General features: G+C 61.9%; 98 protein-coding genes and 4 tRNA genes (1 of these 102 running past the window's edge). 80 read left to right on the forward strand and 22 right to left on the reverse strand.

The features are described from left to right. The 20 genes from frr to ispD all read left to right on the forward strand — a co-directional run. Nucleotides 1-58, forward strand: partial view of a ribosome recycling factor gene (gene frr, locus QBK88_RS10785; RefSeq protein ID WP_268149206.1) — the 3' portion only. The gene continues 500 nt to the left of window position 1, outside the view; only the last 58 of its 558 coding nucleotides appear in the window; the start codon falls outside the window, past its left edge; its stop codon occupies nt 56-58. A 19-nt stretch (nt 59-77) separates the two neighbouring features. Next, nucleotides 78-833: a polyprenyl diphosphate synthase gene (gene uppS / locus QBK88_RS10790; RefSeq protein WP_268149207.1), complete on the forward strand. Its 756-nt coding sequence runs from the start codon at nt 78-80 to the stop codon at nt 831-833. Then, nucleotides 833-1,648 carry a phosphatidate cytidylyltransferase gene (locus QBK88_RS10795; RefSeq protein ID WP_277962028.1) on the forward strand — a complete coding sequence of 272 codons (816 nt, stop codon included), beginning with the start codon at nt 833-835 and terminating at the stop codon, nt 1,646-1,648. Before uppS ends, QBK88_RS10795 begins: the two co-directional genes overlap by 1 nt. After that, complete coding sequence (gene ispC, locus QBK88_RS10800) at nt 1,645-2,835, forward strand: 1-deoxy-D-xylulose-5-phosphate reductoisomerase (protein WP_277962029.1); 1,191 nt, start codon at nt 1,645-1,647, stop codon at nt 2,833-2,835. Before QBK88_RS10795 ends, ispC begins: the two co-directional genes overlap by 4 nt. A gap of 58 nt (nt 2,836-2,893) precedes the next feature. Continuing rightward, complete coding sequence (gene rseP, locus QBK88_RS10805; protein WP_277962030.1) at nt 2,894-4,246, forward strand: sigma E protease regulator RseP; 1,353 nt, start codon at nt 2,894-2,896, stop codon at nt 4,244-4,246. A gap of 73 nt (nt 4,247-4,319) precedes the next feature. After that, nucleotides 4,320-6,674, forward strand: coding sequence for an outer membrane protein assembly factor BamA (gene bamA, locus QBK88_RS10810; protein ID WP_277962031.1), 2,355 nt, complete (start codon nt 4,320-4,322; stop codon nt 6,672-6,674). Nucleotides 6,675-6,713: 39 nt separating this feature from the next. After that, a complete protein-coding gene (locus tag QBK88_RS10815) occupies nt 6,714-7,223 on the forward strand; it encodes an OmpH family outer membrane protein (RefSeq protein ID WP_158156852.1) in 510 nt (169 codons plus the stop codon). 2 nt (nt 7,224-7,225) lie between these two features. After that, a complete protein-coding gene (lpxD, locus tag QBK88_RS10820) occupies nt 7,226-8,281 on the forward strand; it encodes a UDP-3-O-(3-hydroxymyristoyl)glucosamine N-acyltransferase (protein WP_445764920.1) in 1,056 nt (351 codons plus the stop codon). Nucleotides 8,282-8,393: 112 nt separating this feature from the next. Continuing rightward, nucleotides 8,394-8,834, forward strand: a complete 441-nt coding sequence (gene fabZ, locus QBK88_RS10825; RefSeq protein ID WP_010224833.1) for a 3-hydroxyacyl-ACP dehydratase FabZ — start codon at nt 8,394-8,396, stop codon at nt 8,832-8,834. Further along, nucleotides 8,831-9,607 (forward strand): acyl-ACP--UDP-N-acetylglucosamine O-acyltransferase, encoded by a 777-nt coding sequence (gene lpxA, locus QBK88_RS10830; protein ID WP_277962032.1) that lies wholly within the window; start codon nt 8,831-8,833, stop codon nt 9,605-9,607. Before fabZ ends, lpxA begins: the two co-directional genes overlap by 4 nt. 5 nt (nt 9,608-9,612) lie before the next feature. After that, nucleotides 9,613-10,746 carry a lipid-A-disaccharide synthase gene (gene lpxB / locus QBK88_RS10835; protein ID WP_277962095.1) on the forward strand — a complete coding sequence of 378 codons (1,134 nt, stop codon included), beginning with the start codon at nt 9,613-9,615 and terminating at the stop codon, nt 10,744-10,746. An 8-nt stretch (nt 10,747-10,754) separates the two neighbouring features. Continuing rightward, nucleotides 10,755-11,384 carry a ribonuclease HII gene (gene rnhB, locus QBK88_RS10840; protein WP_277962096.1) on the forward strand — a complete coding sequence of 210 codons (630 nt, stop codon included), beginning with the start codon at nt 10,755-10,757 and terminating at the stop codon, nt 11,382-11,384. A 123-nt stretch (nt 11,385-11,507) separates the two neighbouring features. Then, complete coding sequence (dnaE, locus tag QBK88_RS10845; protein ID WP_277962033.1) at nt 11,508-15,029, forward strand: DNA polymerase III subunit alpha; 3,522 nt, start codon at nt 11,508-11,510, stop codon at nt 15,027-15,029. Nucleotides 15,030-15,157: 128 nt separating this feature from the next. Further along, on the forward strand, nt 15,158-16,105 hold the full coding sequence (locus QBK88_RS10850) for an acetyl-CoA carboxylase carboxyltransferase subunit alpha (RefSeq protein ID WP_277962034.1): 948 nt from the start codon (nt 15,158-15,160) through the stop codon (nt 16,103-16,105). A gap of 234 nt (nt 16,106-16,339) precedes the next feature. Continuing rightward, the gene (gene tilS / locus QBK88_RS10855; protein WP_277962035.1) at nt 16,340-17,626 is read left to right on the forward strand and encodes a tRNA lysidine(34) synthetase TilS; all 1,287 of its coding nucleotides are present in this window, start codon (nt 16,340-16,342) and stop codon (nt 17,624-17,626) included. Between the two features lie 169 nt (nt 17,627-17,795). Then, the gene (locus QBK88_RS10860) at nt 17,796-19,427 is read left to right on the forward strand and encodes a CTP synthase (protein WP_277962036.1); all 1,632 of its coding nucleotides are present in this window, start codon (nt 17,796-17,798) and stop codon (nt 19,425-19,427) included. Between the two features lie 17 nt (nt 19,428-19,444). Beyond that, entirely contained in the window at nt 19,445-20,290 is an 846-nt protein-coding gene (kdsA, locus tag QBK88_RS10865; RefSeq protein WP_277962037.1) for a 3-deoxy-8-phosphooctulonate synthase, read from the forward strand. 152 nt (nt 20,291-20,442) lie between these two features. Further along, complete coding sequence (eno, locus tag QBK88_RS10870) at nt 20,443-21,732, forward strand: phosphopyruvate hydratase (RefSeq protein WP_268149224.1); 1,290 nt, start codon at nt 20,443-20,445, stop codon at nt 21,730-21,732. 98 nt (nt 21,733-21,830) lie between these two features. Next, on the forward strand, nt 21,831-22,109 hold the full coding sequence (ftsB, locus tag QBK88_RS10875) for a cell division protein FtsB (RefSeq protein ID WP_158153563.1): 279 nt from the start codon (nt 21,831-21,833) through the stop codon (nt 22,107-22,109). Next, nucleotides 22,106-22,816, forward strand: coding sequence for a 2-C-methyl-D-erythritol 4-phosphate cytidylyltransferase (gene ispD, locus QBK88_RS10880; protein WP_277962038.1), 711 nt, complete (start codon nt 22,106-22,108; stop codon nt 22,814-22,816). The genes ftsB and ispD overlap by 4 nt, the downstream gene beginning before the upstream one ends. A gap of 67 nt (nt 22,817-22,883) precedes the next feature. On the opposite strand, the gene QBK88_RS10885 is transcribed toward ispD, so the two are convergent. Further along, nucleotides 22,884-23,783 (reverse strand): LysR substrate-binding domain-containing protein, encoded by a 900-nt coding sequence (locus QBK88_RS10885; RefSeq protein WP_277962039.1) that lies wholly within the window; start codon nt 23,781-23,783, stop codon nt 22,884-22,886. A 106-nt stretch (nt 23,784-23,889) separates the two neighbouring features. Between QBK88_RS10885 and QBK88_RS10890 the strand changes: the two genes are divergently transcribed. From QBK88_RS10890 to rpoS, 8 genes are all read left to right on the forward strand, one after another. Continuing rightward, nucleotides 23,890-25,002: an S-(hydroxymethyl)glutathione dehydrogenase/class III alcohol dehydrogenase gene (locus QBK88_RS10890; RefSeq protein ID WP_268149229.1), complete on the forward strand. Its 1,113-nt coding sequence runs from the start codon at nt 23,890-23,892 to the stop codon at nt 25,000-25,002. Nucleotides 25,003-25,070: 68 nt separating this feature from the next. Next, entirely contained in the window at nt 25,071-25,913 is an 843-nt protein-coding gene (fghA, locus tag QBK88_RS10895) for an S-formylglutathione hydrolase (protein WP_277962040.1), read from the forward strand. A 153-nt stretch (nt 25,914-26,066) separates the two neighbouring features. Further along, complete coding sequence (gene ispF / locus QBK88_RS10900; RefSeq protein ID WP_268149231.1) at nt 26,067-26,540, forward strand: 2-C-methyl-D-erythritol 2,4-cyclodiphosphate synthase; 474 nt, start codon at nt 26,067-26,069, stop codon at nt 26,538-26,540. Beyond that, nucleotides 26,537-27,595 carry a tRNA pseudouridine(13) synthase TruD gene (gene truD / locus QBK88_RS10905; RefSeq protein ID WP_277962041.1) on the forward strand — a complete coding sequence of 353 codons (1,059 nt, stop codon included), beginning with the start codon at nt 26,537-26,539 and terminating at the stop codon, nt 27,593-27,595. The genes ispF and truD overlap by 4 nt, the downstream gene beginning before the upstream one ends. Then, the gene (gene surE / locus QBK88_RS10910; RefSeq protein ID WP_277962042.1) at nt 27,583-28,332 is read left to right on the forward strand and encodes a 5'/3'-nucleotidase SurE; all 750 of its coding nucleotides are present in this window, start codon (nt 27,583-27,585) and stop codon (nt 28,330-28,332) included. The genes truD and surE overlap by 13 nt, the downstream gene beginning before the upstream one ends. Continuing rightward, nucleotides 28,332-29,006: a protein-L-isoaspartate(D-aspartate) O-methyltransferase gene (locus tag QBK88_RS10915; protein WP_176571774.1), complete on the forward strand. Its 675-nt coding sequence runs from the start codon at nt 28,332-28,334 to the stop codon at nt 29,004-29,006. Before surE ends, QBK88_RS10915 begins: the two co-directional genes overlap by 1 nt. A 163-nt stretch (nt 29,007-29,169) precedes the next feature. Next, nucleotides 29,170-30,063: a peptidoglycan DD-metalloendopeptidase family protein gene (locus QBK88_RS10920; RefSeq protein WP_268151387.1), complete on the forward strand. Its 894-nt coding sequence runs from the start codon at nt 29,170-29,172 to the stop codon at nt 30,061-30,063. 108 nt (nt 30,064-30,171) lie between these two features. Next, nucleotides 30,172-31,176 (forward strand): RNA polymerase sigma factor RpoS, encoded by a 1,005-nt coding sequence (gene rpoS / locus QBK88_RS10925; RefSeq protein WP_277962043.1) that lies wholly within the window; start codon nt 30,172-30,174, stop codon nt 31,174-31,176. A gap of 460 nt (nt 31,177-31,636) precedes the next feature. Here rpoS and fdxA read toward each other — a convergent pair whose 3' ends face one another. Together fdxA and mutS are read right to left on the reverse strand one after the other, a co-directional pair. Next, nucleotides 31,637-31,960 carry a ferredoxin FdxA gene (gene fdxA, locus QBK88_RS10930; RefSeq protein ID WP_158153553.1) on the reverse strand — a complete coding sequence of 108 codons (324 nt, stop codon included), beginning with the start codon at nt 31,958-31,960 and terminating at the stop codon, nt 31,637-31,639. 139 nt (nt 31,961-32,099) lie between these two features. Further along, nucleotides 32,100-34,667, reverse strand: a complete 2,568-nt coding sequence (mutS, locus tag QBK88_RS10935) for a DNA mismatch repair protein MutS (RefSeq protein ID WP_277962044.1) — start codon at nt 34,665-34,667, stop codon at nt 32,100-32,102. A 165-nt stretch (nt 34,668-34,832) separates the two neighbouring features. On the opposite strand from mutS, the gene QBK88_RS10940 reads away from it, so the two are divergent. The 19 genes from QBK88_RS10940 (at nt 34,833) to recX (ending at nt 51,414) form a co-directional block, all read left to right on the forward strand. Then, complete coding sequence (locus QBK88_RS10940) at nt 34,833-35,558, forward strand: XRE family transcriptional regulator (protein WP_277962045.1); 726 nt, start codon at nt 34,833-34,835, stop codon at nt 35,556-35,558. 452 nt (nt 35,559-36,010) lie between these two features. Next, on the forward strand, nt 36,011-36,364 hold the full coding sequence (locus tag QBK88_RS10945; protein WP_277962046.1) for a phage holin family protein: 354 nt from the start codon (nt 36,011-36,013) through the stop codon (nt 36,362-36,364). Then, nucleotides 36,364-36,552 (forward strand): hypothetical protein, encoded by a 189-nt coding sequence (locus QBK88_RS10950; protein ID WP_277962047.1) that lies wholly within the window; start codon nt 36,364-36,366, stop codon nt 36,550-36,552. Before QBK88_RS10945 ends, QBK88_RS10950 begins: the two co-directional genes overlap by 1 nt. A gap of 73 nt (nt 36,553-36,625) precedes the next feature. Then, nucleotides 36,626-37,117 carry a phage tail tube protein gene (locus QBK88_RS10955; RefSeq protein WP_277962048.1) on the forward strand — a complete coding sequence of 164 codons (492 nt, stop codon included), beginning with the start codon at nt 36,626-36,628 and terminating at the stop codon, nt 37,115-37,117. A gap of 61 nt (nt 37,118-37,178) precedes the next feature. Then, the gene (locus QBK88_RS10960) at nt 37,179-37,928 is read left to right on the forward strand and encodes a phage minor tail protein L (RefSeq protein WP_277962049.1); all 750 of its coding nucleotides are present in this window, start codon (nt 37,179-37,181) and stop codon (nt 37,926-37,928) included. Nucleotides 37,929-37,930: 2 nt separating this feature from the next. Beyond that, nucleotides 37,931-38,734: a C40 family peptidase gene (locus QBK88_RS10965; protein WP_277962050.1), complete on the forward strand. Its 804-nt coding sequence runs from the start codon at nt 37,931-37,933 to the stop codon at nt 38,732-38,734. Between the two features lie 30 nt (nt 38,735-38,764). Further along, nucleotides 38,765-39,361: a tail assembly protein gene (locus QBK88_RS10970; protein WP_277962051.1), complete on the forward strand. Its 597-nt coding sequence runs from the start codon at nt 38,765-38,767 to the stop codon at nt 39,359-39,361. A gap of 58 nt (nt 39,362-39,419) precedes the next feature. Further along, nucleotides 39,420-42,986 (forward strand): phage tail protein, encoded by a 3,567-nt coding sequence (locus tag QBK88_RS10975; RefSeq protein ID WP_277962052.1) that lies wholly within the window; start codon nt 39,420-39,422, stop codon nt 42,984-42,986. 331 nt (nt 42,987-43,317) lie between these two features. Next, nucleotides 43,318-44,070 carry a hypothetical protein gene (locus QBK88_RS10980; RefSeq protein ID WP_277962053.1) on the forward strand — a complete coding sequence of 251 codons (753 nt, stop codon included), beginning with the start codon at nt 43,318-43,320 and terminating at the stop codon, nt 44,068-44,070. A 154-nt stretch (nt 44,071-44,224) separates the two neighbouring features. Beyond that, on the forward strand, nt 44,225-45,658 hold the full coding sequence (locus QBK88_RS10985) for a tail fiber domain-containing protein (protein WP_277962054.1): 1,434 nt from the start codon (nt 44,225-44,227) through the stop codon (nt 45,656-45,658). A 140-nt stretch (nt 45,659-45,798) separates the two neighbouring features. Further along, the gene (locus QBK88_RS10990) at nt 45,799-46,203 is read left to right on the forward strand and encodes a DUF1353 domain-containing protein (protein ID WP_277962055.1); all 405 of its coding nucleotides are present in this window, start codon (nt 45,799-45,801) and stop codon (nt 46,201-46,203) included. 2 nt (nt 46,204-46,205) lie between these two features. Beyond that, nucleotides 46,206-46,898 (forward strand): glycoside hydrolase family 19 protein, encoded by a 693-nt coding sequence (locus QBK88_RS10995; RefSeq protein WP_277962056.1) that lies wholly within the window; start codon nt 46,206-46,208, stop codon nt 46,896-46,898. Further along, nucleotides 46,895-47,245 (forward strand): phage tail assembly chaperone family protein, TAC, encoded by a 351-nt coding sequence (locus QBK88_RS11000; protein ID WP_277962057.1) that lies wholly within the window; start codon nt 46,895-46,897, stop codon nt 47,243-47,245. Before QBK88_RS10995 ends, QBK88_RS11000 begins: the two co-directional genes overlap by 4 nt. Nucleotides 47,246-47,286: 41 nt before the next feature. Next, the gene (locus QBK88_RS11005; protein ID WP_277962058.1) at nt 47,287-47,529 is read left to right on the forward strand and encodes a hypothetical protein; all 243 of its coding nucleotides are present in this window, start codon (nt 47,287-47,289) and stop codon (nt 47,527-47,529) included. A 27-nt stretch (nt 47,530-47,556) separates the two neighbouring features. Further along, on the forward strand, nt 47,557-48,873 hold the full coding sequence (locus tag QBK88_RS11010; RefSeq protein ID WP_277962059.1) for a phage tail tape measure protein: 1,317 nt from the start codon (nt 47,557-47,559) through the stop codon (nt 48,871-48,873). A gap of 24 nt (nt 48,874-48,897) precedes the next feature. Further along, nucleotides 48,898-49,236: a phage tail protein gene (locus QBK88_RS11015; protein ID WP_277962060.1), complete on the forward strand. Its 339-nt coding sequence runs from the start codon at nt 48,898-48,900 to the stop codon at nt 49,234-49,236. A gap of 51 nt (nt 49,237-49,287) precedes the next feature. After that, nucleotides 49,288-49,788 (forward strand): CinA family protein, encoded by a 501-nt coding sequence (locus QBK88_RS11020; RefSeq protein WP_277962061.1) that lies wholly within the window; start codon nt 49,288-49,290, stop codon nt 49,786-49,788. Between the two features lie 86 nt (nt 49,789-49,874). Continuing rightward, on the forward strand, nt 49,875-50,939 hold the full coding sequence (gene recA, locus QBK88_RS11025) for a recombinase RecA (RefSeq protein ID WP_277962062.1): 1,065 nt from the start codon (nt 49,875-49,877) through the stop codon (nt 50,937-50,939). A 7-nt stretch (nt 50,940-50,946) separates the two neighbouring features. Further along, nucleotides 50,947-51,414 (forward strand): recombination regulator RecX, encoded by a 468-nt coding sequence (gene recX / locus QBK88_RS11030; protein ID WP_268149241.1) that lies wholly within the window; start codon nt 50,947-50,949, stop codon nt 51,412-51,414. Here the strand turns inward: recX and QBK88_RS11035 are convergent, their stop codons facing one another. Beyond that, a complete protein-coding gene (locus QBK88_RS11035; RefSeq protein ID WP_277962063.1) occupies nt 51,415-52,548 on the reverse strand; it encodes an LOG family protein in 1,134 nt (377 codons plus the stop codon). 403 nt (nt 52,549-52,951) lie between these two features. On the opposite strand from QBK88_RS11035, the gene QBK88_RS11040 reads away from it, so the two are divergent. Beyond that, entirely contained in the window at nt 52,952-53,146 is a 195-nt protein-coding gene (locus QBK88_RS11040; RefSeq protein WP_277962064.1) for a hypothetical protein, read from the forward strand. On the opposite strand, the gene QBK88_RS11045 is transcribed toward QBK88_RS11040, so the two are convergent. Further along, complete coding sequence (locus QBK88_RS11045; RefSeq protein WP_268149245.1) at nt 53,147-53,575, reverse strand: PA3611 family quorum-sensing-regulated virulence factor; 429 nt, start codon at nt 53,573-53,575, stop codon at nt 53,147-53,149. A 172-nt stretch (nt 53,576-53,747) separates the two neighbouring features. Here QBK88_RS11045 and QBK88_RS11050 point away from each other — a divergent pair, with 172 nt between their 5' ends. Further along, nucleotides 53,748-54,461 (forward strand): tRNA-uridine aminocarboxypropyltransferase, encoded by a 714-nt coding sequence (locus QBK88_RS11050; RefSeq protein ID WP_277962065.1) that lies wholly within the window; start codon nt 53,748-53,750, stop codon nt 54,459-54,461. Here the strand turns inward: QBK88_RS11050 and QBK88_RS11055 are convergent. Continuing rightward, complete coding sequence (locus tag QBK88_RS11055) at nt 54,458-55,354, reverse strand: DMT family transporter (RefSeq protein WP_277962066.1); 897 nt, start codon at nt 55,352-55,354, stop codon at nt 54,458-54,460. The genes QBK88_RS11050 and QBK88_RS11055 overlap by 4 nt on opposite strands. Before the next feature lie 263 nt (nt 55,355-55,617). Here QBK88_RS11055 and erdR point away from each other — a divergent pair, with 263 nt between their 5' ends. Together erdR and QBK88_RS11065 are read left to right on the forward strand one after the other, a co-directional pair. Beyond that, entirely contained in the window at nt 55,618-56,268 is a 651-nt protein-coding gene (gene erdR, locus QBK88_RS11060) for a response regulator transcription factor ErdR (protein WP_277962067.1), read from the forward strand. Between the two features lie 75 nt (nt 56,269-56,343). Then, entirely contained in the window at nt 56,344-56,706 is a 363-nt protein-coding gene (locus QBK88_RS11065; protein ID WP_268149252.1) for a diacylglycerol kinase, read from the forward strand. On the opposite strand, the gene QBK88_RS11070 is transcribed toward QBK88_RS11065, so the two are convergent. Next, entirely contained in the window at nt 56,707-57,633 is a 927-nt protein-coding gene (locus QBK88_RS11070) for a LysR family transcriptional regulator (protein WP_277962068.1), read from the reverse strand. It abuts the gene before it with no gap. A 120-nt stretch (nt 57,634-57,753) separates the two neighbouring features. Here QBK88_RS11070 and fpr point away from each other — a divergent pair, with 120 nt between their 5' ends. Beyond that, nucleotides 57,754-58,533, forward strand: coding sequence for a ferredoxin-NADP reductase (fpr, locus tag QBK88_RS11075; protein WP_002554680.1), 780 nt, complete (start codon nt 57,754-57,756; stop codon nt 58,531-58,533). 62 nt (nt 58,534-58,595) lie between these two features. On the opposite strand, the gene tsaA is transcribed toward fpr, so the two are convergent. The 6 genes from tsaA to rimO all read right to left on the reverse strand — a co-directional run bounded on the left by tsaA (nt 58,596) and on the right by rimO (nt 62,800). Next, the gene (gene tsaA, locus QBK88_RS11080) at nt 58,596-59,294 is read right to left on the reverse strand and encodes a tRNA (N6-threonylcarbamoyladenosine(37)-N6)-methyltransferase TrmO (protein ID WP_277962069.1); all 699 of its coding nucleotides are present in this window, start codon (nt 59,292-59,294) and stop codon (nt 58,596-58,598) included. Between the two features lie 9 nt (nt 59,295-59,303). Further along, the gene (locus QBK88_RS11085) at nt 59,304-59,486 is read right to left on the reverse strand and encodes a hypothetical protein (RefSeq protein WP_268149256.1); all 183 of its coding nucleotides are present in this window, start codon (nt 59,484-59,486) and stop codon (nt 59,304-59,306) included. 75 nt (nt 59,487-59,561) lie between these two features. Next, nucleotides 59,562-60,023 carry a DUF1456 family protein gene (locus QBK88_RS11090; RefSeq protein WP_268149258.1) on the reverse strand — a complete coding sequence of 154 codons (462 nt, stop codon included), beginning with the start codon at nt 60,021-60,023 and terminating at the stop codon, nt 59,562-59,564. Nucleotides 60,024-60,057: 34 nt separating this feature from the next. After that, a complete protein-coding gene (locus tag QBK88_RS11095) occupies nt 60,058-60,768 on the reverse strand; it encodes an rRNA pseudouridine synthase (RefSeq protein WP_277962070.1) in 711 nt (236 codons plus the stop codon). A gap of 50 nt (nt 60,769-60,818) precedes the next feature. Next, nucleotides 60,819-61,286 carry a GNAT family N-acetyltransferase gene (locus QBK88_RS11100; RefSeq protein WP_268149260.1) on the reverse strand — a complete coding sequence of 156 codons (468 nt, stop codon included), beginning with the start codon at nt 61,284-61,286 and terminating at the stop codon, nt 60,819-60,821. 176 nt (nt 61,287-61,462) lie between these two features. Beyond that, the gene (gene rimO, locus QBK88_RS11105) at nt 61,463-62,800 is read right to left on the reverse strand and encodes a 30S ribosomal protein S12 methylthiotransferase RimO (protein ID WP_277962071.1); all 1,338 of its coding nucleotides are present in this window, start codon (nt 62,798-62,800) and stop codon (nt 61,463-61,465) included. Nucleotides 62,801-63,009: 209 nt separating this feature from the next. Between rimO and QBK88_RS11110 the strand changes: the two genes are divergently transcribed. After that, complete coding sequence (locus tag QBK88_RS11110; protein ID WP_277962072.1) at nt 63,010-64,908, forward strand: potassium transporter Kup; 1,899 nt, start codon at nt 63,010-63,012, stop codon at nt 64,906-64,908. Between the two features lie 178 nt (nt 64,909-65,086). Here QBK88_RS11110 and QBK88_RS11115 read toward each other — a convergent pair whose 3' ends face one another. From QBK88_RS11115 to QBK88_RS11135, 5 genes are all read right to left on the reverse strand, one after another. Continuing rightward, complete coding sequence (locus tag QBK88_RS11115) at nt 65,087-66,385, reverse strand: AcvB/VirJ family lysyl-phosphatidylglycerol hydrolase (protein ID WP_277962073.1); 1,299 nt, start codon at nt 66,383-66,385, stop codon at nt 65,087-65,089. Continuing rightward, nucleotides 66,385-68,961 carry a bifunctional lysylphosphatidylglycerol flippase/synthetase MprF gene (gene mprF / locus QBK88_RS11120; protein WP_445764922.1) on the reverse strand — a complete coding sequence of 859 codons (2,577 nt, stop codon included), beginning with the start codon at nt 68,959-68,961 and terminating at the stop codon, nt 66,385-66,387. Before mprF ends, QBK88_RS11115 begins: the two co-directional genes overlap by 1 nt. Nucleotides 68,962-69,281: 320 nt before the next feature. After that, nucleotides 69,282-69,358: transfer RNA gene (locus QBK88_RS11125), tRNA-Met, on the reverse strand. Between the two features lie 199 nt (nt 69,359-69,557). Continuing rightward, a tRNA-Met gene (locus QBK88_RS11130) sits at nt 69,558-69,634 on the reverse strand. Between the two features lie 175 nt (nt 69,635-69,809). After that, a tRNA-Met gene (locus QBK88_RS11135) sits at nt 69,810-69,886 on the reverse strand. A 260-nt stretch (nt 69,887-70,146) separates the two neighbouring features. Between QBK88_RS11135 and dinB the strand changes: the two genes are divergently transcribed. Continuing rightward, complete coding sequence (gene dinB / locus QBK88_RS11140) at nt 70,147-71,211, forward strand: DNA polymerase IV (RefSeq protein WP_268149268.1); 1,065 nt, start codon at nt 70,147-70,149, stop codon at nt 71,209-71,211. A gap of 144 nt (nt 71,212-71,355) precedes the next feature. Here dinB and QBK88_RS11145 read toward each other — a convergent pair whose 3' ends face one another. From QBK88_RS11145 to QBK88_RS11155, 3 genes are all read right to left on the reverse strand, one after another. Beyond that, entirely contained in the window at nt 71,356-72,306 is a 951-nt protein-coding gene (locus tag QBK88_RS11145) for a hypothetical protein (RefSeq protein ID WP_277962074.1), read from the reverse strand. A 16-nt stretch (nt 72,307-72,322) separates the two neighbouring features. After that, on the reverse strand, nt 72,323-74,038 hold the full coding sequence (locus tag QBK88_RS11150; protein ID WP_277962075.1) for a proline--tRNA ligase: 1,716 nt from the start codon (nt 74,036-74,038) through the stop codon (nt 72,323-72,325). Nucleotides 74,039-74,194: 156 nt separating this feature from the next. Next, the gene (locus tag QBK88_RS11155) at nt 74,195-75,550 is read right to left on the reverse strand and encodes an OprD family porin (RefSeq protein ID WP_277962076.1); all 1,356 of its coding nucleotides are present in this window, start codon (nt 75,548-75,550) and stop codon (nt 74,195-74,197) included. Between the two features lie 911 nt (nt 75,551-76,461). Here QBK88_RS11155 and QBK88_RS11160 point away from each other — a divergent pair. Further along, a complete protein-coding gene (locus QBK88_RS11160) occupies nt 76,462-76,899 on the forward strand; it encodes an HIT domain-containing protein (RefSeq protein ID WP_277962077.1) in 438 nt (145 codons plus the stop codon). Next, nucleotides 76,889-77,095 (forward strand): SlyX family protein, encoded by a 207-nt coding sequence (locus tag QBK88_RS11165; RefSeq protein ID WP_268149278.1) that lies wholly within the window; start codon nt 76,889-76,891, stop codon nt 77,093-77,095. The genes QBK88_RS11160 and QBK88_RS11165 overlap by 11 nt, the downstream gene beginning before the upstream one ends. Nucleotides 77,096-77,159: 64 nt before the next feature. Here QBK88_RS11165 and QBK88_RS11170 read toward each other — a convergent pair whose 3' ends face one another. Next, nucleotides 77,160-77,762, reverse strand: a complete 603-nt coding sequence (locus tag QBK88_RS11170; RefSeq protein WP_277962078.1) for a cold-shock protein — start codon at nt 77,760-77,762, stop codon at nt 77,160-77,162. A 513-nt stretch (nt 77,763-78,275) separates the two neighbouring features. On the opposite strand from QBK88_RS11170, the gene QBK88_RS11175 reads away from it, so the two are divergent. The 24 genes from QBK88_RS11175 (at nt 78,276) to tssH (ending at nt 100,930) form a co-directional block, all read left to right on the forward strand. Then, entirely contained in the window at nt 78,276-78,608 is a 333-nt protein-coding gene (locus QBK88_RS11175) for a ribbon-helix-helix domain-containing protein (RefSeq protein WP_445764921.1), read from the forward strand. A gap of 128 nt (nt 78,609-78,736) precedes the next feature. Next, nucleotides 78,737-78,958, forward strand: a complete 222-nt coding sequence (locus tag QBK88_RS11180; protein ID WP_158156980.1) for an FmdB family zinc ribbon protein — start codon at nt 78,737-78,739, stop codon at nt 78,956-78,958. A gap of 94 nt (nt 78,959-79,052) precedes the next feature. After that, nucleotides 79,053-80,828 (forward strand): aspartate--tRNA ligase, encoded by a 1,776-nt coding sequence (gene aspS / locus QBK88_RS11185; RefSeq protein ID WP_158156982.1) that lies wholly within the window; start codon nt 79,053-79,055, stop codon nt 80,826-80,828. A 185-nt stretch (nt 80,829-81,013) separates the two neighbouring features. Further along, nucleotides 81,014-81,760: a YebC/PmpR family DNA-binding transcriptional regulator gene (locus QBK88_RS11190; RefSeq protein WP_277962079.1), complete on the forward strand. Its 747-nt coding sequence runs from the start codon at nt 81,014-81,016 to the stop codon at nt 81,758-81,760. Between the two features lie 107 nt (nt 81,761-81,867). Continuing rightward, nucleotides 81,868-82,392 carry a crossover junction endodeoxyribonuclease RuvC gene (gene ruvC, locus QBK88_RS11195; protein ID WP_268149281.1) on the forward strand — a complete coding sequence of 175 codons (525 nt, stop codon included), beginning with the start codon at nt 81,868-81,870 and terminating at the stop codon, nt 82,390-82,392. A 98-nt stretch (nt 82,393-82,490) separates the two neighbouring features. Continuing rightward, nucleotides 82,491-83,099, forward strand: coding sequence for a Holliday junction branch migration protein RuvA (gene ruvA, locus QBK88_RS11200; RefSeq protein WP_277962080.1), 609 nt, complete (start codon nt 82,491-82,493; stop codon nt 83,097-83,099). Next, nucleotides 83,100-84,158: a Holliday junction branch migration DNA helicase RuvB gene (gene ruvB / locus QBK88_RS11205; RefSeq protein WP_277962081.1), complete on the forward strand. Its 1,059-nt coding sequence runs from the start codon at nt 83,100-83,102 to the stop codon at nt 84,156-84,158. Nucleotides 84,159-84,294: 136 nt separating this feature from the next. After that, nucleotides 84,295-84,750 (forward strand): tol-pal system-associated acyl-CoA thioesterase, encoded by a 456-nt coding sequence (gene ybgC, locus QBK88_RS11210; RefSeq protein ID WP_277962082.1) that lies wholly within the window; start codon nt 84,295-84,297, stop codon nt 84,748-84,750. A gap of 2 nt (nt 84,751-84,752) precedes the next feature. Beyond that, on the forward strand, nt 84,753-85,448 hold the full coding sequence (gene tolQ / locus QBK88_RS11215) for a protein TolQ (protein ID WP_027978760.1): 696 nt from the start codon (nt 84,753-84,755) through the stop codon (nt 85,446-85,448). Between the two features lie 14 nt (nt 85,449-85,462). Then, the gene (gene tolR, locus QBK88_RS11220; RefSeq protein ID WP_008366529.1) at nt 85,463-85,915 is read left to right on the forward strand and encodes a protein TolR; all 453 of its coding nucleotides are present in this window, start codon (nt 85,463-85,465) and stop codon (nt 85,913-85,915) included. Further along, nucleotides 85,912-87,000 (forward strand): cell envelope integrity protein TolA, encoded by a 1,089-nt coding sequence (tolA, locus tag QBK88_RS11225; RefSeq protein WP_277962098.1) that lies wholly within the window; start codon nt 85,912-85,914, stop codon nt 86,998-87,000. Before tolR ends, tolA begins: the two co-directional genes overlap by 4 nt. Then, a complete protein-coding gene (gene tolB / locus QBK88_RS11230) occupies nt 86,997-88,298 on the forward strand; it encodes a Tol-Pal system beta propeller repeat protein TolB (RefSeq protein WP_158156994.1) in 1,302 nt (433 codons plus the stop codon). Before tolA ends, tolB begins: the two co-directional genes overlap by 4 nt. A gap of 52 nt (nt 88,299-88,350) precedes the next feature. Next, the gene (gene pal / locus QBK88_RS11235; protein WP_027978757.1) at nt 88,351-88,848 is read left to right on the forward strand and encodes a peptidoglycan-associated lipoprotein Pal; all 498 of its coding nucleotides are present in this window, start codon (nt 88,351-88,353) and stop codon (nt 88,846-88,848) included. Between the two features lie 6 nt (nt 88,849-88,854). Continuing rightward, nucleotides 88,855-89,685, forward strand: a complete 831-nt coding sequence (gene ybgF, locus QBK88_RS11240) for a tol-pal system protein YbgF (RefSeq protein ID WP_268149287.1) — start codon at nt 88,855-88,857, stop codon at nt 89,683-89,685. 162 nt (nt 89,686-89,847) lie between these two features. Beyond that, the gene (queE, locus tag QBK88_RS11245) at nt 89,848-90,495 is read left to right on the forward strand and encodes a 7-carboxy-7-deazaguanine synthase QueE (protein WP_268149289.1); all 648 of its coding nucleotides are present in this window, start codon (nt 89,848-89,850) and stop codon (nt 90,493-90,495) included. Between the two features lie 35 nt (nt 90,496-90,530). Then, entirely contained in the window at nt 90,531-91,205 is a 675-nt protein-coding gene (gene queC, locus QBK88_RS11250) for a 7-cyano-7-deazaguanine synthase QueC (protein ID WP_277962083.1), read from the forward strand. Nucleotides 91,206-91,305: 100 nt separating this feature from the next. Further along, nucleotides 91,306-91,381: transfer RNA gene (locus QBK88_RS11255), tRNA-Lys, on the forward strand. 459 nt (nt 91,382-91,840) lie between these two features. Further along, complete coding sequence (tssB, locus tag QBK88_RS11260) at nt 91,841-92,344, forward strand: type VI secretion system contractile sheath small subunit (protein ID WP_277962084.1); 504 nt, start codon at nt 91,841-91,843, stop codon at nt 92,342-92,344. 33 nt (nt 92,345-92,377) lie between these two features. Continuing rightward, entirely contained in the window at nt 92,378-93,916 is a 1,539-nt protein-coding gene (gene tssC, locus QBK88_RS11265) for a type VI secretion system contractile sheath large subunit (protein ID WP_277962085.1), read from the forward strand. A gap of 20 nt (nt 93,917-93,936) precedes the next feature. Beyond that, the gene (gene tssK / locus QBK88_RS11270) at nt 93,937-95,292 is read left to right on the forward strand and encodes a type VI secretion system baseplate subunit TssK (protein ID WP_277962086.1); all 1,356 of its coding nucleotides are present in this window, start codon (nt 93,937-93,939) and stop codon (nt 95,290-95,292) included. Then, nucleotides 95,289-95,969, forward strand: coding sequence for a type VI secretion system protein TssL, short form (gene tssL, locus QBK88_RS11275; RefSeq protein WP_277962087.1), 681 nt, complete (start codon nt 95,289-95,291; stop codon nt 95,967-95,969). Before tssK ends, tssL begins: the two co-directional genes overlap by 4 nt. 10 nt (nt 95,970-95,979) lie before the next feature. Next, nucleotides 95,980-97,710, forward strand: coding sequence for an OmpA family protein (locus tag QBK88_RS11280; RefSeq protein WP_277962088.1), 1,731 nt, complete (start codon nt 95,980-95,982; stop codon nt 97,708-97,710). Nucleotides 97,711-97,723: 13 nt separating this feature from the next. Continuing rightward, complete coding sequence (locus QBK88_RS11285; protein WP_277962089.1) at nt 97,724-98,215, forward strand: Hcp family type VI secretion system effector; 492 nt, start codon at nt 97,724-97,726, stop codon at nt 98,213-98,215. A 102-nt stretch (nt 98,216-98,317) separates the two neighbouring features. Then, complete coding sequence (gene tssH, locus QBK88_RS11290; protein WP_277962090.1) at nt 98,318-100,930, forward strand: type VI secretion system ATPase TssH; 2,613 nt, start codon at nt 98,318-98,320, stop codon at nt 100,928-100,930. Nucleotides 100,931-100,948 lie beyond the last annotated feature (18 nt).

Here is a 100,948-nt window from a genome sequence, read left to right on the forward strand (position 1 = left end):
CGTGGCCGAAATCGAAGTGGCCGTGAAGCAGAAAGAAGCCGATTTGATGGCTGTATAAGAAGGATCCGCGCGTTTCCATGGAAAAGACCAAGCTGACTGTGCCGACCTCGGTACCGCGACACGTTGCGATCATCATGGATGGGAATAATCGCTGGGCGAAAAAGCGCCTGTTGCCTGGTATCGCCGGGCACAAGGCTGGCGTTGACGCCGTTCGTGCGGTCATTGAGGTGTGTGCTGAGGCCAAGGTCGAGGTCCTGACACTCTTCGCCTTCTCCAGTGAAAACTGGCAGCGGCCTGCCGAAGAGGTCGGGGCCCTCATGGAGCTGTTCCTCACGGCGCTGCGCCGCGAGGCCAGGCGCCTGAATGAAAACCGCATCAGCCTGCGCATCATCGGCGATCGCTCGCGCTTTCATCCCGAGCTGCAGGCTTCCATGCGCGAAGCCGAAGCGCTAACTGCCGGCAGCGACCGTTTCGTGCTGCAGATCGCCGCCAATTATGGCGGCCAGTGGGACATCGCCCAGGCCGCCCAGCGGCTGGCGCGCGAAGTCCAGGCCGGGCACCTGCGCCCGGACGATATTACCCCCGGTTTGTTGCAGACCTGCCTGTCCACAGGCGACCTGCCGTTGCCCGACCTGTGCATCCGCACGGGCGGCGAGCGGCGTATCAGCAACTTCCTGCTCTGGCAGCTGGCTTACGCCGAGCTGTACTTCTCCGACCTGTTCTGGCCGGACTTCAAACACGACGCCATGCGCACCGCGCTGGCCGATTTCGCTTCGCGCCAGCGCCGCTTCGGTAAGACCAGCGAGCAGGTGGAAGCCGGAGCCCGTGCTTAATGCTTAAACAACGCATCATGACAGCGCTGATCCTGTTGCCGATCGCCCTGTGCGGTTTCTTCCTGCTCGACGGCGGCGCGTTTGCCCTGTTCATCGGCCTGGTGGTGACCCTGGGTGGTTGGGAGTGGGCCCGTCTGGCCGGTTTTGAAGCCCAGTCTGCACGCGTGGCCTTCGCCGCCGTGGTGGCGGCGGCCTTGTTCTTCCTGTATCTGTCGCCTGCCCTGGCGCCTTTCGTGCTGGCGGCAGCGCTGATCTGGTGGGGGGTAGCCACGTACCTGGTGCTGACGTTCCCGGGTACCAGCGAGCACTGGTCCAGTGTGGCCTGCAAGCTGTTGATCGGCCTGCTCATCCTGCTGCCCGCGTGGCAGGGCCTGGTGCTGATCAAGGCGCAGGGCCAGGGTAATTGGCTGATTCTGGCGGTGATGGTGCTGGTCTGGGCCGCCGACATTGGCGCCTACTTCTCCGGCAGGGCCTTCGGCAAGCGCAAGCTGGCCCCGCAGGTCAGCCCGGGCAAGAGCTGGGCCGGCTTCTACGGCGGCATGGCCGTGAGCCTGGTCATTACCCTGGTGGTCGGCCAGGTGCGCCACTGGGGGTTCGGCGAAACCCTGCTGTGCCTGATCGGCGCGGCCATCGTGGTGGCGCTGTCGGTGGTGGGTGACCTGACCGAAAGCATGTTCAAGCGCCGCGCCGGGATCAAGGACAGCAGCAACCTGCTGCCTGGCCATGGCGGTATCCTCGACCGTATCGACAGCCTTACCGCGGCCATTCCGGTGTTCGCGGTGCTGCTGTGGGCGGCCAATTGGAGCGCGCTGTGAGCAAGCCTCAACTGATCACCGTGCTGGGAGCCACCGGTTCCATCGGCCTGAGCACGCTGGATGTGGTTGCACGCCACCCTGAGCGCTACCAGGTGTTTGCCCTCAGCGGGTTCTCGCGCCTGGACGAGTTGCTGGCCTTGTGCGTCAAGCACCGGCCCCGGTGCGTGGTGGTGCCTGACGCCGCTGGCGCCCAGCGCATGCAGGCCGGCCTGCGGGCCGCGGGCCTGGCTGCCGAAGTGCTGGTGGGCGAGGAGGGGCTGTGCCAGGTGGCGGCCGACCCGAGCGTTGACGCCGTGATGGCGGCCATCGTCGGCGCGGCGGGCCTGCGCCCGACCCTGGCGGCCGTGGAAGCCGGGAAGAAAGTCTTGCTGGCCAACAAGGAAGCGCTGGTGATGTCCGGTGCCCTGTTCATGGACGCCGTGCGCCGCAGCGGCGCGGTGCTGCTGCCCATCGACAGCGAGCACAACGCGATCTTTCAGTGTCTGCCTCGGGACTTCTCCTCGGGTCTGGGCCGGGTAGGGGTGCGCCGCATCCTGCTGACGGCCAGTGGTGGACCGTTCCGCGAAACGCCGTTGGCCCAGTTGGAGCAAGTGACGCCGGAGCAGGCGTGCGCCCACCCCAACTGGTCCATGGGCCGCAAGATCTCGGTCGACTCGGCCACCATGATGAACAAGGGCCTGGAGCTGATCGAGGCGTGCTGGCTGTTCGACGCGCGGCCCCAGCAGGTCGAGGTGGTGGTACATCGCCAAAGTGTGATTCACTCCATGGTCGACTATGTCGACGGTTCGGTGCTGGCCCAGATGGGCAACCCGGACATGCGCACCCCCATCGCCCACGCCCTGTCGTGGCCTGAGCGTATCGATTCCGGGGTCGCGCCGCTGGACCTGTTCGCGGTCGGGCGCCTGGATTTCGAAGCGCCGGACGAACTGCGCTTCCCGTGCCTGCGCCTGGCGCGTCAGGCCGCGGAAGCCGGGAACAGCGCGCCGACAATGCTCAATGCTGCCAACGAAGTGGCGGTGGCGGCATTTCTCGAGCGGCGCATCCGTTATCCGGAGATCGCGCGTATGATCGAGGATGTAGTGAGCCTGGAGCCTGTCGTTGCGCTGGATGCGCTGGATGCAGTGTTCGCCGCCGACACACGGGCAAGGGAACTGGCCGGGCAATGGTTGAATCGCCACGGGCGCTGATCGCGCGGTGTGCCTGCGCACCGCTTGATCCGCGCCGCGACGCAATTCGGAGAGAGTTATGAGTGCGCTCTACATGATTGTCGGTACCCTGGTGGCATTGGGTGTACTGGTCACCTTTCACGAATTCGGCCATTTTTGGGTCGCGCGCCGCTGTGGCGTGAAGGTGCTGCGGTTTTCCGTGGGCTTCGGCATGCCGCTGCTGCGCTGGCATGACCGCCAGGGCACCGAATACGTCGTGGCGGCCATCCCGCTGGGCGGTTACGTGAAGATGCTCGACGAGCGCGAGGGCGAGGTGCCGGCCGAACAGCTGGACCAGGCCTTCAACCGCAAGCGCGTAGGGCAGCGTATCGCCATCGTGGCCGCGGGCCCGGTGGCCAATTTCCTGCTGGCCCTGTTTTTCTTCTGGGTACTGGCCATGCTGGGCAGCCAGCAGGTACGCCCGGTCATCGGCAGCGTCGAAGCGGGCAGCATCGCGGCGACGGCGGGGTTGCCAGCCAACGCTGAAATCGTCTCCGTGGATGGCGAAGCCACGAGCGGCTGGTCCCAGGTAAACCTGCAGTTGGTGCGTCGCCTGGGCGAAAGTGGCTCGTTGCAGATCAATGTGCGCCCACAGGGTTCTTCGGCGGATGAGCCGCACACCCTGACGCTGGATCATTGGCTGCAAGGTACCGATGAACCAGACCCCATTCGTTCCCTGGGTATCCGGCCATGGCGCCCGGCGCTGGAACCGGTGCTGGCCGAGCTCGATCCGAAGGGGCCGGCCCAGGCCGCCGGTCTGAAAACCGGCGACCGCCTGCTGGCGCTCGACGGCAAGGCGCTGGGTGACTGGCAGCAAGTGGTGGACCAGGTGCGCGAGCGCCCGGACGCCAAGGTCACCCTGCGCGTGCAGCGTGATGACCAGCAACTGGAAGTGCCAGTGACCTTGGCTTCGCGCGGCGAAGGCAAGGAGGCCGCGGGTTACCTGGGCGCGGGTGTGAAGGCCGTGCAATGGCCGGCCGAGATGACCCGCGAGGTCCGCTACGGCCCACTCGCCGCGATCGGCGAGGGCGCCAGCCGCACCTGGACCATGAGCGTGCTGACCCTTGATTCGCTGAAGAAAATGCTGTTCGGCGAGCTCTCGGTAAAAAACTTGAGTGGACCGATAACCATTGCTAAAGTGGCGGGCGCTTCAGCCCAGTCGGGCGTTGGGGATTTCCTGAATTTCCTCGCCTACCTGAGCATTAGCCTGGGGGTTCTGAATTTGCTGCCCATCCCCGTGTTGGATGGGGGGCACTTGTTGTTCTACCTGATCGAATGGGTGCGTGGTCGCCCGGTGTCGGATCGGGTACAGGGTTGGGGGATCCAGATCGGTATCAGTTTGGTAGTCGGGGTGATGTTGCTTGCCCTGATCAACGATTTGGGTCGACTGTAAAGCTTCGCTCAATTGCGAACCTGCCGCCTTTGCGGCAGTTTGCTTATTGCCAGTTGGAATAAGAAAGGACTTCATGAAACGTCTGCTGCTTACTGCGGTTCTTGCCGCATTGATGGTCACCGAAGTTCACGCCGAGTCCTTCAAAATCTCTGATATTCGTGTCAACGGCTTGCAGCGGGTATCCGCCGGCAGCGTGTTTGGTGCCTTGCCATTGAACGTGGGCGACGAAGCGGATGATCGACGCCTGGTGGATTCCACTCGCGCGCTGTTCAAGACCGGTTTCTTTCAAGATATCCAGCTGGGCCGCGACGGCAACGTCCTGGTTATCAGTGTAGTCGAGCGCCCGTCCGTCTCCAGTATCGAGATCGAAGGCAACAAGGCCATCAGCACCGAAGACCTGATGAAAGGGCTCAAGCAGTCCGGTCTTGCCGAGGGCGAGATCTTCCAGCGCGCCACCCTTGAAGGTGTGCGTAACGAGTTGCAGCGCCAGTACGTGGCCCAGGGCCGTTATTCGGCTACCGTGGACGCCGACGTGGTGCCGCAGCCGCGCAACCGCGTGAGCCTGAAGATCAAGATCAACGAAGGTACCGTCGCCGCCATCCAGCACATCAACGTGGTGGGCAACACGGTATTCTCCGAAGACGACCTGACCGATCAATTCCAGCTCAAGACCACCAACTGGTTGTCGTTCTTCAAGAACGACGACAAGTACGCCCGTGAAAAACTGTCGGGTGACCTTGAGCGCCTGCGTTCCTACTACCTGGACCGCGGCTACATCAACATGGACATCACCTCCACCCAGGTGTCCATTACCCCGGACAAGAAAAGCGTCTACATCACGGTCAACATCAACGAAGGCCAGAAGTACAACGTTCGTGACGTCAAGCTGTCCGGCGACCTGAAGGTACCGGAAGACCAGGTCAAGGCCCTGCTGCTCGTGCAGAAAGGCCAGGTATTCTCGCGCAAGCTGATGACCACCACCTCGGAACTGATCACCCGCCGCCTGGGTAACGACGGCTACACCTTCGCCAACGTCAACGGCGTGCCGACCCCCCATGACGATGATCACACCGTGGACATCACCTTCGTGGTCGACCCGGGCAAGCGCGCCTACGTGAACCGCATCAACTACCGCGGCAACACCAAGACCGACGACAAGGTACTGCGCCGCGAAATGCGCCAGATGGAAGGTGGCTGGGCGTCGACCTACCTCATCGACCAATCCAAGACCCGTCTGGAACGCCTGGGCTACTTCAAGGAAGTCAACGTCGAGACCCCGGCTGTTCCGGGCGTGGATGACCAGGTCGACGTGAACTACTCCGTGGAAGAGCAAGCCTCCGGTTCGATCACCGCCAGCGTCGGTTTCGCCCAGAGCGCCGGCCTGATCCTGGGTGGTTCGATCAGCCAGAGCAACTTCCTGGGTACTGGTAACAAGGTGTCCATCGGCCTGACCAAGTCCGAATACCAGACCCGCTACAACTTCAGCTACGTCGACCCGTACTTCACGCCGGACGGTGTCAGCCTGGGTTACAACGCGTTCTACCGCAAGACCGACTACAGCGACCTTGACGTCGATATCTCCAGCTACTCGGTCGACAGCTACGGCGCCGGCATGACGTTCGGCTACCCGATCAGCGAAACGTCGCGCATGACCTATGGCTTGACGCTGCAGCGCGATACCATCAGTACCGGCGACTACACCGTTCAAGAGATATCCGACTTCATCGAGAAGGAAGGTAATAGTTTCACCAACCTGAAGGCATCGGTAGGCTGGTCTGATTCGACCCTTAACAAAGGCACGCTACCTACCCGTGGTCACTCGCAAAGCCTGACGTTGGAGACAACCACGCCGGGCAGTGACCTGTCGTTCTACAAGATCGACTACCGTGGCCAGCTGTTCGCCCCGATCACCGATACCTATACGCTGCGCCTGCACTCTGAACTGGGCTACGGTGACGGCTTCGGCGACACCCACGGGCTGCCGTTCTACGAGAACTACTATGCCGGTGGTTTCAACTCGGTTCGTGGTTTCAAGGACAGTACCCTGGGCCCACGTAGTACGCCGAGCAAGCTCGATCCTGTACGCGGCACCTTGGAAGATCCGGACCAGGATCCTGAAGCTTTTGGTGGTAACGTCCTGATTACCGGTGGTGCGGAAGTTCTGTTCCCGATGCCGTTCGTCAAAGACCAGCGTTCGCTCCGTACGTCGCTGTTCCTGGACATGGGTAGCACGTTCGATACCAACTGCTCCAAGACTTCTCAGGCCTGCTCCAGTGTCGACTTCTCGCAAATGGCCGCCTCCGTCGGTCTGGGCGTGACCTGGGTCACCGCATTGGGTCCTCTGAGCTTCAGCCTGGCGACGCCGATCAAGAAGCCAGACTATTCCGAAACCCAGATCTTCCAATTCTCCCTGGGCCAGACCTTCTAAGGTCTGCCCAACCGACATCAGTTTCTGTAGGAGTGCATCGTGCGTAAGTTGACTCAAATGGTTCTTCTGGCTGCCACCCTGGCTGCCACCGCTACCCCCGCGTTCGCTGACATGAAAATTGCCGTGCTGAACTATCAGATGGCTCTGCTGGAGTCTGATGCGGCCAAGCAATACGCCGTGGACGCCGAGAAGAAATTCGGCCCGCAACTGACCAAGCTCAAGGCACTGGAAAGCAGCGCCAAGGGTATCCAGGACCGTCTGGTAAGCGGCGGCGACAAGCTGCCACAAGGCGACCGCGAGAAGCTGGAGCTGGACTTCAAGCAAAAGGCCCGCGACTTCCAGTTCCAGTCCAAGGAGCTGAACGAAGCCAAGGCCAATGCTGACCGTGACATGCTCAAGCAGCTGAAACCCAAGTTGGACGGCGCCGTTGAAGAAGTCATCAAGAATGGCGGCTTCGACCTGGTGCTCGAGCGCGGCGCAGTGATCGATGTCAAACCGCAATACGACATCACTCGCCAAGTCATCGAGCGCATGAACAAAGCGCGCTGATCATGACTGCAACCCTGAAACTCGGCCAGTTGGCCGAGTTCCTCGGTGCCACCCTGCGGGGCAGCGAGGACACCGACATCACTGGGCTGGCGACTCTTCAAGAGGCCGGCCCAAGTCAGTTGAGCTTCCTGGCAAACCCCCAGTACCGCAAATTCCTGCCTGACTGCAAGGCGGCCGCCGTGCTGCTCAAGGCGGCGGACGCGGAAGGCTACGAAGGGGCGGCGCTTGTCGTGCCCGACCCGTACCTGGCCTATGCCCGGGTTTCCCACTTGTTCGACCCCAAGCCAAAGGCTGCGGCCGGCATTCATGCCAGCGCGGTGGTCGCGCCTGATGCCGTGGTCGACCCAACGGCCAGCATCGGTGCCTTCGCGGTCATCGAAAGTGGCGCGCAGATCGGCGCCGGTACCACCATTGGTGCGCACTGCTTCATTGGTGCCCGTTGCGTGGTCGGCGAAGGCGGCTGGCTTGCTCCGCGCGTGACCCTGTACCACGACGTGCGCATCGGCAAACGGGTGGTCGTGCAGTCTGGCGCGGTGCTGGGCGGTGAAGGCTTCGGCTTCGCCAACCAGAAAGGCGTGTGGAACAAGATCGCCCAGGTCGGCGGCGTGAGCATTGGCGATGACGTGGAAATCGGCGTCAATACCGCGGTGGACCGCGGTGCCCTGGCCGACACGGTCATCGGCAACGGCGTCAAGCTCGACAACCAGATCCAGATCGCCCACAACGTGCAGATCGGCGACAACACCGCCATGGCCGCGTGCGTCGGTATTTCCGGCAGCACCAGAATCGGCAAGAACTGCATGCTCGCCGGCGGCGTCGGCCTGGTAGGCCACATCGACATCTGTGACGGTGTGTTCATTACCGGCATGACCATGGTGACCCATTCCATCACCGAGCCAGGAGCGTATTCCTCGGGCACGGCGATGCAGCCAGCGGGTGAATGGCGCAAGAGCGCGGCTCGCCTGCGACAGATCGACGACATGTTCCGTCGCCTGAAACAGGTAGAAAAGCGCGTCCAGTCCGTGACCCCGGACGACAAAGCATCATCTGATGGCTGATACCATTTCCATATCAAGTGTGCACAGCCGCTAAACTGCCTCCTTGATTTGCAATAGGAGTGCTGCGCGTCAGTCGCGCGCTCCCTATCTTTTATACAGGCTTCCCCCCGAAATGATGGACATCAACGAGATTCGCGAATACCTGCCTCACCGTTACCCGTTCCTGCTGGTGGACCGGGTAGTGGAGCTGGACGTCGAGGCACAGCGCATTCGCGCCTACAAGAATGTCAGCATCAACGAGCCATTCTTCAACGGCCACTTCCCTGCGCACCCGATCATGCCGGGCGTGCTGATCATCGAGGCAATGGCCCAGGCAGCTGGTATTCTTGGTTTCAAGATGCTGGACGTGAAGCCGGCTGACGGTACCCTGTACTACTTCGTGGGTTCGGACAAGCTGCGTTTCCGTCAGCCGGTGCTGCCGGGTGACCAGCTGATCCTGGAAGCCAAGTTCATCAGCTGCAAGCGTCAGATCTGGAAATTCGAGTGCCAGGCCTCGGTGGACGGCAAGCCGGTATGCTCGGCTGAAATCATCTGTGCGGAACGCAAACTATGAGTTTGATTGACCCTCGCGCCATCATCGACCCTTCGGCCATTCTGGCTGACGGCGTCGAGGTCGGCCCTTGGTCGATCATCGGCGCTGGCGTGGAAATCGGCGAGGGGACGGTCATCGGCCCCCACGTGATTCTCAAGGGGCCGACCAGAATCGGTAAGCACAACCGCATCTACCAGTTTTCCTCGGTAGGCGAAGATACCCCTGACCTGAAGTACAAGGGCGAAGACACGCGCCTGGTCATCGGTGACCACAACGTCATTCGCGAAGGCGTGACCATTCACCGCGGTACCATTCAGGACCGCGCTGAAACCACCCTGGGTGACCATAACCTGATCATGGCCTATGCCCACATCGGCCACGACAGCGTCATCGGCAACCACTGCATCCTGGTCAACAACACCGCGCTGGCTGGCCACGTGCACGTGGACGACTGGGCGATTCTGTCAGGTTTCACCCTGGTGCATCAGTACTGCCATATCGGCACCCACAGCTTTTCCGGCATGGGTACCGCCATCGGCAAGGACGTGCCCGCGTACGTCACCGTGTTCGGCAACCCGGCCGAAGCCCGTAGCATGAACTTCGAAGGCATGCGCCGCCGTGGTTTCAGTGACGAGGTCATTCATGCGCTGCGTAGGGCCTACAAGGTGGTATACCGCCAGGGCCTGACCGTGGAGCAGGCCATCGCCGAGCTGGCCGAGCCGGCTGCCCAATACCCGGAAGTGGACGTGTTCCTGCGCTCCATCCAGACCTCGACGCGCGGCATTACCCGCTGATGGCATTGCCAGGCAAACTGCGCGTCGCCCTGGTGGCGGGCGAGGCCAGTGGTGACATCCTGGGTGCTGGCCTCATGCAGGCACTCAAGGCCCGGCACCCGGACATCGAGTTCATGGGCGTGGGCGGGCCACTGATGGAAGCCCAGGGGCTGGTCTCCGAGTTTCCCATGGAGCGCCTGGCCGTGATGGGGCTGGTGGAAGTGCTGGGGCGCCTGCGTGAGTTGCTGGGGCGCCGCAAGCAACTGATCCAGACCCTGATCGAGCGCAAGCCCGACGTCTTCATCGGCATCGACGCACCGGACTTCAACCTGACCCTGGAGCTGAAACTGCGCCAGGCCGGGATCAAGACCGTGCATTACGTCAGCCCTTCCGTCTGGGCCTGGCGGCAGAAGCGGGTGCTGAAGATCCGCGAGGGCTGCGACCTGATGCTCACGCTGTTGCCTTTCGAGGCGCGGTTCTATGATGAGAAGGGCGTGCCGGTGCGGTTTGTCGGCCACCCCCTGGCCGACACCATCCCGTTGCAGGCCGACAAGGCCCAGGCCCGCGCCGAACTGGCCCTGCCAGGCACTGGCCCGGTGGTGGCGCTGATGCCCGGCAGCCGTGGCGGTGAGGTCGGGCGACTGGGCGAGCTGTTCCTGGACGCTGCCCAGCGCCTGCTGGCCCTGCGCCCCGACGTGCGCTTCGTGGTGCCGTGCGCCAACGCTACGCGCCGCGCCCAGCTGGAGACCATGCTGGTCGGCCGCGACCTGCCCCTGACGTTGCTGGATGGCCAGTCCCATCGCGCGCTGGCGGCCTGCGACGCGGTCTTGATCGCTTCTGGCACCGCCACCCTGGAAGCGCTGCTGTACAAGCGCCCCATGGTGGTCGCCTATCGCCTGGCAGGCCTGACTTACTGGATCCTCAAGCGGCTGGTGAAAAGCCCTTACGTGTCGCTGCCCAACCTGTTGGCCCAGCGCATGCTGGTGCCCGAGTTGCTGCAAGACGCCGCTACTCCCCAGGCCCTGGTCGATCATTTGCTACCCTTGCTGGAAGGGGGTGAAGTGCAGACCCAGGGCTTCGATGACATTCACCGCACCTTGCGTCGCGATGCCTCCAACCAGGCCGCCGACGGGGTGCTGGCACTGCTGGCGAAACAATGAGCAACCAATTGCAAATGGGCCTGGACTACACCCTGGTCGAAGACCTGGTGGCCGGTGTCGACGAAGTCGGCCGTGGCCCCCTGTGTGGCGCCGTGGTCACCGCGGCGGTGATCCTGGACCCGAACCGGCCTATCCTGGGGCTCAATGACTCCAAGAAGCTCACCGAAGCCAAGCGCGAGAAACTCTACGACGAGATCTGCGAAAAGGCCCTGAGCTGGTGCATTGCCCGCGCCGAGGTCGACGAAATCGACGAACTGAACATCCTGCACGCCACCATGCTGGCCATGCAGCGCGCGGTGGAGGGCCTGCACGTGACGCCGAAACTGGCGTTGATCGACGGCAACCGCTGCCCGAAACTGGCGGTGCCCAGCGCTCCCGTGGTGCAGGGCGATGCCAAGGTGCCGGCCATCGCCGCTGCCTCGATCCTGGCCAAGGTGAGCCGTGACCGGGAGATGGCTGCGTTTGAGCTGATCTATCCCGGCTACGGCATGGGTGGGCACAAAGGGTACCCGACGCCCGCTCATCTGGAAGCGTTGGCGCGTCTGGGGCCTACGCCTATTCATCGGCGCTCGTTTGCGCCTGTTCGTCAGGCTTATGAGGCGCGGGCGATGCTGGATGCTGACCTGGCGGATAGCTGACAGCCGCAGCCGTTGCCTCTGTTGTGTGCCAGGCCATGCACAGCCACCCCACCGCACATCCTCAAACCAACCCCATTACGCTACAATCCCGCTTTTGTTGTTTTGTGCACCCATAGGATCACCATGTCGGTTTCTTTCGTTCATCTTCGCCTGCACACCGAATATTCCCTGGTCGATGGCCTGGTGCGCATCAAGCCCCTGATCAAGGCCCTGACCGGTATGAACATGCCGGCGGTGGCGGTCACCGACCAGAACAACATGTGCTCGCTGGTCAAGTTCTACAAGACGGCCATGGGCGGCGGCATCAAGCCGATCTGCGGTGCCGACCTGTGGCTGGCCAACAAGGATGCCGACGGCCCGCTGAGCCGCATCAGCCTCTTGGCCATGAACGCCCAGGGCTACCGCAACATCACCGAGCTGATCTCCCGCGGTTTCATCGATGGCCAGCGCAACGGCCAGGTGATCATCGAGCGCGAGTGGGTGGCCGAGGCCAGCGAGGGCGTCATCTGCCTCTCCGCGGCCAAGGAAGGTGAGATCGGCATGTCGCTACTGGGCGGCAACCCCCAGGACGCCGAGGCGCTGCTGCAGGAGTGGATGTCGGTGTTCCCCAGCCGCTTCTACGTGGAAGTCCAGCGTACCAACCGCACCAACGACGAAGAATACCTGCACGCCGCCGTGGCCCTGGCCGACAAGTGCGGCGCACCGCTGGTGGCCACCAACGACGTGCGCTTCATCCGCCAGGAAGACTTCGAGGCCCACGAGACCCGCGTGTGCATCGGTGAAGGCCGGGCGCTGGATGACCCGCGCCGCAACAAGAACTACAGCGACCAGCAGTACCTGAAAAGCGCCGAAGAAATGCACGCGCTGTTCAGCGACCTGCCCGAGGCGCTGGAAAACACCGTCGAGATCGCCAAGCGCTGCAACATCGACGTCAAGCTGGGCAAGCACTTCCTGCCCGACTACCCGATTCCCGATGGCATGACCATCGACGAGTACTTCCGCAAGGTCTCGTTCGACGGCCTGGAGGAACGCTTGTCGGTGCTGCTGCCACGCGACACCACCGAAGACTACGAAGCCAAGCGCCAGGTCTACGTGGACCGGCTGAATTTCGAGCTGGATATCATCATCCAGATGGGCTTCCCCGGTTACTTCCTGATCGTGATGGACTTCATCCAGTGGGCCAAGAGCAACGGCGTGCCGGTAGGCCCAGGCCGGGGTTCGGGTGCCGGTTCCCTGGTGGCCTACGTGCAGAAGATCACCGACCTCGACCCGCTGGAATACGACCTGCTGTTCGAACGTTTCCTCAACCCGGAGCGGGTTTCCATGCCCGACTTCGACGTCGACTTCTGCATGGACGGCCGCGACCGCGTAATTGATTACGTGGCCGAGAAATACGGCCGCAACGCCGTGAGCCAGATCATCACCTTCGGTTCCATGGCCGCCAAGGCGGTGGTGCGTGACGTGGCGCGGGTGCAGGGCAAGTCCTATGGCCTGGCCGACCGCCTGTCGAAGATGATCCCGTTCGAAGTGGGCATGACCCTGGAAAAGGCCTACGAGCAGGAAGAAATCCTGCGTGACTTCCTCAAGGTCGACGAGGAAGCGGCCGAGATCTGGGAGATGGCCCGCAAGCTCGAAGGCATCACCCGTAACGTCGGCAAGCACGCCGGTGGCGTGGTGATCGCGCCCACCAAGCTGACCGACTTCTCGCCCATTTATTGCGACGAAGCCGGCGACGGCCTGGTGACCCAGTTCGACAAGGACGATGTGGAGGCGGCCGGCCTGGTGAAGTTCGACTTCCTCGGCCTGCGTACCCTGACCATCATCGACTGGGCGCTGAAGACCATCAACCGCGACCGCGCCAAGGTGGGCGAGGAGCCGCTGGACATTGCGTTCATTCCGCTGGACGACAAGCCCACCTACAGCCTGCTGCAGAAGGCCGAGACCACCGCGGTATTCCAGCTTGAATCGCGCGGCATGAAAGAGCTGATCAAAAAGCTCAAGCCCGACTGCCTGGAAGACCTTATCGCACTGGTGGCACTGTTCCGCCCGGGCCCGTTGCAATCGGGCATGGTGGACGACTTCATCAACCGCAAGCACGGCCGTGCCGAGCTTGCGTACCCGCACTCCGATTACCAGTACGAAGGCCTCAAGCCGGTACTGGCGCCTACCTACGGCATCATCCTGTACCAGGAACAGGTGATGCAGATCGCCCAGGTGATGGCGGGCTACACCCTGGGTGGTGCGGACATGCTGCGTCGGGCCATGGGTAAAAAGAAACCCGAGGAAATGGCCAAGCAACGTGGCGGCTTCATTGAAGGTTGCGCCACCAACAACATCGACCCGGACCTGGCCGGCAACATCTTCGACCTGGTGGAAAAGTTCGCCGGCTACGGCTTCAACAAATCCCACTCCGCCGCCTATGGCTTGGTCTCGTACCAGACCGCCTGGCTGAAAGCCCATTACCCGGCGCCGTTCATGGCCGCGGTGCTGTCGGCGGACATGCACAACACCGACAAGGTCGTGACCTTGATCGAGGAAGTGCGCACCATGAAGCTGCGCCTCGATGCGCCGGACGTGAACGCCTCGGAGTTCAAGTTCACGGTGAACGACGAAGGCCGCATCATCTATGGCCTGGGCGCGATCAAGGGCGTGGGCGAAGGCCCGGTGGAAGCCATCACCGAGGCTCGCCAGGCTGGCCCCTTCAAGGACCTGTTCGACTTCTGCGAGCGCATCGACCTCAAGCGTGTGAACAAGCGCACTTTGGATGGCCTGATCCGCAGTGGTGCCCTGGACCGCCTGGGGCCGTACTTCCATGATGAGTCCAAGGCCTACCTTGCCAACATCGACCGCAACCGCGCAGTGTTGCTGGCGGCCATGGAAGAAGCCATCAAGGCGGCCGAGCAGACCGCGCGCACCCATGACAGCGGCCACTCGGACCTGTTCGGCGGGCTGTTCGTGGAGGCGGATGCCGACGTCTATGCCAGCCACCGCAAGGCCAAGGAACTGACCCTCAAGGAACGCCTGCGCGGCGAGAAGGAAACCCTGGGCCTGTACCTCACCGGTCACCCGATCGACGAGTACGAAGGCGAAATCCGCCGCTTCGCCCGTCAGCGCATCATCGACCTCAAGCCGGCTCGCGGTGCGCAGACGGTGGCGGGCATGGTCATCAACCTGCGGGTCATGAAGAACAAGAAGGGCGACAAGATGGGCTTCATCACCCTCGACGATCGCTCCGCGCGTATCGAGGCGTCGCTGTTCGCCGATGCCTTCATGGCCGCCCAGTCGCTGCTGCAGACCGATGCCATGGTGGTGGTGGAGGGGGAGGTCAGCAACGATGATTTTTCCGGTGGCCTGCGCCTGCGGGTCAACCGCGTGATGACCATGGAAGATGCGCGCACCAACCTGGCCGAGAGCCTGCGCCTGAAGGTGCACGCTGACGCGCTGAAGGGCGACCGCCTGAGCTGGCTGGGTGACCTGTGCAAGCGCCACCGCGGCGCCTGCCCGATCACCATGGAGTACACCGGCCCTGACGCCAAGGCCTTGCTGCAGTTTGGCGAGGACTACCGCATCGACCCGGGTGATGGTTTGATTCAAGCCCTGCGTGACCAGTTCGGGCGTGAGAACGTCTTCCTGCAATATCGTTGAGCCAGTCAAAGGTGACTAGACTCGACCCAGATCGTTAAACTCGACCTCAATGCGCCCTTTCCCGTATGGTAGGGCGCCTAACGGATCAACCGGCCGGCCGCTTGGCCGTCGACCCAAGACGGATGCCTATGAACCCGAATTTTCTTGATTTCGAACAGCCGATCGCTGACCTGCAAGCCAAGATCGAAGAACTGCGCCTGGTCGGCAACGACAACTCGCTGAACATCAGCGACGAGATCTCGCGCCTGCAAGACAAGAGCAGCACCCTGACCGAAAGCATTTTCGGCAACCTGACCAGCTGGCAGATCGCGCGCATGGCGCGTCACCCGCGCCGTCCGTACACCCTGGACTACATCCAGCACATCTTCACCGAGTTCGATGAGCTGCACGGCGACCGTCACTTCTCCGACGACGCCGCCATCGTCGGCGGCATCGCGCGCCTGGACGACCAGCCGGTGATGGTCATCGGCCATCAGAAAGGCCGTGAAGTGCGCGAGAAGGTTCGCCGCAACTTCGGCATGCCGCGCCCTGAAGGCTACCGCAAGGCGTGCCGCCTGATGGAAATGGCCGAACGCTTCAAGATGCCTATCCTGACCTTCATCGATACCCCGGGCGCGTACCCTGGCATCGATGCCGAAGAGCGCAACCAGAGCGAAGCCATCGCCTGGAACCTGCGTGTCATGGCGCGCCTGAAAACCCCTATCATCGCCACCGTGATCGGTGAAGGTGGTTCGGGCGGCGCACTGGCCATCGGCGTGTGCGACCAGTTGAACATGCTGCAGTACTCCACCTACGCGGTGATCTCGCCGGAAGGCTGCGCCTCGATCCTGTGGAAGACCGCCGAGAAAGCCCCGGATGCTGCCGAGGCCATGGGCATCACGGCCGAGCGCCTCAAAGGCCTGGGCATTGTCGACAAGGTCATCCAAGAGCCGCTGGGCGGCGCCCACCGTGACCCGGCCGCTGCTTCGGCCTTGATCCGCAAGGAACTGGCCTCGCAACTGGCCATGCTCAAGGAACTGGACATGGACGCGCTGCTCAAGCGCCGCTATGACCGCCTGATGAGCTACGGTCTGTAAGCAACGCCCCTCGCCACGGCTTCCCGCTGGCCGCGCCCTTGCCCCGCGGAGTGTCAGGCGCAACGCGTAAAGGCTGACGCGGCCAGACGACCCCTGTAGCAGCGGACCTGGCCGCGTCCTGGCCCCGCGGAGTGTCAGGCATGCCGAGTAAAGGCTGACGCGGCCAGGTCCGCTGCTACGGGCCGTGGCCGCGTCAGGGCCAGCACAGAACGGGAGCCTGAAATGACCCACGCCATGCTCCATCGCCTCGCGCCCTGGCGCACCGCCCCTCGCTGGCATATCGCGCTCTCCGGCGGCCTCGACTCCACCGTCCTGCTGCACCAGCTGGCCACCCTGGCCCGTACCGAAGTCCTTCCCCCGCTGCACGCCATTCACGTCCACCACGGCCTTCAGGCCGCCGCCGACGCCTGGCCGCTGCATTGCCAGCGCCTGTGTGACGCCCTGGGCGTGCCGCTGACCGTGATGCCTGTCCAGGTCACCTCGGGCGCCAGCCTGGAAGCCGCTGCCCGCAGCGCGCGCTACCAGGCATTCGAGCAGGCGCTCGCCGCAGGCGACGTGCTGTTCACCGGCCAGCACCGTGATGACCAGGCCGAAACCCTGCTGTTTCGCCTGCTCCGCGGCGCCGGTGTGCGTGGCCTGGCGGCCATGGCTGGCGAGCGGCCTCTGGGCCAGGGCCGGCTGGTGCGGCCGTTGTTGCAAGCGTCCCGCGCCGAATTGGAGGCCTATGCCCAGGTGCACCAGCTCGACTGGGTTGACGATCCCTCCAACACCGATACCCGCTTCGCCCGCAATTACCTGCGCCACGAGATCGTGCCGGTGATTACCCGGCGCTGGCCCCAGGCCGCGCAAACCTTCGCCCGTGCCGCCAGCCATCTGGCCGAGGCGCAAGGGTTGCTGTCGGAGCTGGCGGCGGATGATCTGCGTGCCGCTGCCACGCCGAGCGCGTTCCCCTGGTTGCCCGTGCCGTCGCTGGCGCTGGCGCCGCTGCTTGCACTGTCCGAGCCCCGCCAGCGCAATGCCTTGCAGCACTGGTTGGCAGGCTTCACCCGCTTGCCGGATACCCAGCATTGGGCTGGCTGGGCCAGCCTGCGCGACGCCGCGCCGTCGGCGACGCCGGTGTGGGTTCTGGGGGACGGCCGCCTGTTGCGTGCCGGTGGTCGGTTGTGGTGGTTGAATGAGGTGTGGCGGGCAGAGCCCCAGGGCGTGGTCGACTGGCCGCTGGTTGGGGAACCCCTGGAGTTGCCCGGCAACGGCCAGGTGCGCCTGTGCGGCCTGGCGCCGCAGGGCAGGGTGCAGGTGCGCTACCGCCAAGGCGGTGAAGTACTGCAGGCAGCCGGCCGTGGCCACCGCGACCTCAAGCGCCTGCTCAATGAAACCGGGCTGCCGCCCTTCGTGCGCGGGCGCCTGCCACTGTTGTTCGTAGATGGCCAATTGACTGCCGTGGCGAACCTGCCAGCCATTGGCGGCAACGGCGTGGATTTGCACTGGCTGCCACCGACGAACGCACAACGTTTGAGATGAAAGCCTGTTTCCGGTAGACTACGCTCCCTTCTTGATACAACTTCTGTGCTTGCCCAGCAAACACGGCGGTTGCCGATTGCCAAACCGTTTTTGGCCGTCGGGGGCTTCGGCCTTCCTTCGCTTTCCCCGGCGGCTCTGACCGCTTTAACGCAGACTTCTAGGGTTTTTCATGACGCGCTACATCTTCGTCACGGGCGGTGTTGTTTCTTCATTGGGGAAAGGCATTGCTTCGGCATCTTTGGCGGCCATCCTGGAGGCGCGGGGGCTTAAGGTCACCATGCTGAAGCTGGATCCGTACATCAACGTCGATCCGGGCACCATGAGCCCCTTCCAGCACGGTGAAGTGTTCGTCACGCACGACGGCGCCGAGACCGACCTGGACCTTGGCCACTACGAGCGGTTCATCCGCACGACCATGACCCAGAACAACAACTTCACCACCGGCCGCGTGTACGAGCACGTGCTGCGCAAGGAGCGCCGTGGTGACTACCTGGGCGCTACCATCCAGGTGATCCCGCACATCACCGACGAAATCAAGCGCCGCATCATCAAGGGCGCCGGCGATGCCGACGTGGCCATGGTCGAGATCGGTGGCACCGTGGGTGACATCGAGTCGCAACCGTTCCTGGAGGCCATCCGCCAGCTGCGTGTGGAGATCGGTTCCAAGCGGGCGATGCTGATGCACCTGACCCTGGTTCCGTATATCGCCACCGCTGGCGAGACCAAGACCAAGCCTACCCAGCACTCGGTCAAGGAACTGCGCTCCATCGGCCTGCAGCCTGACGTGCTGATCTGCCGTTCCGACCACCACGTGGACGTGTCCTCGCGCCGCAAGATCGCGTTGTTCACCAACGTCGAAGAGCGCGCGGTCATCTCCCTGGAAGATGCCGACACCATCTACAAGATCCCTGGCATGCTGCACGCCCAGGGCCTGGATGACTTCGTCGTCGAGCGCTTCGGCCTGCAGTGTGGCGGTGCCGACCTGTCCGAGTGGGACAAGGTCGTCGACGCCAAGCTCAACCCCGAGCATGAAGTGACCATCGCCATGGTCGGCAAGTACATGGAACTGCTGGACGCGTACAAGTCGCTGATCGAGGCCATGAGCCATGCGGGCATCAGCAACCGTACCAAGGTCAACCTGCGCTACATCGATTCCGAAGACATCGAGAACCAGGGTACCGGCCTGCTGGAAGGCGCCGATGCTATCCTGGTGCCGGGCGGCTTCGGTCTGCGTGGCGTGGAGGGCAAGATCACTGCCGTGCAGTACGCTCGCGAGAACAAGGTGCCTTACCTGGGCATCTGCCTGGGCATGCAAGTGGCGGTCATCGAGTTCGCCCGTAACGTCATGGGCTGGAAAGACGCCAACTCCACCGAGTTCGACCGCACCAGCGGCCACCCGGTCGTGGGCCTGATCACCGAGTGGGAAGACGCCACCGGCGCCGTCGAAACCCGTACCGAAGCCTCCGACCTGGGCGGCACCATGCGCCTGGGCGCTCAGGACTGCCAGCTGATCAGCGGCTCCAAGGTGTACGACTGCTACGCCAAGGACGTGATCGTCGAGCGCCACCGTCACCGCTACGAGGTCAACAACAAACTGCTGCCACAGCTGATCGAAGCTGGCCTGGTGGTGTCCGGTCGCTCCGGCGACGGCGCCCTGGTGGAAGTGGTCGAAGCGAAGGACCATCCATGGTTCGTGGCCTGCCAGTTCCACCCCGAGTTCACCTCGACCCCGCGTGACGGCCACCCGCTGTTCAGCGGCTTCGTCAAGGCGGCCTTGGCTCAACATCAGAAGAAAGCCTGATCAGGGAACGAAACAGCATGGCGCAGAAAATCATCCGTGTAGGTAACATCGAGATCGCCAACGACAAGCCTTTCGTCTTGTTCGGCGGCATGAACGTGCTCGAGTCGCGCGACATGGCGATGCAGGTCTGCGAAGAATACGTGCGGGTTACCGAGAAGCTTGGTATCCCTTACGTGTTCAAGGCCAGTTTCGACAAGGCCAACCGCTCCTCCGTGACCTCTTTCCGTGGCCCTGGCCTGGAAGAGGGCATGCGTATTTTCGAAGACGTGAAGAAGGCGTTTGGCGTGCCGCTGATCACCGACGTCCACGAACCGGCCCAGGCCGCCGTGGTCGCCGAGGTCTGCGACATCATCCAGTTGCCGGCTTTCCTGTCGCGCCAGACTGACCTTGTGGTGGCCATGGCCAAGACCGGCGCGGTCATCAACATCAAGAAAGCGCAATTTCTCGCGCCTCAGGAAATGAAGCACATCCTGAACAAGTGCGAGGAAGCGGGTAACGACCAGTTGATCCTGTGCGAGCGTGGTTCAAGCTTCGGCTACAACAACCTCGTGGTGGACATGCTCGGCTTCGGCATCATGAAGGCGTTCGAATACCCGGTGTTCTTCGACGTGACCCACGCCCTGCAGATGCCTGGCGGGCGTTCCGACTCCGCCGGTGGCCGCCGTGCCCAGGTCACCGACCTGGCCAAGGCCGGTCTCAGCCAGGGCCTGGCGGGCCTGTTCCTGGAAGCCCACCCGGACCCGGACAACGCCAAGTGCGACGGCCCATGCGCCCTGCGCCTGGACAAGCTGGAACCGTTCCTGACCCAGCTCAAGGCCCTGGACGATCTGGTTAAAAGTTTTCCGACGGTAGAAACCGCGTAACAACGTTTTTCCGGTAAAGTACCTCTCGATTCACTCTGGCCCGCTCGGGCCAGAGCCTTGTCGACCGAAGGCCTGCCGCCGTATCGAGCCTTCGGCCACAACAGATTTCCCTCAGCAGTGTCGTTTTGGTCAAATTTGGAGTGCTTATAACAATGGCAAAAATCGTCGACATCAAAGGTCGTGAAGTTCTCGACTCCCGTGGCAATCCCACTGTGGAAGCCGATGTGCTTCTCGACAACGGCATCATCGGCAGCGCCTGCGCGCCGTCCGGTGCTTCCACCGGTTCGCGTGAAGCACTCGAACTGCGTGATGGCGACAAGAGCCGTTACATGGGCAAGGGCGTGCTGAAGGCCGTCGGCAACATCAACGGCCCTATCCGTGACCTGCTGCTGGGCAAGGACCCTTCTGACCAGAAGGCCCTGGACCACGCCATGATCAAGTTGGACGGCACCGAGAACAAGGCTTCGCTGGGCGCCAACGCCATCCTGGCCGTGTCCCTGGCCGCCGCCAAGGCCGCCGCCCAGGACCAGGACATTCCGCTGTACGCGCATATCGCCAACCTGAACGGCACCCCGGGTGTCTACTCCATGCCGGTGCCGATGATGAACATCATCAACGGCGGCGAGCATGCCGACAACAACGTCGACATCCAGGAATTCATGGTTCAGCCGGTGGGCGCCAAGACCTTCTCCGAAGGCCTGCGCATGGGCACCGAGATTTTTCACCACCTCAAGGCTGTGCTGAAGGCCCGTGGCCTGAACACTGCCGTGGGTGACGAGGGCGGTTTCGCGCCGAACCTGACGTCCAACGAAGACGCGCTGTCGGCTATCGCCGAAGCCGTGGCCAACGCCGGTTACAAGCTGGGCACCGACGTGACCCTGGCCCTGGACTGCGCGGCCAGCGAATTCTACGAAGACGGCGTCTACAACCTGGCGGGCGAAGGTCACACCTTCAACGCCGAAGGGTTTGCCGACTACCTGAAAGGGCTGACCGAGCGCTACCCGATCATCTCCATCGAAGATGGCCTGGACGAGTCCGACTGGGCTGGCTGGAAAGTGCTGACCGAGAAGCTGGGTGACAAGGTGCAACTGGTCGGTGACGACCTGTTCGTGACCAACACCAAGATCCTCAAGGAAGGTATCGACAAGCACATCGCCAACTCGATCCTGATCAAGTTCAACCAGATCGGTACCCTGACCGAAACCCTGGAAGCCATCCAGATGGCCAAGGCAGCCGGTTACACCGCGGTCATTTCGCACCGTTCGGGCGAAACCGAAGACTCCACCATCGCCGACCTGGCCGTGGGCACCGCTGCTGGCCAGATCAAGACCGGCTCGCTGTGCCGCTCCGACCGCGTGTCGAAGTACAACCAATTGCTGCGTATTGAAGAACAATTGGGCGCCAAGGCAGTCTATCGTGGCCGTGCCGAGTTTCGCGGCTAAGCTTTAGATGGTACAAAGCAAGCGCTGTACAGCACAAAGCCTGGCCTAGCCAGGCTTCGTGCCATCAGTACGGCCGTTTATTTCCACTGGATACCTTGATGCGCAGTCCTTATTGGTTGTTCCTTGTCCTGCTCTTGCTGCTGGGTGGCTTGCAATACCGCCTTTGGGTCGGTAATGGCAGCCTGGCCCAGGTCACGAGCCTGGAGCAGCAGATCGCCGACCAGCACGCCGAGAACGAGCGTTTGCTGGAGCGCAACCGTGTGCTGGATGCGGAAGTGGCAGAGCTGAAAAAGGGCATGGAGACCGTTGAAGAACGGGCTCGCCATGAACTGGGCATGGTCAAGGACGGTGAAACCCTTTATCAGTTGGCCCAATGACCTATTCTTCTCCTGCCTTCTGGGCAGTGATTCCTGCCGCGGGCGTTGGCGCCCGGATGGCAGCCGACCGGCCCAAGCAGTACCTGCACCTGGGCGGACGAACCATTCTCGAACACAGCCTTGATTGCTTTCTCGGCCACCCTGGCCTCAAGGGGCTGGTGGTGAGCCTGGCTGAAGACGACCCCTATTGGCCGGACCTGGCCAGCGCCCGTGACCCGCGCATTCAACGTGCCCCGGGTGGGCGCGAACGGGCTGACTCGGTACTCAACGCCTTGCTGCACCTTCACGCCAACGGCGCCGAGGATGACGACTGGGTGCTGGTGCATGATGCGGCCCGGCCGAACCTGGCGCGGGCCGACCTGGACAAGTTGCTGGGTGAGCTGGCCCATGACCCGGTGGGTGGCCTGCTGGCGGTGCCGGCCAAGGACACCCTCAAGCGCGCTGATGCCCATGGCCGGGTGGCCGAGACCGTCGACCGCACCACCATCTGGCAAGCCTACACGCCGCAGATGTTCCGCCTGGGGGCCTTGCACCGGGCGCTGGCTGACAGCCTGGTGGCCGACGTGGCAGTCACCGACGAGGCCAGTGCCATGGAGTGGGCCGGCCAGGCGCCGCGCCTGATCGAAGGGCGCTCGGACAACCTCAAGGTTACCCGCCCCGAAGACCTCGAGTGGCTGCGCCAGCGCTGGGCGCAACGATCGCGGTAACTGCTTCCCGCGCTTCGCCGGTCCCACGGGGCGCAATCATCCCCTGCAGGGGCGGGCAGCGCTCTATTCAGGCACCCTGATACTCTGGCCTTGACGCCAACCCTGCCTTCAGGAAGTCCACCAGTTTCCTCACCTTCGGCGACAAATGCCGTTGCTGCGGGTACAACGCCCACACGGCGGTATTCGGCGGTTGGTGCGCCTCCAGCAGCGACACCAGCGCGCCCGTTTTCAGATGCTCCAGCACGTAATAATCAGGTAGCTGGCATAAGCCCATCCCTTGCAGCGCGGCATCCAGCACGGCCTGGCCGCTGTTGCAGCGCCAGTTGCCTTGTACCCGCTGGGTCAGCTCACGGCCGTCATTCTGCAATGGCCACTGGTCTGTGCTGCCGATCAGGCAGTTGTGCCGCGCCAGCTCCGACAGGCTATGGGGCCGCCCGTAACGCTCCAGGTAGGTGGGGGATGCGCACAGGTACATGCGCCGTGGCGCCAGCCGCGAGGCTATCTGCCGCGAATCCTGCAGGCGCCCCAGGCGAATGGCCAGGTCCAGGCCCTCATGTACCAGGTCCAGGGTGCGGTTGCTCAGTTCGATGTCCACCCGCAATTGCGGGTACTGGCTCATGAAGCGGGTCACCAGCGGCACGATGAACCGTTCGCCATAGGCAACCGCGCAGGTCATGCGCAGCAGCCCCTTGGGCTCGCTGTTGAGGTCGCCCATGGCGCGCAGGGCTTCCTCGCGCCCGTCCTGCAGGCGCTGGCAGTGCTGCAGGAAGGTCTGCCCGGCTTCGGTCAGGGTCACCCGCCGGGTGCTGCGGTACAGCAGCCGCGTCTGCAGGCGTTCCTCCAGCCGGGCGATCTGCCGGCTGATGTGCGAGGAGGAAATGCCCAGGCGCTCGGCGGCGGCGGTGAAATGGCTGCATTCGGCCACGGCAACGAATTCGTCGATGCCATCCCAGCGGTTATCGCTCATTGATTGTCCCTGTACAGCAATAATGTTTTGCCTTTGCTCGGATTATTCATCATCTGTGCATGAATTACACTGGAGGTCTTATTCAACACGTCAGGAGCAGGTTGCGATGATCAAGTCCCGTGCCGCGGTAGCATTCGAGGCCAAGAAGCCGCTGGAAATCGTCGAAGTGGACGTGGCCATGCCCAAGGCGGGCGAGGTACTGGTGCGGGTAGTCGCTTCGGGTGTCTGCCACACCGACGCGTACACCTTGTCCGGTGCCGACCCGGAAGGCATCTTCCCGTCGATCCTGGGCCATGAAGGTGGCGGTATTGTCGAAGCGATCGGCGAAGGCGTGACCTCGGTGGCCGTGGGCGACCACGTTATCCCGCTGTATACCGCCGAGTGCCGGCAGTGCAAATTCTGCCTGAGCGGCAAGACCAACCTGTGCCAGGCGGTGCGCGCCACCCAGGGCAAGGGCCTGATGCCCGACGGCACCTCGCGTTTCTCCTACAACGGCAAGCCACTGTTCCACTACATGGGCACCTCGACCTTCTCGGAATACACCGTGCTGCCGGAAATCTCCGTGGCCAAGATCCAGAAGGAAGCACCGCTGGAGAAAGTCTGCCTGCTGGGTTGCGGCGTCACCACCGGTATCGGTGCCGTGCTGAATACCGCCAAGGTCAAGCCTGGTGACACCGTGGCCATCTTCGGCCTGGGCGGTATCGGCCTGTCGGCCGTGATCGGCGCGGTCAAGGCCAAGGCCAGCCGCATCATCGCCATCGACATCAACCCGGCCAAGTTCGAGATCGCTCGTCAACTGGGTGCTACCGACTGCGTCAACCCGAAAGACTTCGACCGCCCGATCCAGGAAGTCATCGTCGACATGACCGACGGCGGCGTGGACTTCTCCTTCGAGTGCATCGGCAACGTACAACTGATGCGCGCCGCACTGGAATGCTGCCACAAGGGCTGGGGCGAATCCGTCATCATCGGTGTGGCCGGTGCCGGCCAGGAAATCTCCACCCGTCCGTTCCAGCTGGTCACCGGGCGCGTGTGGCGCGGTTCGGCTTTCGGCGGCGTGCGTGGCCGCACCGAGCTACCAAGCTACGTGGAAATGGCCGAGAAGGGCGAGATTCCGCTGGATACCTTCATCACCCACACCATGGGCCTGGAAGACATCAACAAGGCGTTCGACCTGATGCATGAAGGCAAGAGCATCCGTTCGGTCATCCACTTCTGAGGAGCAGCGGCAAGCTGCAAGGGGATGCGTGCCTCTTGCGGCTTGAGGCCTGACGCTGGAGAAAATCTATGACGCTGGACAATATTTCCTGCCAGAAAAGCGCAGGTGGCTGGCACAAGCGCTACCGCCATCGTTCCGAGGTGCTGGGGTGTGACATGGTGTTCGCGGTGTACCTGCCGCCCCAGGCGGAGCAGGGCGGCAAGTTGCCGGTGCTGTATTGGCTCTCGGGCCTGACCTGTACCGACGAGAACTTCATGCAGAAGGCCGGCGCCCACAAGCTGGCTGCCGAGCTGGGGCTGATCATCGTGGCGCCCGACACCAGCCCGCGCGGCGCGGACGTGCCGGGTGACCCGGACGGCGCCTGGGACTTTGGCCAGGGGGCGGGGTTCTACCTCAATGCCACCCAGCAGCCCTGGGCCCAGCACTACCGCATGCACGATTACGTGGTCAGCGAGCTGCCAGCGCTGGTGGAAGCGCATTTTCCCGCCTCGGACCGTCGCGCCATCAGCGGCCATTCCATGGGTGGGCACGGGGCGCTGGTGTGTGCCCTGCGCAACCCTGGGCGATACACCTCGGTCTCGGCGTTTTCGCCCATCAGCAACCCCATGGATTGCCCCTGGGGCCAGAAAGCCTTCTCCCGCTACCTGGGCGAAGAGCGTTCGCGCTGGCGCGAGTGGGATGCCTCGGTGTTGCTGAGCGAAGCCAAGGCGCCGTTGGCGCTGCTGGTGGACCAGGGTGACCGCGACGACTTCCTGGAAAACCAGCTCAAGCCCGAAGCCCTGGTGCAGGCGGCGAAGGCGGCGGGGCACGACCTGGAGCTGCGCATGCAGCCGGGCTATGACCACAGCTATTACTTCATCGCCAGTTTCATCGACGACCATTTGCGCCATCACGCCAAGGCGCTGGCGTAACGGTGTTTCCCGTTGGAACGGGCGAGCCCGGGAAGCTGCAGGGTGATGTCGTTTTGCCGCTGATCGGCGGCATTCCGGCGCCGCTTTTTGCAGCCCCGTTGTTACGTAAAGCAGGTAGAATCACGCCCTGTCTCATTCAGGGCGTTCCTTTTTATGCGTATTGGCCACGGCTACGATGTGCACCGTTTCGCTGACGGCGATTTCATTACCCTGGGCGGCGTTCGCATCGCTCACACATTCGGCCTGCTCGCCCATTCCGACGGCGACGTGCTGCTGCACGCCTTGAGCGATGCCTTGCTCGGCGCCGCGGCACTGGGTGACATCGGCAAGCACTTCCCCGACACTGATCCGCAGTTCAAGGGGGCTGACAGCCGTGTGCTGTTGCGTCATGTGGTGGGTATCGTCCAGGCCAAGGGTTGGAAGGTCGGCAATGTCGACGCCACCATCGTGGCCCAGGCGCCCAAGATGGCCCCGCACATCGACACCATGCGCAGCCTCATCGCCGAAGACCTTCAGGTCGAACTGGACCAGGTCAACGTCAAGGCCACCACCACCGAAAAGCTGGGTTTCACCGGCCGTGAGGAAGGGATCGCGGTTCACGCCGTGGCCTTGTTGCTCACAGCATGACTGAATTCGAATTGCTGGGCCCCTGCGCCGCCGGGCCTGCACTGGGCCGTGCCGTACTGAAAGCCACCGCCGACGACTTCCAGGTCGACGAGGTGCTGGATATTCCCCTGGCGGGCGAGGGCGAGCACCTCTGGCTGTGGGTGGAAAAACGCAATCTCAACACCGAGGAAGCGGCCCGTCGCCTGGCCAAGGCCGCTGGCGTGCCGCTGCGCACCGTCAGCTATGCCGGGTTGAAGGACCGCCAGGCGCTGACCCGCCAGTGGTTCAGCCTGCACCTGCCGGGCAAGGCCGACCCTGACCTGCGTGCTGCTGAAAACGAAACCCTGAGCATCCTCAAGGTGGCCCGGCACAAGCGCAAGCTGCAGCGCGGCGCTCACTCGGCCAACGGCTTCACCTTGCGCCTGACCGGGCTGCAGGCCGACCGCGAGGCGCTGGACGCCAGGCTGAAGCAGTTGAGCCAGACTGGCGTACCGAATTACTTCGGTACCCAGCGCTTCGGTTTCCAAGGTGGCAACGTCCATGATGCTCGTCAGTGGGCCGAGCGCCAGGCCCTGCCCGAGCAGCGCAATGTGCGCTCGCGGTTGCTGTCCACGGCGCGCAGCTATCTGTTCAATCAGGTGCTGGCGGCAAGGGTGGCCGATGGCACCTGGAACCAGGCCCAGGTCGGCGACCTGCTGGCGTTCACCGACAGCCGCAGCTTCTTCCCGGCCGGTGAGGCCGAGTGCAGCGACCCACGCCTGGCCATTCTCGACCTGCACCCCACCGGCCCGTTGTGGGGCGAAGGTGACTCGCCGGCTGCTGGCGCCATCCATGCATTGGAACAGAATGTCGGTGCAGCTCTGGCGCCGCTTGGTCAATGGCTGGCAAAAGCGGGCATGGCGCACGAACGACGCATCCTGCGGCTGCCCATCGGCGGTTTGACGTGGCATTATCCAGAGCCTGACATTCTGCAATTGGAATTCGTCCTGCCGGCCGGATGCTTCGCCACTGTCGTGGTGCGCGAGCTCGTCGATCTGCTGCCTGCAGGGCACACGGACAGCCCATGCGTATTCTGATTTCTAACGATGACGGGGTCGCCGCCCCCGGCCTGGCCGCGCTTTACGAAGCGCTGGCCGACTATGCCGAATGCACGGTGATCGCCCCGGACCAGGACCGCAGTGGTGCCAGCAGTTCGCTGACGCTGGACCGGCCGCTGCACCCGCAGTGGTTGGCCAACGGCTTCATCAGCGTCAACGGCACCCCTACCGACTGCGTGCACCTGGGGCTCAATGGCTTGCTGGCGGACCCGGCCGATCTGGTCGTGTCCGGTATAAACCTGGGCGCCAACCTGGGGGATGACGTGCTGTACTCGGGCACAGTCGCTGCCGCGCTGGAAGGCCGCTTCCTGGGGCGTACCGCCTTTGCCTTTTCGTTCCTGTCACGCGAGCCCGACAACCTGGCCACGGCGGCCTGGTATGCCCGGCACCTGGTGCAGGCGCACGAGCAGCTCGACCTGCCGCCGCGCACCGTGCTGAACGTGAATATTCCCAACCTGCCGTTGGACCGCATTCGTGGCATTCAGCTGACCCGCCTGGGCCACCGTGCTCGCGCGGCAGCGCCGGTGCGGGTGGTCGACCCCCGCGGGCGCGAGGGCTATTGGATCGCCGCGGCGGGCGATGCCGAAGACGGCGGCCCCGGCACCGATTTCCATGCGGTCATGCAGGGGTATGTATCGGTCACGCCATTGCAGCTGGACCGTACTTTCAGCCCGGCTTTCGCCAGCCTCGAAGGCTGGTTGGAGGAACTGCGCTGATGCGTGAACAAGACGACCTGACCCGGCGCGGCATCGGCTTCACCTCCCAGCGCACCCGTGAGCGGCTGATCCAGCGCCTGTACGAGGAAGGGGTGAGCAACACCCGCGTGCTGGACGTGATCCGCCGTACTCCCCGTCATCTGTTCGTCGACGAGGCCCTGGCGCACCGTGCCTACGAAGACACGGCGTTGCCCATCGGCCATAACCAGACCATCTCGCAGCCCTACATGGTGGCGCGCATGAGCGAGCTGTTGCTGGAAGCCGGGCCATTGGACAAGGTGCTGGAGATCGGCACCGGCTCGGGCTACCAGACTGCCGTGCTGTCGCAACTGGTTGAACGCGTATTTTCGGTGGAGCGTATCAAGGTGCTGCAGGACCGGGCCAAGGAACGCCTGGTGGAGCTCAACCTGCGCAACGTGGTGTTCCGCTGGGGGGATGGCTGGGAAGGCTGGCCGGCGCTGGCGCCCTACAACGGCATCATCGTCACCGCGGTGGCCACCGACGTGCCCCAGGCCCTGCTCGACCAACTGGCGCCGGGGGGGCGCCTGGTGATTCCGGTGGGCGCCGGTGAAGTCCAGCAGTTGATGCTGATCGTGCGCGAGGAGCATGGCTTCTCTCGGCATGTACTGGGGGCGGTGCGCTTCGTGCCGCTGCTCAATGGCCCCTTGGCCTGAGCGCTTTTCTCGCGCTGGGTGAATTCTTCCGCAGGGTGTGTGTCTGACAGCGCAGCCTTTACAGGTTGTAACGCGAATGGGTCAGTAAAGTCCGAGTGGATGGTTATAATTGCGACACAACAGTCTATTTTTCTATCAGCCACCATTTTCAAGGGAGCGGCGGGTGAGTCCCACAGTCAATCGGCAGCATGCAGGACTATCGAGCTACAAGCTTCTGGTGATTGGCCTCGCCCTTGCAACCACGTTGGCCGGTTGTTCCAGCAGCCCTTCGGGTGGCGTACGGGTGGTGGACCGCAGCAATGGCGGTTCGGCCAGCGCACCCGCGGCGCCGGAGCGCCAGCCGGTCACCACGGGCCAATACCGGGTCAAGCGCGGCGATACCCTGTTCTCCATCGCCTTTCGTTACGGCTGGGACTACAAGGCCTTGGCGGCGCGCAACAGCATCCCCGAGCCCTATACCATTCATCCGGGTCAGACCATTCGCTTCGGTGATGGGCGTGCGCCAACTGTAGTGGCTTCCACTACAAAAACTGAAACCTCCACTTCGCCCGGCGGCTCCTTCACGGTCACTCGTCGGCCCATCATCTTCACCCCGGTGCCGGGCGACAAGAACCAGAAAGCGCCGGCGCAGAGCGCTCCAGCCACAGTTCCCGAGCCTGTGCCCGTGCCCGCTGGCGAGAAGATCGCCGGGGGTTGGACATGGCCAGCCAATGGTGTCCTGATTGGAAAATTTGCTTCAAACGGTAGTTTGAATAAAGGCGTTGATATCGCCGGGGAATTGGGACAGCCTGTTTTTGCTGCGTCTGATGGTTCAGTGGTGTACGCCGGGAGTGGCTTGCGGGGCTACGGCGAGTTGATCATCATCAAGCACAGCGATACCTACGTCAGTGCCTACGGTCACAACCGCAGGCTCTTGGTTCGGGAGGGGCAGCAGGTCAAGGCCGGGCAGACAATTGCCGAGATGGGTTCGACGGGTACCGACCGGGTGAAGCTTCATTTTGAAATTCGCCGCCAGGGCAAACCTGTAGACCCGCTGCAATTCCTGCCGCGCCGCTGACGTGTTGCCAAGCCTGTTCCGTGATGTAGCGGGGACAGGCTTCAGCGCTGCCAAGGATATGCGCGGCGCTAGAGCTTGAGGTCGAACTCAACAAAGGGACTATAAAAAATGGCTCTCAACAAAGAAGCGCCGGAGTTTGACATCGACGATGAGGTGCTCCTTATGGAAACCGGCATCGTCCTGGACGCGGAGGCGGATGAAGAACCGGCGGTTCCCTCTGTTCGTGCCAAGGCCAAACAATCCACAACGCTCAAGCAACACAAGTACATCGATTACACCCGTGCGCTGGATGCCACGCAGCTGTATTTGAATGAAATCGGCTTTTCCCCCCTGCTGTCTCCGGAAGAAGAAGTGCATTTTGCGCGGTTGTCGCAAAAAGGCGATCCGGCTGGCCGCAAGCGCATGATCGAAAGCAACCTGCGCCTGGTGGTGAAAATCGCTCGTCGCTACGTGAACCGTGGGCTGTCCCTGCTCGACCTGATCGAGGAAGGCAACCTGGGCCTGATTCGCGCCGTGGAGAAATTCGACCCCGAGCGCGGCTTCCGTTTTTCCACCTACGCCACGTGGTGGATTCGCCAGACCATCGAACGCGCCATCATGAACCAGACCCGGACCATCCGGCTGCCGATTCATGTCGTGAAGGAACTCAATGTCTACTTGAGGGCGGCGCGTGAACTGACCCAGAAGCTCGACCATGAACCGTCACCGGAGGAAATCGCCAGCTTGCTGGAGAAACCGGTGGGCGAGGTCAAGCGCATGCTGGGGCTCAACGAGCGAGTCAGTTCGGTGGACGTGTCCCTTGGGCCGGATTCGGACAAGACCCTGTTGGACACCCTCACGGATGACCGTCCTACCGATCCCTGTGAACTGCTCCAGGATGACGACCTGTCCCAGAGCATCGACCAATGGCTGTCGGAACTCACCGACAAGCAGCGCGAAGTGGTGGTACGTCGCTTCGGCCTGCGGGGCCATGAAAGCAGTACCCTTGAAGACGTAGGTCTGGAAATTGGCCTGACCCGGGAGCGGGTACGGCAGATCCAGGTCGAGGGCCTGAAAAGGCTGCGCGAGATCCTCGAGAAGAACGGCCTGTCCAGCGAGTCACTGTTTCAGTAACCGCCTGGCCACGCAGACGCCCCGACTGGTTCGGGGCGTTTTCATTTGTGCTGCTGGCGCGCGTGTGCGTGATCGCGTACAGGTTCTGTAAGCGATTGTGGGGCGTTGCTGTCAATGGTTCTCCGACGTTGCCCGTATCTTGTTGTTTTCCCAGCGTAATCTCGGATATTTCCGCCAAGTAACGACTTTTTCTGAAAAGTTTGCCGACTTGAACCGCACGCTCATTCCATTAATATCGAACCCGTGCCAAGGATTCGGCACAGGCTTTCAAGGACGAAGGCCAGGACATCGCAAGAAGCGATTCATCAGGACGATGACAGGGAATACAAGGAACAGGGACAAAAAGGCGGGGCGGGTTAAACCGCCCCTTTTTTTGCCTGGAATTCGATCAGGGCTTTCTGCTGACGAGCAACCACAAAAAAGGCCCCACGAGGGGGCCTTTCAACAGCCTGCAAACGCCTCAGCGTTCCAGATGCTCGATCTTGCCGGTCTTGCCGTCCCACTCCGCCGCGTCCGGCAGTGGGTCCTTGCGCTCGGTGACGTTTGGCCAGACTTCTGCCAGCTCGGCGTTCAGCTCGATGAAGTTCTCCATCCCTGCAGGGATCTCGTCTTCAGAGAAGATCGCGACGGCAGGGCATTCAGGCTCGCAAAGCGCGCAATCGATGCACTCATCCGGGTGAATAACCAGGAAGTTCGGGCCTTCGTAAAAGCAGTCCACCGGACAGACTTCTACGCAGTCGGTGTACTTGCACTTGATGCAGTTGTCGGTGACGACGAAGGTCATTTCAAAATATCTCCTCAAGGCGGCAGCGAAGCCCCTTTGCAAGGGCCGCTCGGTTTGGGCTGGTCAGCCGGCGGACCAGGCTAAGAGCCCGTGGCATTCCCAAACCGCGCGGGATTCTATCAGCTTGCACGCTGCTGCGTTAGATCCGTGTCTTAAGTGTATAGAGTAATTCAATTGCTTGACGTGGCGTCAGGCCATCAACGTCGGTCTTGCTGAGTTGTTCCAGCACCGGGTGCGGCAAGCTGGCGAACAGATCGCTCTGGTGCGGTACCTGGGGTTGGCCCGGGGCGCTGGCGAGAGGTTCGTGTGGCAGGCTCGCTGTTTCCAGGCGGCCCAGGTGTTCTTTGGCGCGGGCGATGACCGCGTTCGGCACGCCGGCCAGCTGCGCCACGGCCAGGCCATAGCTCTGGCTGGCAGGCCCTGGCAGCACGTGGTGCAGGAACACGATACGTTCCTTGTGTTCGGTGGCGCTCAAGTGCACGTTGGCGACCAGTGGTTCGCTTTCCGGCAGTACCGTCAATTCGAAATAGTGGGTGGCAAACAGCGTGTAGGCGCGCAGTTGCGCCAGGCGCTCGGCCGCGGCCCAGGCCAGCGACAGGCCGTCGAAGGTGCTGGTGCCACGGCCCACTTCGTCCATCAGCACCAGGCTCTTGTCCGTGGCGTTGTGCAGGATGTTGGCAGTTTCGCTCATTTCCACCATGAAGGTCGAGCGCCCGCCGGCCAGGTCGTCGCTGGAGCCGATCCGGGTAAAGATGCGGTCCACCGGTGACAGCTCGCAACTGGCGGCCGGCACGAAGCTGCCGATATGGGCCATCAGCACGATCAGTGCGGTCTGGCGCATGTAGGTGGATTTACCGCCCATGTTCGGGCCGGTGATCACCAGCATGCGCGTGTTGTTGTCCAGGTCCAGGTCGTTGGCGACAAACGGTGTGGTCAGTACCTGCTCGACCACCGGGTGGCGACCCTGGTTGATGCGCATGCAGGGTTCGTCGACGAACACCGGGCAATTGAGGTCCAGGGTGAGTGCGCGCTCGGCCAGGTTGCTCAGCACGTCCAGCTCGGCCAGCGCCGCGGCGGTGTCCTGCAGGGGCGGCAGGTGGCCGATCAGGTTTTCCAGCAGCGCGTCATACAGCATCTTTTCCCGGGCAAGGGCGCGACTCTTCGCCGACAGGGCCTTGTCTTCGAACGCCTTGAGTTCCGGGGTAATGAAGCGCTCGGCGCCCTTGAGGGTCTGGCGACGGATGTAGTCGGCGGGTGCCTGCTCGGCCTGCTTGCTTGGCAGTTCGATGAAATAGCCGTGCACACGGTTGTAGCCGACCTTCAGGTTGGCCAGGCCGGTGCGCGCCTTCTCCCGTGCTTCCAGGTCGATAAGGAACTGGCCGGCGTTCTCGCTCAGGGCCAGCAACTCGTCCAGCTCGCTGTCATAGCCGGTCTTGAGCACGCCGCCGTCGCGGATCACCGCTGGCGGGTTGTCGATGATGGCCTTGCTCAGCAGGTCGGCCAGTTCCGGGTAGGTGCCGGCGATGGTGGCCAGCAACGCCAGGTGCGGCGCTTCCAGGTCGGACATGGCCACTTGCAGGTCCGGCAGTGCCGCCAGGGCGTCGCGCAGGCGCGCCAGGTCGCGTGGGCGGGCGTTGCGCAGGCCGATACGGGCGAGGATGCGCTCGATGTCGCCGATTTCCTTGAGCTGCGGCTGCAGGCTTTCGAAGCGGTAGCCTTCCAGCAGGCAGCGAATCGAGCTTTGGCGTGCCTGCAGAACCTTCAGGTCTCGCAGCGGGCGGTTCAGCCAGCGGGTCAGCAGGCGGCTGCCCATGGCGGTCTGGCAGCGGTCGATCACCGATTGCAGAGTGTTGTCCCGGCCGCCGGCCAGGTTCACGTCCAGTTCCAGGTTGCGGCGGCTGGCGCCGTCCAGCACCACGGTGTCATCCAGGCGCTCATGGCGCAGGCTGCGCAGGTGGGGCAGGGCGGTGCGCTGGGTTTCCTTGGCATAGCCCAGCAGGCAACCGGCGGCACCGATGGCCAGGGTCAGGTTCTCGCAGCCAAAACCCTTGAGGTCCTGGGTCGAGAACTGCTGGCACAGGCTCTTGTGCGCGCTGTCGCGCTCGAAGTCCCACGGTGCGCGACGACGCGAGCCGCGGCGCTTCTCGGCGGGCAGGCCCTGAGGCCAGTCATCGGGGATCAGCAGCTCCACCGGGTTGATGCGTTCCAGCTCCGCCAGCAGGTTCTCCCAGCCCTTGATCTCCAGCACGCTGAAGTTGCCGCTGGTGATGTCCAGTACCGCCAGGCCGAACAGGCGCTCATCACCCAGTACCGCGGCGATCAGGTTGTCGCGGCGCTCGTCCAGCAGCGCCTCGTCGCTCACCGTGCCTGGGGTGATGATGCGCACCACCTGGCGTTCCACTGGTCCCTTGCTGGTGGCCGGGTCGCCGACCTGTTCGCAGATCACCACCGACTCGCCCAGCTTCACCAGCTTGGCCAGGTAGCCCTCGGCGGCGTGGTAGGGAATACCGCACATGGGAATCGACTGCCCCGCCGACTGGCCGCGAGCGGTCAGGGTGATATCCAGCAACTTGGCCGCTTTCTTCGCGTCTTCGTAGAAGATCTCGTAGAAATCGCCCATGCGGTAGAACATCAACTGATCTGGGTGCTGGTTCTTCAGCTTCCAGTACTGCTGCATCATGGGGGTGTGGCTGGAAAGATCACTCATGCAGAAACTTGGCTCGCGGTGGCGGGTGTGTCAAAAGGCAAGCGGCGAATACTACAGGGATTTTTTCGGCGGTGCCGCCCCCGAATGGGCTGAAACGGCCTTATAGATAAGAAAAATGCACTGAAGCATTTGCAAAGCGCGTTGTTGCCGAGCAATATGCACGCCATGCAAACACGCAACGTAGCCCACGTCCTCAAAGAACTGCTCGCGCGCGACGGCCTCTCCGCCACGGAGTTGCACCGCCGCACCGGCGTGCCCCAGTCCACCCTGTCGCGCATTCTGAGCGGCAAGATCGTCGACCCCGCCGACAAGCACATCGCCAAGCTGGCCGAGTATTTTCGGGTCAGTACCGATCAGCTGCGTGGCCGCGCGAGCCTCGCTGCCCAAGCGGCCACCACCGGCCATGCCGAATTGCGTGACATCAGCCTGTGGGACGACGACACGCCGATCGAGGACGACGAAGTGTCCATCCCCTTTTTGCGTGAGGTCGAGTTGGCTGCTGGATCAGGAAGATTCGTCATCGAGGAAAGCGAGAAAGCCAGCCTGCGTTTCGGCAAGCGCAGCCTGCGCCACAACGGCGTGCAATTCGATCAGGCCAAATGCGTGACGGTGCGGGGCAACAGCATGCTGCCCGTGTTGCGCGACGGCGCCACCGTAGGGGTGAATGCGGGCAAGTGCGGCATCGGCGATATCGTCGACGGTGACCTCTACGCCATCAACCACAATGGCCAGTTGCGGGTGAAGCAGCTATATCGCCTGCCTTCGGGTATCCGCCTTCGCAGCTTCAACCGCGAGGAACACCCCGATGAGGACTACACCTTCGCGCAGATGCAGGAAGAGCAAATCACCATCCTGGGCCATGTGTTCTGGTGGGGCATGTACGCCCGCTAGCCCTTGTCGCCCCAGTAGCCCGCCTTGAGCGGGCTTTTTCATGCGTGCGCGTTGGGTGCAACTCATTGATTAAGAACGAGATATGCTTTTAGGCATAAAAATTCGCGAAAATAAATGCATCAATGCATTGACTGTATATGCATCCATGCATAATCTTTGTCTCAAGCCGGTCGACACCGGTAGCGACAAAGGCAGCGATGGATCGGCCTGAACGGTCCAGAGGGTTGGCAACTGACCCGGGTGTGCAGCGTAAAGCACCAAGAGCAGTTATCTGGCGGACAGGGTCGCGGCCAGAGGAACAATTTGAAGCGGATCGACGCCGCGCCAGCAGCGCCTCGTCGATCGCGGTACGCATTACTGAAGGGCCTGGGCGACCGGGCCCTTTGGAATGCCACCCGGCTCGGTTTTTTTTCTAACGCAGGGCGTCCTGCATGGAAGGGGAGGACAAATGCATGACAACAGAGCAACAGACGTTGATCGACATGCCGATCTGGCTGGTCATCATACTGGCCTTGCTGGGCGGCGTTTCCGGTGAAATGTGGCGCGCGGACAAGGAGGGGGCCACTGGCTGGCCGTTGTTACGGCGTCTGGTGCTGCGCTCAGGGGCCTGCATGATCTGCGGGGTCTCCAGCACCATGTTGCTGTATGCCTTCGGCCTGTCCATATGGTCGGCCAGTGCCCTGGGTTGCCTGACGGCCATGGCGGGCGCCGATGTCGCCATCGGGCTTTACGAACGCTGGGCGGCGCGACGGCTGGGGTTGAACGAAGCCGCCGCGCCGCGCCGGCAGAAAACCGGAGAAAAATGATGAACGAAGACGAACTGGCGGCGTTGAACAACCTGGTCGCCGCGCTGCAAGCCCAGACCACCGCCCAGACGGCCCTGAGCCAATCCATTCAGCAACTGGCCCAGAGCAATCATGAGTGGGCGCAGTACCTCAGAAGCCGTGACCCGGCCACCAGCGACACTTACCTGGACGGCGCGCCGGCCCCCTAGGCCTGCGCAGCTGCCTGCTACACCCCCGACACCCGCATCTGCGGGTTTTTTATTGTTTCAAGGAGAGTAAACGATGTCGATGTTGACCCAAGGAACGCAAATCTTCGCCCTGGTACCCCCTGCCAGCGGCACCGGCGCCTACACCGTGCTGGAAGTGGACCACGCTACCTCGTTCGACCCGGGCGGCGCGCCAGCCGAGCAGATCGAAGACACCAGCCTGGATGCCACCCAGCGCAGCTACAAGAAAGGCCTGCGTACCCCCGGTACCGCCAGCCTGGGCCTGAACGCCGACCCTGCCAATGCCAGCCACATCCGCTTGCATCAGCTGTCCGAGGCCGACGGCGACACCACCATCAAATGGGCTGTGGGTTGGTCAGATGGCAAGGGCATTGCGCCAACGCTGAACACTGCCGGTGACGATTTCGATTTGCCCGCCACCCGCACCTGGTTCACCTTCGATGGCTATGTGTCCGACTTTCCATTCAACTTTGCTCTTAACGCGGTCGTCACCACCACCGTGACCATCCAGCGCACAGGCGGCTCCGCCTGGGTCAAGAAGGCCTGAGGCGCCTTTTGAGCATGGGGCGGTCAGGCGACCGCTCCTTTCCAGGCAAGGGAGTTGGCTGATGAAGATGATCACGGATATCCAGCAGCTGGAGCCGGGCAGTGAAATCATCCTGTTCGAGATCGACGGCAGTGACTACGGCGCTGACGTCTTGCGCTTCCACGGTCACGCCATCGCCCATACGGCGGCAGAGCTTGCTGCCGCAGGCGTGGATGTCGACCAGATGCCGGCAAAATCAATCTGGTGGCAAGGCAACGAATACGCTGCGTGGCCGGTGCAGGTCGACGGCATCGGGGCCAACAGCGACGGCACGGCCATGCGGCCGAAATTCAGCGCGGGCAACGTCAATGGGCGCATCACGGCCCTGTGCCTGGCCTTCGAGGACTTGCTCGAATTCAAGATGACCCTGCACCACACCCTGGGGCGCTACCTGGATGCGCAGAATTTCCCCCAGGGCAACAGCGACGCGGACCCGACCCAGGAGGCTATCGAGATCTGGTACATCGACCAGAAAACCAACGAGGATGGCGAGTCTGTCAGTTGGGAACTGGCGAGCCCCGGGGACGTGGGCAATGAATCCATCGGGCGGCAGATGACCACCCTGTGCCACTGGTGCATGACCGGTGGCTACCGGGGGGCGGATTGCGGCTACACCGGGGCGAACCGTGACAAGGACGGTAACCTGACCGACGACCCTGAGCTCGACGTGTGCGACGCCACGCTGGCGCGGGGCTGCGAACCACGTTTCGGTGTGGGCAACGAGCTGCCGTTCGGGGGTTACCCGGCCGTGTCGCTGATCGCCAGGGGCTGAGCATGCGCGAGTCCACCCTGGCCGATATTCGCCGGCATGCCGCCGCGCAGTACCCGCGCGAGTGCTGTGGCCTGGTCATTCTCAGCCACGGGCAAGAGCACTACGTGCCCTGCGCCAACATCGCCACCGCGCCCAATGAACAGTTTCACCTGGACCCGGCGCACTACGCCGCGGCGGAAGCCCGAGGCGAGGTGGTGGCCATTGTCCACTCCCACCCGGACGCCACCAGTCGGCCTTCCAGTCATGACCTGGCGATGTGCGAAGCCACCGCGCTGCCTTGGCACATCCTGTCGTGGCCAGAGGGTGACCTGCGCACCGTGATGCCCAGCGGCGATACACCGTTGCTCGGTCGTCCGTTCGTGCATGGTGCATGGGACTGCTGGCAGACCTGCGCCGACTGGTATCAACGTGAGTGGGGACTGGAGTTTCCACACTTCAAGCGTGATGACGGCTGGTGGGAAAACCCGCAAGGCCCCAGCCTTTACGAGGAGGCTTACGAGGCCAACGGTTTCGTGCGCGTCGACAGCCCCCGGCGGGGTGACTTGATCGTCATGGCCGTGGGGCGCACGGCGCATCCGAATCATGCGGGTATTTTTCTGGGGGCTGACGGCGAATTGCCTGGCGAGGCGTCGCAAGTCGAGGGGGCGGGGCCGTTCTTGCTTCACCACCTTTATGGGCGACCTTCGCAGATCATTGTATTTGGTGGGCCCTGGTTGCCGCGGGTGAGGTTGGTGTTGCGCCACCGAGCGCGTGGAAATGTAGCCGCCTCGATTGATGCTGAAAAAATGTGCGAGGGCCTATGGTGAACGTAGGTCAATTCCCCTCAAGGAGTGAACATGGCTGAGATGAGTATCCACTATTGCCCTCTTACCACTATCAAGCTTTCCGGCAGCCTGGCGAGGAAGTTCGGGCGTACCCACACCAGGCTGGTGGAGTCTGGAACCACGTGGGAAGTGTTGAAGGCTCTGCGCCTCACACTGGCCGGGTTTGACCAGGAAATCAGACGCCTGGGCCGGTTGGGCATGACGTTCGCCGTTTTCCGTAATCGGGAAAACATCAGTGATCAGGCATTTTCGCGTGGCGGAACTCGCGAGGTCCGGATTGTGCCGGTGCTCCGAGGGAGCAAGCGCGGCGGGCTTCTTCAGACTGTCATAGGGGCGGTCATATTCGTCGCTTCCTACTATATCCCTGCCATGCAGGGGTGGGGGCAAACGGTAGGGCTTTCGATGATGGCGGGGGGCGTCGTACAAATGCTCAGTCCGCAAGCTACCGGCCTCAAGCAAAGCGCCGGTCCCGAGAACCTGCCGTCGTATGCCTTCGGGAGTGCCAGGAACACCACCGCCAGCGGAAACCCGGTACCTATTTGCATCGGCGAGCGCCGCTGGGGCGGCGCCATCGTCTCGGCGGCGATCTACGCCGAAGAAAAAACCTGAGTCACGCGCTGGAACGCAGGCCGCCAACGAGGCGGTTTTTTTTCGCCTGGAGAAAACCATGGGCACAGCACAGAACACCCAGATCAGCGGCGCCAAGGGGGGCAGCGGTAGCGTCAAGACGCCAGTCGAGGCATCCGACAGCCTGCGCTCCACCAATCTGGCCAAAATCCTGATCGCGGTCGGGGAGGGCGAGTTCGAAGGAACGCCTACCGACGCTGATATCTACCTGGACAACACGCCGCTTCTAGATGCCAGCGGCAACGTCAACTTTCCTAACGTGAAGTGGGAGTGGCGCCATGGCACCGTGGATCAACCCTATATTCCGGGTATCCCGGCAGTGGAAAACGAGACCACGGTCAACGTCGAACTGCACAGCGAAACACCTTGGGTACGCTCGATCAGCAACACCCAATTGTCGGCGGTGCGGGTGCGGCTTGCCTGGCCAGCCCTGCAGAAGCAAGACGACGAAGGTAATGTTGGCGGCTATCGCATCGAGTATGCGGTCGATATCGCCACGGACGGCGGTGCTTATCAAACCGTGCTGGATGAAGCGGTCGACGGCAAGACGACCACGCGCTATGAGCGCTCGCGCCGCATCGACCTGCCGCCCGCCACCAGTGGCTGGCAAATTCGCGTGCGGCGTCTGACCGCCAACCAGAACACCAACAAGATCGCCGACAGCATGCTGGTGGAGGGCTACACCGAGGTCATTGACGCGAAACTGCGTTATCCCAACACCGCCCTGCTGTACATGGAATTCGACGCTGAGCAGTTCAGCAGCATTCCGGCGGTGACTGTGCGTTGCAAGGCACGGAAATGGCCGGTGCCGACCAACTACGACCCTATCGCCCGCACCTATTCCGGTGTGTGGGATGGCACCTTCAAGCAAGCCTGGACGAACAATCCGGCCTGGGTCACTTTTGGTATCTGCACCGAAGACCGTTTCGGCCTGGGCAAGCGCATCAAGTCGTGGATGGTCGATAAGTGGGAGCTTTTCCGTATCGCCCAGTATTGTGACCAGAGCGTGCCTGACGGCGCCGGTGGTAGCGAGCCGCGCTTTCTCTGCGACATGAACCTGCAGGGCAAGGCTGACGCGTGGTCGTTGCTGCGTGATATTTCCGGCATCTATCGCGGCATGACCTACTGGGCTCAGGGCCAGTTGATCATGCAGGCCGATATGCCTCGCGCCCAGGACTACGACTACGTCTTCACCCGTGCGAACGTCATCGACGGTAGCTTCTCGTACGGCAGTGCTTCGGCCAAGACTCGCTATACCCGTGCCCTGGTGAGCTACGACAACCCGGACAACAACTACGACACCGACGTCATCGCCTATTCCGACCTGGACCTGCAGCGCCGCTTCGGCGACAAGCCCACGGAAATCAGCGCTATCGGCTGCACCCGCGCCTCCGAGGCCCAGCGCCGCGGCAAATGGGTGGTGATGAGCAACAATCAGGACCGCACGGTAAGCTTCACCACTGGCATGGAAGGCCAGATTCCCTTGCCGGGCCATATCATTCCCATCGGCGACTCACTGCTGGCGGGCCGTGAAGTCGCCGGCCGTATCACTGCGGCCAATGATCGGCTCATTACCCTGGACCGCGACACCCAGGCCAAGGCCGGTGACCGGTTGATCATCAACCTGCCTGGCGGTCAGGCCGAGGGCCGAACTGTACAGGCTGTCAACGGCCGCGCCTTGACCGTCACCACCGCCTACAGCGAACCACCGGCGGCGCAACTGCAATGGGCGCTGGATGCTGACGACTTGGCGATCCCACTGTACCGCGTGCTGAAAGTCGCCCGCACTGCCGAAGGTAACTTCGACATCAGCGCGCTTCAGTACCAGCCCGACAAGTACGCGCACATCGACACCGGGGCGCGCTTGGAAGAAAAACCCATCAGTGTGATCCCCATCAGCGTTGTTCCGGCGCCGAGCGATATCAGCCTGACCTCGACCACTGCCATTGCCCAGGGCCTGGCGGTTACCACCTTGACCATCAGCTGGCCGGCCGTATCGGGCGCGGTCGGCTACGACGTGGAATGGCGCAAGGACAGCGGCAACTGGATCAAGGTCCAGCGTACCGGTGCCAACAGCGTGGACGTGGTGGGCATCTACGCGGGTAGTTATGTGGCGCGGGTGCGGGCGGTCAGTGCGTTCGATGTCTCGTCAGTGTGGACAACCTCGGTGTTGACCGCACTCAAAGGCAAGGAGGGGTTGCCGCCGGCCGTGACTTCGCTAGTAACCACCAGCCTGCTATTTGGCATTGGTATCAGATGGACATTTCCGGCAGGCGCCGAGGATACCCAGCGTACCGAACTCTGGTATGGGCCGACTCCCGACCTGAATGCGGCGACGAAGCTCTCGGACCTTGCCTTTCCACAAAACGACTACAGCCTGCAAAGCCTCAAGGCAGGCGCACAGTTCTTCTTCTGGGCGCGGCTGGTGGATCGCACGGGCAACATGGGCCCGTGGTACCCGCAGGGCAACGGTGTGGTCGGGCAGGCCAGCGCCGAAGCAGCGCCGATCCTGGAACTGATTGCGGGGCAGATTGGCGATACTGAGCTGGGGCAGGGATTGCGCGATGAGATCGGCAGGATACCGGGCTTGCAGGATCAGCTGAATGCCTTGGATAACATCCTGGCCTATTCGGCAGATAAGACCTACGTTGTGGGTGATACCGTGCAATGGGGGCAGCGCCTCTATCAGGCGACTCAGGCGGTGCCGCGAAACACTTCGCCACCTGATGCCGCCTACTGGGTGGACATCGGTCAAGTAGTAAAAACAGTCGATGGGTTGGCACAGCAGGTTACCGTCAACACGGCGGACATCAGTGATCTCGACGGCGTCATCACTTCCCATGCCACTGAGCTCCAGGCGTTGCGGGCGGCTACCAGAGTCGATGGCGATGATGGAAGCCTGGCTGACGCCCTGAATGGCTGGAAAGCCACCGCCACTATTGCCCAGGAAACCAAGGTCCGAACCTCGGAAAACGAGGCCTTTGCACAGCGGCTGACAACCCTTGACGCTCGGCTGGGCGACAACTCGGCCAATATTTCCGAATTGGAGCAAGTAGTTGCGGACAACCAGTCGGCCACTGCCTCCCAGCTCGGCAGCTTGGCTGCCTCCATTGGCAATAATGCGTCGAAGATTGAGCAGACGAGTACTGCCTATGCCGACACCGCGGGCAAATTATCGACAATGTGGTCGGTGAAGATGCAGGTCAATGCCAATGGCCAATACGTGGCAGCGGGCTTCGGTCTGGGCATTGAAAACACCGGCACAGAGTTGAAGGGCCAGTTCATTGTCAGTGCTGATCGGTTTGCAGTGGTGAACTCGATGGCGGGCGGGGTTCCTTTTGTGCCGTTTGCGGTGCAGAACGGGCAGGTATTTATGAACTCGGCGTTTATTCAGGATGGCAGTATCACTAATGCCAAAATTGGAGAAAGTCTTCAATCTGAGGCGGTTAATTCTCAAGGCGTTCCAGTATGGAGGCTTGGCAAGTCCGGTGTTTTTGAAATGAACGGCGACGGCGCCGGGTTTAGACGGGAAATGCGCGCCAATTATGATCGATATTGGGATCAGGCCACCGGCTTCCTAGTAATTGAGATAGGGGAACTGATATGAGTTATGGTTTGCGCTTGCGGGACCCCCAAACTGGGGCAGTTAGATTGGATTCCTCGGACTACACTGTCAGCGTTATAGAGATGACAAAAATTGTAATTAAGGGCCCCGGATCAATCGATAGACCTGGTTTGACGGCAGCTGCGAATGGTGCTTTTCTCCTGCCTGCGATTCAGTTTGCTACCAAATTGTATGGTGACAAAGCATTTTATCCTGAAGGTGATAAGTCGGATTTTACCTCTAGTATTTGGCCATTTCAGCCTAGGATATATATTGATAAAGGGCGGGTAAGTTGGGATTCCGAGGCTGGTACTGATTGGAAGGTGAGTGACTGGTGGTTGTTGATCGTGAGGTATTTATGAGTTTCGGGATTAGAATTAGAGGGAATCAAGGCCAGCTGCAGGTATCTGATCAGCAACCCGTATACATGGTTGTCGACCAGGGCCTGTTTGGTCCGGAGAACTGGTTCTATAGTCCTGGTATGGGTTGGCGTGGCCGACATTATGTGCAGTTTACAACCGCGGTCACAACGCAGGAGCCCCCCCTGATTTTCATAAAATTCGATAGCGGTTTCAATACCATGATGGAAATATGCACGCCTGTCGGTAAACCAGGGGCATGGGACGGATTTGCAATGGTACTGGGGTGGATGTCGGAAAATGGGAATTATGTACAGGCGTATGCCCGATCTGGGGCTTGGTTTATCGCGTCGTGCAAAGTACAGCCTAGCAATCAGAAGGTTGGGATTCGCATCCGTGAAGCCGCTACCGGCTCTGTTATTTATGATAGTGGGTACCCTCTGGTAAGGTTTGCGCAGCAGACTGCTCAGTTTTCAGCGGTCGGGCGCGAGAATCACTATTGGTTGCGGTATTCCATAGGGTGGCCTGAAGGGGCATATGTCCTTGCGAATATGATGACCGGTCTATTGCGTTATAAAAAGATTCAAAATACATTATTTACCACCACGGTTCAGGTAGGCGTTAGAAGCGGCTTTGCTGGTGCATTAATGCTTTGGGTCTATGATAGGTTTGATGTCGACTATCAAGATTACATGTGGACCGCGCTTTTTGCGTACCCAGGCAAATAGCGATTATCATATTTTTTGATGGTGAGTAATCGGTTTCGTAAGTGGGCTCGTCAGGTGTTTTCTGTTTTCTGTTTTTCGTTTGATTTGTACGTTTCGCTTGTAGATGTAGTCGCTCAGTCCGCAGTCAGTCGGCGCTATCACATTTGGAGAATATATGCCCTGGTACAGAACAGGTACAGTTGCGTGCACCCAAAATTCTACCGCAATCACCGGCACCGGTACGGCCTTCGCCGCCAATAGCCGGGTAGGCGATGCATTACTGGGCCCCGATGGAAAATGGTACGAAATTACCAATGTCACGAGTGACACGGTTCTGTCGATCCTGCCAGCGTATCAGGGAGCCACCGCTGGTGCAGGCAGCTACGCAGTGGCGCCCATGCAGGGTTATGTGAAGGCCTCGGCCGATCAGTTGCGGTCGATCGTGAGCACTTTCGGCGACAAGCTGGCGGCTCTGGGTACCACGGGGAACTACGAGACGTTGCCAACGGTAAAGGGAGGGACTGGCCGAAGTGATGGACGAGCAGTCTTTTCCGAGATTTCCGTCCAAGCGCCTGCTGCGCTTTTTAGTACTCAGGGACTTTACCTCGGGTGGAATGGTGAAGCTGGGTATGGCGGTGCAGGGAATTTCATCTGCAATAGAGGGGGAGGCTCTGGTGGCTTCACTTGGCGTAGCGTCAACGCAGACAATACTGCAGGCGGACCAATCATGGCCTACGGTTACGACGGCACCCTCTCAGTACCGCTCGCGGTGTCTGTTCCCAAAATCGTTGGGTTGACAACCGCAATTTCCGTCAGCCAGGGCGGCACAGGCGCTACCGATGCAGCGACAGGCTTATACAACCTAGGCGGCCAACCGAAGACAGCCAGTTTAACTGCATTGTCATTTGACACATTTGCAGCAAACCAAGTGCCCTATTTCGCTAGTGCTAGTACTACTGCGCTGATGACCGTCTCGCCGTTTATGCGCACAGTTTTGGACGATACAAACGCAGCGATAGCATGTGACACACTTGGCCTCTCAGCTGGAACTTATATTCCAAAGTTTGCTTCGTCGAAAGGTGCAACGACTGTCAATACCACCATTGGTAGCGGGCAAGGCCTCTACTTTGGGTGGAATGAAAGCTCTGGCGGAGGAGAGGCAAACTTTACCTGCAATAAAGGCGGCGGTGGTGGTGGATTCACGTGGCGCAGCATTAATACTGATAACAGTGCCACCGGTCCCACAATGAGCTACAGCTATGCTGGGAGTCTGACTGTCCCAGGCACTGTCACTCAGGGTTCTGATCGTCGACTAAAGAAGAATGATGTAGAAATCTTGGATGGTCTGGAGAAGATCCTAGCCGTTCGCCCTGTCGAATTTGATCGGCGTGCCACGCTTGACGACGAAGAGTACCCCTTCCATGAGTCAGGAGTAATTGCGCAGGAGTTGAACGAAGTGCTACCCATCTTGGTGACGCAGCCAAGTGACGAGATCGGTGGCGATGTGTGGCGGGTAAATTACACCGGGCTCATCCCTTATCTCATCTCCGCCATCAAGGAGCTCAAGGCTGAGCTCGATAAACTCAAATCTACGAGCACTACACCTTAGTGGCTCCCAATTCATGGCTCGCTGCGGCCAACCCAGCTGTAACCCCGGCCCTTTCACGTACCTGAAGACGAACCCAGGGCGTAGAACCGCACGATCGCCCAGTGCTGGATGTAAAACCTGCAAGAGCCCCCGTCAAGACTATGAGCCAATTCCTCACCACGCTGAAAACCGAACAACTGGGTAAATGGCAACACCGCCTCCTCGCCGATCTCATCCTGGACGATGACCTGGTGGGCCTGATCACGGTGCCCCGTGGCTTCCTCACGGACTTCGCCACCCTCGACCCGCTGCACAACCCCATCCTGTTCCCCGGCTTCGCACTGGTCAGTGGCTACGGCAACTACGCCGCCACCGTGCATGACTGGCTGTACAGCACCGGCCAGTTCAGCCGCAAGGTCAGCGACGGTGTGTTCTACCGTGCCCTGCGCGCCGAGGGTGTCGCGCAGTGGCGTGCCGGGTTGTTCTGGGCGGGGGTGCGTGCAGGCGGCGCGGCGCATTACGCCAACGCGGCCAATGGCCCCTCATCACCCGTTTCGAGAGGTTGACCATGCTGTTGAACGAGCAGCAATTGCTGCAGATATTGCCCGACGCCCGCCCTGTAGCGGGCATTTTTTTGCCTGCGTTGAACCAGGCGATGCAGCGTTACCGCGTTGATTCGTGCGTGCGCATCGCCGCGTTCCTGGCGCAGGTCGGTTATGAGTCGGGGAGCTTTCGCCGGCTGGCGGAGAACCTGAGCTACAGCGCGCAGCGTATACGCCAGCTCGGTGAAGCATCGGCCCCAGGGTCGCGTTGGCGCTCGTTGGTGCCGATGGCGGATCAGCTGGCACATAACCCTCAGGCGTTGGCTGAAGCGGCCTACGGTGGGCGGCTGGGTAACGACGTGGCCGGCGACGGCTATCGCTACCGCGGACGCGGCTTGATCCAGCTGACCGGCAAGGGCCGTTATCGCCTGGCCGGTCAGGCCCTGGGCCAGGACCTGGTGGCCGCGCCGCAGTGGCTGGAAACACCCGAGGGCGCGGCGTTGTCGGCCGCGTGGTTCTGGGCCGACAACGGCCTGAATGAATTGGCCGATGCCGGGCGTTTCTCGCAAATCACTCGACGCATCAATGGCGGGCTCAACGGTGCGCAGGAACGCCTGTTGTTGCGCGACCGCGCGGCCACCGTGCTGGCCCAGGCCACGCTGGCCCGGGCGGCCGTACTGCCCATTGCTTCCCATACAACCATGGAGTCTTACGCATGAACCTATCGCAACTCAAAGCCAATGGCGGCTTCATCGACACCCAGCAGGTGCGCAAGGAACTGAACTGGACCCACCCCGATCCGCACTCCGGCGAGCCGGTCACTGATGTGCTGGTGGTGCAGGTGCGGCGCCAGTCGTTCGGTGTCATCGAGCGGCTGTTCGTGGCGGGGGAGGGGGAGCAGAGCCGAAATGCACGCTTCATCGCCGCGTCGGTAAGTCTCGGGGAAGACGGTGAAGAAGAGCTTTCCTACGAGGATGCCTACAGCCTGGACCCGGGTTTGGGTTTTCTGATCCTCAACGCCGTGAACGAAGTCAACGGCACCGGGGGTAGCCCCGCAAAGCGCTGACGGCCGCCGACGAGTTCTGGCACGAACTGGTACTGAACGGTGTGGGCGGCCGCACCATTGCAGAGGCCAAGGAGCGGCTCAGTTATCAGGAAGCGCTGGCCTGGGAGCAATACCTGGTGCGCTATGGCTCGTTGCACCCCGGGCGTCGGCTGGAGGCCAGCAGCGCGACGGTGGCATTGCAGGTTCATCGGCTGGGCGGTGGCAGCGCCGAGCTTGCCGATTTCATGCCACACGAATTGCGCCAAGGGGTATCGCTGGAGCGAGCCATGGAGCAGTGGTACTGAACATTAATGATTCAAGGGAGTGCGACGATGGCGACTCAGGGAACGTTGACGGTGGACATCAGTGGGCTGGATCAGGCGTTTGCCTCGGTCACCCAGCTGTTGAACGACCGTATCAGCAAGATGCAGAAAAGTTTCGAGGCAGCGGGTTCGGCGGTAGGGTTGTCGTTCAGTGACGCAGCGAAAACTGCCTCGCGGCAGGCGGCAGGGTCCGTGGCGCAATTCAGCGATGCGTTCGAGCCGGCTAGCGACAGCCTTGGTGAGTTGATCAAGAACAACACGCGGTTAGGGCAGATGCTCAAGGACAGTGCCCGGCAGATGCCGGACTATTCCAAGGCATCGCTGCCGGTACCGACGCCAACCAGCATTCTGGCCATGTCCGGTAGCGTGGAAGCGGCGCAGGTGGGGATGGGCGGGCGGCAGGCGACGTTGGCCAAGTCGCTGGGGGCCAATGATGTGTCTTTTGCGACCGACCGCATGAAGCTGTCAGAGGACTTCAAGCAAAAAGGAGGAGACACGAATCCCGATTATCAGGTGAAATTGGCGAGCCTCACCGATGCGCATGCGCAGATGGCCACGCAGATTCAAGCCAACTACGATGAGATGACCAAATCATTGGGTGACTGGACCAACGGTGCCTCTGCGGCCTGGGGCGATTACCTGGACTCCGCGGGTAATGTTGCGGGTAAAACCAAGACCCTGTTCACCTCCGCGTTCAGCGACATGGACGACGCCGTCTACAACTTCGCCATGACCGGCAAGTTCTCGTTCTCCGACTTCGCCAAGTCGGTGATTACCGATATGGCGAAGATCGCTGCCAAGACCGCGACGTCGAGTGCATTGAGTTCGTTGCTGGGAATTGCCGGTAGCGCAGTGATGTCGCTCTTCGGCAGCGGGACGCCGGCCGCAGGCGTGACGACCGCAAGCGTCGGCAGTTCGACCCTGTCCTTCAACCCTCAACTGGACACATCGGCGCTGGGCTCTTACAGCGGTACAGCATTCGCCAACGGTGGTGCCTTCACCAACTCCGTCGCCACCAGCCCCACGGTAGCCCCCATGGCCCTGTTCGGCGAAGCCGGCCCGGAGGCCATCATGCCGCTGAGCCGCGGCCCCGATGGCTCCCTGGGGGTCATGGCCGCCGGTACCGGCCAGGGCACCAGCAGCAACCAGGTAGTGATCCAGCAGACCATCAACGTGGGCGATAGCCAGGGCACCGCGACCAGTGGCGTCAAGAGCCAGGACCTGGCCAACGCCTATGCCGGCGCCGCGCGTCAGGGTGCGTCCGAACAGATCGCCCGCGACCTGCAACCCGGTGGCCGGATCTGGTCCGCCATCAATGGCCGCTGATACCCCTTTCTTCAAGGACATCTCATGAGCATGGAAACCTTTACCTGGGTACCGAAGGTCGAACCGGTCGGTACCGTCGATTTCCGCCTGCGCACCGCGCAGTTCGGTGATGGCTATCAGCAGCAGGTGGCTGATGGCCTCAACAACAAAAGCCAGTCGTGGCCGCTGACGTTCGTCGGGGACGAGGGTGTGATCAAGGCGATCGCCACGTTTCTCGACCGTCATGGTGGTGCGCGCTCGTTCCAGTGGGCGCCGCCTCTGGGCGAATTGGGCCTGTACCGTTGCAAAAGCTACCAGCCGACCCCTCGCGGCGCAGGGCTGTACAGCCTCACCGCCACGTTCGAGCAAGGTTTCGCACCCTGAAGCACCTGGTGTACGGTAGCGGCTATTCCCCCGTTGCCATGGAGCGCCCCGATGGACCCGATCACTCAACTGTCGCAGTCGCTGGGTGAAGGCCTCAAGGGCCTGCACCAGCAGGTCACCACCGCCGAGTCCTGCACCGGCGGTGGTATTGGTGAGGCGATCACCCGCATCGCGGGCAGCTCCGCCTGGTTCGAAGCCGGTTACATCACCTATTCCAACGCGCAGAAAACCGCGCAGCTGGGGGTGGCGCCGGAACTGTTCGCCCGTGTCGGCGCGGTGAGCTGCGAGGTGGTCGAGGCCATGGCGCTGGGCGCGGCCGAGCGCAGTGGGGCGCGTTTCGCGGTGGCCGTCAGTGGCATCGCCGGGCCGGACGGCGGCACGCCCGGCAAGCCGGTGGGCACCGTGTGGCTCGCCTGGGCCGACGGCCGCCAGGTGGTTTCCCAGCGCCAGCAGTTCACCGGGGACCGTGACGAGGTCCGCCGACAAACGGTAAAGGCCGCGCTAGAGGGGCTGATACGTCTTGTAGCAGGAGAAATCTCAATACAGGGGTAGGCGTGCAACGTTCCCTGTGGAATAATACTGGCTACTTATACAGTTATTCGGCCATCAGGCCTAATTGATTTCTAGAGAGGACTTTAATGGACGACAACAAGAAGAAAGCCTTGGCTGCGGCCTTGGGTCAGATCGAACGTCAATTCGGCAAGGGTGCCGTGATGCGTATGGGTGACCACGACCGCCAGGCTATTCCTGCTATCTCCACCGGCTCCCTGGGCCTGGACATCGCGTTGGGCATCGGCGGTCTGCCGAAAGGCCGTATCGTCGAGATCTACGGCCCGGAATCGTCGGGTAAGACGACCCTGACCCTGTCGGTGATCGCCCAGGCCCAGAAGATGGGCGCCACCTGTGCGTTCGTCGACGCCGAGCACGCCCTGGACCCTGAGTACGCCGGCAAGCTGGGCGTGAACGTCGACGACCTGCTGGTCTCCCAGCCGGACACCGGCGAACAGGCCCTGGAAATCACCGACATGCTGGTGCGTTCCAACGCCGTCGACGTGATCATCGTCGACTCCGTGGCGGCTCTGGTACCGAAGGCCGAGATCGAAGGCGAAATGGGTGACATGCACGTGGGCCTGCAGGCTCGCCTGATGTCCCAGGCGCTGCGCAAGATCACCGGTAACATCAAGAACGCCAACTGCCTGGTCATCTTCATCAACCAGATCCGCATGAAGATCGGCGTCATGTTCGGCAGCCCGGAAACCACCACGGGTGGTAACGCGCTGAAGTTCTACGCTTCGGTCCGTCTGGACATCCGCCGTACCGGCGCGGTGAAGGAAGGCGACGAAGTGGTCGGCAGCGAAACTCGCGTCAAGATCGTCAAGAACAAGGTGGCGCCACCTTTCCGTCAGGCTGAATTCCAGATTCTCTACGGCAAGGGTATCTACCTCAACGGCGAGATCATCGACCTGGGTGTTGCCCACGGTCTGTTGGAGAAAGCCGGTGCCTGGTACAGCTACCAAGGTAGCAAGATCGGTCAGGGCAAGGCCAACTCGGCCAAGTTCCTGGCGGACAACCCGGAAATCGGTGCGGCTCTCGAGAAGCAGATCCGTGACAAGCTGCTGACTGGCGGTGTCGATGCCAAGAAAGCCGCTGTCGTTGAAGCCGATGCCGAAGACGAAGTGGTAGACGCAGACGTCGATTTCTAAGTACGTCATGTCCGTCATACTGGATACACCCGTCGCTGTGCGACGGAGCGCCATGGACCTGCTCGCGCGACGCGAGCACGGTCGGGTCGAGCTGACGCGCAAGCTGCGTCAGCGCGGCGCCACCCCCGAAATGATCGACCAGGAACTCGACCGTCTGACGGAAGAAGGCCTGCTGTCCGAATCCCGCTACCTCGAAAGCTTCATCAATTACCGTGCCCGCTCCGGGTATGGCCCTGTGCGCATCCGCGAGGAGCTGGGCCAACGTGGCCTGCAACGCGCGGACATCGAGCAGGCATTGCGTGAAAGCGCTTTCGACTGGCCTGCGCAGTTGGCGGACGTCTGGCGGCGCAAGTTTGCCGGCCAATTGCCAACCGACCCACGCAGCCGTGCCCAGCAGACTCGCTTCCTGAGCTACAGAGGCTATCCACTGGACATGATCGGCCGCCTGCTGAGTGGCCGAAGCTTCGACGACTGATCAGGTCGCCTTCATGGGTTTCCGTGGTCGTGTGCTGGCATTGGCCAACACACCGGTCGCGGGGGCTGCGGCCCAGTTTTCAGGCTGGTTCAGGTAGTCAACCAATTCACGCAAACGGCCGTTGTCACGCCCATTGAAGGTAAAGGCCAGGCGAGTGAGGTGGCTGAACTGCGGCTCCTCATGGGTTTCGCCGTCGTACGCATGCTGGTGAAAGGTGTCGCTCAGGCACAGATCTGCGAATTGCTGCCGCACCCCGATCAGCGCGTCTTCGCTCAGCGCATGTTTCAGTCGCACCACGAACAGGTTCTTGAGCCAGCGGCTGGAATGGAAGTTGGCGTAGAACCGGTTGATCTCGTCCACGGCTTCTTCAGCGCTGTATACCAGGCGCATCAGTTTCAGGTCCGTGGGCAGGATGTAGTGGTTGTCGCGCAATTGTTTGCCGATGAAGTCCAGGCAGTCCTGCCAGAAACGGCCGCCGGGTGCGTCCAGCAGCACCACTGGCACCAGCGGGCTCTTGCCGGTTTGAATCAGGGTCAGCACTTCCAATGCCTCGTCCAGGGTGCCGAAGCCGCCCGGGCAGAGCACCAACGCGTCGGCCTCCTTGACGAAAAACAGTTTGCGAATGAAGAAGAAGTGGAACGGCAACAACTGGTCGCTGCCCTCCATGGTGGCGTTGGCGTGCTGCTCGAAGGGCAGGGTGATATTGAAGCCCAGGCTGTGAGCCAGGCCTGCCCCCTCGTGGGCGGCCGCCATGATGCCGCCACCCGCACCGGTGATCACCATGAGGTCCGAGCGTGACAGGGCGGCGCCCAGTTCGCGGGCCAGCGCATACAACGGGTGTTCCAGTGGCGTTCGCGCTGAACCGAACACGGTTACCTTGCGCCGGCCCTTGAATTGTTCCAGCACGCGAAAGGCGTGTTCCAGTTCGCGCAGTGCTTGCAGGGTGATCTTGGCATTCCAGCGGTTGCGGTCGTCCTGGGCCATGCGCAGTACGGTCAGCATCATGTCACGGTAGAGCGCCAGGTTGGGGCTGTTGGGGGCGATGAGGCTCAGTTGGGTTTCGACTTGCCGGGTAAGGTCCAGGCCATTGCTGCTGAAGTGGGTGGACAGGAAGTCATTGGGTTCGTAAGGCATTCAAACGTCTCCTTCTGCATATGAGCCTTTGGCCGGTACCGAGCGAAATCGGTTGGCCGCGACACTGCTTGTGTCGCTGGCTGTCCAGGCTAATGGCCGGACATTGCAGTAAGCCCGCGAGGGGCGGTCGAGGCAGTGGTCGTCGAGCGTGACGCCGGCTGGGGTGGCCTCTTCGAGCCCAGCGGCGCAGGGGTATGGGTGTAACTCTAGACCCTGCCGGTGGTGTGTGCGTTGGCTCGATCATGGGCCCACGGACTCGCGACGGGCAAGTAATGGGTTGATGAAAAATATTGCACACAAACCGTTCGTCTGAATGGATCCATCGTTGCGCAGGGTCTGATTTACTGATGAGACAGGGATGACGAAACAATGTCGCCCAGAGGCGGGGCGCAGGGAGGCAGGGATGAAGCGAATCAGCCTGGAACTGGACAGCGAATTGCTGGGCTTGTTGAGCCGTTCGGCTCAAGCCAATCATGTGACGCTGGAGGAGGAATGCCTGCGCCGCCTGGAAGGCGCCCAGCGCCGCTCCAGCTATATGCAGGCGCTGGTGGCCGAATTGCGCGCCGATGATGCACAGCGGCGCGAACGAACCGGGTGATTACTTCTTCTTGGCGGCTTTGCCGTTCAGCAGGGCACAGTGCTCCGCGGTGTAGCGCTGGGTGGTGACCGCCAGGTTGGTATGGTTCTCGGTGAACTCGTAGCGCATTGCCGCGCCTTTGTTCATCAGGTCGCGGTAGCCTTTGTTGCTGCACACGCTGCGGCCAAGCTGCACACGCACGGCCTCGGGGTTGGCGCGCATTTTCTCGGCTTCACCCTGCTGCACACTGAGGTGGTCGACCAGCTCGCTGCCTTCCACCGTGTAGCCCTGGTCAAGAATGTTCTCGTTGACCTCACGCGGCGTGCCCAGGTTGCTCTGTTCGGCAACCTGCTGAAGCAGTTTGCCCAGCTCGAACTCTTGCAGCGATGCGGCCTGAGCTGCTACCGGCAGGGCCAGCACGAGGGTGAGGGGGGCGATAAAGCGCAGCATGAAACTCTCCTGATTCGGTGACTGGCTGTTGGACCAGCGACCGGCCCGTGCGTTCATAAAGCCGCTGATTATAGGGGTAAAGCTCCCGGTTCGGCAGTGCAAGCTCTGATAAACTCTTGGTCTTTCAGGCTGGCGGCCATGCCGGTCATGCCCATGCGAGCCCTTTGTCACCATGCCCCATGCTGTTTCCCGCCTGCGTTCCGCGCGCCTGGCCCAGTGCCTCAAGCCCTTTGTCTCCCGTGGTTCAAGGGCGCCACGTTGCCCAGGTTGCCGGGTCATTTTCGAGTATTGCCTGTGCCAGTACCGCCCCACCGTGGCGGCGCGGTCAGGCATGTGCCTGGTGATGCATGACGTCGAGCCGCTGAAACCGTCCAATACCGGCTGGCTGATCGCCGATGTGCTCGCCGACACCCACGCTTTCGCCTGGTCGCGCACCACGGTGGACGAGCAATTGCTGGCATTGCTGGATGACCCGCGGTGGCAGCCGTACATTGTTTTTCCGGGCGAGTTCGTGGCGCCCGAGCGGGTGGTAACCGAGGTCAGCCATGACGAGGGCAAACGGCCGCTGTTCATCCTGCTGGACGCCACCTGGACCGAAGCTCGCAAGATGTTTCGCAAAAGCCCATACCTGGAGCGCTTTCCGGTATTGAGCCTGGCGAGCGACCAGCTCTCGCGCTACAAGCTGCGACGCTCCAAGCGTGACGACCACTTCTGCACCGCTGAGGTGGCCGCACTGTGCCTGGAGCTGGCCGGTGACCAGCAGGCATCCACGGTGCTCGATACCTGGCTGGACGTTTTCACAGGTCACTACCTGGCGGCGAAGTTTCAGTTGCCTCTCAGCGGGCTGGATGAAGTCCATGCCCGCCTTGAGGCCGTGGCGCCCTAAGCGGTCGCGGTGGCGGAGGCGCGCTGGGGCCACAACTGTGCGATCAGCATGCCCGCCAGCATCAATGCGCAACCCAGGTAGCCGCGCGGTTGCAGCGCTTCACCCAGCAGCCAGGCACCCGCGATGGCGGCGAATACCGCTTCCAGTGACAGGATGATTGCCGCGTGGGAGGCAATGGCGTCTTTCTGGGCCACCACCTGCAGGGTGTAGCCGATGCCCACGGCGACGATGCCGCCATACAGCAGGGCGGGGCCCGCTGCGATGATCGAGTCCAGGTCGACAGGCTCCATCACCAGTGCCAGCGCCAGGCTGACCACTGCGCAGGTGGCGAATTGCAGGAACGCCAGGCGAATTGGATCGTGGCGGCTGGCGAACAGGCCTACCAGCACTACATGCCCGCCCCACACGAATGCGCCGGCCAGTTGCAGCCAGTCGCCTGACGACACCTGAAAGTTGTCGCCCACGCTCAGCAGGAACATGCCCACCACCGCCAGTGCAGCCCCCAGCCAGGTACCGGTGCCGGTCTTGTGGCCCAGCAGCAGGCCCAGCAGCGGTACCACGATCACGTATAGCCCGGTGATGAAACCGGAGTTGGTCACGCTGGTGAACAGCAAGCCCACCTGCTGCAGGTTGATGCCCAGCGCCAGGGCCAGCCCCATCAGCACGCCGCCCAGCCACAGGCCTCGGGTCATGAACGGTTCGTGGCGGGTTTCGTTCCCCCCACGCCCTAGCACCAGCGGCAGCAGGCACAGCGAGCCCAGCGCAAAACGCAGGCCGGAATAAAGGAAGGGGCCGATGTGGTGCATCCCGGCGGTCTGGGCAACAAAGCCCGAGCCCCAGATCATGGCGGTCAACAACATCAGCAGGTCTGCACGCAAGGCTTGGCGACGCATGGGGGTTCTCTTGTAATGGGCAAGCGTGGTCCGGCCAAGGCGGTAAACCGGTGGCCAGACGGGAAGCGGAACGAGGGGTGCGACTTTAGCCGTAAAGCATCGAACTTGACCACCCTGTCAGGCCTCGGCATCCTTGGCGCCGATTCGGGCACCCCATACGTTACAACCGCCAATCTTTTCCGTGAGTTGGCGTTAAAATAAGCCCGATTGCCTCGGCAGGCGCCGACTCCTGCGCGCCTGCACAGAACAGGATCATTAGATCGATGGCCACATACGACATCCTGATAGCCGATGACCACCCTCTTTTCCGCGGCGCGCTGCGCCAGGCCGTGACCCTGGGGCTGGGTACCGACACCCGCCTGGTCGAAGTGGCGACCATCGCCGAACTCGAAGCTCAACTAACGGCCAAGGCTGACTGGGACCTGGTGCTGCTGGACCTGAACATGCCGGGGGCTTATGGCTTCTCCGGCCTGGTGCTGTTGCGGGGCCAATACCCGCAAGTACCCGTGGTCATGGTGTCTGCCCAGGAAGAAGCGTCGGTGGTAGTGCGCGCGCGTGAATTCGGCGCCAGCGGCTTCATCCCCAAGTCCAGCCCCCTGGAAGTCATTCAGCAGGCGGTGCGCAATGTGCTGGAAGGAGAGGTCTGGTGGCCGCCGCAGGCCTTTGAAGCAGTCAGCGTATCGGCTGAGGCCAAGGCCGCCAGCGAGGGCCTTGCCAGCCTCACACCGCAGCAATTCCGGGTGCTGACCATGGTCTGCGAAGGCCTGCTGAACAAGCAGATCGCCTACGAGTTAAGCGTCTCGGAGGCCACGATCAAGGCCCACGTCACTGCCATTTTCCGCAAGCTCAATGTGCGCACCCGTACGCAGGCGGCGTTGCTGCTGCAACAACTTGAGTCAATTTCGTCGACTTGAGGCATAGTGCCTTCACGCTTTTTTGACTCATGCTGCATTAGCGTCCCTTTTTTACCCAGTGACAGTTGACCCTACATGTCCCCATATAAAGGCCAGACCGGCCTGAAACGCATCTTCAACGCCACGGGCTATTCGCTCGACGGCTTGCGCGCGGCCTTCATCGGCGAAGCCGCGTTCCGCCAATTGGTGCTACTCAACGTGGTACTGGTGCCCATCGCTTTCATGGTGCACGTCAGCCGTGCGGAGCGCGCGATCCTGATCGCCGTGTGCCTGCTGGCGCTGATCGTGGAGTTGTTCAATTCGGCGGTGGAAGCGGCCATCGACCGTATCTCCCTGGACCGCCACCCCTTGTCCAAGAATGCCAAGGACATGGGGAGCGCCGCGCAGTTCGTGGTGTTGTGCATGATCGCTGTGGTGTGGGGCGTGATTCTGATCTGATCAGGGTATGGTGGGCAGCACGATCTCGTCGCTGCGCCGCACGCCGGCCGTGAAGGCACGGCACAGTTCCAGGAATTCGCGCATGGCCTGGGTCTGATATTTCTGTTTGTGCCAGATGAAGAAGAATTCCCGGGTCAGGTCCAGGTCCGGGGTTTCCACCGCCACCAGGCTACCCCGGCGAAAGGCATCGCGCAGCGCCAGCCGTGAGATGCAGCCGATGCCCAGGCCGGATTCCACCGCACGCTTGATGGCTTCGGTGTGTTCCAGTTCAAGCCTTACGTTCAGCGATGATCGATGGTGGCGCATGGCCTGGTCGAAGGTCAGGCGTGTGCCCGAACCCTGCTCGCGCAGAATCCATGCTTCGCGTGTCAACTCGTCGAGGGTAGCCCGGCCGCGGCTGGCCAACGGGTGACGCGGGGCACAGAACACCACCAGTTCGTCGGCCACCCAAGGCTGCACTTCAATGTCGGGGTGGCTGCAATCGCCTTCGATCAACCCCAGGTCTATTTCGTAGTGGGCGACCTGGTGCACGATATTGGCGGTGTTCTGTACATGCAGTTTGACCTGGCTTTCGGGGTGCACCTGCATGAAGCTGCCGATCAGCAACGTGGCCAGGTAATTGCCGATGGTCAGCGTGGCGCCCACGGCCAGCGAACCAAAGCCGGACTTGCCGTTGAGCAGGTCCTCGATTTCCTTGGCCTGGTCCAGCAGCGCCACGGCCTGGGGCAGCAACTGATGGCCCAGTGCGTTGAGGCTCAGGCGCTTGCCGGCACGGTCGAACAGCTGGCAGCTGGACTGGCGCTCCAGTTCGGTGATGGAGGTACTGGCGGCCGACTGCGACAGCGCCAGCAGGCTGGCGGCGCGGGAGACACTCTCCTGCTGGGCCACGGCGACGAAGACCTGGAGCTGACGTAGAGTAAATCGCATATCGATATAACCGATAACCCATATCTTGATAATTCAATTAACAGATATTGTGTCTCCCGCTAGAATATTGCGCAATCGCGCTCTCGTTCGGCGCACGCGTTTTCTGAGGAGCCCCCGTACATGAGCAACATGAACCACGAACGTGTACTCAGTGTCCATCACTGGAATGACACCCTGTTCAGCTTCAAGTGCACCCGTGATCCGGGCCTGCGCTTCGAGAACGGTCAGTTCGTGATGATCGGCCTGCAGCAACCCAACGGCCGCCCGCTGATGCGCGCTTACTCCATCGCCAGCCCGAACTGGGAAGAGCATCTGGAATTCTTCAGCATCAAGGTGCCTGATGGCCCGCTGACTTCCCAGTTGCAGCACCTGAAGGAAGGCGACGAGATCATCATCAGCAAAAAGCCTACCGGTACCCTGGTGCTTGATGACCTCAAACCAGGCAAGCACCTGTACCTGCTGAGCACCGGCACTGGCCTGGCGCCGTTCATGAGCGTCATCCAGGACCCGGAAACCTACGAGCGTTTCGAAAAGGTCATCCTGTGCCACGGCGTGCGCTATGTGAACGAAGTCGCCTACCGCGAGTTCATTACCGAACACCTGCCACAGAACGAGTTCTTCGGTGAAGCGCTGCGGGACAAACTGATCTACTACCCCACCGTCACCCGCGAGCCATTCGAAAACGAAGGCCGTCTGACCGACCTGATGCGCAGCGGCAAGCTGTTCAGCGACATCGGCCTGCCGCCGATCAACCCGCAGGACGACCGCGCCATGCTGTGCGGTAGCCCGAGCATGCTCGACGAGACCAGCGAAGTGCTCAACAGCTTCGGCCTGACCGTGTCGCCACGCATGCGTGAGCCCGGTGACTACCTGATCGAGCGCGCCTTCGTCGAGAAGTAATCGCCGTTTCACAAAAAAACCGCCCTCGTGGCGGTTTTTTTATATCAGTACGGTGACGCCCCCTACACGCCAGTGGCAACCACTTCCAGCACGCAGATGGTGCCCGGCCGCGGATAGTGCCAGCGCACGTCAACATCCCAGAACCGCACCCCATATTCGCGCTCAGGCGCGGGCACCTGGTACGCGGGGCGTGGGTCCTGGGCCAGGCACTGTTCGATCAATGCCACCAGAGGCTCTGCCAGGCGCGTGGCATGGCTATGAGCCTGCACCAGGGCTGTGTCAGCCCATTCGACGGCAATCGCCTCAGGCGCACCGCTGGCCATGTCGTTGCGGGCGTGCGGCAGGCTGTCGGCGTAGGGCACGTAGGGTTTGATGTCCAGCACCGGGGTGCCGTCCAGCAGGTCTATGCCCGACAACCACAGCTTCCCGGCCTCGACCTTCTCCAGGCGCACCACCGACTGGCCAATACCATTGGGCCTGTGGGTGGCGCGGGTGGCGAACACCCCCATGCTCTTGTTGCCGCCCAGGCGTGGCGGGCGCACTTTCAAGCGTGGCTTGTCTTCCAGTGCCTGGTGGAACAGGAACAGCAGCCACACATGGCTGACCTGCTCCAGGCCCTGAACCGCGTCGCCCTGGTCAAATGGCGCCACCAGCTCCAGCACCCCCCGGGCGGCGGGTGCCAGTTGCGGCTGGCGGGGGATGGCGAATTTTTCCTTGAAGCAGGAACGGACAAAGCCGATGGGCGCAACGCTATAGGTCATGGGTCAGTATCAGCGGCAACCGGCATTGTCATAGGGGCCCGACATGCGCTGCCAGCCGGCGCCGGGATTGGTTTGCGAGCAGACCATGGCGCCGTTCTGGGTGATGCTCTGCCATTTGTACCAGGGGGCTGGGCCGGCAGCAGCAATCAGCGGGAACGCCACTGCAACGATAAGCAATAGACGCTTGAACATGTCGAACTCCGAAACACGACAAAGGGGGGATGGCCACGCCCTTTGTGGGGCCGGGCGTGGGATACCTTCAATGATTCAGCCGCGCACGCGCAGGGTCAAGCCCTTCAGGAAGTTGCGCAGCAACTGGTCGCCGCACGGGCGGTAGTTGTTGTGGCCGACCTTGCGGAACAATGCGCTCAGCTCGGGCTTGGAGACCGGAAACTCGGCCGCCTTGAGCACGGCGTGCATGTCGTCTTCCTTGAGTTCGAACGCCACGCGAAGCTTCTTCAGGATGATGTTGTTGGTCACCGGGGTTTCGATCGGCTGGGCCGGGCGGCTGTCGTCCTTGCCGCGTTTGAAGAACACCAGGCCGTCGAGGAAGTGTGCCATGACCAGGTCAGGGCAGTGCTCGAAACCTTCTTCCTCGTCTTTCTTCAGGTAATTGATGACATCGGCCTTGCTGACCTCCAGGCCCGAGAGCTTGATGATGTCGACCACTTTGGCGTCGCTGATGTCGAGCATGTAGCGCACGCTGCGCAGTACATCGTTGTGAATCATGGTGTAAATCCCGAGTGTTGCGTAAATAAGAGGGTCAGAACTTTTCGTTGCTGGCCAGGTAGCGCCACTGGCCCGCCGGGACCTTGCCCAGGGACACACCGCCTATGCGGATGCGGCGCATGCCCACCACGGTGAGGCCGACACTGGTGCACAGAAGCGCGATGATGCCCGGCTGCGGGTTCTTCATGGCGATGCGCAGGCGCGTTTCGTTCTGCCAGCTGGCCTTGACCGCCGGCAGCGGTTTGCCTTTGTAGGTGGCGCCGTGGGCCAGGCGGTTGAGGCCGTGCTCGGACATTTGCCCGCTGACTTCAACCACGTATTCCTGTTCGATCTTGGCGGCGTCGGCGGTCAGCTTGCGCAGTATTTTCCAGTCCTGGGTGAACACCTGCAGGCCACTGGCACCGGCTTGCAGCTCGGCGCCGCAGGTCAGGCGCAGGAAGTGGCCCTTGAGCGGGCGCTTGCTGTAGCTGTGTTCCGGCGACAGGTTGGCAGCCACCAGGCTGGCCTGGGCCTGTTCCAGCGACTGCCCTGCTTCCTGGTGCAGCAGCAGGGTCACCGGCTCTGGCTGTTCGGCCTTGGCGTCGGGGCTCAAGGCAACCACCTGGGTGTCGACCTTGAACTGCGGCTCGTCGACGACTTCACCGTCCACTGTCACCCAGCCCCCTTCGATAAACAGTTCGGCCTCGCGGCGGGAGCAGCCCACCAGTTCGATGAGGCGTTTGGACAGGCGAATGGGATCAGACATGACAGGGGCCGTGACAAAAGAAGGGCGCTAGTGTAACCGCCCTGCGCCGGTTAAGCCCGTGCAGATTGTCGCTGGGCGCGGCGCAGGTGCAGCAGCGGGTAGGGTTGGCCCATGCCGTCGACCTCGGAGCGGCCTACCACTTCAAAGCCTTGCTTGAGGTAAAAGCCGAAGGCCTGTTCATTCTGTTCGTTGACGTCCAGCTGGTCCGCGTTGAGGTGGTCGAAGGCAAAGTCCAGCAGGCGTGTGCCAATACCCTGGCCGCGGAAGTCGGGGTGGATGAACAGCATCTCGACCTTGCCTGCCGCCACCCCGGCGAAACCGGTGATGCGCTGGCGCTCGTCCTTGCAGCAGATCAGCATGACCGCGTCCAGGTAGTGTTTCTCTACCAGGCCGCGCAGCAGGGTGATGTAGCTGTCGGGAAGGAAGTGGTGCGTGGCGCGCACCGAGGCTTCCCAGAGCCGCGTCAGTTCCGGGTAGTCGTTCGCGCGGGGGGTGTGCACCAGCAGATGTTTGCCCATGTCGGTCGCTCCTTGATCCTCCTCTAACTGTAGCAGTGGCCGTCAGGCCGCGTCAGCAGGCAACACGGTGTTGGCAGCGGGCGCGGCCTGGCGGCCGCTGGTACAGGTGGTCGGGCAACGTGCAGGCATGAAAAAAAACCTGCCGCGGGGGCAGGTTTTTCAGTGACGCAGGGCGCTTAGATCCGCTCGGCCCACAGGTCGTACTCGTCGGCATCCACCACGCGGCACATGACCTTGTCGCCAGCGTTCAGGCCTTCGGCGCCTTCGATGAATACGCTGCCATCGATTTCCGGTGCGTCGAAGAAGCAGCGGCCCACGGCGCCCTGTTCGTCCACTTCATCGATCAGCACTTCAATCTCTTTACCGATCTTCATCTGCAGGCGCGCGGCGCTGATGGCCTGCTGGTGAGCCATGAAGCGGTCCCAGCGGTCCTGCTTGACATCATCGGGTACCACTTCGGCGTCCAGGTCGTTGGCTGGGGCGCCTTCGACCGGCGAGTACTGGAAGCAGCCGACACGGTCCAGCTGGGCTTCGGTGAGCCAGTCCAGCAGGTACTGGAAGTCTTCCTCGGTTTCGCCTGGGAAGCCGACGATGAAGGTGGAGCGGATGATCAGGTCCGGGCACTGTTCGCGCCATTTCTTGATGCGCGCCAGGGTCTTGTCTTCGAAGGCCGGGCGTTTCATCAGTTTCAGCACTTTGGGGCTTGCGTGCTGGAACGGGATGTCCAGGTACGGCAACAGTTTGCCAGCGGCCATCAGCGGGATGATGTCGTCGACATTCGGGTACGGGTACACGTAATGCAGGCGTACCCACACGCCCAGGCTGCTCAGGGCCTCGCACAGTTCCAGCATGCGGGTCTTGACCGGGCGGCCGTTCCAGAAGTCGGTCTTGTACTTGACGTCCACGCCGTAGGCGCTGGTGTCCTGGGAAATCACCAGGAGCTCTTTCACGCCTGCCTTGACCAGGCGCTCGGCCTCGCTCAGCACGTCGCCCACCGGGCGGCTGACCAGCTTGCCGCGCATGGACGGAATGATGCAGAAGCTGCAACTGTGGTTGCAGCCTTCGGAAATCTTCAGGTAGGCGTAATGGCGCGGGGTCAGCTTGATGCCCTGTGGCGGCACCAGGTCGATGAGCGGGTTGTGGTCCTGTCGCGGCGGTACCACTTCGTGCACGGCGGTCACGACCTGCTCGTACTGCTGCGGGCCGGTCACTGCCAGCACGCTGGGGTGCACGTTGCGGATCGCGCTTTCTTCCACGCCCATGCAGCCGGTGACGATGACCTTGCCGTTTTCGGCCAGGGCTTCGCCAATCACTTCCAGGGACTCGGCCTTGGCGGTGTCGATGAAGCCGCAGGTATTGACGACCACGACGTCGGCGTCCTGGTAGGTCGGTACGACTTCATAGCCTTCCATGCGCAGTTGGGTGAGGATGCGTTCGGAGTCGACTAGGGCCTTGGGGCACCCGAGTGACACAAATCCTACCTTTGGGGCGGACGGCGCGGGAGTGGTGGACATGACTAACCTCGGTGTTAATTAGAGCTGCCAGTAGCAACCCTGACGGGCACTTTACGCGCCTCTGATCAAAAAGTGCGCAATTCTAGCGGTGAGAAAGCCACTTGACCAGCTTTATGGAGGGAAATACGACGAGTGCTGCGCTATGCTTCGCCGCGTTGAGTCTCGCAGCATTTTGAAACACCCAAAGTCCAAGGTTGTAGGAGTGGTTGATGGTTCAGGCAAGTAGTCAGGCAGGCACGGGGCATTCGGCGGCCAAGCCGATCGCGATGCTGGTGGCGGCCGTCGGGGTAGTCTACGGCGATATCGGTACCAGCCCGTTGTATACCCTCAAGGAGGTGTTCTCCGGTGGCTATGGGATTCCCAGCAATCACGACGGCGTCCTGGGCATTCTGTCCCTGATTTTCTGGTCGCTGATCTGGGTGGTGTCGATCAAGTACATGCTGTTCGTGCTGCGCGCCGACAACCAGGGGGAGGGCGGCATCATGGCGCTCACTGCGCTGGCACGCCGGGCAGCGGCGCCTTACCCCAGGTTCACGGCCATGCTGGTGGTGTGCGGGCTGATTGGCACGGCGCTGTTTTACGGCGACAGCATGATTACCCCGGCGGTGTCGGTGCTGTCGGCCGTGGAGGGCCTGGAACTGGCGTTCGATGGCCTGGAGCACTGGGTGGTGCCGCTGGCCTTGATCGTGCTGGTAGGGCTGTTTCTGATTCAGCGCCACGGCACCGCGCGCATCGGCAAGCTGTTCGGGCCGGTGATGGTGTTGTGGTTCGTGGTGCTGGGCGTGCTCGGTGCCATTGGCATCTCCCACCAGCCTGAGGTGCTGCAGGCCTTGAACCCCATGTGGGGGGTGCGCTTTTTCATCAGTCACGCTGGCATTGCCTTCGCGGTGCTGGGCGCCGTGGTACTGGCCCTCACCGGTGCCGAGGCGCTGTACGCAGACATGGGGCACTTTGGCCGGCGGCCCATCGCCCGGGCCTGGTTCATTCTGGTGCTGCCTGCGCTGGTGTTGAACTACTTCGGCCAGGGGGCGTTGATTCTTGCCGACCCGGAGGCAGCGCGGAACCCGTTCTACCTGCTGGCGCCGAACTGGGCGCTGCTGCCGTTGATCGTGCTGTCCACCGTGGCCACGGTTATCGCTTCACAAGCGGTGATCTCCGGTGCCTTCTCGCTGACCCAGCAGGCTATCCAGTTGGGTTACATCCCGCGCATGCACATCCAGCATACGTCCAGTGACGAGCAGGGCCAGATCTATATTGGCGCGGTGAACTGGACGCTGATGTGCGGTGTGATCCTGCTGGTGCTTGGCTTCGAGTCTTCCGGTGCCCTGGCTTCCGCTTACGGCGTGGCGGTGACGGGGACCATGCTGATGACCACTATTCTGGTCTCGGCAGTGATGTTGCTGATGTGGAAATGGCCACCGATCTTCGCCGTCCCGTTGCTGCTCATCTGCTTGCTGGTAGACGGTATGTTCTTTGCGGCCAACGTGCCCAAGATCATTCAAGGGGGGGCATTCCCGGTACTGGCCGGTACGGTGCTGTTCATCTTGATGACCACCTGGAAGCGCGGCAAGCAACTGCTGGTGGACCGCATCGACGAGGGCGCGTTGCCGTTGCCGATCTTCATCAGCAGTATCCGCGTGCAACCGCCGCACCGGGTGCAGGGCACTGCGGTGTTCCTCACCGCGCGCTCCGACGCTGTCCCCCATGCCTTGCTGCACAACATGCTGCATAACCAGGTGCTGCACGAGCAGGTGGTGTTGCTGACCGTGGTCAACGAAGACGACCCGCGGGTGCCGGCCAACCGGCGTTTCGAGGTGGAGTCCTACGGCGAGGGCTTCTTCCGGGTCATCCTGCACTACGGTTTCATGGATGAACCTGACGTGCCGGCAGCACTGAAGCTGTGCCACCTGGACGACCTGGATTTCAGCCCCATGCGCACCACCTACTTCCTCAGCCGCGAGACGGTTATTCCGTCCAAGCTGGTAGGCATGGCGCGCTGGCGCGAAGGGCTGTTCGCCTTCATGCTCAAGAACGCCAACGGCAACCTGCGGTTCTTCAAGCTGCCGGTGAACCGCGTGATCGAGCTGGGTACGCAGGTCGAGATGTAAGGCATGGCTTGGGGGCGGCGGGGTGTCGTTCCCGGGCTTCGCCCGGTCCCACAGTAGGCTGCGCCCGGAGCCGTGGGACCGGGCGACGCTTGGGAAACGGGCCACGCAGATCCCGGCAGGCACAAAAAAGCCCCCGCACCTTCAACGGTACGGGGGCTTTTCATTGGCCAGGCTGAACTCAGTTGGCCTTGGCCACCGCTGGCTTGCCCTGCAGCTTCTCGATGGCATCGATGAGCTTCTTGGCCAGCGCCGGGTAGTCTTCATCGAAGTGATGGCCCCCCGGCAGCTTCAGGGTTTCGCCGGTGTAGGTCTTGGCGTCGGTGCAACCGGTTTCGTCGGCCTCTTCCACACCATACACGCACAGAATCTTGTTCTGCGGCATCTTGGCGATCTCGGGGCCGGTAGGCGCTTCCTTGCCAGCGTTGCCCAGCCAGCCTTCCACTTCGATTTCGAAGCTGCCACTGCGGGCGAAGGCGAGAAGGAGCACGCCGTCGATGCGCTTCTGGTCGTCGGCCGGCAGGCGGTTGTAGGTCGCCGGCAGTACGTCGGCGCCAAAGGAATAGCCAGCCAGGATGAAGCGCTTGGTACCCCACTTCTGGCGATAGTGCAGCATCAGGGCCGACAGGTCTTCAGCGCTCTGCTCCGGGGTCTTGTGCTGCCAGTAGTAGCGCAACATGTCGATGCCTACCACCGGGTAGCCCATCTTCGCCATCTCGCCCGCCACGTCGCGGTCCAGGTCGCGCCAGCCGCCGTCACCCGACAGGAACAGGGTCACGGTATCGGTGGCCTGGCCAGCCGGCACTTCCACCACGGGCATGCTCAGGGCGTCCTTGGTGTCACCTACCAGCAGTTTGGTCAGCTCATTCTTCAGCACCTGGGGCAGGTGGATGTCGTAGTCGCTGATGCTGGTCTCGGCATTGGGGGTGTCGCGCACGAACGACGCGCTGGCGTCATCCGGGTTGTCGTTCCAGGCGACGATCCAGTGGCCGTGCTCGGCCTTCTTCGGCAGCGGGGTAGCGCAGCCCGGCTGTTCCAGGCTGAAGCCTACCGACACGGCCGTGGCCTTGTCGTCGGTCTGCTTGGCCAGCCACGCCCAGGCCTCGGCGGCACCGGAGCCGATGCCGCTGAAGAGGGTGACGGGGCCGTCCAGATGCTGCGCGGCAGCCTTGATGTCGTTTTCCTGCTCGTCGCAGTCGGACTTGGCCAGCAGTACCTGTACCAGTTGCGCCGAGCCGTCCTTGCTGAGGTCGGTCAGCTGCTTGTCGGTCAGCGCCTGTTCGGCCGGCACCGAGAGCACCACGCGAGCCTTGATGCGAGTGCCGGGGGTCACCAGGGTGGCGGTATTGCCATCATCCAGTTTCACTTGTTCCAGAAGGGGCGCGGGGGCGGGGCGGTTCATGTACCAGTAGACCGCCGCGGCGCCAGCGACCACTACCACCACGGCCGCCAGCCATTTACGCCAGTTGCGTCGAATCATCAGCGTTTCACCAATCCTGTCAGGCCGCCCGCGATCAGGGCGGCAGTATCAGCCAATGCCACCAGCGGATCGAGTCCGGCTGGCACGGCCATGTAACGGGGTTCCCAGTCGGGCTGGAATTTGTCCTTGAAGCGCCTCAAGCCCTGGAAGTTGTAAAGCTGCTCGCCGCGGCGGAACACCATTGAACCCAGGCGCTGGGTCAGCGGTGCGCCCTTGCGTGGCTGCAGGCCCGACAACGGCACCATGCCCAGGCTGAAGCGTGCGTAACCATGACTCTTATAGTGTTGTATCAAGCCGACCATCATGAATTCCATGGTCAGCTTGGGTGCCTCGGGGTGCGCGCGCATCAGGTCGAGACTGGCCAGTTCGTGGCTGTGGGTCTCGAGCAGGTTGGCGAACGCCACGGGGCGTCCCTCGAAATGAATGATTGCAATACGAAAATGCTGCAGGTACTCCGGGCTGAAACGGCCCAGGGAGAAGCCTTTTTCCCGCACGTTCTTGCCGGTCAGCCAGGCATCGGAAATCACCTTCAGCTCGTCCAGCGGCGCCTGCCCGGCTTCGTAGATCTCCAGCGACAGACCGTCGCGGCTCCCTCGGTTCCAGGTGTAGCGCAGGTCTTTCATCTCCTTGCCCTTGGCTTCCAGGTCGAACCTGACCAGGTCCACACGGGCTTCCTCGCCCAGCTTGATCGCTGTCAGGCCGATGTCCATGTAGAACGGCAGGTTCTCCGCCCGCACCTGGTAGAACACCGGGCGTGCATGGTGGAAGTCGCACAGGTCACGGAACTGCCAGATCATTTCCGCGCGCTGCTGGGTCGAGCCAATGGGGTCGTACAGCGCCACCAGGCTGCGCCCGCGGCGGGCGTACATCATGAAGGCGTTGTCGTTGGGATGGAAGAGCAGGGCCTTGTCACCCGTCAGCGCCAGGCCACCGTCCGGCTGGTCGGAGGTCATCAGAATCTTCGCCGCCTTGCTCAGCTCTTCGCTGTCGGGCAAGTGAATGACCGGGCGTGCGGTGCGCAGCAGCCAGGTCAGCGCGACGATCACCAGCAGCACGGCGCTGCCCAGGGCCGAACGCAGGCCTCGTGGGGCGTCGGCATCGAGGGTGAACTGCCACCACAGTTGATGCTTGTAGGGGATATCCTGGTAGGCGAACAGCAGCAACCAGATGGAGGCGCCGACCACGCAGGCGCTGGCCATCAGGTAGAACGGTGAAAAGGGCAGCTCCAGCAAGCGGCTGGGGCGGTAGAACGACCGGCGGAAGATCGCCAGCAGCGCGGCGGTGAGGATCAGCAGGCTGGCCTCTTCCCAGTCAAAGCCCTTGAGCAGCGACAGCAGCGCGCCCACCAGCAGCAGGGTGGTGGTCAGCATCCAGGCGGCCGACAACCGGCGGCGCAGGCCCTGGGCCAGCAGCAGGCACAACACGCCGATCAGGCTGGCACCAAAGTGCGACGCATCGATCAGGCGGTGGGGAATCAGGAAGCCGAGGTGCTCCAGGCGGGTGTCGATTTCCGGGGTGGCGCCGGAGAACAGCAGCACTACGCCCGACAGGAACACCAGCAGCGCCAGAATTGGTGCGGCCATGCCTGAAGCCACGCGAATGGCCTGCTGGGCAAAGAAGAAGCGCTTGGCTTCAGTCGCCAGCAACACGATGCAGGCCAGCAGCAGTGGCAGCATCACGTAGATCAGCCGGTACAGCAGCAGTGCGGCCGCCAGGGGCGCCGCGCCCAGTTCGTTGGCGAACGCCGCCAGCAGGATGGCCTCGAACACGCCGACGCCGCCGGGTACATGGCTGAGCACCCCGGCCGCCAGGGCCAGCAGGTACACCAGCACGAACGCACCGAACGGTGGTGCCTCTGGCAGCAGCAGGTACAGCACGGTAGCCGCGGCCAGCACGTCCAGGGCAGTGATCACCAGTTGCAGCAGGGTCAGGCGCACGCCCGGCAGGCGCAGGGTACGGCGGCCAACCTTGACCAGCAGGTTGTCGGCGATAGGCTGTTCGCCCAGGCGGCGTCGGTAGATGCCGGCGGCCAGCAGCACGGTAAGCGCGATGACCACGCCGGCGATGGTGCCCAGCAGCCCCGGCGCCATGTGCAGGGCGGTGGATGCGGCAGGCAGGTTGCTGAGGGTGGCCAGGGCGGCAAGCGGCGGCAGGGCGCAGCCTAGCGACAGGCTGGCGAACAGGGTCATGCGGGCCACTTCCGCGGCGCCCACGCCGTGGCGGGCATACAGGCGGTAGCGTACCGAGCCGCCGGACAGCAACGACAGGCCGATGGCATTGCCAATGGCAAACGCCGTGAAGCCGCCCAGTATCAGCGTCCGGCGGGGAAGGTCGACCGCGGCATAGCGGCTGGCCGACCATTCGTAGCCCAGCAATATGACGAAACCGGCCGCGGCCGCCGCGAGGGCGCCCAGCAGCGAGCCTGTCGGGGTGCTCATGACCGAATCATGCAGCGCGTAGATGTCCAGTTCGCTGAGCAAGTGGCGGCACGCGATCAGGGCGATGCCGAACAGCAACAGGGTCACGACCAGGCCGATGGGTTGGCGGTACTTGCTCAGCAGTTCCAGCCAGCGCATTTTGCTGGTGTTCAACGGATGTGGGGCAGTCACGGTATCAGGCATTTCTGGCGAGTCGGGGCGCATCAATCACCTCGTGGATTGTGCGCAACAGGATGAAGGTATCCAGTCAAGTTACCAATCCCTATACAAAAAATAATTCGGAATATATTAACCCGTTTGACCATTTATCGGGCTCGGGCGCTTTATCTATAGGGGAAGTTTCATGTTTCTTCCACCTGGCCACGCAAGGGTGGACCACGATACGGCAGCTTTGTGCCCGAATTATTTCTGCGGCCAAACGAAAAAAGGCCACTCTTGCGAGTGGCCTCTTTCGTATATGGTTGCGGGAGCCGGATTTGAACCGACGACCTTCGGGTTATGAGCCCGACGAGCTACCAGACTGCTCCATCCCGCGTCTGTGTGGGCGGATTCTACAGCAGATCACGAGTGTGTCAACACTTGATTTCCTACCGTGGCGACTTGTCGCAGTGCGCGCAAGCCCTTGAACCTTCTGAATATTTCTTTCCGTGCCGAAGTGCCGGGAGTAGGGGCGCCAGGGTGAAAACATGCAGAAACAAAAAAGGCCAATCTTTCGATTGGCCTTTTCTGGTGTTTGGTTGCGGGAGCCGGATTTGAACCGACGACCTTCGGGTTATGAGCCCGACGAGCTACCAGACTGCTCCATCCCGCGTCTGTGGGGGCGGATCCTACAGCAAGCAGCGAAGGTGTCAACTGTTATCTTTGTTGATGCGTGTCTGGTCTCATCACGGGTGGCTTTCCGGCCACAGTCGCTGCCGGTAGAGATCCGTGCATAAATCAGGCGCAAACAAAAAAGGCCAATCTTTCGATTGGCCTTTTCTGATGTTTGGTTGCGGGAGCCGGATTTGAACCGACGACCTTCGGGTTATGAGCCCGACGAGCTACCAGACTGCTCCATCCCGCGTCTGTGGAGTTGATTCTACAGATTTCCCCAGGCCTGTCAAACGTGCATGTAGGGAAAAGTCTTTTCGTTCAATTGCTTAGGGTGCTCTCGAAGTGCCTGAAAGCCAGACTGGCTGGGCCTTTCGGAGCTATCGAAGGGGGCTTTTTGATTGAAAAAATAAATGTGGCTGGCGCGCTGGGCGTGCCTTCTCTGCCAGGTGGGTGAGATACTGGGTGCGCTTTGCAGCAAAGCGCTTCCTTATATAGACAGAACGCCGGGCCATGACACAGCGCAAAATCATCCACATTGACTGTGACTGCTTCTACGCCGCCATCGAGATGCGTGACGACCCCAATCTCGCCGGCAAGCCGTTGGCGGTGGGCGGCTCGGCAGAGCGCCGTGGCGTGATAGCCACCTGCAATTACGAAGCGCGTGCCTATGGCGTGCGCTCAGCCATGTCCTCGCGCCATGCCTTGAAGCTGTGCCCGGACCTGACCATCGTCAAGCCCCGGATGGACGCCTATAAAGAAGCGTCGCGGGAAATTCACAACATCTTCCGTGAATACACCGACCTGATCGAACCGTTGTCATTGGACGAAGCCTATCTGGACGTCTCCGAGTGCCCGCATTTTTCCGGTAGCGCCACGCGCATTGCCGAAGACATTCGCCGCAAGGTGTCGCGGCGGTTGCACATCACCGTGTCGGCGGGGGTCGCGCCCAACAAGTTCCTGGCCAAGATCGCCAGTGACTGGCGCAAGCCCAATGGGTTGTTCGTGGTGACCCCGCCCCAGGTCGAAGAGTTTGTCGCGGCTTTGCCGGTTAGCAAGCTGCACGGGGTGGGGAAGGTCACGGCCGACAAGTTGGGCCGCTTGGGTATCAGCACCTGCCTGGAGCTGCGTGACTGGAGCAAGCTGGCGCTGGTGCGCGAATTCGGCAGTTTCGGCGAGCGGCTGTGGAGCCTGGCGCGCGGCATCGACGAGCGGGCTGTGCACAACGACAGTCGTCGCCAGTCCATCAGTGTGGAAAATACTTATGATACCGACCTGCCCGACATTGCTGCCTGCCTGGCGAAACTGCCGGAGTTGATGGAGACGCTGGCCACGCGCATGGCGCGTATCGACAGCAGCTACAAGGCGGGCAAGCCCTTCGTCAAGGTCAAGTTTCATGACTTCAGCCAGACCACGCTGGAGCAGGCAGGGGCCGGCAGGGATCTGGAAAGTTATAAGCAGTTGCTGAGCCAGGCGGTGGCGCGGGGTGGCAAACCAGTACGCTTGCTGGGAATAGGGGTGCGGTTGCAGGATGTGCGCGGGGCGCATGAACAGCTCGAGCTTTTCAGTACCACGTAGCGTGGTCGCGCGAGGGGCGGCACACAGGCCTCCAGGGCCGGGCGCCAACTCGGTAAAAGGGCACCGCGGGGTTTCAGGCGCGGCGCGGTAAAGCGTTACCGGGCTTCGCCCGGTCCCGCAAGGGGGAGGGCGCTGAACCCTCGGTCAAATACCAGGGTCAGCCACCAGGCGGCCGGCGTCGCGGGTCAGTGAGCGCAGGAATTGCTGTTGCAGCTCCGGATCGTTGCGGGTCAGCTCGATCAGGCTTTGCTCCAGCTCGCTGGCTTCCTCTTCCATGCCCAGGTCTGACAAGCGCTTGACCCTGCGCACCCATTGGCCGACGTCTTCGCCTTCAAGATCGTCGTAGATCAGGGCGCGCGCTTCGACCAGCTTGCCGCGCAGGTCGCTGCTCAGCCCCAGGGTGGTGTCAGCGCGAACGTTGTCGTCGGCATCCTCCACACTGATCTTCAACTGGTTGACGTTTTTCAGGTCCTGGTCGGCAAACGGGCTGTCCAGCAGGTTGACCTTGAGCACACCGTTCTTGTCGGTGGTCAGCTCATAGGTCTGCTTGCCGGACTGCACGTCCACTGGCCGTTCGCTCCAGGGCAGGCTCGTGGTTTCCACGCGCTTGTCCTTCTGCACCTGGTCCACGCCTGCCAGGTTCTGCTGGGCGCGACCGTTGGACTGCACATTCATGAACGGGTTGAGGCCGGCGAAGCCGTAACTGATCCAGTCCTTGGTGACGCTGTCGGGCAGTTGCCCGAACATGAACACGTTCAGCACATTGGCGCCGACGCCGGCCACCACCGCCACCGCGCCCAGCGGGATCTCGTAGACCTCCCGCCAGGGTTGGTAGGGCGTGAAGCGGTCGTAACGGCGGGTAACCTCGAACTCGGTGACCTCGAAGGTCTTCTGTTCGTGAATGCGCACACGCCGCTGGGGCAGTTCCAGCGATGCCGGAGTGCCCGCGTCGATCTGCAGGCTGTGGTCGAGCAATTTGCGCTCGACCCGCTCGTCATGCTCGCTGCGCTGGGACATGTGGTTGGCACAACCACCCAGCAACAGGGCGCCGCATAACACGGTGCCCTTCAGTTTTACGCTACTTCGCTTGGCCATGGTTTCTCGCGTCTGATCAGCGACGCACGCGTGCCTGGATGAACGACAGCACGTCGGCGACGGCGATGGCCTGGGCCTCGCCTTCGGTACGGCTCTTGTATTCAAGGTTGCCTTCGGCCAGGCCGCGGTCGCTGACCACGATGCGGTGCGGAATGCCGATCAGTTCCATGTCGGCGAACTTGATGCCCGGGCTGGTTTTCTTGTCGCGATCGTCCAGCAGCACTTCATAACCGGCGGCGGTCAGTTCTGCGTAGAGCGTGTCGGTCGCTTCGCGCACCTGCTCGGTTTCATAGCGCAGCGGTACCAGGGCGATCTGGAAGGGGGCCAGGGTGTCATTCCAGATGATACCGCCAGCATCGTTGTTCTGCTCGATGGCTGCGGCCACCACGCGTGAAACGCCAATGCCGTAGCAACCCATGGTCAGGGTCACTGGCTTGCCGTTCTCGCCCAGTACCTGGCACTTCATTGCTTCGCTGTACTTGGTGCCCAGCTGGAAGATATGCCCCACTTCGATACCGCGCTTGATCACCAAGGTGCCCTGGCCGTCGGGGCTTGGGTCACCTTCGACGACATTGCGCAGGTCAGCGACTTCCGGTAATGGCAGGTCGCGCTCCCAGTTCACGCCGAAATAGTGCTTGTCATCAATGTTCGCGCCCACGCCGAAGTCGCTCATCAGCTCCACCGAGCGGTCGATGATGCAGGGGAGCGGCAGGTTCAGCGGGCCCAGGGAGCCAGCACCGGCGCCAATGGCGTCGCGCAGTTCGGCATCGCTGGCCATGACCAGAGGGCTGGCCACCAGCGGGTGGTTGCTGGCCTTGATTTCGTTCAGTTCATGGTCGCCACGGATCACCAGGGCAATCAGCTTGCCTTCCTCGGCCGCGTGCACGATCAGAGTCTTGACGGTCTTTTCGATAGCCAGACCGAAATTTTCCACCAGCTCGGCAATGGTCTTGGCGTTCGGCGTGTCTACCAGGCGAAGTTCCTCGGTGGCGGCGCCACGGGCTTTCTCGCGCGGGATGGCCTCGGCCTTCTCGATGTTGGCGGCGTAATCGGAGGTGTCGCTGAACACGATGTCGTCTTCGCCGGACTCGGCCAGCACGTGGAACTCGTGGGAGCCGGCGCCGCCGATCGAGCCGTTGTCGGCTTCCACGGGGCGGAATTTCAAGCCCAGACGGGTGAACACGTTGCAATAGGCCTGGTGCATGCGGTCGTAGGTCTGTTGCAGCGACGCCTGATCGGCGTGGAAGGAGTAGGCGTCCTTCATGATGAATTCACGGCCGCGCATCAAGCCGAAGCGTGGGCGGATTTCATCGCGGAATTTGGTCTGGATCTGGTACAGGTTGATGGGCAGCTGTTTGTAGCTGTTCAACTCGTTGCGGGCCAGGTCCGTGATCACTTCTTCGTGGGTAGGGCCGGCGCAGAAGTCGCGGTTGTGGCGGTCCTTCAGGCGCAGCAGCTCGGGGCCGTACTGTTCCCAGCGGCCGGACTCCTGCCACAGCTCGGCAGGCTGGATGCCAGGCATCAGCACTTCCAGGGCGCCGGCGGCATTCATTTCCTCGCGCACGATGTTTTCCACCTTGCGCATCACGCGCAGGCCCATCGGGAGCCAGGTGTACAGGCCCGAGGCAAGCTTGCGGATCATGCCGGCGCGCAGCATCAGCTGATGGCTGATGACGACCGCGTCGTTGGGGACTTCTTTCTGGGTGGCGAGCAAATATTGACTGGTGCGCATGATAGGCCGTGTCTGTTGCTGAATTTTATAGAGGCTGGGCATTGTACGGTGCACGCCTTGCGACGTACAGGGCATGTCGGCGTGGTGCTTGCCCCTGAAACGAGGAAGCCCGGCATGGGCCGGGCTTCCTTGTATACCGCTACCGAGACCCTGGGGTTACAGGATCGACAGTGGGTAGTCGACGATCAGGCGGAACTCGTCGATGTTGCCTTCGGCCTGGTCGGCGTTGCCACGGTGCCACGCTTGGCGAATACGGAAGGACAGGTCTTTGGCTGGGCCTTCCTGTACTACGTATTTGGCTTCGACGTTGGTTTCGTGGTGTTTGCCGTCTTCGCCATAACCGTAAGCGCGGTATGGGCTGTCGGCGGCCATTTTGGTGCCGTCGATGTCGTCACCGTGGATGTAACGGGCCATGAAGCTCAGGCCAGGTACGCCGAAGGTGGCCATGTTCAGGTCATAACGGGCCTGGAACGATTTCTCGCCTGGGCCGTTGAAGTCAGAGTACTGAACGGAGTTGGCGAGGAAGATCGAGTCGCCACCGCTGTTCTTGTCGCCAAAACCGATGTAGTCGAACGGGGTGTCGCCGTTGACTTTCTGGAAGCCCAGGGTAACGGTGTGTGCCGACAGGAACGAGTAGGCGGCGGACAGCGAGAACGTGTTGTTGTCGATGCTGCCAGCCTTCGAGCTACCGGTATCGGTGGTGCGGTAGTAGTTGAAGTCGAACGTCACTGCCTGGGTATCAGTCAGTGGCAGCACGTAGTTCAGGTTGGTGTAGTACTGGTTCCAGATGTCTTCCAGCTTCGCGCCATACAGCGAGGCCGTGAAGTTGTCATTGATCGCGTACTTGCCACCGGCATAGCTCGCCGAATTCGCGGGGACGTTGGCATAGGTGGCCCACAGTTCGCCGTCGCGGTTGGTGGTGTTCGGGCTGGTGGCCGAGTAGAAGTGGCCGCCTTCCAGATCAAGACCTTTGATTTCGCTGCTCATCAACGAGAAACCGCTGGTGGTCTGCGGGTCCAGGCGCGAGCCGCCGGCGGCGAATACCGGGGCAGTGGATGGCTGCTGGTCGCCGATTTTCAGCATGGTCTTGGAAACGCGGAACTTGATGGCCGCGCCAGCCTTGGCGTAGCTGTCATGGTTCTTGCCGTTGACGGTCTGGCCTTCGTCGTTGACGTAGGTGTCGTAGGTCAGGTTGCCCGAGCCGGAGGTGCCGGCACCGCCGTCAAGCTTCAGGCCCAGGTAACCGAAGGCGTCGATACCCACGCCGATGGTGCCTTGGGTGAAGCCGGAAGTGAACACGCCCTGAATGCCTTGGGACCAGTCACGCAGGTCATGGGCGCCGTCGCGTTTGTTACGGTTGAAGTAGTAGTTGCGAAGCAGCAGGTTCAGGGTGCTGTCTTCGACAAAGCCCTTGGAGTCCGCCTGATCGCTAACGAATGCTGCGGCGCTGGCCAGCTGCGTGCTAGCCGCGGTAACTGCCAGTGCGATTGCGCTCCACTTAATCACTTTCATCGTGATTTGCTCCTTTGGTTTTTAGGAAGAGTACTGCCGTCCCACCTGAATTATTATCTGGGCGGCTCTTTCTTTTTGTGTCGGCGCAACTTATATCACGCTGACGCTTTATGGCGATACTTCTCAGCTCAATCTTGCAGTTTCTTTACGAGCCTGTCGCAAAAACTTCCATCCCTGTCGCAAACCACAGCTTTGGTGTAACAAGCTGCACAACTACAGCGCTGTTTTCAAGGCTGTGGCATAGAGAAAAAAGTTCTAGCCTCCTGCTTGAAAACACCTCCGGGGCATCCGTGCAGCTGCTGTTATATGTCGCCGGTCAACCCGTCATGGGCTGCCTGCTGACTTGGGTGGGTACGAATGCAACAAGCGTGCACAAACGTGCCAGGCGATGACAAAACTTTCACTTTTTTTTCGCAAGGGCCACCACGCCTAATGAAAACGGGGGCGTGACGGGGAACTTGACGGCACAAAAATGATCGCGTTCGTTTCCAGACCTGTGCTGAAACGTTACCGAGGGCGCGGGAGAGTGGGAACTTGGCGGATGAATGGCGCACTGGCATTACTCACTCTGGGCCGTTTTGGTGCGAAAAGTAGCGGTTGCTCCTCGCAGCCTAGTAGAGAGTTCTACTTTGGCAAACCCGACCACAGGCATGGAGAATCTCCCCCTTGAACGATTGTGCGGCAGGCCTTGCGGGCGGTTGCCCACAGGGCTTGGGCGCACCGACGTTGGCGGCTGCTTTTGGTGCGTGGCGCGCCGTGTTGGTGCGCCTTGGTGCCTCTTCGCAGGCCGCCTGTCGCACCGTGCTGGCGTTAGTCCGTGAAGCTGCGGGCAATCGCGGGTATCCTGTGTCGGCATGCAGCCTCCTGGCTCGTCGTGCTAAAAAAATTTTCACCTTGCCGGAGATCTCGCGGTGTTTTCTTTAGATTCGCGCCTGCACCAGGACACCCACGTCATCGGGGATTTTCCCCTGAGCCGGCTGCTGCTGAGCAATGACGCCAACTATCCCTGGTTTATTCTGGTGCCTCGTCGGGAGGCTATCAGCGAGCTGTTTCAGCTCAGTGACACCGACCAGTTTCAGTTGTGGCAGGAAACCACTTTCCTGGCGCAAGTTCTGAAGGACGCTTACGCGGCTGACAAGATGAATGTGGCGACGTTGGGTAATGTTGTGGCCCAGTTGCACATGCATGTAATAGTGCGCCACACGGATGATGCCGCCTGGCCGGCACCGGTATGGGGTAAAGTTGCCGGCAAGCCTTACAGTGCCGAACAAGTTGCGCAGGTGCGTGCGCGGCTGCGTGGCGTACTTACCAGCGATTTTGTATTTCTGGAGGCTGACCATGACGCTTGAAGCCCGGGTCATGGAGCTGGAAAGCCGCCTGGCTTTTCAGGATGACACTATCCAGGCGCTTAATGATGAGCTGGTGCAACAGCAGCGTCAGGTCGAGCGCCTGCAGTTGCAGATGGCTGCCTTGCTCAAGCGCCAGGAAGAAATGGTCGGCCAGTTCGGCATGAGCGAGCAGGAAGCACCGCCGCCTCATTATTGAGAAATCATGGGCGAAAAAAACCCGCGTTCGGCTTCGGCCGAGCGCGGGTTTTTTCATGGCCGGGTCAGCGCCGCGGGGAGGCGGCGATCACGTCTTCGGCCTGCAGACCTTTGTCACGGTTCATCACCGAGAACTCCACGCGTTGGCCTTCGACCAGTACGCGATGGCCTTCGCCACGAATGGCGCGAAAGTGCACGAAGATATCGTCGCCCGAGTCGCGGGAAATGAAGCCGAAACCCTTGGAGGTATTGAACCACTTCACGGTGCCGGTATCCCGGTTGCTCATGTCGTAGGAAGGGGCGGCAGCAGCAGGGCTGGCAGTATAGAAGCTGGTCGCCAGGTGCAGCAGCACAGCCACTACGGCGCAGGCCAGGCTTGGCAGGATAGCGGCGAAACCACCGATATTGCCCAGGGGCGCCAGCAAGGTAACGGTTTGCAGGACCACGGCCATGACCAGCAGGATGCTGACCAGGTTTTGCAGTTGATGGCGTGGGCCCTTGTTCCAGTAGGGGATCACCGGGGCAAGGATCAGGTTGAGCAAGCCGAAGAATGCCAGGTAGATGGCATCGGGTTGTTGCAGGTAAGGCACCGCTTCGGCCCGCAGGCTGGGTATGACGGACAGCAGCAAAGCCGCGGCGCCCGTCAGGAGGTGGACAATTTTCAACATTTTATTTAACTCACGTTCAGACGGATCACGAGGAAGAGCTGGCGCGCCACGGTGCGCATCGGAACAAAATGAGACGCAGTTCACGGGGCAGGCACAGCCTGCACGGGCACACGTAATAAAGGTGTGTACAGCGCAGGGCTTCTATTTAACAGCAAAGCGTGGACCTACTCAAATCAGCGGCCCGGACGGTCATGGCGTGTCCCCGGTCCAAACGTTTGCGCAGCCCAGGGCAAGTGCAGGGAGCGGCAATGGAGGGTAGAGGGGGGTATTACCCGGTCATGCGCGATGCGAAAACACCGTCATGCGGGTCAATGCCCCGTGCTGCCCGGCTCCAGGCAGTTGGCCGGGTTACCCCGGTAAACTATTACTTGGCCATGGTGATGAGTTCCTACACAGGGAAGTGTCGGTTCCGCTAGTTGTGGGTATTTAGTTAGGGCTTCATAGGCGCAGGGAAATGATGAACTGCAGGTGTTCTTTTTAATTGCACTTTTACACAAGGATGTGGTGCTGATCATGACTAGGGAAATGACTCGAAGTGTTCGTCTGCCGTCGGCGGCCGGCAAGATCAATGACGATCCATTCGTCGCCGATTTCAACATGGGGCTCGCGCAGCCGCTCTCGCGTTCCGTGAGGCTCAATGGCTTCGCCACCTGCCTGCGGCTTGAGCAGGTGTACTGGAAGATTCTGGACCGCATCGCCTCGGCCAATGGCTGCTCGGTCAATGCCATACTTTCCCATGTGGACCGTGAGGTCCACCTGCGCCACGGTGGGGTCAAGAACTTCAGTGGGTTGATTCGCGTGGTCTGTGTCGTGCACTTGCTGCAGCGCGAGGATACCGCCCATTGAGCGGGGCGGGGGCGGCGCGCGACATTCGGGGTGTCGCCACGGCTGCAAGTCGCGCGGTATAAGGATATAATCCCGCGCTTTGCCGCGTGGCGCGGCCGTGCCGTGTACTTGTTTGCCGAGACATTCCCATGCCCATGTACGACTATCAATGTGCTTCCTGCGGTCACCAGATGGAAGTCATCCAGAAAATCAGTGCGTCGCCACTGACCGACTGCCCGGCCTGTGAGGCCCCCGAGCTGAAGAAGATGCTCTCCATGCCCGGCTTTCGCCTGAGCGGGACCGGCTGGTACGAGACCGACTTCAAGACCGGCAGCAAAAAGAATCTGGCGGGCGGCGACAAGGCTGATTGAGTTGAACTGCACCCGCAGGGTCTTGCACTATTAGCCCAGCCAAGGCTTGCAAGCCTTTTTCCGAATACCGAATACGAGAAGCGAAACCACCATCATGATGCGCAGCCATTATTGCGGCCAACTGAACGAGACCCTGGACGGTCAGGAAATCACCCTTTGCGGCTGGGTCCACCGCCGTCGCGACCATGGCGGGGTGATTTTCCTCGATATCCGTGATCGTGAAGGTCTGGCCCAGGTGGTCTTCGACCCGGATCGCGCCGACACCTTCGCCGCTGCCGACCGCGTGCGCAGCGAATACGTGGTCAAGGTCACCGGCAAGGTGCGCCTGCGTCCGGCCGGCGCCGTCAACCCGAACATGGCCTCCGGCCAGATCGAAGTGCTGGGTTACGAGCTGGAAGTGCTGAACGAAGCGGAAACCCCGCCGTTCCCGCTAAACGAATTCTCCGACGTGGGTGAAGAAACCCGCCTGCGCTATCGCTTCATCGACCTGCGCCGCCCCGAAATGGCCGAGAAGCTGCGTCTGCGTTCGCGCATGACCACCAGCATCCGTCGGTTCCTGGACGAAAACGGCTTCCTTGACGTCGAGACGCCGATCCTGACCCGCGCCACCCCTGAAGGTGCCCGCGACTACCTGGTGCCGAGCCGCACCCACGCCGGCAGCTTCTTCGCGCTGCCGCAGTCGCCGCAATTGTTCAAGCAACTGCTGATGGTGGCCGGCTTCGACCGTTACTATCAGATCGCCAAGTGCTTCCGCGACGAAGACCTGCGTGCCGATCGTCAGCCTGAGTTCACTCAGATCGACATCGAAACCAGCTTCCTCAACGAGGAAGACATCATGGGCCTGACCGAAGGCATGATCCGCAACCTGTTCAAGGAAGTGCTGGACCTGGAATTCGGCGAGTTCCCGCACATGACCTTCGAAGAAGCCATGCGCCGCTACGGTTCCGACAAGCCGGACCTGCGTAACCCGCTGGAACTGGTTGACGTTGCCGACCAGCTCAAGGACGTGGAATTCAAGGTGTTCAGCGGCCCGGCCAACGACCCGAAATGCCGCGTCGCCGCCTTGCGCGTGCCTGGCGGTGCCAGCATGCCGCGCAGCAAGATCGACGACTACACCAAGTTCGTCGGCATCTACGGTGCCAAGGGCCTGGCGTACATCAAGGTCAACGAGCGCGCCAAGGGCGTCGAAGGCCTGCAGTCGCCTATCGTCAAGAACATCCCGGAAGCCGCGTTGAACACTATTCTGGACCGCGTGGGCGCCGTTGATGGCGACATCGTGTTCTTCGGTGCCGACAAGGCCAAGATCGTCAGCGAAGCCTTGGGCGCGCTGCGCCTGAAGGTGGGCAACGACTTCAACCTGCACACCTGCGAGTGGGCACCGATGTGGGTCGTCGACTTCCCGATGTTCGAAGAGAACGAAGACGGCAGCTTCACAGCGCTGCACCACCCGTTCACCGCGCCGAAGTGCTCGCCCGAAGAGCTGGAGGCCAACCCGGCCACCGCTCTGTCGCGCGCCTACGACATGGTATTGAACGGTACCGAGCTGGGTGGCGGTTCGATCCGTATCCACCGCAAGGAAATGCAACAGGCTGTGTTCCGTTTGCTCGGTATCAACGAAGCGGAACAGGAAGAGAAGTTCGGCTTCCTGCTCGACGCGCTGAAATACGGCGCGCCGCCCCACGGTGGCCTGGCCTTCGGTCTCGACCGCCTGGTGATGCTGATGACGGGCGCCCAGTCGATCCGCGAAGTGATCGCCTTCCCGAAAACCCAGAGCGCTGCCTGCGTCATGACTCAGGCCCCGGGCCTGGTGGACGCCAAGGCACTGCGCGAGCTGCATATTCGCCTGCGCGAACAGCCCAAGGCTGAGTAAGAGCTGAACCAGAGCGCATCTTCGGATGCGCTTTTCACATGGCAGACAGGTTTATTTCCCTGGGGAACGCTGTTTTTGTGGGAGCTGGCTTGCCAGCGAGTTGTTGGAGGCTTGAACACCTCACTGGCAAGCCCGCTCCCACAGAAACATCTGCAATTGTTTTAGAGAAGAATTACGGAGTTGTTATGGCTGGCCATTCCAAGTGGGCGAACATCAAGCACCGCAAAGAGCGTCAGGATGCCAAGAGAGGCAAGATCTTCACCAAGTGGATTCGCGAACTGACCGTCGCCGCCCGCCAGGGCGGTGGTGATCCAGGTTCCAACCCGCGCCTGCGCCTGGCCCTGGACAAGGCCCTGGGCGCCAACATGAGCCGTGACATCATCGACCGCGCCGTGGCCCGCGGTACCGGCGCGGCCGCCACCGATGACATGGTCGAGCTCACCTACGAAGGCTACGGCCCGGGCGGCGTGGCGGTGATGGTCGAGTGCATGACCGACAACCGCAACCGCACCGCTGCGGCCGTGCGCCACGCGTTCAGCAAGTCCGGTGGCAACCTGGGCACCGACGGTTCGGTGGCCTACCTGTTCGAGCGCAAGGGGCAGATTTCCTTTGCCGCCGGCACGGACGAAGACGCGCTCATGGAAGCGGCCATGGATGCCGACGCCGATGACGTCACCACCCATGAAGACGGCTCAATGGACGTATTTACTTCGTTCGCCAGCTTCTACGCGGTGCGCAACGCCCTGGAAGCCTCGGGCTTGAAGTCCACCGACGCGGAAATCGTCATGGTGCCAAGTACCAGCGCCGAGCTTGACCTGGAAGGGGCGGAGAAAGTCATCCGCCTGATCGATATGCTCGAAGACCTGGACGACGTGCAGAACGTCTACTCCAACGCGCAGATCCCGGACGAAGTGATGGAAAAGCTCGGCTGATCCCGCGCCACGTTCTACTCTTGAGGCCGGAGCAGCAGAATCGCGCGAGTGAGCGCGGCTTTGCCGCTCCGGTTTCTGCTTTTTCGGCCTTTCGAGCTGCAGGCTTTATGACGTTAATTCTTGGTATCGACCCCGGTTCGCGCGTCACCGGCTATGGTGTGGTGCGCGATACGGGCCGTGGCTGCGAATATGTGGCTTCGGGTTGCATCCGCACCGGTGGTGGTGAACTGCAGGCGCGCTTGCAGATCATCTTTCGTGGCGTGCGCGAAGTGATCCAGACCTATGGCCCTGTCACCATGGGCATTGAAAAGGTATTCATGGCGCGCAATGCCGACTCGGCCCTGAAACTGGGGCAGGCCCGTGGCGCCGCCATCGTCGCCGCCATGGAGGAGGGCCTGGAAGTGGCTGAATACTCCGCCACCCAGATCAAGCAGGCCGTGGCCGGTACCGGTGGCGCCAGCAAGGAGCAGGTGCAGATGATGGTCATGCACCTGCTCAAGCTGGTGGCCAAGCCGCAGATGGACGCCTCCGATGCCCTGGCCATCGCCCTGACCCACGCTCATACCCGTTCAAGCCTGATTCCCCATGGCCTGAGCACGGCGCGCAGCCGTGGCGGGCGCCTGCGGTTGTGACTGGCATCATCTGCTGAACATTTTTGACTTGCATGGCCGGTGGGGCCTGCAATGATGGCGGGCATTGCCTGCCGGTATCGCAACTATAGGATTGGACAGTGATTGGACGTTTGCGCGGCACCTTGGCGGAAAAGCAGCCGCCGCACCTGATTCTCGACGTCAACGGCCTGGGCTACGAGCTGGAAGTGCCAATGACCACCCTTTATCGCTTGCCGCCGGTCGGCCAGGCGGTGACTTTGCATACCCATCTGGTGGTGCGCGAGGATGCTCAGTTACTCTACGGTTTCTTTGAAAAACGCGAGCGCGAACTGTTCCGCGAGCTCATTCGCCTCAATGGCGTGGGCCCCAAGCTGGCGCTGGCGCTGATGTCGAGCCTGGACGTCGATGAGCTGGTGCGTTGCGTGCAGGCCCAGGATGCCTCCGCCCTGACGAAGGTGCCGGGGGTCGGCAAGAAAACCGCCGAGCGCTTGCTGGTCGAGCTCAAGGACCGTTTCAAGGCCTGGGAGACCGCCCCGGCGATGTTCGAACTGATGCCTACCGGTCCCAATACCGCGCCTCCGGTGGCCACCGCCGAGGCCGACGCCGTCAGCGCCTTGATTTCCCTGGGCTACAAACCCCAGGAAGCCAGCAAGGCCGTGTCGGCCATCAAGACCAAAGGCCTGAGCAGCGAAGATCTGATCCGCCACGCCCTGAAGGGAATGATTTAAGTGATCGAAGCCGACCGCCTGATCGCCGCCACCACCGGCCGTGACCGGGAAGAACAGCAGGACCGGGCCATTCGCCCCCTGAGCCTGGCCGACTACATCGGCCAGCCCACCGTTCGCGAGCAGATGGAGCTGTTCATCCAGGCTGCGCGCGGGCGCAACGAATCCCTGGACCACACCCTCATCTTCGGCCCGCCCGGGCTGGGCAAGACGACCCTGGCCAATATCATCGCCCAGGAAATGGGGGTGTCGATCAAAAGCACCTCCGGGCCGGTGCTGGAACGCCCGGGTGACCTGGCCGCCCTGCTGACCAACCTCGAACCTCACGATGTGCTGTTCATCGACGAAATCCACCGGCTGTCGCCCATCGTCGAGGAAGTGCTGTACCCGGCCATGGAAGACTTTCAGCTGGACATCATGATCGGTGAAGGCCCGGCGGCCCGCTCCATCAAGCTCGACCTGCCGCCTTTCACCCTGGTGGGGGCCACGACCCGCGCGGGCATGCTGACCAACCCGTTGCGCGACCGCTTCGGTATTGTCCAGCGCCTGGAGTTCTACAGCACCGCGGATCTGGCCACCATCGTCAGCCGCTCGGGCGGCATTCTCGGCCTGCCGGTGGAAGACGAAGGCGCCTACGAGATCGCCCGCCGTGCCCGTGGTACCCCGCGTATCGCCAACCGGCTGTTGCGCCGGGTGCGTGATTTCGCCGAAGTGCGCGGCAAGGGTCACATCACCAAGCCCATCGCCGACCTGGCGCTGAACCTGCTCGACGTCGACGAGCGCGGCTTCGACCATCAGGACCGGCGCCTGCTGTTGACCATGATCGAGAAATTCGACGGTGGGCCGGTCGGTGTCGACAGCCTGGCCGCGGCCATCAGCGAAGAGCGCCACACCATCGAGGATGTGCTGGAGCCGTACCTGATCCAGCAAGGCTATATCATGCGAACCCCGCGGGGCAGGGTGGTCACACGCCACGCCTACCTGCATTTCGGCCTCAATGTGCCAGGCCGTCTGGGCGAGTTGCCGGTGGCGGAACAGTTCGTCGATCCAGAAGACGAATAAGCCGATGGTGGCGATTTAATTGAGGTTTTTGCGGTCCTAGGGTGCAGACGAGGTTTTGCACCACCTGAACGGCGTGAAAACGAAGAAAAAACAGTTGCCTGGCCGGATTGGCAACCTGAGGAGTAAGCACTAGAGTATGCGCGCGCAAAATGGGGTTGGGTCGTTCGCACATCGTTGTCGCGTCTACTACGAAGACACCGATGCGGGCGGCGTCGTTTATTACGTCAACTATCTCAAGTTCATGGAGCGGGCACGCACCGAAAGGCTGCGTGGCCTGGGTTTCGTGCAGTCGGTTCTGGCACGCGAGAACGTGCTGTTCGTGGTGCACTCCAGCGAAGCGAGTTACCGGGTGCCAGCCCGTCTGGACGACGAGTTGCTGGTGACCGCGCAGGTGATTGAATTGAACCGTGCCAGCCTGCGCTTCAAGCAGCAGGTGTGGCGCGAAGCGGATATGACGCTGCTCTGCGAAGGGCAGTTTTTGGTGGCCTGTGTGCGCGCCGATACTTTCAAACCCCGGGCCATTCCCGAAGCTCTGCGTGCGGCCTTCGCTGCCGCAGACGGTCCGGGTACACACTCAATAGCAGGAGATTAAGCGTGGAAGCTAACGTCGTCGACCATACCTCCATGTGGAGCTTGGTCAGCAATGCCAGCGTGGTTGTGCAGCTGGTGATGCTGATTCTGGTGGCCGCCTCGGTCACTTCATGGGTCATGATTTTTCAGCGCAGCGCACTGATCCGTGCCGGCCGCCGTGCACTGGACACTTTCGAGGAGCGTTTCTGGTCGGGTATCGACCTGTCCAAGCTCTACCGCCAGGCCGGCAGCAACCCTGACCCGGATTCGGGCGTGGAGCAGGTCTTCCGTGCCGGCTTCAAGGAATTCTCGCGTCTGCGCCAGCAGCCGGGTGTGGACCCTGACGCGGTCATGGACGGCGTTGGCCGTGCCATGCGCGTGGCCATCTCCCGCGAGGAAGAAAAACTGGAGCAGACCCTGCCGTTCCTGGCGACCGTCGGCTCGGTGAGCCCATACATCGGCCTGTTCGGTACAGTATGGGGCATCATGAACTCCTTCCGCGGCCTGGCCGGTGCTCAGCAGGCCACCCTGGCTACCGTTGCCCCCGGTATTTCCGAAGCGCTGGTGGCCACTGCCATCGGCCTGTTCGCGGCCATCCCGGCGGTCATCGCCTACAACCGCTTTGCCGCCCGCAGCGAAACCTTGATCAGCCGCTACTACACGTTCGCTGACGAGTTCCAGGCCATCCTGCACCGTAAAGTGCACACCAGCGAAGAGTGAGCAGGTAATTACCCATGGCCCGAGTTCGCCAGAAACGCAAGCCGGTCGCCGAGATGAACGTGGTGCCCTACATCGACGTGATGTTGGTACTGCTGGTTATCTTCATGGTCACCGCACCGATGCTCAACCAGGGCGTGAAGGTTGACTTGCCCAAGGTTTCCAGCGAAGCCTTGCCGCAGGACAACAACACCCAGGTCCTGACCATTTCGATCAAGGCCGACAAGACCTACTACTGGAACCTTGGCAGCGAAGTCGACGCCGACAAGGTCCAGGACAAGGCAATGACCCTGCCTGCCATGACCGACGCCGTCACCAAGATCATCCGCGCCGGCAACGAAGGCGGCAAACGTACCCAGGTATTCATTCGTGGCGACAAGTCCGTGGACTACGGCGCCGTGATGGGCGCCATGGGCGGGTTGCAGAAGGCGGGTGTCGGTAACGTTGGCCTGATTACCGAGGCGCCCTGATGCGACAACGAGAGCCCTCCGCCTCGGAAAGCTATTTCTGGCCCAGTGTCTGGGCCATTGCCCTGCATATCCTGATTTTTGGCATGCTGTTCGTCAGCTTCGCCATGACCCCGGATCTGCCCCCTGCAAAGCCGATCGTCCAGGCTACGCTGTACCAGCTGAAGTCCAAGAGCCAGGCCACCACCCAGACCAATCAGAAGATTGCCGGGGAGGCCAAGAAGTCGGCTGCCAAGCAGACCGAAGTCGAGCAGTTGGAGCAGAAGAAGGTCGAGCAGGAGAAGCAGGAGCAAGCTGAGAAGGCCGCGGAACAAAAGCAGGAAGAAGCCGCTCAAAAGGCCCAGGAAGCCAAGAAGGCCGATGACGCCAAGAAGGCTGCCGCCGACCAGGCCAAGGCCGCCGCGGCCGACGCCGCGAAGAAAGCCGACGACGCCAAGAAGGCTGCTGAAGCCAAGAAAGCCGAGCAGGCCGATATCGCCAAGAAGAAAGCCGAGGAAGACGCCAAGGAAAAAGCCGAGGAGGACGCCAAGAAAGCGGCCGACGCGGCGAAGAAGGCAGCCGAAGACGCGAAGAAGAAAGCCGCGGACGACGCTAAGAAGGCAGCCGAAACTGCCCAGGAGGCGAAGAAAAAAGCCGCCGAAGACGCGAAGAAGGCTGCGGCCGACGACGCCAAGAAAAAGGCACAGGCAGCAGCTCGCAAGGCCGCTGAAGACAAGAAGGCGCAGGCATTGGCCGATCTGCTCTCCGACACACCGCAGCGCCAGCAGGCACTGGCGGACGAGCAGGGCGACCAGACCGCCGGCAACTTCGACGACCTGATCCGTTCCCGTGCTGCAGAGGGTTGGGCTCGCCCACCGTCCGCGCGCAAGAACATGACAGTGGTACTGCAGATCAACATGTTGCCTGACGGCACCATCACCAACGTTGCCGTGGCCAAGTCCAGTGGCGATGGCCCGTTCGATGCGTCGGCAGTGGCTGCGGTCAAGAACATCGGTCGCCTGGTCGAGATGCAGGGCCTGAAACCGAGTGATTTCAACCCTTACCGCAATTTCAAGATGACATTCACCCCTGAGGACCTTGCCTTGTGATTAACCTTCTTCGAGGACTGCTGGTTGCATTGTGCTGCGTTGCAGCCGTTGCCCAGGCAGATGAAAAGAACATTATGGTGACCAGCGGCAGCGATCGGGCCACCCCGATCGCCGTCGTACCTTTCGGTTTCCAGGGCGGCTCCGTGCTGCCCGAGGACATGGCACTGATCATCGGCAATGACCTGCGCAACTCGGGTTACTACTCGCCGATCGACAAGCAGAACATGATCAGCACCCCGTCGCAGCCAGGTGAAGTGGTATGGCGCGACTGGCAGGCCCTGGGTGCCCAGTACATCATGGTCGGCAGCATCGTCCCGTCGGGCGGCCGCCTGCAGGTGTCGTACGCACTGCTCAACGTCAACACCCAGCAGCAGGTCCTGACCGGCAGCGTTTCGGGTAGCGTTGATCAACTGCGCGACATGGCGCACTACATCTCGGACCAGTCGTTCGAAAAACTGACCGGCATCAAGGGCGCGTTCTCCACTCGCCTCCTTTATGTAACGGCCGAGCGCTTCAGCACCAACAGCACTCGCTACACCTTGCAGCGTTCGGACTATGACGGCGCCCGCGCCGTGACCCTGCTGCAATCGCGCGAGCCGATCCTGTCGCCACGCTATGCCCCGGATGCCAAGCGCATCGCCTACGTTTCGTTCGAGCAGAAGCGCCCGCGCATCTTCGTTCAGAACGTCGACACCGGTGCCCGTCAGCAGATCACCAACTTCGAAGGCCTCAACGGCGCCCCGGCGTTCTCGCCTGACGGCAGCAAGCTGGCGTTCGTGCTGTCCAAGGACGGCAACCCGGAGATCTACGTGATGGACCTGGCGTCCCGTGGCCTGACCCGCCTGACCAATGATCCGTCCATTGATACCGAACCGTTCTGGGGTAAAGATGGTCGTACCATCTACTTCACCTCCGACCGCGGTGGCAAGCCACAGATCTATAAACAGTCGTTGGGCGGTGGCGGTGCCACTCGCGTTACCTTTATCGGTAACTACAACGCCAACCCCAAACTTTCCGCCGATGAAAAGACCCTGGTCATGATCCATCGCCAGGACGGTTTCACCAACTTCAAGGTCGCTTCGCAAGATCTTGAGCGTGGAAGTGTAAAAATCCTCACAGATTCAAGTCTTGATGAGTCGCCTACTGTTGCGCCCAACGGCACCATGGTAATCTACGCCACCCGCCAGCAGGGCCGGGGAGTCTTGATGCTCGTGTCGCTAAACGGCCGCGTGAGGCTCCCGCTTCCTACCGCTCAAGGCGAAGTCAGAGAACCGTCCTGGTCCCCTTACCTGAACTGACGCGGCGCTTTACGTTTTACTTAACACATTGGGGTTCATTAGGAGTTTCACGATGGAAATGCTGAAGTTTGGTAAATTTGCTGCGCTGGCTCTGGCCATGGCCGTAGCTGTAGGTTGCTCTTCGAAAGGCGGCGACAACGCTGGTCAAGCAGCTGTTGACCCTAACGCTGGTTACGGCGCAAACACCGGTGCTGTTGATGGCTCCCTGAGCGAAGAAGCTGCTCTGCGCGCAATCACCACCTTCTACTTCGAATACGACAGCTCGGACCTGAAACCAGAAGCCATGCGCGCTCTGGACGTCCACGCTAAAGACCTGAAAGCCAATGGCGCTCACGTCGTACTGGAAGGTAACACTGACGAACGCGGTACCCGCGAGTACAACATGGCTCTGGGCGAGCGTCGTGCGAAAGCCGTTCAACGCTACCTGGTTCTGCAAGGCGTTTCGCCAGCTCAGCTGGAAATCGTTTCCTACGGTGAAGAGCGTCCAGTTGCCACCGGCAACGACGAGCAGTCGTGGGCTCAGAACCGTCGCGTCGAACTGCGTAAGTAATTCGATATGCGAACGTGCCGCCGTGCTGTAACTATTCTGGCTCTCGCCCTGCCACTCGTGGCATGGGCCGAGGTTCCTGTGGTCGATGGTGATGGTTCCAGCAATGGCGCCAGCAGTTATCCACCTTCGGGTTATGGCACGAGCGGCGCCTACGCTGATTCCGGGGCGCAAGCCCCGGTTTCCGCGCAGGGTCAGCTGTTCATGCAACTGCAGCAAATGCAGGAAGACATCGCGCGTCTGCGCGGACAGGTCGAAGTCCAGCAAAACGATATCCAGCAGCTTAAACAGCAGAGTCTGGAGCGTTACCAGGATCTCGATCGTCGCATTGGAACCGGCACTGCACCTGCAGCCGCCGCGCCTTCCGAGAATTCTCCTGCCGGTGGCGATGTAAATGCCGCCGGTACGCCGGTGCCTCCGTCAGCAGCCGCCCAGGCGCCTGCGGCCAGCACCGAGCCGGGTGACCCGGCAAAGGAAAAACTGTACTACGACGCTGCCTTCGACCTGATCAAGGCGAAGGACTTCGACAAGGCCAGCCTGGCGTTCGCCGCCTTTCTGCGCAAGTACCCCAACAGCCAGTACGCCGGCAACGCGCAGTACTGGTTGGGCGAAGTGAACCTGGCGAAGGGCGACCTGCAAGGCGCCGGCCAGGCCTTTGCCAAGGTCAGCCAGCTGTACCCGAAGCATGCCAAGGTACCGGATTCGCTGTACAAGCTGGCTGATGTGGAGCGCCGCCTGGGTCATACCGACCGGGTCAAGGGCATCCTGCAGCAGGTAGTGAGCCAGTACCCAGGCACCTCCGCGGCGCAGTTGGCCCAGCGTGACCTGCAAAAAATGTGATCGGCGCTGCCGATTTGAAGAAACCCGCGCTTGCCGCGGGTTTTTTCGTTAGAATTGATGCCCTTTTATTTCAATACCCTTCCCTGAACTGCGCGTTGGCGGGTTCATCGAAGTGCCCAACGGAGGCGGTCAGCCTGTTTAGCTGTCATGCCCGTGGACCCTATGCAAGACACATTACGCATTACCGAAGTCTTCTACTCGTTGCAGGGGGAGACTCGTACCGCGGGGCTGCCCACGGTTTTCGTGCGCCTGACCGGCTGCCCGCTGCGCTGCCAGTACTGCGACAGTGCCTACGCCTTTTCCGGTGGCACCCTTCGCACCCTTGATTCGCTCATGGAGCAAGTGGCGCAGTTCAAGCCGCGCTACGTGTGTGTCACCGGCGGCGAGCCGCTGGCCCAGCCCAATGCCATTCCGCTGATCGCACGCCTGTGTGATGCAGGCTACGAGGTATCCGTGGAAACCAGTGGCGCACTGGACATCTCCAAGGTCGATACCCGCGCCAGCCGTGTGCTCGACCTCAAGACCCCGGCGTCCGAGGAATGCCATCGCAACCGCTACGAGAACATCGAGCTGCTGACCCCCAACGACCAGGTCAAGTTCGTGATCTGCTCGCGGGACGATTACGACTGGTCGGTTTCCAAGCTCATCCAGTACGGGCTCGACCGTCGCGTCAGTGATGTCCTGTTCTCGCCGAGCAAAGGCCAACTCAACGCCACCGACCTGGCCGACTGGATCGTTGCCGACAACCTGCCCGTACGCTTCCAGGTGCAGTTGCATAAACTGCTATGGAACGACGAACCCGGCCGCTGATCGCTTCGATCCCACATTCCTGAAGGACACCAGACATGACTGACAAAAAAGCGGTAATTCTGCTCTCCGGCGGCCTGGACTCGGCGACTGTCGTGGCCATGGCCAAAGCCGAAGGCTACACCTGCTACACCATGAGCTTCGACTACGGCCAGCGCCACCGCGCCGAACTGGACGCCGCCGCACGCGTTGCCCGTGACCTGGGCGTGGTGGAACATAAAGTCATCGGCCTGAACCTGAACGGCATCGGTGGCTCGGCGCTCACCGATAGCAGCATCGACGTGCCCGAAGCCCCTACCGAAGGTATCCCGGTCACCTACGTGCCAGCACGCAACACCGTATTCCTGTCCCTGGCCCTGGGCTGGGCCGAAGTACTGGGCGCCCGCGACATCTTCATCGGCGTCAACGCCGTCGACTACTCCGGCTACCCCGACTGCCGCCCCGAGTTCGTCGAAGCCTTCGAGCGCATGGCCAACCTGGCCACCAAGGCCGGTGTGGAAGGGCAGGGCTTCAGCATCAAGGCCCCTCTGCAAAACCTCAGCAAGGCCGACATCGTCAAGGCGGGCGTCGCCCATGGCGTGGATTACAGCCTCACCGTTTCCTGCTATCAGGCCGATGACCAGGGCCGTGCCTGCCGCAAGTGCGACAGCTGCCGCCTGCGCGCCGAAGGGTTCGCAGCCGCGGGTGTGAGCGACCCAACGCGATATTTTTGAAATTTTTTCAAAATAGGTGTTGAATAATCCTTAGAAATCAGTATTATACGCACCACAACGCGGCGACACAGACACACAGTCGCAAGCGATGCAACACAGCGGGTCGTTAGCTCAGTTGGTAGAGCAGTTGGCTTTTAACCAATTGGTCGTAGGTTCGAGTCCCACACGACCCACCATATGCAAGAAGAAAAGAGCCGGAAAGTGCACAGCACTCTCCGGCTTTTTTTGTGCCTGCGTTTTTTGGCCCGTGGCTTTCCTGGCTACTGCACAGCTCCTGCCTCTGGGAGAAACTGCCACAACGATCCTTGATCAGTCGGCGGTTTTTCTTAATCGCTAACTGTTGGCTATCAAGTTTCTAGAGTGTTGTTATATTGCAAAGTGTGTGATTAAAGCAATATTTCCTTACTTGTTAGGCTGTATTTGTAGGGCGCTTCCGATTGCTCCTGCGAAACTTCCCAAGTATCTCTCAAGGGGTAGAGCTCTCCTACTTATTGGTTTAAGGTCCTATCCAGTGTAGCGCGATCGCTTCGCTGATTGCACCGAGTGTCAGCCACTGACTGCCTGGTTGCGCAGTCGCACCCTCGTTAACCTCTGTTTACTATGTATCGTGTTGGATGTTCGCCAAGGGAGTACGCATGGCTTCGAATAGCTTTCAAAATGAAGTGCCAAAAGCACGCGTCAATATAAAGCTGGACCTGCATACCGGCGGTGCGCAGAAAAAAGTCGAATTGCCACTGAAGCTGATGGTGCTGGGTGACTATAGCAATGGCAGGGAGCAGCGTCCTTTGTCCGGCCGCAGCAAGGTCAATATCAACAAGAACAATTTCGACAGCGTACTGGCGGAGTTCGCACCCGCGCTGGCCGTGGGGGTTGAAAACACGGTGGCCAAGGACGGCACCGACACGGTCGCCGAACTCGAATTCCGTGCCATGAAGGATTTCGAGCCAGAACAGGTGGCCAGGCAGATTCCTCAGCTACGTGCGTTGCTGGCCATGCGCAACCTGTTGCGTGACCTGAAATCCAACCTGTTGGATAACGCCATGTTTCGACAGGAATTGGAACATATACTCAAGGACGAAGCGCTGAGTCATACATTGCGCGTTGAATTGGCGGCGTTGGCGTGTCAGGAATCTCGCTAGCTTTATAAAAGCTTCGCTTACAGGAGTTCGACTATGTCTACACAACCCAACGCGCAAACTTTGCGCGGCGCTGAAGTGTTGCCTGAAGAAAGCCAGGGCATCTATGGTGCATTGTTTGCCAAGATCAATCTCAGCCCTGTGGAAGTGCTGAACGACATTGAGCCGTTTCAATATTCCGAAACGTTATCCGAGGCGTCCACCGATGAACGGGTGACGGCTGCCATCAGCGTGTTTCTGCAGCTGCTGCAAGGCGCCCCACGCAAGGTCGAACGGTTGGACAAGGCGCTGCTGGATGAGCATATCGCCACGCTGGATGAACAGATCAGCCGGCAGTTGGATGCCGTGATGCACCATCCCGACTTCCAGCGCGTGGAATCCACCTGGCGTGGGGTGAAGTCGCTCGTCGACCAGACCGATTTCCGTCAGAACGTAAGGATCGAACTGCTGGACGTCAGCAAGGAGCACCTGGCCCAGGACTTTGAAGACGCCCCGGAAATTGCCCAGAGTGGGCTGTACCTGCACACCTACACGCTGGAATACGACACGCCGGGAGGTGAGCCGATCGCCGCGGCCATCTCCAACTACGAATTTGATCGCGGGGCTCAGGATGTCGCCCTGTTGCGCAATATCGCCAAGGTCGCGGCTTGCGCACACATGCCGTTCATCGGGTCCGTGGGGCCGGCGTTCTTTGGCAAGCGAAGCATGGAAGAAGTCTCGGCCATCAAGGACATCGGCAATTACTTCGATCGCGCCGAATACATCAAGTGGAAGGCGTTCCGCGACAGCGACGATGCCCGCTACATTGGCCTGGCCATGCCTCGGGTACTGGGCCGCTTGCCTTACGGTCCCGACACGGTACCAGTGCGCAGCTTCAACTACATCGAAAGCGTCAAGGGCCCCGACCACGACAAGTACCTGTGGACCAATGCATCGTTTGCGTTCGCCGCCAACATGGTCAAGAGCTTCGTCACCAACGGCTGGTGCGTGCAGATCCGCGGCCCGCAATCGGGCGGCGCGGTCACCGACCTGCCCATTCACCTCTACGACCTGGGCACGGGCAACCAGGTGAAGATCCCGTCGGAAGTCATGATCCCCGAAACCCGCGAATTCGAGTTCGCCAACCTGGGGTTCATCCCCCTGTCTTACTACAAGAACCGTGACTACGCCTGTTTCTTCTCGGCCAACTCTGCCCAGAAACCCGCCCTCTACGACACGGCCGATGCCACTGCCAACAGCCGTATCAACGCACGCCTGCCCTACATCTTCCTGCTCTCGCGGATTGCGCACTACCTGAAGATGATCCAGCGCGAAAACATCGGCACCACCAAGGACAGGCGCTTGCTGGAGCTGGAACTCAACCGGTGGGTCAGTGGCCTGGTCACGGAAATGACCGACCCGGGCGATGCCCTGCAAGCTTCCCACCCACTGCGCGAGGCCCGGGTCACCGTCGAAGACATTGACGACAACCCCGGTTTCTTCCGCGTCAAGTTGTATGCCGTGCCCCATTTCCAGGTTGAGGGCATGGACGTCAACTTGTCGCTGGTTTCGCAGATGCCCAAGGCCAAGGCCTGACTTGCCCAGGAGACGATGCCATGAAAATCGCTCGCCCCCTGTGGGCCGCCGGGGTTCTGCTATCCCCACAACAATTTCAGCACCAGGCGCGTTGGGAGGCCTGGACCAATGAGTGCCTGGCCCATCTGGCCCTGGTTCACCCCTGGGGTGTGCAAGCGGTCGAATTCGATCCGCAGGCGCTGCGCCTGGGCAAGCTCCAGCCTTCCAGGCTGCGCGTGCGCCTGGCGGACGGCACGCTGATCGACACCGAAGCGGCAGACGCGATGCCTGGGGCCATCGAGCCCGGCCACCTGGTGGCGGCCGAACAGTCCGACGCCATTGTGTTGCTGGCATTGCCCCTGGAACAGTCCAACGGCGACAACTGCCTGTTCGAGGGCGCGAGGGTGGATCGGCTGCAGCGTTACAGGCAAGTCTGGCGTCCGGTTCAGGATGCCTATGGTGATGATATCCAGTCGGTCGGGGTGCTGGAACACGCACTCAGTCTGCGGCTGGCCGGCGGCGACAATGCGGGCTACCTCACCTGTCCGATCGCGCGCCTGGTCAGGGACGGGCAGCAGGGTTGGTTGCTCGACCCCGAATTCGTGCCTCCTTTGATGAGCCTCGCCGGGCACCCGGGGCTGGTGGTGCAATTGGATAACCTGTTGACCCAGTTGTCGGCCAAGCGCCAGCGGCTGATGGGTATGCGCCGTGAAAGCAACCAGCGCATGGCCGATTTTGCCGTGGCGGATGTCTCGCTCTTCTGGTTGCTCAATGCGCTGAACACCTACCAGCCCGTGTTGGCCGATATCAAGCGCTACCCCGCGCGCCACCCGGAGCAGGTCTATCTGGAGCTGGCGAAGCTGGCAGGTGCCTTGCTCACCTTTTCACTCGAGCACGATGTTGCGCAGATTCCCGCCTATGACCACCATGCCCTTGGCGATGTATTCCCCCCTTTGATGCGGCTGATCTCGATGTCGCTCGAGGCCAGCCTGCCATCGCGGGTGCTCACATTGGAGCTGGAGGAAACAGCGACCAATCGCTGGCAAGTCACGCTCAATGATCCACGTCTGCGTGAGCCTGGCAGCGCCGATTTCTACCTGTCGGTGCGTTGCCGCCTGGCCGCCGCGCTCGTGCAAAGCCAGTTCCCGCGCCTGTGCAAGGCCGGTACCCCCGATGACGTCGACCAACTGGTCAACGCAGCGCTCGATGGCGTGCCGTTGCAGCCGCTCGGCCATGTTCCCGCCGCCATACCCCTGCGGCTGGAAAACCAGTATTTCTCGCTGGACTTCAGCCACCCGCGGGGCCGGGCGGTGCTTGCGGCCGGGGTCTGTGCGTTCTACGTGCCCAGCACCCTCACCGATGTGAAGCTTGAACTCTTTGCGGTATTGCGCTCATGACCCTGCCCATCACGAAAGCGCCGCCCCCCCGGTTGCCGGATGTCGACGAACTGTTGCAGGACAGCTACCTGTTGGTGGTTGAGCTGCAGCAGGGGGCCTCGCTGCTTGAAGCCGCGCAGTTGCGCGAGCAGTGTGTCGGGCAAATTCGGAATACGCGCGACCAGCTTATGGCTGCGGGCATGAGCCAGGTCAGCGTCGACCATATCAGTCACGCACAGTGCGCTTTGCTGGACGAAACGATACTCAGCCGTGCCAAGGATGAAGTCCATGCCGCTTGGGCGGGCCAGCCCTTGCAGGCGCAGTTCTTCAACCGTCATCAGGCAGGAGAGTTCCTGTACGAGGAAATGCGCGCATTGCTGGGGCAGCCGGCGCCGGACCTTCAGGTACTGACCGTCTACCACCGGGTGCTGATGCTGGGCTTCCGCGGCCGCTACCGCGAGGCAGAGGCCCCCGAGCGCAATGCGCTGCTGGCGGCATTGACTGACCGAGTCGCGCACTTGGCGGTGCGCCACAAGGTAACGACCCAGCGTGTCTGCACCGCCGGATTCTTTCGGCGAACCGGCCGTGCACGGCTTGCGCATTGGTGGGTCCCGGGCCTTCTGCTGGCGGCCACCTGGTGGGGGCTGGATCAGTATCTGGGCAGCATGGTCGCCACGCTTCTGGCGGCTCAGGCATGAGGTGCGGGCAATGACGCTCATGGCCACGCGCGTGCTCTGGCTCTGGGCCGGGACGCTGACATTGATCCTGCTGGCAGTGCTGCCCCTGTCAACCGGGCTACGTGCGGTGCTGGCTCTGGGAACACTGGTTGTGGTGGCCATGGCGTGGGTGGTGGGTGGCCGCAACGCGATGCGCCGGGCCGCCGCCGTGGGGCTGGCCAGTGAGATGCAACTGCCGCCGCCGGGCTACCGTCTTCCGGTGGTGCTGGTGTGTGGTGATGGTCAGCCAGGTCTTTTCGGCACAGCATCAGGGCGCCAGCCGGCCCCGCACGTCACCGCTCAGGCATGTTACGTGCTGGTTCCCGAGATCGAGCAACTGCCGTTGATGGTCACCGGCCTGCTCGCCTTGCGCCCGGATTGGGCAGGACAATTGTGCGTGATGTTCGTCGTCAACCTGGGCGGGCATACCGACGCGGTGCGGTTGGGCGTGCGCGTTCGCAGCTTCTTCGACCAGATCGCGGTTGCCCGGCGGCACGGCGTGGACCTGCCATTGCTGCAGATCAGCTACGTGCCCGCTGCGAGCGGTGCAGGCCCATGGTTCAGTTGGGAAGCGGGCGGTAACGCGCCACGTGTTCGCGACGGCGCACTGAACAGCTCGCTGGGTGACTGGCAGCGCGAGCCTGCGAGCACGGCCGAGCGAGCTACCCGCATGCAGGCCGGCGTGCATCTCAACAGCGCTGGCGCCTGGCTGCGGCAACACCGGGTGGCGGGTGACGACACTGGCGCCACCCGTCAGGCATCAGGGCCAGCAGTCGCGTGCGCCATGACCCTGGTACCCCCTTCGCCACTGCATGTGCAGGGCAACCTGTGGCAGCAGTGGCTACGGGGTAGGGCAGGGCTCGTCTATGCTGGTTCCACCGTCGCCGATGGCCCCGCGCAGTTGCCATTTCCTGACGCGCTGGTGCCGCTGTTGCCGGTCAACATCGGGCACCCTTCACGCAGGCGTGCGGCCATCATCGCCGGCTGGTTGTTCGCTTTTGCGGTGCTCATCGCCCTGATCAGTTCAGCCTGGCAAAACATCCTGTTGGTGCGTCAGGTGACCGACGACCTGCGCCGCTACACGGTGGCCGCGCTACCGACAGGTCATGACCAGCCCGAAATCGCGCGCCAGGCGCAGGCGCTGCAGGTGTTGCAGGAACACGCCGAGCGCCTGGGCCAGTACTACCGTTACGGCGCCCCTTGGGCGCTGGGGCTGGGCCTTTATCATGGCGAGCCGTTACGCGCCACGGTGCAGGCGCTCGTTGACCGTCCCCCGCCTTCCCCCCTGGGCTTGGTCAGTGCCGACCCCGTGCGCCTGGACAGCCTGTCGCTGTTCAGCAGCGGAAGCGCACAACTCAGGCCTGGGTCGACCAAAGTGCTGGTCAACGCCCTGGTGGGCATAAAGGCCCAGTCAGGCTGGTTGATCCTGATCACCGGGCACACCGATGCCACGGGCAACCCCGAGCACAACCTGTCGCTGTCCCGCGCCCGTGCCGGTGCCGTGCGCGACTGGATACAGCGCATGGGCGACATCCCCGACAGCTGTTTCGCGGTGCAGGGCTTCGGGGCCAATCAGCCTGTGGCCAGCAATGAAACCGAAACCGGACGCGCCGCCAACCGTCGCGTCGATATCCGCCTGGTGCCGGAGGCAGGCGCCTGCGCGCTGCTTGCCGCGGAACCGGGCAGGCAACCCCAGTCGCATTCCGCGACGTCAAATCTCTGAGAAGGAGCATTACATGGCTATTCCCGTTTACCTGTGGCTGAAAGACGACGGCGGCGCGGACATCAAAGGTTCGGTCGATGTACAAAGCCGTGAGGGTAGCGTCGAGGTGGTCGCCCAGGACCACAAGCTGTACATCCCCACCGACAACAGCACCGGCAAGCTGACCGGCGCACGCATTCACACGCCGTTCATGTTCACCAAGGAAATCGACGCCAGCAGCCCGTACCTCTACAAGGCGGTCAGCACCGGCCAGACCCTTAAGAGCGCCGAGTTCAAGTGGTATCGCATCAATGATGCGGGGCAGGAGGTGGAGTATTTCAACACCACGCTCGAGAACGTGAAGGTGGTGAAAGTCGCACCCAAGATGCACGACGTGAAAGATCCCGCCAAGGAAAAGCATAACCACCTGGAGGAGATCGAACTGCGCTACGAGAAGATCACCTGGACCTACAAGGACGGCAACATCATTCATTCCGACGCCTGGAGCGAACGCCAGAGCGCCTGACCTGGGCCTGCCTGGCTGGGCGTCCGTTCGCGGGCGTTCAGCCGGGCGCATCAGGTTCGACGCCCGTCCGGCCCCGCTGAATATTCGAACAAGGACGTACCCATGGTACCTACCGCCAGCCGTTTGCTTCGCCGCCTCAACCCTCACTGTGCCCAGGCACTGAGCGCGGCTGCTTCGCTATGCCAGAGCCGCGCCCATGCCTACATCAGCATCGAGCATTGGCTGCTCAAATTGCTGGAGCAGGGTGAGGGTGATCTGGCGCTGATTGCCCGCCGTCTTGAATGGGACCTGGACACGCTCTGGCGTGGCCTGCTCGACCACCTGGACGGCTTGCCGCGCAGCGTGCAGGCCAGGCCCCAGCTGTGCAGCCGGTTGCAGCAGTTGATCAAGCACGCCTGGTTGCGGGCTTCGCTGGACGACGATCATCTTCAATTGCGCTCGGTCCATGTGCTTGGTGCCCTGCTGGAGGTACCTGCGCTACTGGCCTGTGAGGCCGCGTTGCCACTGCTCAGCCTTACGGAACCGCAACTGCAGCAGCTATCGCCATTGCTCGACAAGTCGGCCGAACGGCCCGAGCTGGCCGCGTTATCACCCCAGCTACCGGGTACCCCTGTTGAGCCCGCTGAAGCACTCGTGGCCGTGTTGGAGCGTTTTACCCAGGACCTGGTGGCCAAAGCCCGTGAGGGGCACATTGACCCCGTGTTTGGTCGCGGTCAGGAGATTCGCCAGGTCATCGATATCCTCAGTCGCCGCCGCAAGAACAATCCCCTGCTGGTGGGCGAACCCGGGGTCGGAAAAACCGCCGTGGTGGAGGGCCTGGCCCTGCGGATTGCCCAAGGCAACGTTCCCGACGCCCTCAAGCCGGCTACCGTGCGAACGCTTGACCTGGGGCAGTTGCAGGCGGGCGCCGGGCTCAAGGGCGAATTCGAACAACGTCTGAAGAATGTCATCGATGCCGTACAGCACTCGCCGACGCCGGTGCTGCTGTTCATCGACGAAGCTCATACCCTGATAGGCGCCGGCAACCAGGCCGGCGGCGCTGACGCCGCCAACCTGCTCAAACCGGCCCTGGCCCGAGGTGAACTGCGTACCATCGCCGCTACCACATGGTCGGAATACAAGCAGTATTTCGAGCGTGATGCCGCGCTGGAGCGTCGTTTCCAGCGTGTCGCGGTAGGCGAGCCCGATGATGGCGACGCCTGCCTGATGCTGCGCGGTCTGAAGGCCCGCTACGCCCAGCACCACGGTGTGCACATCCTCGATGGCGCGGTGCAGGCGGCTGTCACCCTGTCACGGCGCTACCTGACGGGCCGTCGGTTGCCGGACAAGGCCATCGACCTGCTCGACACCGCCAGTGCCCGTGTGCGCATGGGCCTGGATTGTGAACCCCAGGTACTGGTGACGCTTCGTGCCGAGCGCGAGGCGCTGGCCCTGGAGAAGCAAGCACTGCAGGACGATGCCCTGCTGCGAGGCCTGGCCATTGATGAGCCCATCGCTGCCATTGCACAACGTGACAACGCCTTGCGCCAGCGTCTGGCATCGTTGGAAACCCAGTACCATCAGGAACTGGCCCTGGTCACCCGGCTGATCACCGCGCGCGGTGTCGAACCGGCGAACGCCACAGCCTGTTCGGCATTGCAGGCCCAATTGCACACCGCGCAAGGCAGCCTGCCTCTGTTGTCCCTGGACGTCAGCGCCCGCAGCGTCGCCGAGGTCATCGCCGACTGGACCGGCGTACCCCTGGGCAGTCTGCTCAAGGACGAGCAGGCCAGCCTGCTGACACTCGAACAGCAATTGGGCGAGCGCGTCATCGGGCAGGACCAGGCCCTTGTCGCACTGGCTCAACGCCTGCGTGCTGCCAAGACCGGGCTCGCTGCCGACAACGCCCCCCTGGGCGTGTTCTTGCTGGTGGGCAGCAGCGGCATTGGCAAGACCGAGACCGCCCTGGCGTTGGCCGACTGCCTGTTCGGCGGTGAAAAAGCACTGATCACCCTCAACCTGTCCGAATACCAGGAAGCTCACACCGTCAGCCAGCTCAAAGGCTCGCCCCCCGGCTACGTCGGATATGGCCAGGGCGGCATCCTCACCGAAGCGGTACGCCAGCGTCCCTACAGCGTGGTACTGCTGGACGAAGTGGAAAAGGCCCACCGCGACGTGATCAACCTGTTCTACCAGGTCTTTGACCGAGGCGTCATGCGTGACGGCGAAGGCCGCGAAATCGACTTCCGCAACACGGTCATCGTGATGACTTCCAACCTGGGCAGTGAGCACCTGCAACCTCGACTCGACCACGATCCTGACCTGCCCGATAGCGCGTTGCACGAGTTGCTGCGCCCGTGCCTGCGCGAGCATTTCCAGCCCGCGCTGCTGGCCCGCTTTCAGACCCTGATCTACCGCCCGCTTGGCGAGCAGGCACTGGCGCGCATCGTCAGCATCAAGCTCGGTCAGGTCGCGCAACGGTTGCAGCGCCATTACGGCCTTGCGTGCAAGACCGAGCCCGCGCTTATCGAAGCGCTGGTGCGTGCCTGCCTGTTGCCCGACGGTGGCGCGCGCAACATCGACGGCTTGCTCAACCAGCAGATCCTGCCGGTGCTCAGCCAGCAATTGCTGCGACGCCAGGCGGCGGGGCAGCACGCCCAGGGCGTGACACTAGGCTACAACGACGCCGACGGGATCACCCTCCAGTTCACCGATGGTCCTGGAGGTGAAGCATGAGCACGCTTGATCGGGCGT

It is taken from the genome of Pseudomonas sp. RIT-To-2, from assembly GCF_029623465.1.
Classification (GTDB): domain Bacteria; phylum Pseudomonadota; class Gammaproteobacteria; order Pseudomonadales; family Pseudomonadaceae; genus Aquipseudomonas; species Aquipseudomonas silvicola.

Excerpts from the sequence above, each read along its gene's own strand:
- QBK88_RS11280 (WP_277962088.1), top strand. The coding sequence starts at position 95,980 with ATGACGCTCATGGCCACGCGCGTGCTCTGGCTCTGGGCCGGGACGCTG.
- mprF (WP_445764922.1), bottom strand. The coding sequence starts at position 68,961 with ATGCGCTGGCTGGAACTGCTGAGCAAGTACCGCCAACCCATCGGCCTG.
- QBK88_RS11020 (WP_277962061.1), top strand. The coding sequence starts at position 49,288 with ATGGACCCGATCACTCAACTGTCGCAGTCGCTGGGTGAAGGCCTCAAG.
- QBK88_RS10960 (WP_277962049.1), top strand. The coding sequence starts at position 37,179 with ATGAAGATGATCACGGATATCCAGCAGCTGGAGCCGGGCAGTGAAATC.
- ybgF (WP_268149287.1), top strand. The coding sequence starts at position 88,855 with ATGCGAACGTGCCGCCGTGCTGTAACTATTCTGGCTCTCGCCCTGCCA.
- QBK88_RS11145 (WP_277962074.1), bottom strand. The coding sequence starts at position 72,306 with ATGGCCAAGCGAAGTAGCGTAAAACTGAAGGGCACCGTGTTATGCGGC.
- QBK88_RS11070 (WP_277962068.1), bottom strand. The coding sequence starts at position 57,633 with ATGCGATTTACTCTACGTCAGCTCCAGGTCTTCGTCGCCGTGGCCCAG.
- tilS (WP_277962035.1), top strand. The coding sequence starts at position 16,340 with ATGCTCCATCGCCTCGCGCCCTGGCGCACCGCCCCTCGCTGGCATATC.
- QBK88_RS11190 (WP_277962079.1), top strand. The coding sequence starts at position 81,014 with ATGGCTGGCCATTCCAAGTGGGCGAACATCAAGCACCGCAAAGAGCGT.
- QBK88_RS11285 (WP_277962089.1), top strand. The coding sequence starts at position 97,724 with ATGGCTATTCCCGTTTACCTGTGGCTGAAAGACGACGGCGGCGCGGAC.
- QBK88_RS11000 (WP_277962057.1), top strand. The coding sequence starts at position 46,895 with ATGAACCTATCGCAACTCAAAGCCAATGGCGGCTTCATCGACACCCAG.
- QBK88_RS11150 (WP_277962075.1), bottom strand. The coding sequence starts at position 74,038 with ATGCGCACCAGTCAATATTTGCTCGCCACCCAGAAAGAAGTCCCCAAC.
- QBK88_RS11085 (WP_268149256.1), bottom strand. The coding sequence starts at position 59,486 with ATGTTCAAGCGTCTATTGCTTATCGTTGCAGTGGCGTTCCCGCTGATT.
- fpr (WP_002554680.1), top strand. The coding sequence starts at position 57,754 with ATGAGCAACATGAACCACGAACGTGTACTCAGTGTCCATCACTGGAAT.
- QBK88_RS10885 (WP_277962039.1), bottom strand. The coding sequence starts at position 23,783 with ATGAGCGATAACCGCTGGGATGGCATCGACGAATTCGTTGCCGTGGCC.
- QBK88_RS10995 (WP_277962056.1), top strand. The coding sequence starts at position 46,206 with ATGCTGTTGAACGAGCAGCAATTGCTGCAGATATTGCCCGACGCCCGC.
- QBK88_RS11110 (WP_277962072.1), top strand. The coding sequence starts at position 63,010 with ATGGTTCAGGCAAGTAGTCAGGCAGGCACGGGGCATTCGGCGGCCAAG.
- QBK88_RS10890 (WP_268149229.1), top strand. The coding sequence starts at position 23,890 with ATGATCAAGTCCCGTGCCGCGGTAGCATTCGAGGCCAAGAAGCCGCTG.
- QBK88_RS10945 (WP_277962046.1), top strand. The coding sequence starts at position 36,011 with ATGACAACAGAGCAACAGACGTTGATCGACATGCCGATCTGGCTGGTC.
- bamA (WP_277962031.1), top strand. The coding sequence starts at position 4,320 with ATGAAACGTCTGCTGCTTACTGCGGTTCTTGCCGCATTGATGGTCACC.
- uppS (WP_268149207.1), top strand. The coding sequence starts at position 78 with ATGGAAAAGACCAAGCTGACTGTGCCGACCTCGGTACCGCGACACGTT.
- QBK88_RS10985 (WP_277962054.1), top strand. The coding sequence starts at position 44,225 with ATGCCCTGGTACAGAACAGGTACAGTTGCGTGCACCCAAAATTCTACC.
- QBK88_RS11050 (WP_277962065.1), top strand. The coding sequence starts at position 53,748 with ATGCCCCATGCTGTTTCCCGCCTGCGTTCCGCGCGCCTGGCCCAGTGC.
- tssB (WP_277962084.1), top strand. The coding sequence starts at position 91,841 with ATGGCTTCGAATAGCTTTCAAAATGAAGTGCCAAAAGCACGCGTCAAT.
- dinB (WP_268149268.1), top strand. The coding sequence starts at position 70,147 with ATGACACAGCGCAAAATCATCCACATTGACTGTGACTGCTTCTACGCC.
- eno (WP_268149224.1), top strand. The coding sequence starts at position 20,443 with ATGGCAAAAATCGTCGACATCAAAGGTCGTGAAGTTCTCGACTCCCGT.
- QBK88_RS11015 (WP_277962060.1), top strand. The coding sequence starts at position 48,898 with ATGAGCATGGAAACCTTTACCTGGGTACCGAAGGTCGAACCGGTCGGT.
- dnaE (WP_277962033.1), top strand. The coding sequence starts at position 11,508 with ATGTCGGTTTCTTTCGTTCATCTTCGCCTGCACACCGAATATTCCCTG.
- QBK88_RS10940 (WP_277962045.1), top strand. The coding sequence starts at position 34,833 with ATGCAAACACGCAACGTAGCCCACGTCCTCAAAGAACTGCTCGCGCGC.
- pal (WP_027978757.1), top strand. The coding sequence starts at position 88,351 with ATGGAAATGCTGAAGTTTGGTAAATTTGCTGCGCTGGCTCTGGCCATG.
- fabZ (WP_010224833.1), top strand. The coding sequence starts at position 8,394 with ATGATGGACATCAACGAGATTCGCGAATACCTGCCTCACCGTTACCCG.
- ispD (WP_277962038.1), top strand. The coding sequence starts at position 22,106 with ATGACCTATTCTTCTCCTGCCTTCTGGGCAGTGATTCCTGCCGCGGGC.
- erdR (WP_277962067.1), top strand. The coding sequence starts at position 55,618 with ATGGCCACATACGACATCCTGATAGCCGATGACCACCCTCTTTTCCGC.
- QBK88_RS11090 (WP_268149258.1), bottom strand. The coding sequence starts at position 60,023 with ATGATTCACAACGATGTACTGCGCAGCGTGCGCTACATGCTCGACATC.
- tssC (WP_277962085.1), top strand. The coding sequence starts at position 92,378 with ATGTCTACACAACCCAACGCGCAAACTTTGCGCGGCGCTGAAGTGTTG.
- rpoS (WP_277962043.1), top strand. The coding sequence starts at position 30,172 with ATGGCTCTCAACAAAGAAGCGCCGGAGTTTGACATCGACGATGAGGTG.
- QBK88_RS11045 (WP_268149245.1), bottom strand. The coding sequence starts at position 53,575 with ATGCTGCGCTTTATCGCCCCCCTCACCCTCGTGCTGGCCCTGCCGGTA.
- lpxD (WP_445764920.1), top strand. The coding sequence starts at position 7,226 with ATGACTGCAACCCTGAAACTCGGCCAGTTGGCCGAGTTCCTCGGTGCC.
- rimO (WP_277962071.1), bottom strand. The coding sequence starts at position 62,800 with ATGTCCACCACTCCCGCGCCGTCCGCCCCAAAGGTAGGATTTGTGTCA.
- mutS (WP_277962044.1), bottom strand. The coding sequence starts at position 34,667 with ATGAGTGATCTTTCCAGCCACACCCCCATGATGCAGCAGTACTGGAAG.
- tssK (WP_277962086.1), top strand. The coding sequence starts at position 93,937 with ATGAAAATCGCTCGCCCCCTGTGGGCCGCCGGGGTTCTGCTATCCCCA.
- QBK88_RS11100 (WP_268149260.1), bottom strand. The coding sequence starts at position 61,286 with ATGGGCAAACATCTGCTGGTGCACACCCCCCGCGCGAACGACTACCCG.
- QBK88_RS10795 (WP_277962028.1), top strand. The coding sequence starts at position 833 with ATGCTTAAACAACGCATCATGACAGCGCTGATCCTGTTGCCGATCGCC.
- ispF (WP_268149231.1), top strand. The coding sequence starts at position 26,067 with ATGCGTATTGGCCACGGCTACGATGTGCACCGTTTCGCTGACGGCGAT.
- QBK88_RS11175 (WP_445764921.1), top strand. The coding sequence starts at position 78,276 with ATGACTAGGGAAATGACTCGAAGTGTTCGTCTGCCGTCGGCGGCCGGC.
- kdsA (WP_277962037.1), top strand. The coding sequence starts at position 19,445 with ATGGCGCAGAAAATCATCCGTGTAGGTAACATCGAGATCGCCAACGAC.
- QBK88_RS11035 (WP_277962063.1), bottom strand. The coding sequence starts at position 52,548 with ATGCCTTACGAACCCAATGACTTCCTGTCCACCCACTTCAGCAGCAAT.
- QBK88_RS10975 (WP_277962052.1), top strand. The coding sequence starts at position 39,420 with ATGGGCACAGCACAGAACACCCAGATCAGCGGCGCCAAGGGGGGCAGC.
- rseP (WP_277962030.1), top strand. The coding sequence starts at position 2,894 with ATGAGTGCGCTCTACATGATTGTCGGTACCCTGGTGGCATTGGGTGTA.
- ftsB (WP_158153563.1), top strand. The coding sequence starts at position 21,831 with ATGCGCAGTCCTTATTGGTTGTTCCTTGTCCTGCTCTTGCTGCTGGGT.
- recA (WP_277962062.1), top strand. The coding sequence starts at position 49,875 with ATGGACGACAACAAGAAGAAAGCCTTGGCTGCGGCCTTGGGTCAGATC.
- queC (WP_277962083.1), top strand. The coding sequence starts at position 90,531 with ATGACTGACAAAAAAGCGGTAATTCTGCTCTCCGGCGGCCTGGACTCG.
- truD (WP_277962041.1), top strand. The coding sequence starts at position 26,537 with ATGACTGAATTCGAATTGCTGGGCCCCTGCGCCGCCGGGCCTGCACTG.
- QBK88_RS10950 (WP_277962047.1), top strand. The coding sequence starts at position 36,364 with ATGAACGAAGACGAACTGGCGGCGTTGAACAACCTGGTCGCCGCGCTG.
- tsaA (WP_277962069.1), bottom strand. The coding sequence starts at position 59,294 with ATGACCTATAGCGTTGCGCCCATCGGCTTTGTCCGTTCCTGCTTCAAG.
- tolR (WP_008366529.1), top strand. The coding sequence starts at position 85,463 with ATGGCCCGAGTTCGCCAGAAACGCAAGCCGGTCGCCGAGATGAACGTG.
- QBK88_RS10915 (WP_176571774.1), top strand. The coding sequence starts at position 28,332 with ATGCGTGAACAAGACGACCTGACCCGGCGCGGCATCGGCTTCACCTCC.
- tssH (WP_277962090.1), top strand. The coding sequence starts at position 98,318 with ATGGTACCTACCGCCAGCCGTTTGCTTCGCCGCCTCAACCCTCACTGT.
- QBK88_RS10970 (WP_277962051.1), top strand. The coding sequence starts at position 38,765 with ATGGCTGAGATGAGTATCCACTATTGCCCTCTTACCACTATCAAGCTT.
- aspS (WP_158156982.1), top strand. The coding sequence starts at position 79,053 with ATGATGCGCAGCCATTATTGCGGCCAACTGAACGAGACCCTGGACGGT.
- tssL (WP_277962087.1), top strand. The coding sequence starts at position 95,289 with ATGACCCTGCCCATCACGAAAGCGCCGCCCCCCCGGTTGCCGGATGTC.
- fghA (WP_277962040.1), top strand. The coding sequence starts at position 25,071 with ATGACGCTGGACAATATTTCCTGCCAGAAAAGCGCAGGTGGCTGGCAC.
- lpxA (WP_277962032.1), top strand. The coding sequence starts at position 8,831 with ATGAGTTTGATTGACCCTCGCGCCATCATCGACCCTTCGGCCATTCTG.
- QBK88_RS11065 (WP_268149252.1), top strand. The coding sequence starts at position 56,344 with ATGTCCCCATATAAAGGCCAGACCGGCCTGAAACGCATCTTCAACGCC.
- QBK88_RS10990 (WP_277962055.1), top strand. The coding sequence starts at position 45,799 with ATGAGCCAATTCCTCACCACGCTGAAAACCGAACAACTGGGTAAATGG.
- ruvC (WP_268149281.1), top strand. The coding sequence starts at position 81,868 with ATGACGTTAATTCTTGGTATCGACCCCGGTTCGCGCGTCACCGGCTAT.
- QBK88_RS11095 (WP_277962070.1), bottom strand. The coding sequence starts at position 60,768 with ATGTCTGATCCCATTCGCCTGTCCAAACGCCTCATCGAACTGGTGGGC.
- ybgC (WP_277962082.1), top strand. The coding sequence starts at position 84,295 with ATGCGCGCGCAAAATGGGGTTGGGTCGTTCGCACATCGTTGTCGCGTC.
- recX (WP_268149241.1), top strand. The coding sequence starts at position 50,947 with ATGTCCGTCATACTGGATACACCCGTCGCTGTGCGACGGAGCGCCATG.
- QBK88_RS10850 (WP_277962034.1), top strand. The coding sequence starts at position 15,158 with ATGAACCCGAATTTTCTTGATTTCGAACAGCCGATCGCTGACCTGCAA.
- QBK88_RS11040 (WP_277962064.1), top strand. The coding sequence starts at position 52,952 with ATGAAGCGAATCAGCCTGGAACTGGACAGCGAATTGCTGGGCTTGTTG.
- QBK88_RS10965 (WP_277962050.1), top strand. The coding sequence starts at position 37,931 with ATGCGCGAGTCCACCCTGGCCGATATTCGCCGGCATGCCGCCGCGCAG.
- QBK88_RS11165 (WP_268149278.1), top strand. The coding sequence starts at position 76,889 with ATGACGCTTGAAGCCCGGGTCATGGAGCTGGAAAGCCGCCTGGCTTTT.
- QBK88_RS11115 (WP_277962073.1), bottom strand. The coding sequence starts at position 66,385 with ATGATTCGACGCAACTGGCGTAAATGGCTGGCGGCCGTGGTGGTAGTG.
- QBK88_RS10860 (WP_277962036.1), top strand. The coding sequence starts at position 17,796 with ATGACGCGCTACATCTTCGTCACGGGCGGTGTTGTTTCTTCATTGGGG.
- QBK88_RS11155 (WP_277962076.1), bottom strand. The coding sequence starts at position 75,550 with ATGAAAGTGATTAAGTGGAGCGCAATCGCACTGGCAGTTACCGCGGCT.
- surE (WP_277962042.1), top strand. The coding sequence starts at position 27,583 with ATGCGTATTCTGATTTCTAACGATGACGGGGTCGCCGCCCCCGGCCTG.
- QBK88_RS11010 (WP_277962059.1), top strand. The coding sequence starts at position 47,557 with ATGGCGACTCAGGGAACGTTGACGGTGGACATCAGTGGGCTGGATCAG.
- QBK88_RS11170 (WP_277962078.1), bottom strand. The coding sequence starts at position 77,762 with ATGTTGAAAATTGTCCACCTCCTGACGGGCGCCGCGGCTTTGCTGCTG.
- QBK88_RS11055 (WP_277962066.1), bottom strand. The coding sequence starts at position 55,354 with ATGCGTCGCCAAGCCTTGCGTGCAGACCTGCTGATGTTGTTGACCGCC.
- fdxA (WP_158153553.1), bottom strand. The coding sequence starts at position 31,960 with ATGACCTTCGTCGTCACCGACAACTGCATCAAGTGCAAGTACACCGAC.
- QBK88_RS11180 (WP_158156980.1), top strand. The coding sequence starts at position 78,737 with ATGCCCATGTACGACTATCAATGTGCTTCCTGCGGTCACCAGATGGAA.
- queE (WP_268149289.1), top strand. The coding sequence starts at position 89,848 with ATGCAAGACACATTACGCATTACCGAAGTCTTCTACTCGTTGCAGGGG.
- QBK88_RS10955 (WP_277962048.1), top strand. The coding sequence starts at position 36,626 with ATGTCGATGTTGACCCAAGGAACGCAAATCTTCGCCCTGGTACCCCCT.